This is a genomic window from Arenimonas terrae (genome assembly GCF_006265115.1).
GTDB classification, from domain to species: domain Bacteria; phylum Pseudomonadota; class Gammaproteobacteria; order Xanthomonadales; family Xanthomonadaceae; genus Arenimonas; species Arenimonas terrae.
The window spans coordinates 1,394,976-1,509,612 of record NZ_SMDR01000001.1 but is presented as its reverse complement, the minus strand read 5'-3'; the positions used below and the strand labels follow the sequence as shown (position 1 = coordinate 1,509,612).

Below are 114,637 nucleotides of genomic sequence, written 5' to 3'. Positions count from 1 at the left end.
GGGTGCGCGCCTACGGCCTGGTGCCGGGCGACTGGCACTCCTGGCAGTACCTCACCAGCATCTTCATGCACGGCGACTGGCCGCACCTGCTGGGCAACATGTTTTTCCTGTGGCTGTTCGGCGACAAGATCGAGGACGCACTGGGGCCGGCGGGGTTCGCGCTGGTCTACCTGTTGGGCGGGTTCGCGGGCAACCTGCTGTACGTGTCGGCGAACGCGCACCTGATCCCGAGCATCGGCGCCTCCGGCTGCCTGGCCGCGATCGCCGGCGCCTATGCCGTGCTGTTCTTCGCCCGGCAGATCGACCTGAAGCTGATGCTGCTGGTGATTCCGGTCTACACCTTCAAGCTGCGCGCGTTCTGGGTGCTGGGCCTGTATTTTGGCGTCGACACGCTGCTGACCTTCAAGGGCCGCGGCGCGCTGGACACCGGCGGCGTGAACTATGTCGCCCACGGCGCCGGCTTCCTGTCCGGCGTGGCGATGGGCCTGGTGGCGTCCATGTACGGCGTGATGGGCCGCTACGACGCGCTCGACAACGGCAGCGGCTGGTGGGGCTATCTGCCCACGTCGCTGGAGGAAGAGGCGCGGCGCCAGCGGCTGCGCGAACTGCAGCGGCGCCGGCCGGTGCCGCCGCCGCGCGAAACGGCCTAGCCCCTCGGGGCCTCAGGCGTCGTCGAGCCGGAAGGCGTCGCGGATCCACTCGCAGTCGAGCGCGTCGTCGGCGCCCTGCACGGTCACCACGTCGAAGCGGCAGGGCGCGTCGGCGAAACCGCGCTGCGCGGCCAGCCAGGCGCGCGCGGCCAAAATCAGGCGGCGGCGCTTGCGGAAATCCACGGAGCCCGCGGCGCCGCCGAAGCGGTCATCGCGGCGGTAGCGCACCTCGACGAAGACGACCGTGTCGCCGTCGCGCATCACCCGATCGAGTTCACCGAAGCGGTAGTTGACGTTGTGCGCGAGTGGCCTCAGCCCCGCGGCCTCCAGGTGGGCACACGCGGCCGCTTCGGCCGCGGCGCCGAGTTGGCGCCGGTCAGGGGTTGCCGGCATCGGGCAGCAGGGCGCCGTCCAGCGCCGGGCGCGGCCGGCCGCCGCTGAACACCGCCCAGGCCGGGCGCCGCTGCACCGCGCCCAGCGCGTCCATCTGCAGTTCGCCGGTGGCGCCGCGAAGCTGCGCGCCGGGGTCGGCGCTGAGATGGTCGAGATAGGCCGCGAGCTTCCACGCGTCCATGCCGAAGGCGTACAGGCGCGCGCCGCCGCCCTGGGCGCTGGGCAGCGTGTTGCCGAGGGTGTCGGGGTCGGGCAGGCCCATGTTCAGGCCCAGCAGCCAGGGCAGCTCCGGGTATTCGATGCCGTCGAGCTCGACGTCCATGCGCAGGTTCGCGCCCGAGAGGATCAGCGAAGTGGCGACGCGCGGCACGCCGACCAGGCCGGCGGTATCCATCTGGCTCGACAGCAGGCGCGCCTGCGCGGCCTTGAGGCTCAGGAACAGCGCTTCCGGCCGCGAGCCGCCCAGCGCCTGCTGCAGGGCCGGCACGTAGTCGGGGTTGGCTTCGCTGACGGTGACTTCGTTGATCACCTGGCCGCCGCGTGCGAGCAGGCGTTCGCGGAAGGCGCCGAGCGCGCGCCGCGCGTTCTCGTCGGCCTGGGTCACCACCAGCACGCGCTTGAAGCCGCGGTCGAGCAGGCGGTCCGCCGCGGCCGCGCCTTCTTCTTCCGGCGCCAGCGCGAAAGCGGTGCTGCCGGGCGGCGGCGGCACGGTGCCGCGGTTGAGCGCGATCGCCGGCAGGTCGAGGTCGGCGGTGCCGAACAGCGCGTTCACTTCATCGCGGGTGAGCGGGCCGACCAGCATCTGGGCGCCTTCCTCGCGCGCCTGGGCCAGTGCGCGGCCGACGCCTTCGACGCTGCCGGCGGTGTCGTAGAAGCGAACCTGCGGGCGGCGCCGGGTTTCGGCGTAGTACCCGGACATCAGGCCGTCGCGCACGCTCTGGCCGGCGGCGGCCAGCGGGCCGCTGAGCGGCAGCAGCACGGCCAGGCGTTCCGGCGGGCGGTAGCCGTCGGCTTCGGCCGGCGGCAGCGCGTCGAGGCCGGGCGCGGAGGCGCTGCGGTCGTAGGGGCGCGGCAGCGGCAGGCCGCGCTGGGTCAGCGCGCGGCCGGCGTACCGGTACAGCGGATGGCCGGCGGGCAGGGCCGCGGCGCTGGCGGCGAGCGCGGCGTCGGATTCGGCGGCCAGCAGCTTGTCGATGCGGCGCACGGTCTCGGCGCGCTGGTCGCGCGGCAGCGCGGCGAGCAGCCAGGCGTATTCGCCGGCGGCGTCGAAGCCGCGGCCCAGCGCTTCCAGCGAAGCGGCGCGCTGGCCATGCCAGCGCGCCGCGAACTCGGCGGGCACGCTGTCGCGGCGCTGGCCCAGCAGGGACAGCACCTGGTCGTGGCGGCCGGCGGCAGCCTGGAAGCCGGCGTTGAGCAGGTCGTGGCGCAGCGTGTCGACGCCCTCGAGGCGGCGGCGGTTGGACTGGTCCCAGGACTGGCGCGCGGCGCCTTCGTCGCCGGCCAGCAGGTACTGTTCGGCCGCGTTCAACCAGGCTTCGTCGCGGGCCGCGCCGCGCACGCGGGCGGCGGTGGCGGCGTAGGCGCGGGCAGCTTCGCGGTGATTGCCCTCGGCGGCCAGGCGCTGCGCGCTCTGCTGTTCGACCGTGGGCTCGGGGGCAACCGAAACGCTGGCGCAGCCGCTGACGACGGCGAGGGCGAACAGCAGGGGGGCGGATCGCAGCATGGTCGGGGGTCCGGGGTATCGATGCGGCTAAGATGATAGCCGGTGCACAGGGAGGGCGCGGCATGGCGGTGACACAGGCGGGAACCCTGTACGTGGTGGCAACCCCGATCGGCAACCTGGGCGACCTGAGCGCCCGCGCCCGCGAGGTATTGGCGGCGGTGGACGCGATCTGCGCCGAAGACACCCGGCATACGCGCCAGCTGCTGGCCCAGACCGGCATCGAGCGGCCGCTGCTGGCCCTGCACGAGCACAACGAGGAAGACGTGGCCTGGAAGCTGGTGGAGCGCCTGCGCGCCGGCGAAACCCTGGCCCTGGTGTCCGACGCCGGCACGCCCCTGGTCAGCGACCCAGGCTACCGGCTGGTGCGCGAGGTGCGCGCGGCCGGGCTGAAGGTGAGCCCGGTGCCCGGCGCCTGTGCGGCGATCGCGGCGCTGTCGGTGGCGGGCATTCCCAGCGACCGTTTCTGCTTCGAGGGCTTCCTGCCGGCCAAGGCCTCCGGCCGCCGCGAGAAGCTGACGGCGCTTTCGGGTGAATCGCGCACGATGGTGTTCTACGAAAGCGCACACCGCATCGAGGAATCGCTCGCCGACATGGCCGCGGCCTTCGGCGGCGGGCGCGAGGCGGTGGTCGCGCGCGAGCTGACCAAGCTGTTCGAGACGGTACTGGGCGACACGCTGGACGAGCTGATCGGGAAGATCGCCGCCGACGACAACCAGCGCAAGGGCGAGTTCGTCGTCGTCGTGCGCGGCTGCGAGGACGACACCGAGGCGCGGCTGCTCGAGGGCCAGCGCCTGTACGCGAAACTCGCCGAACATCTCAAACCCTCGCTGGCGGCCAAACTCGCGGCGGACATCAGCGGTGCGCCGCGCAAGGCGCTGTACGGAGGCGGGGAATGATGCGTGGATTGACGCTGCTCGCGGCGCTGGCGCTGTGCGCCTGCGCCGGCAGCCGCAGCACCCAGGTCGGCGCGAGCATGATCCTGCCACCGCAGGCGCGCACGATGAAGATGGAGCAGCAGCAGCTGTTCCTGATGGCCAACCATCTCAACCCCGACCATCTGCCCGACTATCCCGCCGCGCAGCTGGCGGCCGGCCCCGAGAAGGCGCGCGTCTGCGTCGACCTGGTGGTGAGCGAGGCGGGCGAGGTGATCTGGGCGGTACCGCTGCACGGCGGCCCGGACTGCCCCGCCGCGGCCGAACCGGCGCTCGCGGCGTTCGAACAGGCCGTGCTGGCAACGGTGCGCGAGTGGCAGTTCACCGCCGCGGCCGTCTGCACCTTCCCGCCCGGCATCGAGAAGAACGAGGACTGCGAAGGCGAGGGCGTGACCGAGCGGCAGGTGCCGCTGCGCATGGCCTTCACCTTCGACTTCAGCCGGCGCGAAGGTCGCGGCCGTTTCGCCCGTTCGGCCGGCGGCTGAACGCGGAAATCCCCGCGCGGCGGCGCTGTGAGACAATCCGCGGCGGCGGAGCCGGCCAAGACAGTCGCGTCGCAGCAATGCGCCGAGGAAAGTCCGGGCTCCACAGAGCAGGGTGCCAGGTAACGCCTGGGCGGCGCGAGCCGACGGAAAGTGCAACAGAAAACAAACCGCCGAACGGCCCGCAAGGGTGCGTGGTAAGGGCGAAACGGTGGGGTAAGAGCCCACCGCCCGAGGGGACAACGCCTCGGGGCACGGCAAACCCCACCCGGAGCAAGACCAAATAGGGGTGCTATGGCATGGCTCGTGCCGCACCCGGGTTGGTTGCTTGATCCCCGCGGTGACGCGGGGGCTAGAGGAATGACTGTCCACGACAGAACCCGGCTTAGCGGCCGGCTCCGCCACTTTCCTCTCCCTGGCCCCTTGATTTGCGCACGACCCCGCTTCCCGGCCTCCCCGGTCAGGCTGCGGACCGGCGCGTGGGCCCATCCCGCCGATCTGTGAGGTGTTTCACGGCGCTGGATCAAATCCATGTGAAACAACACTTGCCAAACGGTTCTTAAACAAGACTCTCAAGTTTCGCGCAAAGTCTTGATCCGCCTAGCGAAATTGACCCGAAAACTTCCTTGACAGCCCCTGGAGCCAGGACTAACGTGGGCTTCCGAGGGAATTTCGGGTTTTTTGTGGCTTTTGGTGGATAAGGACTGATCCAGGGCATGTTCCAGGGCGAAACCGCGATCACGATCGACGACAAGGGCCGGCTGGCGATCCCCACCGCCGCCCGGGATCTCGTCGCGCGCGCCGGGAACCGCCTGGTCGTGGCCTACAACCCATATGAAGCCGGCTGCCTGTGGCTGTACCCGGAAGCGGCCTGGGAAACCGTCCGCGACCAGGTGATGGCGCTGCCGAACGCGAAGAAGGTCCACCGCAACCTGCAGCTGAAGCTGGTCGGTGCGGCCACCGTCGTCGAGCCCGACAGCAACGGCCGCGTGACCCTGCCGGCCAGCCATCGCGCCGCCGCCGGCATCGAGAAAAAAGCGGTGCTGCTCGGCATGGGCGGCAAGTTCGAATTGTGGAGCGAGCAGGCGCACCTCGCGCAGATCCGTCAAACCATCGGTGAAGACGAGATCAGCGAGGACATGCTCGACCTCAGGCTGTGACGGGCGTGGCCGGGATGCGGGAAGCCACGCAGCCCAGCCATCTCCCGGTGATGTTCGCCCAGGTGCTGGACGGCCTGCGTGTGCTCGGGAATGGCCGGTACCTGGATGGAACCTTTGGCCGCGGCGGTCACGCCCGCGGCGTGCTCGACCGGCTGGGGCCGGATGGACGGCTGTTGGTGATGGACAAGGACCCGGAAGCGATCGCCACCGCCCACGCACTGTTTGGTGCGGACGCGCGCGTCGCCGTCTACCGCGGTTCCTTCGCCGACCTCGGGCACTGGGATGAAACCGCCGCCGGCCTGGACGGCGTGCTGCTGGACCTGGGCGTGTCCTCGCCCCAGCTCGACGTCGCCGAGCGCGGCTTCAGCTTCGCCAAGGACGGTCCGCTGGACATGCGCATGGACCCGGAGTCCGGCGAAAGCGCCGCCAACTGGCTGGCCCGCGCCGACGAGCGCGAGATCGCCGACGTGCTGTGGACCTACGGCGAGGAAAAGCTCAGCCGCAAGATCGCCCGCACCATCGTTGCGCGCCGCGACGACACACCGCTGCTGCGCACCGCCCAGCTGGCCGAGCTGATCTCGTCGGTGGTCGGCCGCGGCGACAGCAAGATCCACCCGGCCACCCGCAGCTTCCAGGCGATCCGCATCTTCATCAACCGCGAACTCGAGGACCTCGAGCGCGGGCTCGCCGCCGCGCACGACCGCCTCAAGCCCGGCGGCCGGCTGGCGGTGATCAGCTTCCACTCGCTGGAAGACCGCATCGTCAAGCAGTTCATCGCCCGCCACGCCAAGGCGCCGCCGGGAAACCGCCGCATGCCGGTGGAAGTGGCGTTCACGCCGAGCCTGCGCGACGTCTCGGGCGCCATGCGCGCCGAATCGTCGGAAACCGCGGTGAATCCGCGCGCCCGCAGCGCGGTGCTGCGCGTGGCCGAGAAGCTCGGGGGCGTGCCGCACATGGATGTGCAAATGTCGCGAGCGCAGGACGCGCAGGAGCGACCATGAGCCTGCGCGCGCTGGTGCTGCTGGCCCTGGTGCTCGGCGTGATCGCCAGCGCGATCGGCGTCGTCTGGGCGCGCCACCTGCACCGCCAGGCCTACATCGAGCTGAGCACGCTCGAGCGCGGCCGCGACGAGCTCAACATCGAGTTCGGCCGTCTGCAGCTCGAGCAGGCCACCTGGTCCGAAGCCAACCGCATCGAGCAGGTCGCCGGCACCCGCATCGGCATGAAGTTCCCGGAAGACGCCGACATCGTGGTGCTGCGCCCATGAAGACCCGGGCCCGCGTCTACAACCCCCGCCAGCGGCTGTATGCCGTCGGCATCGTGCTGGGCCTGTGCGCCCTGGTGCTGGTCGGCCGCGCCGCCTTCCTGCAGCTGATCGGCCAGGACTTCTACCAGCAGCAGGGCGACGCGCGTTTCCTGCGCGAAGTGCCGATCGCCACCTCGCGCGGCATGATCACCGACCGCAATGGCGAGCCGCTGGCGGTGTCCTCGCCGGTCGAGTCGGTGTGGGCCAATCCGCAGGAGCTGCTGCAGCACCCGGACCGCCTGCCGGCGCTGGCCGAGGCGCTGTCGATCCCGCGCGACGTGCTGGAGAACCGCATCTCGCAGCGCGCCACCAAGGAGTTCGTCTACCTGCGCCGGCACATGAACCCGGACGTCGCCCAGGCGGTGATGGACCTGGACATCCCGGGCGTGTACTCGCAGCGCGAGTTCCGGCGCTTCTACCCGCACGGCGAGGTGATGGCCCACGTGCTGGGCTTCACCAACATCGACGACGCCGGCCAGGAAGGCCTGGAGCTGGCCTTCAACGACTGGCTGACCGGCACGCCCGGTTCGCAGCGCGTGATTCGCGACCGCCGCGGCCGCACCGTCGAGAACGTGGACCTGGTCAAGGCCGCCGAGCCGGGCCACGACCTGACGCTGTCGATCGACCGCCGCATCCAGTACCTGGCCTACCGCGAGCTGAAGTCGGCGCTGATCGAACACGGCGCCACCAGCGGTTCGGTGGTGGTGCTGGACGTGCCGACCGGCGAGATCCTGGCGATGGTCAACCAGCCCTCGTTCAACCCCAACTCGCAGGGCGGCGCCACGCTCGATTCCAAGCGCAACCGCGCCGTCACCGACGTGGTGGAGCCGGGCTCGGTGATGAAGACCCTGACCTTCGCCGCGGCGATCGAGAGCGGCAAGTTCACGCCCAGCACCCTGGTCGACACCTCGCCGGGCTACATGACCCTGGCCGGCGGCCACCCGATCCGCGACTTCCGCAACTACGGCGTGCTCAGCCTGACCGGCGTGCTGACCAAGAGCTCCAACGTCGGCGCCACGCGGGTGTCGAACGAGCTCACCAGCGAACACCAGTACGACATGTACACGCGCTTCGGCCTGGGCCAGACCAGCGGCAGCGGTTTCCCGGGCGAAGTGCAGGGCGTGCTGCCGCCGCCCAACCGCTGGGGTCCGGCCGAGAAGGCGACCATCAGCTACGGCTACGGCCTGTCGGTGACGCCGCTGCAGCTGGCGCGCGCCTACGCCGCGATCGGCAACGGCGGCCGCCTGCACCAGGCGACCTTCGTCAAGGGCGGCAACAAGGACAGCGTGCAGGTGGTGGACCCGGCCATCGCGCGCCAGCTGATGGCGATGATGGAAACCGTCACCGGCCCCGAGGGCACGGCGCGGCGCGCGGCGGTGCTGGGTTACCGCGTCGCCGGGAAGACCGGCACCTCGCGCAAGGCCAGCGGCGGCGGTTATGCCGCCAAGCGGTATGCCGCGGTGTTCGTCGGCCTGGTGCCGGCGACCAATCCGCGTTTCGCGATGGCCGTGGTGATCCACGAGCCGCAGGGCCTGGAATACGGCGGCGGCGCGGTGTCGGCGCCGGTGTTCCACCGCGTGATGGACGGTGCGCTGCGCCTGATGGACGTGCCGCCGGACGATATCGAACAGTGGTTCGCCGCCCAGGCCAAGCGCGCCGCGCCGAAGGTGGCCGCCGCGGCCGCGCCCGCCGCGCCGGCGCCGGCGGCGGTGAACCCGGTGCCGGAGGTGCTGCGATGAGCCGCGCCCTGTCCCTGCATGCGCTGCTGCGCGACGTGGCGATTCCGCCGGCCGGTTTCGACCCGCAGATCACCGGCCTGAGCGCCGACAGCCGCGCGCTGCGCCCGGGCGACGCCTTCATCGCGCTCGCCGGCGCCAGCACCCACGGCCTGCGCCACGCCGCCCAGGCCGAGGCCGCGGGCGCGAGCGTGATCCTGTTCGAACCGCCGGCGCCCGCCGGCGCGCCGCGGCCGCGGCACGTGGTCGCGGTGCCGGGCCTGCGCCAGCGCCAGGGCGAACTGGCCGACCGCTTCTACGGCGCGCCGTCCGCGGCGCTGTCGGTCACCGGCGTCACCGGCACCAACGGCAAGACCTCGACCGTGCAGCTGATCGCCGAAGCGCTGACCCTGCGCGGCGACACCGCCGGCAGCATCGGCACGCTGGGCGCGGGCCTGCACGGCCAGCTGGTCGCCGGCGAGCGCACCACGCCGGACGTGATCGCCGTGCACCGCCTTCTGGCCGAGATGCACGACGCCGGCGCCACCCACGTGGCGATGGAAGTGTCCTCGCACGCGCTGGAGCAGGGCCGCGTGGATGCGGTCGCGTTCCGCGTCGCGGTGTTCACCAACCTCACGCGCGACCATCTGGATTTCCACGGCAGCATGGAGGCCTACGGCGCCGCTAAGGCGCGCCTGTTCGCCTGGCCGACGCTGCAGACGGTGGTGGTGAACCTGGACGATCCCTTCGGCGCCGGCCTGCTCGCCAGCGCCCACGCCGATGCCCGGCGCATCGCGCTCAGCTCGCGCGGCCACGCCGACGCCACCCTGCGCGCCGAATACGTGACCCTGGCGCCGGACGGCCTGCGCTTCGAGCTGGTCGAAGGCGATCACCGGCACGCGATCGCCACGCCGCTGCTGGGCCGCTTCAACGTCGACAACCTGCTGGCCGTCGCCGGCGTACTGCGTGCGCTGGACTGGCCGCTGGCCGAGGTCGCGGCGATGCTGCCGCGGCTGTCGCCGGTGGGTGGCCGCATGAGCCGCGTCGGCGGCCGCGACGGCCAGCCGCTGGTGGTGGTGGACTACGCGCACACGCCCGACGCGCTGCAGCAGGCGCTGGCCAGCCTGCGCGAACACACGCCCGGCCGCCTGACCTGCGTGTTCGGCTGCGGCGGCGAACGCGACCCCGGCAAGCGCCCGCAGATGGCCGCGATCGCCCAGGCCGGCGCCGACCGCGTCATCGTCACCGACGACAATCCGCGCAACGAGGACGGCGACCGCATCGTCGCCGACATCCTGGCCGGCTTCACCCGCACCGACGCCGTGCAGGTGCAGCGCGACCGCGCGCTCGCGATCGCCGACGCGCTGCGCGACGCCGGTCCCGGCGATGTCATCCTGATCGCCGGCAAGGGCCACGAGCCCTACCAGGAAGTCGGCGGCGTGAAATATCCCTTCGACGACCTGCAGGTCGCGCGCACCCAGCTGCTGGCGCGGGAGGCCGCACGATGAGGCCGATCGCGCTGTCGCAGGCGGCACGCTGGGTCGAGGGCCGGCACCTGGGCGCCGACGTCGAGTTCACCTCGGTCGGCATCGACGGCCGCACGCTGGCGCCGGGCGCGCTGTTCGTCGCCCTGCGCGGCGAGCGCCACGACGGCCACGACCACGCCGCCCAGGCCCTGGAGCGCGGCGCCGTCGCCCTGCTGGTGCAGCGAGAAGTGGACTGCCCGCTGCCGCAGGTGCTGTGCGCCGACACCGAGGAAGCCCTGGGCGAACTCGCGGCCGGCGTGCAGCAGGGCCGCCCGGCCGTGGTGGCGGCGCTGACCGGCAGCAACGGCAAGACCTCGGTGAAGACCCTGCTGCTGGGCATCCTGTCGCGCGCCGGCAAGGCTTACGCCAATCCCGGCAACCGCAACAACGAGATCGGCCTGCCGCTGGCGGTGCTGGACGCGCCGGAAGACGCGCGCTTCGCGATCTACGAGATGGGCGCCGGCAAGCCGGGCGACATCGCCTACCTGGCCTCGATCGCGCCGCCGAACGTCGCCCTGGTCAACAACATCATGCCGGCGCACATGGAGCGCATGGGCAGCCTGCTGGGCATCGCCGAGACCAAGGGCGCGATCTACGAGGCCCTGCCCGACGATGGCGTGGCGGTGGTCAATGCCGACGACGCCTTCGCGCCCTGGTTCCTGCAGCGCATCGGCGCGCGCCGGGTGCTGCGCTTCGGCCTCGAGAACGATGCCGACGTGCGCGCCAGCGCCATCGTGGCCACGCCTGAGGGTTCGCGCTTCCGCCTCCACACGCCGGCCGGCGCCGCCGACATCGTGCTGCCGCTGCCGGGCCGCCACAACATCATGAACGCGCTGGCCGCCACCGCGATGGCGCTGGGCGCCGGCGCCGCGCTCGACGACGTCGTGCAGGGCCTGGACGACGCCCAGCCGGTGCCGGGCCGGCAGATTCCGCACACGCTGCGCAACGGCGCGGTGCTGGTGGACGACAGCTACAACGCCAACCCGGGTTCGGTCGCCGCGGCCATCGCCGCGCTGGTCCAGGCCGGCGGCGAAGCCTGGCTGGTGCTGGGTGACATGGCGGAACTGGGCGAGGGCGCCGAGCTGCTGCACGCCGACATCGGCAGCCAGGCGCGCCGGGCCGGCATCGCGCGGCTGTGGACCGTTGGCGCGCTAAGCGCCGCCGCCAGTCGCGCCTTCGGCGATGGCGCGCGCCACTTCGACAGCCCCACGGCGCTGACGGCGGCGCTGGGCAGCGCACTGCATGTCGGCGGTCCGGGCCTGCGCTGCCTGGTGAAAGGTTCGCGCTCGAGCGCGATGGACAAGGTGCTGGCCGCGCTGCTGGCCGCCGACAGGGAAGGGGACGGACACCATGCTGCTTGAACTGGCCCGCTGGCTGAACGCGATGGGGTGGATGCCGGCGCTGTTCGGCTACATCACCTTCCGCGCCATCCTGGGTGCGCTGACGGCGCTGCTGCTGTCGCTGTGGCTGGGTCCTTACGTGATCGCGCGGTTGGCCCAGCTCAAGGGCGGCCAGCCGATCCGCACCGACGGCCCGCAGTCGCATTTTTCAAAGGCCGGCACGCCGACCATGGGCGGCACCCTGATCCTGATGACGATCACGCTCTCGACCCTGCTCTGGGCCGACCTGCGCAACCGTTACGTCTGGGTGCTGCTGGGCGTGCTGCTGGCCTTCGGCGCCATCGGCTGGCTGGACGACTGGATCAAGATCGTGCGCCGCGACCCGAACGGCCTGAAGTCGCGCTGGAAGTATGCGCTGCAGTCGGTGTTCGGCCTGGCCGCGGCGCTGGTGCTGTACTACACCGCCGACCACGCCAACAACACCACGCTGTTCCTGCCGCTGCTCAAGGACTTCGCGGTGCCGCTGGGCGCGATGTTCGTCGTGGTCGCCTACTTCTGGATCGTCGGTTTCTCGAACGCGGTGAACCTGACCGACGGCCTGGACGGCCTGGCGATCATGCCGACCGTGCTGGTGGCCGCGGCGCTGGGCATCTTCGCCTACGCTTCGGGCAATGCCGTGTTCTCGCAGTACCTGCAGATCCCGGCGATCCCGGGCGCGGGCGAGATCACCATCTTCTGCGCGGCGATCGCCGGCGCGGGCCTGGGTTTCCTGTGGTTCAACACCTATCCGGCGATGGTGTTCATGGGCGACATCGGCGCGCTGGCGCTGGGCGCGGTGCTGGGCACGATCGCCGTCATCGTGCGCCAGGAAGCCATCCTGGTGCTGATGGGCGGCATCTTCGTCATCGAAACGCTGTCGGTGATGATCCAGGTCGCCTCGTTCAAGCTCACCGGCCGGCGCGTGTTCCGCATGGCGCCGATCCACCACCACTTCGAGCTCAAGGGCTGGCCGGAGCCGCGCGTGATCGTGCGCTTCTGGATCATCTCGGTGATGCTCGTGCTCGTCGGTCTCGCGACCCTGAAGGTGCGCTGAGATGATCCCCGCCGACCGCACCAGCCAGGCCACCAAGCTCGACGCCCTCACCGGGCGCTACGACCCGTGGCTGCTGGGCCTGGTGCTGGCCCTGGCCGGGCTGGGCGTGGTGATGGTCGCGTCGAGCTCGATCGCGATCTCGGAAGGGCTGGACGTGGGCCCGTTCTATTTCCTGACCCGCCACATCGTCTTCCTGTGCCTGGGCCTGGGCCTGGCCTGGGGAATGATGCAGCTCGAACTCAAGCTGGTCGAGAAGTACAGCCAGTGGCTGCTGCTGGGCTGCTTCCTGCTGCTGCTGGCGGTGTTCCTGCCCGGCATCGGCCACACCGTCAACGGCGCGCAGCGCTGGATCAACCTGGGCGTATCGAACTTCCAGGCCGTGGAAGCGGTGAAGGTGCTGCTGATCATCTGGCTCGCCAGCTACCTGGTGCGCTATCGCGACGAGATCGGCAACCGCTGGCGCACCCTGCTCAAGCCGCTGGGCGTGGCCGGTGCGATCACCGCGATCCTGCTGCTGCAGCCCGACTTCGGCTCGGCGGCGCTGATCCTGGCGATCACCGGCGGCATGGTCTGGCTGGGCGGCGCGCGCATCCAGCACCTGGCGCTGATGGCGGCGCTGACGCTGCCCGCCCTGGCGGCAGTCGCGGTGGCCGCGCCCTACCGTGTCGCGCGCCTGAAGTCCTTCCTCGACCCCTGGGCCGATCCTTTTGACGACGGCTTCCAGCTGACCCAGGCCCTGATCGCGATCGGCCGCGGCGAGTGGTTCGGCGTCGGCCTGGGCGGCAGCGTGCAGAAGCTCTTCTACCTGCCCGAGGCGCACACCGACTTCATCTTCTCGGTCACCGCCGAGGAGCTGGGTTTTGTCGGATCGTTCCTGATCATCGCGCTGTTCGCCGCGTTCAGCGCCCGCACCTTCCACATCGGCATGCGCGCGGTGGAGATGCGCCGGCACTTCGCCGGGTTCTGCGCCTTCGGCGTCGGCTTCTGGATCAGCCTGCAGTCCTTCGTCTCGATCGGCGTGAACCTGGGCATCCTGCCGACCAAGGGCCTGACCCTGCCGCTGATCTCGTCGGGCGGCTCCAGTGTGCTGATGACCTGCGTGGCGATCGGCCTGCTGCTGCGCGTGAGCTACGAGCTCGACCGCGCCGAGCGCCAGGTCGCGCGCATCCGCGGCGACGGCGAGGCCCCGTCCGACGAGCATGCCGGTTTCGACGCCGCCGTGCCCGCGCAGTCGCCGGCCGCCGTGGTGCCGGCGGTGGGTCCGCGCGGTTCCCGGCATCGCGTCGAACCCAAGTTCGGAGCGGTCGCATGACCGGCCCCGTGCTCATCCTCGCCGGCGGCACCGGCGGCCACATCTTCCCGGGCCTGGCCGTGGCGCAGGCGCTGCGCGCGCGCGACGTGCCCGTGGTCTGGCTCGGTTCGGCCGGTGGCATGGAAACCCGGCTGGTGCCGCAGGCGGGCATCGCCATCGAAACCATCAGCGTGCGCGGCGTGCGCGGCAAGGGCGCGCTGGCCCTGTTGAAGGCGCCGTTCCTGCTGGCGCGCGCGGTCTGGCAGGCGCTGTCGGTGCTGCGCCGCCTGCGTCCGCGCGCGGTGCTCAGCTTCGGCGGTTTCGCCGCCGGCCCGGGCGGCCTGGGCGCCTGGCTGCTGCGTCGGCCGCTGCTGGTGCACGAACAGAACCGCGCGCCGGGTATGACCAACCGCGTGCTCGCGCGCCTGGCCCGGCGCGTGCTGTGCGGTTTCCCCGGCAGCTTCCCCGGCCGTGACGCCGAGACCGTCGGCAACCCGGTGCGCCCGGAGATCGCCGCGGTGCCGGCGCCGGCCGCGCGTTTCGCCGGCCGCGGCGGCGCGACCCGACTGCTGGTTCTCGGCGGCAGCCAGGGTGCGCACAGCCTGAACGTCGCGCTGCCGCAGGTGCTGGCGCGCCTGCCCGAGGGGCAGCGTCCGCAGGTGCGGCACCAGTGCGGCGAGCGCCACGCGGACAAGTGCCGCCAGGTCTATGCCGGTGCCGGCGTCGCCGCCAGCGTCGAGCCCTTCATCGCCGACATGGCCGAAGCCTACGGCTGGGCGGATCTGGTGGTCTGCCGGGCCGGCGCGCTGACGCTCGCCGAACTCTGCGCCGCCGGTGTCGGCGCGCTGCTGGTGCCTTATCCCAACGCGGTGGACGACCACCAGACCCGCAATGCCGAATTCCTGGTCGAGCGCGGCGCCGCCCGCCTGCTGCCGGAAGGCGAGGGTTTCGAGGACCGGCTGTTCGCCGCGGCCCGGCCGCTGCTGGCCGACGCGCCGGCGCGCCTGGCCATGGCCGAGGCCGCCCGCGCGGCCGCACTGCCGCAGGCGGCGCAGGCCGTCGCGGCGATCGTCATCGAGGAGGCCCGCGCATGATCCGCCGCCGTCTGCAGGAAACCGGCGATCTGGCGCGCGCCTTCCGGCGCGTGCATTTCATCGGCATCGGTGGTGTCGGCATGAGCGGCATCGCCGAGGTGCTGGTGACCCTGGGGTACCAGGTGTCGGGTTCCGATGCCAACGACTCGGCCGCCACGCGCCGCCTGTCGGCGATGGGTGCGAACGTGTTCCGCGGCCATGCCGCCGGCCACATCGCCGGCGCCGACGTGGTGGTGGTGTCGAGCGCCATCAAGGCCGAGAACCCGGAGCTGGCCGCCGCGCGTGCCGAACGCATCCCGGTGGTGCCGCGCGCCGAGATGCTCGCCGAGCTGATGCGCTTCAAGCGCGGCATCGCCATTGCCGGCACCCACGGCAAGACCACGACGACCTCGCTGGTGGCGAGCGTGCTCAGCGAGGGTGGCCTGGACCCGACCTTCGTCATCGGCGGCCAGCTGCTGTCGGCCGGCGCCAACGCCCGCCTGGGCGGCGGCCAGTGGCTGGTGGCCGAGGCCGACGAGAGCGACGGCAGCTTCCTGCGCCTGAACCCGCTGGTGGCCGTGGTCACCAACATCGACGCCGACCACCTCGAGAACTACGGCGGCGACTTCGAGCGCGTGAAGGCCGCCTTCAACGAATTCCTGCACCGCCTGCCGTTCTACGGCCTGGCCGTGCTGTGCGTGGACGACGCCGAGGTGGCCGCGCTGGCCGCGGAAACGCCGCGCCACCTGGTCACCTATGGCATCGCGCAGAAGGCCGATGTCTTCGCCCGCGACGTCCGCCAGGAGGGTGCCTGCATGCGCTTCACCCTGCACCTGCCGGAGGCCGCGCCGCTCGACGTCACCCTGAACCTGCCGGGCCGCCACAACGTGCTCAACGCGCTGGCCGCCGCGGCGATCGGCTGGCAGCTGGGCGTCGAACCGCAAGCCATCGCCTCGGCGCTGGCGAAGTTCCAGGGCATCGGCCGCCGCTTCAATCTCAAGGGCGAGCTCGACTTCGGTCGCGGCAAGGCCCTGCTGGTGGACGACTACGGCCACCACCCGCGTGAACTCGAGGCCGTGTTCGCGGCCGCGCGCGGCGGCTGGCCCGAGCGCCGGCTGGTCGTTGCCTTCCAGCCGCACCGCTACACCCGCACCCGCGACCTGTTCGACGACTTCGCCGCGGTGCTGTCGAGCGCCGACGCGGTCGTGCTGACCGAGGTCTACCCGGCGGGCGAGGCGCACATCGCTGGTGCCGACGCCAAGTCGCTGGCCCGCGCGATCCGTGCCCGCGGCCGCATCGACCCGGTGGTCGCCGGCAGCGCGAAGGAGCTGCCGCCGGTGCTGGCCGACGTGCTGGCCGACGGCGACCTGCTGCTGATGATGGGCGCGGGCGACATCGGCTATGTCGCCGCCGACCTGGCGGCCCACGGAATGAATGGGGTGACCAAGGCATGACGCCCGTCTCGAACCCGACCGTACTCGCCCCGCGCGTGACCGAACCCAAGGCCTTCGGCCGCGTCGCCGTGCTGATGGGCGGCACCAGCGCCGAGCGCGAGGTCTCGCTCGACTCCGGTCGCAACGTGCTCGAGGCGCTGCGCGCCCGAGGCATCGACGCGCAGCCGGTGGACGGCATCCCGGCCCTGATCGAGGCGCTGGGCGCCGGCCGGTTCGACCGCGTCTTCAACATCCTGCACGGCAACAAGGGCGGCGGTGAGGACGGCACGCTGCAGGGGCTGCTCGAGGCGCTGAAGGTTCCGTACACCGGTTCCGGCGTGCTCGGTTCGGCGCTGGCGATGGACAAGATCCGCACCAAGCAGGTCTGGCTGTCGCTGGGGCTGTCGACGCCGCGCTACGTGCGCCTGGCCAAGGGCGCGAATGTCCATGATGCCGCGCGCGAGCTGGGCCTTCCCGTGATCGTGAAGCCGTCCAGCGAAGGTTCTTCGGTGGGCGTGTCGCGCGTGTTCAACGACGCCGACCTGGACGCCGCGGTCGAGCTGGCGGCCCGCTACCCGGGCGAGCTGCTGATGGAGCAGCTGATCGTCGGCGGCGAATACACCGTCGGCATCCTGGGCGACGTGGCGCTGCCGACCATCCGCATCGTGCCGGCCGGCGAGTACTACGACTACCACGCCAAGTACCTGGCCGAAGACACCCAGTACCTGTGCCCGGGCCTGGAAGACGCCGCCGCCGAGCGCGCAATGCAGGCGCTGGCCCTGGCCGCCTTCCGCGCCGCCGGCTGCACCGGCTGGGGCCGCGTGGACGTGATGCGCGACAAGGCCGGCAACAACTATCTGCTGGAAGTGAACACCGCACCGGGCATGACCAGCCATTCGCTGGTGCCCAAGGCCGCGCGCCAGGTCGGTATCGACTTCGAAGACCTGTGCTGGCGCGTGCTCGAGACCAGCCTGGAGGCCGCGCGCGGATGAACGCCCTGCTGCGCATCCTGGCCTGGAGCTTCGCCATCGTGCTGGTGGCGCTGCCGGTCGTGGCCGTGCTCAACGGCTGGATCGCCGGCGAGCGCTGGCCGATGCGCCGTCTCGCCGTCACCGGCGAGTTCCGCCAGGTGGACGAGGCCGCTGTGCGCGAAGCGGTGCTGCCGCTGGTGCGCAATGGCTTCTTCGCCGTGGACCTGGACGAAGTCCGCACCGCGGTCTCGGCGCTGCCCTGGGTCGAGAAGGTAGAGGTGCGCAAGCGCTGGCCGGACAAGCTCGAAGTGAGCCTGAGCGAACACACGCCGGTGGCGCGCTGGGGCGAGGACCGCATGCTGTCGGAAGACGGTGAGCTGTTCGCCGCGCCCGAAGGCGCCGGCGCCGGCCTGCCGCTGTTCGAGGGCCCGGAAGCCCGCGCCAGCGAACTGATGTCCTTCCACAGCCTGGCCCGGCCACTGTTCCTGCCGATCGGCCTGCGCGTCGAAACCGTGCGCCTGAGCCCGCGCGGCAGCTGGAGCCTGCGCCTGGACGACGGCACCGAGATCGAGGCCGGCCGCGGCGACCCGCAGGCGCGCCTGGCGCGTTTCGCCCGGATGCTGCCGCAGCTGCGCGCCGACGAACCGCGCCTGCTCGAGCGCGCCGACCTTCGTTACACCAACGGCTTCGCCATCGTCTGGAAAGACGCTCCGGCGCCTCCGCCCGCTCCCCCTGAATCCACCGCTCCCGCAGCACAGGCCAACACATGAATCGCAAAGGCGACAAGTCGCTGATCGTCGGGCTCGACATCGGCACCTCGAAGGTCACCGCGCTGGTGGGCGAGTATTCGCCCGGCCACGAGATCGAGGTGATCGGCATCGGTTCGCACGAATCGCGCGGCATGAAGCGCGGCGTGGTGGTGGACATCGAGTCCACGGTGCAGTCGATCCAGCGCGCGATCGAGGAAGCCGAGCTGATGGCCGGCTGCGAGATCCGCTCGGTGTACGCCTCGATCTCCGGCAGCCACACCCAGTGCCGCAACTCGCCCGGCATCGTGCCGGTGGCGGGCGGCGAGGTGACCTATGCCGACCTCGACCGCGTGCTCGAGGCCGCCAAGGCGGTCGCGGTGCCGGCCGACCAGAAGATCCTGCACGCCATCGCCCAGGAATACATCGTCGACAACTCCCAGGAAGGCATCCGCAACCCGGTCGGCATGTCGGGCGTGCGCCTGGAAGTGCGCGCGCACCTGGTCACCGGGGCCCAGTCGGCCGCCAGCAACGTCATGAAGTGCGTGCAGCGCTGCGGCCTGCAGGTGGACGACCTGATCCTGAGTTCGCTGGCCTCGAGCACCGCCGTGCTGACCGCCGACGAACGCGAGCTGGGCGTGGTGCTGGTGGACATCGGCGCCGGCACCACCGACATCGCGGTGTTCGTGCAGGGCGCCATCCGCCACAGCGCCAGCCTGCCGATCGCCGGCGACCAGGTCACCAACGACATCGCCCACCTGCTGCGCACGCCGACGCCGGAGGCCGAACAGATCAAGGTGCGTTATGCCTGCGCGCTGGCGCAGCTGGCCACCGCCGAGGAATCCATCCAGGTGCCGAGCGTGGGCGACCGCCCGCCGCGCCGCCTGGCGCGCCAGGCCCTGGCCGAGGCGGTGCAGAACCGCTACGAGGAAATCTTCGAGATGGTGCAGGCCGAACTGCGCCGCTCCGGCTTCGAGGAGCTGGTGCGCGCGGGCCTGGTGCTGACCGGCGGCGCCTCGCGCATGGAGGGCGTGGTCGAACTCGCGGAAGAAATGCTGCACATGCCGGTGCGCGTGGGGATTCCCCAGCACGTCTCCGGCCTGGGCGAAGTGGTCGGCAACCCGGTGCACGCCACCGGCGTGGGCCTGCTGCTCTGGGGCAGTCAGATAGAGAACCCCCGCCGCCCGGCGCTGTCGGCCGGCAAGGCGGGAACGATTTGGACGAAGTTCAAGAACTGGTATCGCGGTGAGTTCTGAGCGACGTCGTAGTGGTGGCGGCACAAGCTTGAAACAACAACAAACAGAAAACCCCTGGATCGAATCACGGAGGACGAGGACATGGCACATTTCGAACTGATCGAGAAGCTGGCACCCAACGCGGTCATCAAGGTGATCGGCGTCGGCGGCGGCGGCGGCAATGCCGTCGCGCACATGGTCAACGCCGGCGTCGAAGGCGTTGAGTTCATCACCGCCAACACCGACGCGCAGGCCATCAAGCAGTGCGGCGCCAAGCTGCAGCTGCAGCTTGGCGGCAACGTCACCAAGGGCCTGGGCGCCGGCGCCAACCCCGAGGTCGGCCGCCAGGCCGCGCTCGAGGACCGCGAGCGCATCGTCGAGGCGCTGGACGGCGCCGACATGGTGTTCATCACCGCCGGCATGGGCGGCGGCACGGGTACCGGCGCGGCGCCGGTCGTGGCGCAGCTGGCCAAGGAGATGGGCATCCTGACCGTCGCGGTCATCACCAAGCCCTTCCCGTTCGAGGGCCGCCGCCGCATGCAGGTGGCGCTCAAGGGCATCGAGGAGCTGAGCCACCACTGCGACTCGTTGATCACCATCCCGAACGAGAAGCTGATCACCGTGCTCGGCCGCCAGGCCACCATGGTGCAGGCCTTCCGCGCCGCCAACGACGTGCTGCTGGGCGCCGTGAAGGGCATCGCCGACCTGATCGTCAGCCCGGGCCTGATCAACGTCGACTTCGCCGACGTCCGCACCGTCATGTCCGAAATGGGCCTGGCGATGATGGGCACCGGCGTCGCCCGCGGCGACGACCGCGCCCAGGCCGCCGCCGAGGCCGCCATCAGCAACCCGCTGCTGGACGAGGTCAACCTCTCGGGCGCGAACGGCGTGCTGGTCAACATCACGGCCGGCCCGGACTTCACCATGGCCGAGTTCGACGAGATCGGCCGCACCATCGAGGACTTCGCCTCCGAGGACGCCACCGTCGTCATCGGCACCTCGCTGGACCCGGACATGCAGGACGAAGTGCGCGTCACCGTGGTGGCCACCGGCCTCAACCGCGGCGCCGTGCGCCAGACCGTGCGGGTGCCGGAGAAGGAAGTGCACCGCGCCCCGGTCAAGCTGGTCCGCAACGCCAGCACCGGCCAGGTGGACTACGACGCCATGGCCAACGTGAACGCGGCCCCGGTCCAGGGCCACGGCCACCTGGGCCTGCGGTCGGGCCGCAGCCATGAACCGGCGTCGGCCTCGGCCACCGCCCTGAACGACATCGCCACCGACCACAGCTATCTGGACATCCCGGCCTTCCTCCGCCGCCAGGCGGACTGAGGCCGACTGACCGGTCCGTCCACGGCGCGGGCCGCCCGCGCCGCCGGACCGCTTGAGCCCAGGGTCCGCCCCGGGCTGCCCGACCAGGCAGCCCAGGCCAGCGGTCCCGCCGGACGACCCAGGACGGTCGGCCGGGCGTCACCACCCCGCCGGAGGCGGGGTGGCGCAGTCCCCAGGGGGTCAGGAAATCCTTGGCCCGCCGCCAGCCGGCGGGCCTTTTTCCCGTCCCGGGGGCAGTCCAGGCATCAAGGACGATGGGCCAGTTTCTGGGCCCTTCGTTGCAGGGATGAGACGGAATTGATGTTGTTATGTTTTCGTTCAGAGCTTCGTGTGCTATGGTTCCCAGCGGTTTGCGCGCTCCTGCCCCGGAGAACGCCACAAAAATGATTAGACAAAGAACCCTCAAGAACGTCATCCGCGCCACCGGCGTCGGCCTGCACAGCGGCGAGAAGGTCTATATGACCTTGCGCCCGGCTGCGCCCGATACCGGCATCGTGTTCCGGCGCGTGGACTTCGACCAGCCCGTGGAAATCCACGCCAAGGCCGAGAAGGTCGGCGACACCAGCCTTTGCACCGCCCTGGTGGAAGGCAACACGCGCGTGATGACCATCGAGCACCTGCTGTCGGCCATGGCCGGGCTGGGCATCGACAACGCTTATGTGGACCTGTCCACGGCCGAAGTGCCGATCATGGACGGTTCGGCCGGCCCCTTCGTGTTCCTGCTGCAGTCGGCGGGCATCGAGGAGCAGAACAAGGCCAAGCGCTTCATCCGCATCAAGAAGCCGATCAAGGTCGAAGACGGCGACAAGTGGGCCCGCTTCGAACCCTTCGAGGGCTTCAAGGTCGGTTTCACCATCGACTTCGCCCACCCCATCTTCAACAAGTCGACGTCCAGCACCGAGATCGACTTCTCCACGACCTCGTTCGTGAAGGAAGTCAGCCGGGCCCGGACTTTCGGCTTCATGAAGGACATCGAGTTCCTGCGCGAGCGCAACCTGGCGCTGGGCGGCTCGATGGACAACGCCATCGTCCTGGACGACTACCGCGTGCTCAACGAAGACGGCCTGCGGTACGAGGACGAGTTCGTGAAGCACAAGATCCTGGACGCCATCGGCGACCTGTACCTGCTCGGCCACAGCCTGATCGGCGCCTTCTATGGCTACAAGTCCGGTCACGCCCTGAACAACCAGCTGCTGCGGGCCCTGCTGGCCGATACCTCGGCCTGGGAAGAGGTCACCTTCGAGGATCCGGCCCTGGCGCCGATCTCGTACGCCCACCCGGCACAAGCGGTCTGAGAACCCCATCACGGTTCTTCACGCTTTTTTAACTCCTGATTAACGACATGTGACGAGCCACGGGGCATCATGCCCCGTCGGTCGAGGACCGGGTGTGGGCAGCCAGCCGGAGAAGCTGGGCCCTGAGCTCGGGATCGGAGACCGTCTGGGCGGTGGCCCGCAGTGAATCGCGGACTGCCTCGGAAAGTGGTTTCGCGTTGCCGTTCCCCGAGGGGATGGCGGGAGCGGGAGGCGACACTTTCACCACCAGCGTCCTGGCCTTGAGCCCGGCCGCGGCGGCGGCGTCCAGCAGGACGTCCGCGTGCAGCCGCAGCTTGGCCTTCCAGACCGGGGCGCTGACGAGGAACACCAAGTTCTTGTCATCCACGTTGGCCAACTTGCATTGGTCGGCCAAGGTGGCGGGGAGACTCTGGCGCAGCAACGGGTCGAGCGCGTCCAACCACTGGGCACGCTCAACCAGGCTGGCAAGTCCGGTACCGGCAAGCGCCTCGAGCGCCTGGCGGGGGAGGGCGGCTGGTGCGGCACCGCGGACGTGGGTTTTGGACGGGTCAGACATGATGAATGTCATCATCGCAGCAAATTTCCTTCGATCGCCAAAAAAGCTGGCGTTCGACCAACCGAAAGTAGCGGGCATCGCCCTTGGCGCCATCGCGCTGGTGCTGGCCACCGCCTTCGGTCTCGGTTACCTGGCGCGGGGCGCCAACGGGGCCGCCCTCGAAGAAATCGCCCGGATGCAGGCCCAGCTCGACCAGCAGGCGCTGGAGCTGACCCAGGCACGCGACGAAGCGCAGCGTGAAGTCAATGCCATCGCCGCCCGTGTCGGCGAGCTCCAGGCCCAGGCCAATCGCCTCAACGCCCTGGGCGACCGCCTGACCCGCGTCGGCAAGCTCAAGGACGGCGAGTTCAATTTCGGCGAGCTGCCCGGCCAGGGTGGTTCCGAGTCCGCCGAGGACGTTCCCTCCGGCGACCTGCTCTCCAGTCTCGACGCCCTGCAGGCCCAGTTCGACGATTCCGGCCGCCAGCTGTCGGTGATCGAAGCCCTGCTGTTCGACCAGAAGCTCGAAAGCAAGCGCACCCCGGCCGGCATGCCCGCCCCGGGCTACATCTCCTCCAGCTACGGTGGCCGCAACGATCCTTTCGGCCGCGGCCGCGCCCACCACCTGGGCATCGACATCGACGCCAACACCGGCGACCCGGTCACCGCCGCCGCCGAGGGCGTGATCAGCTTCTCCGGCGTGCGCAACGGCTACGGCAACGTGGTCGAGATCGACCACGGCAACGGCTACAAGACCCTGTACGCGCACAATTCGGCCAACCTGGTCCGCGTCGGCGACATCGTCCGCGCCGGCCAGCAGATCGCCAGGGTCGGCTCCACCGGCCGCTCGACCGGCTCGCACCTGCACTTCGAGGTCAAGCTGGACGGCCGCCAGGTCAACCCGCGCCAGTACCTGGAAAAGGTCCGCGGCTGAGCCTTTCCGGCCGGGCTTGATAGTCCGGCCCCCGTCCCCAAGTTAGACTAGACGGCCGCGACGCCCCCTGGGCTGCCGCGGCCTTTTCATTCGCGCCCGGCGCGCCCCGTTCTCCTACCGGCTTTTCCAATGCTCAACAGCTTGCTCACCCGCATCTTCGGCAGCCGCAACGAGCGCCTGCTGCGCCAGTTCCAGAAGAACGTCGCCCGCATCAATGCGTTGGAGCCTGAGCTGGTACAGCTCGATGACGGCGCGCTGCGCGCCAAGACCGACGAATTCCGCCGCCGCATCGCCGAGGGCGCCACGCTCGACTCCCTGCTGCCCGAAGCCTTCGCCGTCTGCCGCGAGGCCTCGCGCCGCGCGCTCGGCCTGCGCCACTACGACGTGCAGCTGATCGGCGGCATGGTGCTGCACTCCGGCCGCATCGCCGAGATGCGCACCGGCGAGGGCAAGACCCTGGTCGCCACCTTGCCGGTCTACCTCAACGCGCTCGCCGGCAAGGGCGTGCACGTGGTCACCGTGAACGACTACCTGGCCAAGCGCGACTCGGCCTGGATGGGCAAGCTCTACAACTTCCTGGGCCTGAGCGTCGGCGTGGTCTACCCGGGCATGCCGCATTCGGACAAGAAGGGCGCCTACGGCTCCGACATCACCTACGGCACCAACAACGAATACGGCTTCGATTACCTGCGCGACAACATGGCGCTGTCCAAGGACGACCGGTTCCAGCGCGGCCTGTTCTTCGCCATCGTCGACGAGGTCGACTCGATCCTGATCGACGAGGCGCGCACGCCGCTGATCATCTCCGGCCCCGCCGACGAATCGCCCGAGCTCTACCTCAAGGTCAACCGCATCGTCCCGAAGCTGACCAAGCAGGAAAAGGAAGACGGCGAAGGCGACTATTGGGTCGACGAGAAGGGCAAGCAGGCGCACCTGTCCGAGCAGGGCATGGAGCACGCCGAGGAGCTGCTGCGCGCCGCCGGCATCCTGGCCGCCGACGACAGCCTGTATTCGGGCAACAACCTGGCGGTGGTGCACCACCTCAATGCCGCGCTGCGCGCGCATGCGCTGTTCCAGCGCGACGTCGACTACATCGTGCGCGACGGCGAAGTGGTGATCGTCGACGAATTCACCGGCCGCACCCTGCCGGGCCGCCGCTGGTCCGACGGCCTGCACCAGGCGGTCGAGGCCAAGGAAGGCGTGCCGATCCAGCGCGAGAACCAGACCCTGGCCTCGATCACCTTCCAGAACTACTTCCGCATGTACGGCAAGCTGGCCGGCATGACCGGCACGGCCGACACCGAAGCCTACGAATTCCAGACCATCTATGGCCTGGAGGTGGCGGTGATCCCGACCCACCGGCCGATGGTGCGCAAGGACCATCCGGACCTGGTCTACCTGGCGCGCCCGGCCAAGTACAACGCCGTCATCGAGGACATCAAGGACTGCTACGGCCGCGGCCAGCCGGTCCTGGTCGGCACGACGTCCATCGAGACCTCGGAACTGCTGTCGGCCCAGCTCAAGCAGGCCGGCATCCCGCACGAGGTGCTCAACGCCAAGCAGCACGAGCGCGAGGCGCAGATCGTCGCCAATGCCGGCATGCCCAAGGCCGTCACCATCGCCACCAACATGGCCGGCCGCGGTACCGACATCGTGCTGGGCGGTTCGCTCGAGGCCGAGCTGCACAAGCTGCCGCCCGACGCTGCGCCGTCCGAGAAGACCCGCCTGAAGAACGAATGGCAGAAGCGCCACGACGAAGTGCTGGCCCTGGGCGGGCTGCACATCATCGGCACCGAGCGCCACGAGAGCCGCCGCATCGACAACCAGCTGCGCGGCCGCGCCGGCCGCCAGGGCGACCCGGGCTCGTCCCGCTTCTACCTGTCGCTGGAAGACAACCTGATGCGCATCTTCGCCGCCGACTGGGTGCAGAAGGCGATGCGCGGCATGGGCATGAAGGAGGACGACGTCATCGAGTCGGGCCTCGTCACCAAGCAGATCCAGAACGCCCAGCGCAAGGTCGAGGCGCACAACTTCGACATCCGCAAGAACCTGCTGGACTTCGACGACGTCGCCAACGACCAGCGCAAGGTGATCTACCAGCAGCGCAACGAACTGCTCGAGTCCGATTCGGTCGAGGACGCCGTGCAGGCGATCCGCGAGGACGTGGTCACCGAGACCGTGCGCCGCTACGTGCCGGCCGATTCCATCGACGAACAGTGGGACCTGCCGGGCCTGGAGCGCGCGCTGGCCGACGAGTTCGGCGCGGCGGTGGACCTGCAGACCCCGGCCAAGGCCGAGGAGGCGATCGACGCCGACGGCATCCTGGCCCTGGGCCAGCAGGCGGTCGAGCGGGTGTTCGCCGACAAGCAGGCCCAGCTGGGCCCGGAAATGATGCGCCACCTGGAAAAGCACCTGATGCTCAATGTGCTCGACCAGAACTGGAAGGAGCACCTGGCGCGCATGGACTACCTGCGCCAGGGCATCCACCTGCGCGGCTACGCCCAGAAGCAGCCCAAGCAGGAGTACAAGCGCGAGAGCTTCGAGCTGTTCGGCGAGATGCTGGCCAAGGTGAAGTCGGAAGTGGTGTCGCTGCTGGCGCGCGTGCGCATCCGCAGCGAGGAGGAGGTCGCCGCGATGGAGGCCGCCGAACGCCAGAAGCTGCAGGCCAAGTCGCGCGACATGCAGTTCCAGCATCCCGAAACCGGCGGCTACGGCGCCGACGAGGAGGCCGAACAGGCTCAGGCGCTGGCCGCCGCCGAGGGACAGGGCGCATTCACCGCGACGCCGGTGACCCGCGAGGGCCCCAAGGTCGGCCGCAACGATCCCTGCCCCTGCGGCAGCGGCAAGAAGTACAAGCAGTGCCACGGGCGTCTGGACTGAGCGGGGCCCGCTGAAGGGATGCCGGCCGACCGACCTCCGCCCGTCCACGTCGTCGCGGCCGTGCTGCGCGACGCGCGCGGCCGCATCCTGTTGGCCCGGCGCACCGCGGGGCGCGATCTCGCCGGCGCCTGGGAGTTTCCCGGCGGCAAGGTCGAACCCGGTGAGACGGCGCTGCAGGCCCTCGATCGGGAGCTGCACGAAGAGCTCGGCATCCGGGTGCTGGCCGCCGAACCCCTGATCTCGGTGCCGCAGGCCTATCCGGCCAAGCGCATCGTGCTGGACGTCTACACCGTCACCGCCTTCGAGGGCACGCCGCGCGGCCGCGAGCGCCAGGCCCTGGCCTGGTCGCCGCTCGAGAAGCTCTCCAGCTACCCGATGCCGCCGGCGGACCGGCCGGTGGTCGCCGCGCTGACGACGCCGGGACGCTACCTCATCAGTGCCGACGCCCCGGAGCGCGCGCCCTTCCTGGCCCGGCTCGACCGCGCGCTGGCGGCCGGCGTGCGGCGGGTCCAGCTGCGCGCCCGCGGCCTGTCAGCCCCGGCGCTGGCCGAACTGGCCCGTGACGCCGGCCAGCGATGCCGCACCCGTGGCGCCGACCTGCTGGTGAACGGCGAGCCGGGTCTCGCGGCCGACCTGGGGCTGGGCCTGCACCTGCGATCTTCTCAGCTGATGTCGCTCGACCGCCGTCCGCTGCCGGTCGGGCAGACGGTCGCGGCCTCCTGCCACAACGCCGAGGAGCTGGCGCAGGCCGAACGGCTGGAGCTGGACTTCGTCGTGCTGGGCCCGGTGCGCGCCACAGAAAGCCACCCCGAGGCCACGCCCCTGGGCTGGGAAGGTTTTTCGGCCCTGCGGGAAGGCGTATCGCTGCCGATCTACGCGCTGGGCGGCATGAAGACCGCCGACCTGGCCAAGGCGCGCCGGCACGGCGGGCAGGGCGTCGCCGGCATCCGCGGCCTCTGGCCGCGTTAGGCCGGAACCGGAGCTGCCGCGGCGAAGCCGCGGTAGCGTCCGTCGAGCCGCGCCACGGCCGCTTCCAGCGCCGACAGTGGGCCGTCATTGACGATCACATCGTCGGCCAGGGCCAGGCGCTGGGGCCGCGTGGCCTGGGCGGCGATCATGCGTTCCGCCAGCGCGGCGTCCACGCCGTCCCGCCGCATCAGCCGCTGCCGCTGCACCCTCTCGGGCACGTCCACCACCAGTATCCGGTCCAGCCACGGATAGGCGGCGCGACCGCCGCCCTCGGCCAGCAGGGGGATGGCGACGACGACATAGGGGCCGGCCGCGTCGCGGCAGGCCGCCTGCAGCCATTCGCGGATCCGGGGATGCAGGATGGCCTCGAGCGCCTTGCGCGCGGAGGGATCGCCGAAAACGCGGGCGCGCATCGCGGGCCGGTCCAGCTGGCCATCGGCGTCCAGGGCGCCGGCGCCGAAGCTGGCGACGATTTCAGCGAGCGCGGGTTCGCCCGGTGCCACCACGCTGCGGGCGGCGATGTCGGCGTCCGCCACCGCGATGCCGCGACTGGCAAAGGCGGCCGTGGCAGCGGACTTGCCGGATGCCACCCCGCCGGTGACCGCGACGATGACGCGGGCCATCGGCTCAGTTCAGGCCGGAGAAATCACGGTAGGCCTGCACCAGCTGCGGCCCCCACATGAGCTGGACCCAGCCGGCGGCCGCCAGGTAGGGGCCGAAAGGGATCGGCGTCGCCCGGTCCTGGCCGCGCAGGCCGATCCACAGCGAGCCGACGATGGCGCCGATGAAGGACGACATCAGCACGATCGGCAGGATGCCCGACAGGCCGCACCAGGCCCCGAGCGCGGCCAGCAGCTTGAAATCGCCGTGGCCCATGCCCTCCTTGCCCGTCAGCTTCTTGAACACCCAGTAGACGCTCCACAGGCTCAGGTAGCCGGCCAGGGCGCCGTAGATCGCCTGGGTGGGCGACACGAACAGGGTGATGGTCGACAGCCCCAGACCGATCCAGAGCAGCGGATACGTGAGCTGGTCGGGCAGCAGGGTGGTGCGCAGGTCGATGCCGGCCAGGGCCACCAGCAGGGCCGTGAACACGATGGCCGCCAGCGCTTCGGGACCGGCGCCGAAGCGCCAGACGCAGACGGCGAACAGCAGCCCGGTCACCAGTTCCACCACCGGGTACTGCCATGAAATCGGCGTGCCGCAGCCGCGGCAGCGGCCGCGAAGCATCAGGAAACTCAGGACCGGGATGTTCTCCCAGGGCGCCAGGCGGTGTCCGCACTTGGGGCAGGCCGATCGTTCGACGACGATGTCGGGCGGCGCCGGCTCGTAGTGTTCGGGCAGCTCCAGCAGCTCGCGGCTGTCCCGCCGCCATTCCCATTCCAGGCGGGGCGGCAGGCGCAGGATGACGACGTTGAGGAAGCTGCCGATGAGCAGGCCGAACACGAACGCGACGGTCGCCGCCATAGGCGGCGACCCGAGCAAGGCGTCGAACATTTCCCGATCAGCCGACCGTGGCGGCCAGCTTGAAGATGGGCAGGTACATGCCGATCACCATGCCGCCGACGAGGATGCCGATGACGACCATGATGAAAGGCTCGATCAGGCTGGCCAGCGCGTCCACGGAGTTGTTCACTTCCTGCTCGTAGAACTCGGCGACCTTGAGCAGCATCGTATCGAGGGCGCCGGCCTCTTCGCCGATCGCGGTCATCTGCACCACCATGTGCGGGAACAGGTTGACCTGCTTCATCGCGACGTTGAGCTGGTAGCCCACCGAGACGTCGTCCCGGATGCGGTTGACCGCCTCGTTGTAAACGATGCTGCCGGTGGCGCCGCCCACGGTTTCCAGCGCTTCCACCAGCGGCACGCCGGCCTTGAACGTCAGTGCAAGGGTCCGCGCGAAGCGGGCGATCGCCGACTGGTGCAGGATCTGGCCGATCACCGGCAGCTTCAGCATCAGCTTGTCGACGTTGCGTTCCAGGGCCTGCGAACGCTTGTAGGCGAACATGAAGCCCGCGACCGAACCGGCCACGACCAGCAGGACCAGCCACCACCAGGCCGTGAGGAAGCGGGACGCGTCGACGATCATCTGGGTGAAGGCCGGCAGGTCGGCGCCGAAGCCCTTGAACACCGTCTCGAACTGCGGCACCACGTAGATGAGCAGGATGGCGCTGACCAGGATCGCCACCGCGATCACCGCGGCCGGGTAGAACAGCGCCTTCTTGATCTTGCCCTTGAGCGCCTCGGTGCGTTCCTTGTAGGTCGCGACGGTGTCGAGCACGGTATCGAGCACACCGGCGCCTTCGCCGGCCCGGGTCAGGTTGCGGTACAGCGCGTCGAACTGCACCGGGTGCCGGGCCATCGCCTCGCTGAGCGAGCTGCCGCCGGCGATGTTGTCGCGGATGTCGACCAGCATGTCGCGCATGCGCGGGTTCTTCTGGCCGGACGCCAGGATCTCGAAGCTCTGCACCATCGGCACGCCGGACTGGAGCATGGTGGCGATCTGGCGGCTGAAGACCGAGATGTCCGCGGCGCTGATGGACTTGCCGGCGGCGCCGAACAGCGGCTTGGACTTGGTCCGGACCACCGTCGGGTTGATGCCCTGCTTGCGCAGCTCCGCCCGCAGCAGGTTGGCGTTCTTGGAGGAGGTTTCGCCCTTCATCTTGACGCCGCGCTTGTCGGTGCCCTCCCAGGTGAAGACCTCTAGGGCATTGCTGCGGGTTGCGGGGGTCTTGGCAGCAGTCGTCGCCATGGCTTAGTCCTTGGTCACGCGGTTGATTTCGGCCAGGCTGGTCACACCCTGCCGGGCCTTGAAGAGGGCGGATTGGCGCAGGTCGCGGACGCCGGCCTGCTGGGCCGCTTCGGCGATCTGCAGGGCATTGCCGCCCTCCAGGATGATCTTCTGGATGTTCTCGGCCATCGGCATCACCTGGTAGATGCCGACGCGACCCTTGTAGCCGTCGTTGCAGTCCTCGCAGCCGACAGGTTCGTAGATGGTGATGCCCGCCTTGACCTCCTCGGGCGTGTAGCCCTCCGCGAGCAGGGCGTTCTCCGGCAGCACGACCGGCTTCTTGCAGTCGTGCAGGCGCCGGGCCAGGCGCTGGGCGATGATGATCGTGACCGACGAGGTGATGTTGTAGGGCGCGATGCCCATGTTCATAAGGCGCGACACGGTCTGCGGCGCGTCGTTGGTGTGCAGGGTGGACAGCACCAGGTGGCCTGTCTGGGCCGCCTTGACCGCGATCTCGGCGGTTTCCAGGTCGCGGATTTCGCCGACCATGATCACGTCCGGGTCCTGGCGCAGGAAGCTGCGCAGGGCGGCGGCGAAGGTCATGCCCTTCTTGACGTTCATCTGCACCTGGTTGATGCCCGGGACGCGGATTTCGACCGGGTCCTCGGCGGTGGAGATGTTGCGCTCCTCGGTGTTGAGGATGTTCAGGCCGGTGTACAGCGAGACCGTCTTGCCCGAGCCGGTGGGGCCGGTGACCAGGATCATGCCGTAGGGCTTGGACAGGGCGTCCAGGTAGAGCTGCTTCTGGTCGTCCTCGTAGCCGAGCTTGTCGATGCCGAGCTTGGCCGCGCTGCCGTCGAGCAGTCGCAGCACGACCTTCTCGCCGAACAGCGTGGGGCAGGTGGACACGCGGAAGTCCATCTGCTTGGTCTTGGAGATGTTGAGCTTGATGCGGCCGTCCTGCGGCAGTCGCCGTTCGGCGATGTCCAGCTGCGCCATGACCTTCAGGCGCGCGGTGATGCGCGGGTGCAGCTTGACCGGCGCCTTGGCCACGCCGCGCAGGATGCCGTCCATGCGCAGGCGGACGCGGAACTCGGTTTCATAGGGCTCGAAGTGGATGTCCGAGGCGCCGCGCTTGATGGCGTCCAGCAGCACCTTGTTGACGAAGCGCACCACCGGGGTGTCGTCGCCGCCCTTGGTGTCGGCCAGGTTGTCGGGGCCGTCGTCGTCGCCGCCGGTGGACTCGAGGTTCTCGAGCCCCTCGTCGTCGCCCATGCCCGAATCCATGCTGTCGCTGGCGGTCAGGGCCAGTTCGATGGTCCGGCGCAGCTTCTCCTCGTCCACGAGGATGGGCTCGACCGTCAGGTTGGCCGCGAACTTGATCTCGTCCAGGGCCCGGGTGTTGGTCGGGTCGGCGATGCCGACGAACAGGCGGTTGCCGCGCTTGAACAGCGGCAGGGCCTGGTGCTTGGTGATCAGCTCCTCGCTGACCAGCTTGGTCGCCGCCTGGTTGAGGTCCAGGGCGGACGCATCGAACAGGGGCATGCCGAACTCGACGGCATTGGCGCCGGCGATCTGGGCCGCCGTGACCAGCTTCTTCTCGAGCAGGTAGAGGTGGACCGGCCGCTTCTGCTTGCTGGCCTCGTCGAGGGCCTTGCGGGCGTCGGCCTCACCCAGGGCGCCGTCCAGCACCAGGCGCCGGGCGATGCCGGTGATCCCCACCAGATTGGCGGTCGCGTTGGCGTTCACTCTGCTCCCCAGAGCCGCGCGGTTGCGGCAACTGTACCCGAAAATTGGCCGCTGGCCAGCCTCTTGCGAGGCTTTCTTACAGTCGGGTGGGGGTTGGAATACGGTAAGCTTCGGACGGACAGCATAGGGGTGGCCATGAAGGTCAGTGTGGTGTTGCCAGCGAAAAACGAGGCCGAGGGGCTTCGACGGACACTGCCGGCCCTGCAGGCCGCCCTGCCCGGGGCGGAAGTGATCGTGGTGGACGACGGGTCCACCGACGACACGAGGGCCGTTGCCGCCAGCCACGGGGTCCGGGTGCTGTCCTCACCATACTCCATGGGCAATGGGGCTGCCATCAAGCGGGGGGCCCGGGCGGCGGGCGGCGAGGTAATCGTGTTCATGGACGCCGACGGCCAGCACGACCCGGCGCTGATCCCCCAACTCCTGGCGCGCCTGGACGCCGGCTACGACATGGTCGTGGGCGCCCGGGATGGCGGCGGCCAAGCCAGCCTCGGCCGTGGTCTCGCCAACGGGCTGTACAACCGGCTCGCGACCTGGATGACGGGGCACCGGGTGCTGGACCTGACCTCGGGTTTCCGCGTGGTGCGGCGGGAACGTTTCCTCGAATTCCTCCACTTGCTGCCCAACGGCTTCAGCTACCCCACCACCAGCACGATGGCCTTCTTCCGCAGCGCCTATCCGGTGGACTACGTGCCGGTGCGGGTGGACAAGCGAATCGGGACCGCCAGCCATATCCGTCCGATCAAGGACGGGGTGCGGTTCCTGCTGATCATCTTCAAGATCGCCACGCTGTACTCGCCGCTCAAACTGTTCGCGCCGGTCGGCATGCTGTTCTTCCTGACCGGCCTGGGCTACTACAGCTATACCTTCCTGACCCAGGGGCGATTCACCAACATGAGTGCACTGCTGTTCAGTGCCGCGGTCATCATCTTCCTGGTGGGGCTGGTCTCGGAACAGATCACGTCGCTCACCTATCGGCGTGAGTAGGCCCGCGATGCGACCCGGGAGAGGGCTGCGCGATTTCCTGCAACCGCTGCTGGCCACTCCGCTGCATCCGCAGTGGCTGGCGCATCGGCTGCGGCGGCAGCGCGCGCACTGGCTTTCGGCCCGGGCCGCCGGCCGCGCCCTGGACGTGGGCTGCGCCGATCGCGCTGCCGGCGCCGGGCTGCCCGGGCTCAGCCACTATGTCGGGCTGGACTACCCGGGGACCGCGATCGCGCTGTACCGGACCCGGCCGGATGTCTTCGCCGACGCCGCCCGGCTGCCGTTCTCCGACGGCAGTTTCGACTGCGTGCTGATGCTCGACGTGCTCGAACACGTGGCCGAGCCGGAAGCCGCCCTGGCGGAAGCGGGGCGGGTGCTGAACGAGGGGGGGCAGTTGCTGCTGACCATTCCGTTCGCCTATCCGCTGCACGACCTGCCGCACGACTTCCAGCGCTTCGCGCGTCCCGGACTGCAGCGGCGCATCGAAGCCGCTGGCCTGATGCCGGCCGAGATCGAAGAGCAGGGCGGCGGCATCGAGGCGGCGGCCCTCAACCTGTGCCTGGCGCTGAGCCGCGGGTTCCTCGTCGCGGCCGGGCGGCGCCCGGTGCGCTGCCTTTTGCTGTCCCCGCTGCTGGCGCTGGTGCCGGTCGTGAACCTTGCGGGCTGGCTGTTCGCACGCCTGCTGCCGGCGCCGGACTTCCTTCCCGGGGCCTACTTCGTGCGGGCGGTCCGGCGCTGATCCCATGGCCGCAGCCACGCGTCCCCGACTGCTGGTGCTCGCTTCGACCTACCCGCGCTGGCCGGGGGACGCCGAACCCGGCTTCGTGCACGAACTTTCGCGCCGGCTGGCCGTCGAGTTCGAAACCATCGTGCTGTGCCCGCACGCGCGGGGTGCTCGGACGCACGAGGAAATGGACGGGGTCCGGGTGCGGCGTTACCGCTATGCGCCCGAGTCGCTGGAAACCTTGGTCAACGAGGGCGGCATCGTCACCAACCTGCGCCGGCAGCCCTGGAAGGCACTGCTGTTGCCGTTGTTCTTCCTGGCGCAGGCCTGGAGCACCTGGCGGCTGGTCGCACGCTTCCGGCCCGACGTGGTCCACGCACACTGGCTGGTGCCGCAGGGCTTGGTGGCCGCCTTGGTCGGACGGCTCGACCGCAGGATGGCCCCCTTCGTGGTGACCTCGCACGGCGCCGACCTGTTCGCCCTGCGAGGCCCCGCCTGGCAGCGGCTGAAGCGCTTCGTCGTCCGACGCGCCGCTGCCGTGACCGTGGTCAGTGCGGCGATGCTCGACCCGGTCCGGCGCCTGGACGCGGAAAACGCCGCGGTCGAAGTCCAGCCGATGGGCGTGGACCTGGCCGGCCGGTTCCGTCCCGATCCGGCCGTGCGCCCCGAACCCGGCCGGATGCTTTTTGTCGGCCGGCTGGTGGAGAAGAAGGGCCTGCGCCATCTGGTCGACGCGCTGCCGACCCTTCTTGCTCGCCGTGCCGATGCGCGCCTGGCGATCGCCGGTTTCGGACCCGAGGAGCCGGCCCTCCGGCGCCAAGTGCAGGCGCTGGGCGTGGCCCAGGCGGTGGACTTCCTCGGGGCCGTGTCGCAGGACCGGCTTCCGGACCTGTACCGGAGCGCATCGGTGTTCGTGGCGCCGTTCGTCGAAGCGGCCGGCGGTGACCAGGAGGGCCTCGGCCTGGTGCTGGTGGAAGCGGCGGGCTGTGGCTGCCCGGTGGTCGCCGGCGATGTGCCGGCCGTCCGTGATGTGGTCACCTCCGAGGCCGTGGGCGTGGTGGTGCCGGCGCATCGTCGCGACGAACTCGTCGCCGCCGTGCTCGCTGCGCTTGACGGCGGGCGTCGGCCAGATCGCGACGCGGGCCGCGCTCAGGCGCTCGCCCGTTTCGACTGGAGCGCGCGTGCCGATGCCTACGGCGCCGTCCTCCGGCGGGCCATGGCGCGCCGATGAAGGTCTGGCTGCCGGCGCTGCGGGTGGGAACCGGGACCGACGTGTTCACCCTGCGGCTGGCCGACGAACTGCGCGCGCGTGGGGTGGACGCCGAGATCGGCTGGTTTCCCGCCGGCATGGAGCTGGCGCCCCGGCTGATGGCCATGCGGCGCCCTCCCCGTGGCACCGACCTGATCCACGGCAACGGCTGGACCGTGGCGCCGTTCCTGGGACGCGGCATTCCCGTCGTCACCACCGTGCATCATCTGGTGCACGACCCGGCATTCTCGGCCTACCGGTCACCGGCGCAGGCGCTTTACCACCGCTGGCACCTGCTCCCCCGCGACGCCCGGGCGATCCATGAGGCCGCGGCCGTCACGGCGGTTTCCAGCTACGTCGCAGGCACCGTGCGCGAGCTGTTCGGTCGCCAGGACGTGCAGACCATCGGCAACTGGGTCGATACCGGCCGCTACTGCCCAGCACCGGATCCAGAGCCGGTGCCGGGCGGGCCGCTGCGTCTGCTCTGGGTCGGCAATCCCAGCCGCCGGAAGGGCGCCGACCTGCTGCCGGTCCTCGCCGCGAGGCTCGGCGACACGGTCCAGCTGCGCTGCGTCGGCGGCCTGCGCGGCGACCGCACCCGCCTGGCGGGATCGGCAGCGATCGAGTGGCTGGGGCGCCTGGACGAGCCGCAGCTGATCGCCGAGTACCGGGCCTGCGACGCGCTGCTGTCGCTGTCCCGATACGAGGGCTTTGGCTACACGGCGCTCGAAGCGATGGCGTGCGCGAAGCCGGTGGTCGCCTTTGCCGCCGGGGGGCTGGTGGACGTGGTCGACAACGGCGTTACCGGCCTGCTCTCGCCGGTGGACGATCTCGACGGTCTGACCGCCCACATACTGCGGCTGGCCAGTGACGTCGGACTCCGGCGCCGGCTGGGTGACGCCGCGCTGGAATCCGCACGCGCGCGCCGGGACAGCGCCGCGGCCTACGTGCAGCTCTACCGCGCCGTGCTGTCGGGGAGGGGCCGGACATGAGCGATCCCCGCCGGCCGGCGGTCACCGTCGCCATTCCGACCTACCGTCGTCCCCGCCTCCTGAGGCGGGCGATCCAGAGTGCGCTCGACCAGCAGGGCGTGGACGTGCTCATCTGCGTCTTCGACAACTGTTCGGGTGACGGCACCGCCGAGCTGGTTCAGGAGATCGCGCGCTCCCATCCGCAAGTCCGCTACCACTGCCACGAGCGCAACCTCGGTGCGGCGGCGAACTTCGATTTCGCCATGAACAGCATCGGCACGCCGTATTTTTCCCTGCTATCCGACGACGACTACCTGCTGCCCGACTTCCACCGCCGCGCGGTATCCGCCCTGGAACAGCAGCCGGACGCGCTGTTCTGGGCCGGAACCACCCTCAACGTCGACGAGGACGGAGTGATCTGGGATGCGCGGTTGGAGCGCTGGCCGCGCGAGGGGCGGTTCTCTCCGCCTGAGGGCGCACTGGCGATGACGGGGGGAATGGCGCCAGTGTGGACCGGCGTGGTATTCCGGCGCGACGTGATCCAGCGGTTCGGATTGCCCGACCACGAGACCCTCGGCCCGTCCGACCTCGAGTACCTGCTGATGCTGGCCGTCCACGGCCCCTACCTGGTCGAGAAGCATCCGTCGGCGGTTTTCACGCTCAACACCAACTCCTACAGTGCCACTCAGCCCCTGTCGGGCTTCTGGCCGGGCTGGCAGCGCATGATCGCCAAGGTGCGAACCATGCCGGCGCTGGCCCCTCCCGATCGTGAGCGGCTAGCCGAGGCGCTGGACGCCGACGCGCGCGGCGTGCTGTTCCGCCGCGGCGCCAACGCCATCGCGCGGGGTCGCCTTGATTACGCGCGCGACGCCGCGCAGGCGTTGTCCGGCCATTACGGCCAGCACTCGCGCGCCCGACTGCTGCGCCTGCTGGCCTGGTCATGCGCGCGGATTCCGGGAGCGCAGGCGCTGGTCGCCGGCGCCTATCGACGTGCCGAAGCGAGCATCCTCGCGTCACGCTCGGCGATGCGCGCGCGCTACGCGGGCCTGATCCGCCAGCCCTGAGCCGTCATTCCGCGGACCGCGCGCGCAGCCGCTGCGCCTGAGTCCGCACCAGGGCACGTACGTCCGGCGCGGCGAGGCCGGCGGCGCAAACCGCCAGCAGCGCGGTAGCGAACAGCCAAGCCAGGTCGGCTGCGGTTTGTTCGAGCGTCGGCCGCAGGGCCTTGGCCGCCGCCACGAGCACGCCCGCCGCCAGCAGCGCGGGCAACAGGTCCCGCAGGTACCAGCGCGCCGCTTCGCCCGGCAGCATCCGCCGGTGCATGGCCGGCACGAAGAGCGCGCAGTAAGCGAGGTTCGCGAACAGCCACAGGCTCGCGGCGCCGGCCAGGCCGTAGCCGTCGACCGCGTGCAGGCAGTAGGGAATGCCCAGCGCCAGCGCCAGCGCGTTGGCGATGATCGCGAGCCGGGCGCTGCCGTGCGCGAGCTGCAGGGCGTAGGGAACGATCATCAGGCCGTTGAGCACGCTGCCGGCCGTCAGCATGGCCAGCGGCAGCGCGATCCGTGCCGAGAGTGCGGCATCGCCGGTCCACATCCGCAGCAGGTCTTCTGGATAGGCGACGATGACTCCGCCAACCGCCGCCGCCACCACCGCCACGCATTGGCTAGAGAGATGGTAGAGGCCGGACAGCGTCGCCACGTCGCCCTGGGCGACAAGGCGGCTCATCCGCGGGTAGATCGCGCTGAACATCGGCTGCAGCAGGCGACCCAGCCCGGCCGTCACTGTCAGCGCGACCGTGTACAGCCCCAATTCCTGGAGCGGGCGCAGTGCCGACAGAGTGAACCGGTCGACCTGGGTCAGCAGCAGCGACAACGCCGTGGCGGCGAACACGCCGAGCGCGAACCGATGGGCGTCGAAGAGTTCGGAGAACCGGAATCGCGCAGGCTCCGGCGCGGCCGGCAGCCGCCGCCAGGCCGCGACGGCGAAGCCGGCGGTCTGCAATGCCGCCACCAGCACGAACCACGCCAGGAAGCCGAGGATGCCGGTGTCGGTGAAGTACAGCACCGGCAGCACGCCGGCGTAGCGCAGGGTGGAGAACGCGGCGGCGAGCGCGTTCGACCTTGGCTGCTGTTCCAGTCCGGTCATCGCGGCGGCGTAGAAGCTCGACGGCCAAAGCAGCGCGACCGCCAGGCCGATCAGCACCACGGCGTCCACCAGGGTTGGCCGCCCAAGGGTTTCCGCGTTGAGCCAGCCGGTGGCGATCGCCGGAGCCGACAGGCAGATCGCCAGTCCGATGCAGAGTGCGACGGGCCAGACCAGCCATTCGAAGCTGCGCACGAGCTGCCGGATGCTGCCCTGGCGCGCAGGGTCATGGTGGCGCCGGGCGATCTCGCGGCTTAGGAATACGCCCGTGCCGAAGTCGAGCAGCAGCGAGAGCGACTGCAGGCCCAGCATGAATCCGACCAGCCCGAAGCTTTCCGCGCCGAGCCTGCCGACGTAGACCGGCACGAAAGCCAGCCCCATCAGGGCGATCCAGGCCTGGCCGCCGTAGTTGGCCAGGATGCTGTCGCGCAGGCGTGCCATCGGGTTCGCCCCTCAGCCCGCTTCGATGTTCCGCCGCGCGACCAGGAGCGTGGACTCGAAGTCGCTGCCGGCCGCCGCGTCCGGCAGCAGGCGCGGGGTGCCGAACCCGATGTCCTGCAGGGTGCGCAGGACCTGGCCTAGGTCGTAGGCATGCAGCTGCATGGGCGGCTCGCGCAGGGGCCGGCCGCGCACCAGGTTCCGGACTGCGTTCGCCGGCCAGAAGTGGTAGCGCAGCCAGGTGAGTGCATTGACGAGCCAGGAGGTGGTGCGTGCGTGCGGGAACTGCAGCACCAGGAAGCCGTCGGGCGCAACCCGTTGCGCCAGCGCCGCGATCAGGCCGTGGCCGCGCGCCGGCGGGATGTGCTGGAGCACGATGTAGGAATGGACCAGATCGAATCCCGCGGCGACCCCGTCGAGGCGATCGTGCGACGGCGCCAGTGTGACGTTCCCGATGCCCTGCGCGGCGCAGTTGCGCGCCGCTTCGGCCAGCATCGATGGCGACACGTCGATGCCGGTGGCGCGGTCGCTTGCACGCGCGAGGGGAATCAGCAGGCGCCCGACGCCGCAGCCAAAGTCCAGGCTCTGGCGGGGCGCGAAATCTGGTGCGAAGGATTCGCGGATGACCGTCAGCACCCGCTGCACGTGCCGCGCGCCGGAGTCGAAAAACGCGTTCCGGGCCTCGTCCGATAGCGCCCGGGTCCGGAATTGCTCGCTGCTCAGCACGCCGTAGTAGGGGTCGTCGCGGCCCCAGGCCTCCCAGTCGCGGTCGGTCCCCATGTTCGGCCCCTGCGCCATCAGCCGCGGCGTCGGAGGTAGCCGCCGGGAGCGACGGTGATCAGCAGCTTCGATTCCAGCGCCTGGTCCACCTCGAAATCGGCGTTGCCCTCGAGGAATGCGGCGACGGCGGTCTTCGGGTTGTCGCCCTTGCCCCAGGGCCGGTCGGCGAACATGTCCGCGGGCATGTCCTCGATGAGGGTATCGAACACCACGCAGTAGCCGCCGGGCGTGACCAGCGGGGCGTAGGCCTGCAGCTCGGCGAGCACGTGTTCATGGGTGTGGTTGGAGTCGAGCAGCACCATCACCCGCTGGTAGCCGGCGGCGGCCCGCGCGACCCGGGCCACCACCTCCGCATCGATCGCCGAGCCCTGGACCATGTCGATCATGTGCGACAGGGGATGCGACTCGATGGCCTCCCGGTTGTGGGGACGGATATCGATGTCCACGCCCAGCACCCGGCGGCGCGATGCCGTCGGGTCCAGCGTGGTCCCCGCGGCCACCGCGTCGCAGTAGTCGAGCATCGCGAGCATGGCCGCACTCATGACCAGCGAGCCGCCGTGGGCGATGCCGGTCTCGATGATCAGGTCCGGCCGCGTCCGCCAGATCAGTTCCTGGATGGCCACCATGTCCTGCGGGAACTGGATCAGCGGCCGGCCCAGGAAGCTGAAGTGGTAGGTGTAGCGGTGCGGGCTGGTGGCCTCGACCCAGGACAGGGTCAGCGGCCACAGCGTCGGGTCGCGGCCCATCCGCTGGATGTCGTCGGCGACCGAGCGTTCGAATTCGGCACTGGGGTTCATCGGCGGCTAGCTCCTGGTTCGGCGGTTCGCGGCGGCGGCATGCTCAGCGCCGGGTGACGCAGGCGTAGATGATATTGCAGTCCTCCGGGCGCTCCTTCCCGAGCTCGTAGGACGCGCGGCAGAACTCGGCCTTCCAGTCGCGCGGTTCGGCGCCGACCCGGCCCCACCCGAATCCGCCCTCCTGCCACAGGCCGTTCTTGAGGAACCAGTCCATCTGGGGCGTCGAGAGCATCTTGTAGAAGATGCCGCCGGTGGCCTCGATCCGGAGGCCGGCGGCCTCCAGGTCGCGGGACAGGGTCTGCATCGAGTAGGAACGCCGATGACCGGCGACGTTGATGTCGAAGGGCGACAATTCCTCGCAGCTCTCCAGTGTGCCCATCAGCACGGCGAGGCGCCGGTTGACCGCCAGCGCGTTGGGCACGTGCACGATCAGGATGCCGTCCTCGGCGAGGAAACCTGCGACCTTGCGCAGCACCGCCACTGGATCGATCACGTGTTCGAGCAGGTCGAGCATGAAGACCGAATCGAAGCGTTCGTCGGTGGCGAAATCCTCGATCAGGCACTCGTGGAACTCGGCCCCGGGAACCCGGGCGCGGGCCTCGGCGAGGTGGCGCCCGGACGCGTCCACGCCGACCACGCGCGGGAAGTGCCGGGCGAACTCGGCCGTCATCAGCCCGTCGCCGCAGGCGACGTCCAGCAGCCGGGTGCCGCGGCGGTGCTCGAGGCAGGACTGGACCTTGTAGTGAGCCAGGAAATGGTTGTACTCGCTGTGGTAACCCGAGCGGGTCCAAGGGAAACTCTCCTGGCGCTGCTTCTCTTCGTTCATGCCTTCGGTTCCTGTAGCGTCTGGGTGTCGGCCGGCGGCGAGGGATCTTGCGCGAAGCGCAGGAGCGCCTCGTGCACGGCCGTCGTCGGCCGCCAGCCGATGGCCTGTTCCAGTCTGCTCGGGTCAAGCTGCACGTTGCAGGTGGCGCCGTTCACGCGCGTCTCGGACAGCGGGCTGGCTGAACCGAGCGCGGCGCCGATGAGTTCGGCCATGCGCCGCGTGCTGGTCAGGGCGCCTCCGCCGACATGGAAGGTTCCGGTACGGCCGGCTTGTATCAGCCCCCAGACCGCCGCAGCGTAGTCGTCGGCCGGCACGAAGTCGAGCGCCGGCCGTCCGTTGTCGTAGCGGTGGGTGTCCATGGCGGTCCCCGCCGCCGCCTGCTGGCGCAGGTTGCGGACGAAGGCCGGCGCGATGCCCGGGCCCAGGACCGGCCCGCTGCGCAGCACGGTGCCGGCCAGGCCATGGCGCTGGACGAAGTGCGCGATCAGCTGTTCGCACAAGGCTTTGGTGTCACCCAGGCAGGTGGCTGGGCGGACCGGCGTCGCCTCCGTGGCGTGCAGTTCATGCGCCTCGTGGCCGGCGAACACCAGCCAGGTCGAGGGAAAGAACAGTGTGCCGGATCGTGTCGCGGTGGCGTCGAGCACGTTGCGCAACATCGCCAGCGCGTCGCCGAGCGACCGGCCGAGGTTGGTGGCGTGCGGCTGCGCGAAATGCGCCACGCGTCCGATCCCATGCCGGCGCAGGAAGGCGTCGATCGGTGCCGGTCCGTCCAGCAGGTCCAGTTCGTCCCGCGTCGGCGCCCAGAGCTCGATGCCTGACGGGCGCGTCCGCCGCAGCAGCCGGCCCAGCCGCCCGTGGCCGCCGGTCAGCAGGATCCGGTTCGGGGGCGCATCGGGCGCCGCGGGCGGCTCGCCGCAGGCGGCGCGGACTTCGGCGAGCACCTCGACCCGGATTTCGGGCGAAGGCGTGGTGGCCAGCACGGTGATCAGCGCGGCATCGAAACTCGTGCCCTGTTCGGCGGCGAGCACGGCCGTGGCCACCGCGTTGCTGCGGGAAATGCCGTGGTCGCAGCAGACCAGGACCCGGTCGCCGCGGCGCAGCGCGGACAGCGCGGCGTCCACGTGTCCGCGGATGGTCGCGGCATCGTTCCCGGCGCGGTCGACCAGGTTGCGGACGTCCACGAGCACGACGCCGGCGTTGCCGACGCCTTCCTCGAACGGAGCGGTCCCGAGACGCGGCGAAATCCAGCGGATCACGTCCGCAGCTCCCCGTCGGGCACGAACCGCTCGGCCAGGCTGCGGAGGTACCAGCCGGCGCGCAGCGGCCCCGGCGCGATCGGCGTGCCGAACGCCAGGTACTGCAGCAGCAGGTCGGGTTCGTTGAAGCCGGCCATCGCCCGCAAGTAGCACGACGCGGACAGGCGGGGATTGATCTCGAAGGGCAGAAGCTGGCCATCGCGCACGCGGCCCTGGACGTTGATCGGACCGCGGCTGTCGATCGCCCGGGCGATCGCTTCCGCCTGCCGGCGGATATCCGGGAAGTCGGCGATGTAGCCCTGCGAGTAGCCGCTGGAGACGACGCCGCCGCGATCGCGCGACATCACCGAGAGCTTGGCGTCCAGACTGCGCCGCAGCGCCACCGATCCGGCGACTTCGCCATCGGGCGTGGACAGGACGCCGACCGTGAACTCGCCTACGTCGGGCCGGATGTATTCCTGCGCCACCGGGGTACCGCCGGCGCGGGCGATGTGGTCGGCATAGGCGGCCGCCTCGGCCTCGCTGGTGGCGAAGAACACCTGGGCGCTTCCACCGGTTCCGGTGGCCGGTTTGATGATGCAAGGCAGGCCGACGCTTTCTTCGAAACCGTGGCCGGTGCCGGCGCGCATCGTCCGCGGAATGGCGATGCCCAGCGCCCGCAGCCGCTCGAACGCCGCCGACTTGTCGGCGAACCGGGACACCAGCGCGGAATCGTTTCCGACCAGGCCGATGCCCTCGGCCACCAGCCGGTCGCGTGCGGCCCCGAGCAGCACCATCGGCTGCTCCCCGCCCGGCAGCAGCCAGCGCGCGCCGGCGTCGCGGCAGGCCTGCACGACGCCGTCGACGTAGTCCTCCCGGCGCACCAGGAAGGTGCGGCGGAAACCCTTGTCGTAGAGTCCATAGGCGGTGCTGGAAATGTCGCAGCCATAGACCTCGTAGCGGTCGGCCAGCTGCAGGCACTTGAGCAATTCGGTGCCCAGCGAAGCGCCGCCGATGCCGGCGACCATGACGCGCAGCCGCGCACGGTCAGCCATCGCCGAAAGCCTCGCGCACCAGGCGCACCACCCGGTCCATGTCCGCGCTCGACAGATCGTGGTAGCTGGGCAGGTTCAGCGCACGGCCGGACAGCGAATCGCTGATGGCGTGGCGTGGTTGCCCGGCAAACATGGGCAGGGAGGACAGCGGCCAGAAGAAGACCCGGCCGTCGATGTTCTCCTCGGCGAAGCGGCCGAGCAGGCGCTGGCGATCGAACCCGCTGCCGGGATCGGCGACGAGGGTGGGCATCCAGTAGCCGTTGCGGGTGCCGGCCGGCTCCGGGTTCAGCGCCAGCGGCAGCCCGGCCAATGCGTTGCGGTAGTACTCGAAAACGCGGCGCTTTCCGGCGACCAGCGTGTCGATCCGCTCCAGCTGCGCGCAGCCGATGGCCGCCTGCAGGTTGGACATCTTGAACTTGAAGCCGATCCGTTCCGGCCAGAACTGCCGGGCTTCGCCGCGTGCGCGGCCGTGGTTGGACAGGGTGAGCACGCGTTCGTAGAGCGCGTCGTCGTCGGTGACGAACACGCCGCCTTCGCCGGTGGTGACAGTCTTGGTGCCGTGGAATGAGAACGCCCCGAAGGCTCCCATCGAGCCGGCGCGGCGGCCATGCCAGACCGAGCCGATCGCCTCGGCGGCGTCCTCGACCAGGGCCAGGCCGTGCCGTTGCGCGATCGCCGACAGCGCGTCCATGTCGCAGAGGTTGCCGTATAGGTGCACCGCCAGGATGGCGCGGGTCCGCGGTGTGATCGCCGCCTCCACCGCGGCCGGATCCAGGCACCAGGTGTCTGGCCGCACGTCCACCAGCACTGGCGACGCGCCGAGGTGGACGATCGGCGCCGCGGAGGCGATCCAGTTGATGTCGCCCAGGATCACTTCGTCGCCCGGACCGATGCCCAGCCCGGCAAGTCCCAGTTCGATCGCGCCGGTGCCGCTGGATGCGGCGATGGCGTGGCGGCTGCCAAGGTGTTCGCGGAACTGCTGTTCGAAACGGAGGATATAGTCGTAGCAGTGCTCGCCCCAGCCGTTGGCGGCCGCGTCGGCGGCGTAGCGGACCTCGAGCTCGGTGATCGAGGGTTTGGTATAGAAGATCCGTCCTGGCGTCGTCGCGTTCACCACAGCTCCATGCGGGGCACGGCCGCGGCGAAGCGGCCTCCCCATTCGCGGATATAGTCCAGTTGCGTCGAGATCTCCGCGCGCAGGTTCCAGGGCAGCACCAGGACGATGTCTGGTCGATCGGCGCGCAGTTGGCCCTCGTCGACCACGGGGATGCGCGAACCGGGCAGGTAGCGGCCCTGCTTGTGCGGAGAAGCATCCGCCACATAGGGCAGCAGGTCGGGGCGGACTCCGGCGTAATTCAGGAGCGTGTTGCCCTTGGCGGCCGCTCCGTAGCCGGCGACCCGGCGGCCCGCGCGCCGCTGCTCGAGCAGGAAGGCAAGCAGGTCGTGCTTGACCGCGTCGGCGGCGGCTTGGAATCCCCGGTAGAAATCGTCCTGCCCCATGCCGGCGGCCAATTCGCGCGAGAGCAGCGCGTCGACCGACGCGCCGCGGTCCCTGCGGCCGGCGTGCGATGCCCAGAGCCGCAGGGAACCGCCGTGGGTCGGAAGCTCTTCGACGTCCCAGACCTCCAGGCCATGCGCCGCGAGCACCCGGACCGCGGTCTGCAGTGAGAAGTAGGAAAAATGTTCGTGGTACACCGTGTCGAACTGCCGCTGCGCGACCAGCTGCATCAGATGCGGGAACTCGAGGGTCACCGTGCCTCCCGGTGCCAACACGACCGCCAGGCCGGCGACGAAATCGTTGAGGTCGGGCACGTGGGCCAGCACGTTGTTGGCCACCACCAGGTCGGCCTGCCCGCGGCCGGCCACCAGGTCCCGGGCCATGGCCAGGCCGAAGAACGCCTGCACGGTTTCGATGCCGCGGGCACGCGCGGCTTCGGCGGTGCCGCGGGTCGGCTCGACGCCCAGGCAGGGAATGCCGGCGGTCTGGACGTACTGCAGCAGGTAGCCGTCGTTGGACGCGATCTCCACCACCCAGGACGCTGGCGTCAGCCCAAGCCGGGCGACGGCAAGCCCGACATAGGCCTGCGCGTGCGCCAGCCACGACCGGGAATACGACGAGAAGTAGGCGTAGTCGGCAGAGAAGATCGAGGCGTGGTCCTGCACCTCGTCCACCTGCACCAGCCGGCAGGCCGTGCAGGTGTGCAGCTTGAGCGGGAACCACGCCTCCGGCGCGCGCAGCGCAGCGGCGTCGAGGTAGGCATTCGATGGCGGCGCACTGCCCAGGTCGAGGAACACATCCTTCAGCGGTGCGGCGCAGAAACGGCAGTTCATGCCTGGATTCCCCGGTAGTCCTGAGGCAGCAGGGCTGCGTTTGCGTCCTTCGCCGAGACGTCGCGGACCGGCAGTGGCCAGCGGATCGCGAGCCGCGGGTCGTCGTGGCGCAGCCGGCCTTCGTGCGCCGGGCTCCAGGCCGCGGTGTGGAAATACAGCAGCTGCACGTCGTCGGTCAACGACTGGAAGCCGTGCGCGAAGCCCTCGGGGATGTACACCTGGGTCTGCGCCTCGCCGTCAAGTTCGATGCCGTGCCAGTGCAGGAAGGTCGGCGAGCCGGCCCGCAGGTCGACGGCGACGTCGAACACGCGGCCGCGCAGGCATCGGATCAGCTTGCCCTCGGCGGCCGGCGGCGCCTGGAAATGCATGCCCCGGAGTGCGCCGCGGCGTCGCGTCGTCGACAGGTTCACCTGTGGGAAATGGCGGCCGTCGAACGCGCTGTCGCAGTAGATGCGCACGAACTGGCCGCGCGCGTCCGCCACCGGCTCGGTGTCGATCCGCAGCAGTCCCGGCAGGGGCAGCGACTGCAGCTTCATCGCGCCCACCCCAGGCCCGCGGCGCGGGCATCGGCCGAATAGCGCGCGACGTCGTCGGCCGTCAGCAGTCGGCCGGTCTCGGCCTGTGCGCGGTACCAGGCCACGGTGCGCGCCACCGTGTTGGCGGCGCTCCATACCGGGCGCCACCCGAGGTGGCGCTGGGCCTTGCCGCAATCGAGGCGAAGCTGTGCGGCTTCGTGCGGATGCGGGCCCGGGTCGGACGCCAGGGTTGTGCCGGGCCAGCGGTCGCGGAACGCGCCTGCCAACGCCTGCACGCTGATCGTGGCGTCATCCGACGGACCGAAGTTCCAGGCGCCCTCCACCGTTTCGCCCGCCAGCAGCGCCTGGCCCAGCCGCAGGTAGCCCGACAGCGGTTCCAGCACGTGCTGCCAGGGCCGCACGGCATCGGGGCGCCGCAGCCGAAGCGGTTCGCCGGCGGTGGCCGCGCGCACGAAGTCGGGCACCAGGCGGTCCTCCGACCAGTCGCCCCCGCCGATCACGTTTCCGGCCCGCGCCGTGGCGAGGCGGATGCCGGCCGCCGCGAGGAAACTTTCGCGATACGACTCGCTCACCAGTTCGGCGCAGGCCTTCGAGGCGCTGTACGGGTCATGCCCGCCGAGCGGATCGTCCTCGCGGAAGGGTCGGGGCGGGTCCAGTGGTCGGTAGACCTTGTCGGTGGTCGCGTTGACGACGGCCTGCACGCTGCCGCAGGCGCGCGCCGCCTCGAACAGGTTCACCAGGCCCGAAACGTTGGTGGCATAGGTGGCCACAGGTTCGCGGTAGCTGCGCCGCACCAGCGGCTGCGCGGCAAGGTGGAAGACCAGCCGGGGCCGGACCCGCGCGAACACGCCCCGCACGGCGTCGGCGTCGCGCAGGTCGACGACATGGTTTTCCACGCGCGTCAGCGACAGCAGCTCCCAGTGCGAGGGCCGGGTTTCGGGCGGCAGCGCCAATCCGCAGACGCGGGCGCCCAGAGCGTCCAGCCAGGCGCAAAGCCACGAGCCCTTGAAGCCGGTATGGCCCGTCACCAGCACGTCCAGTCCGGCGTAGGCGCCGTCGAACTGGCTCGTCAGCTCCAGCTTTTCCACGGTGCCTTCCCGGACTGCCACAGCTCCTCGAGCCGGTTCTTGTCGCGCAGCGTATCCATCGGTGCCCAGAAGCCTTGGTGCACGAAGGCCGACAGCTGGCCACTGCGCGCGAGCTGCTCCATGGGCCCGCGCTCCCAGACGCAGTTGTCGCCATCGATGAGGTCGAGCACCTCGGGTTCGAGCACGAAGAAGCCGCCGTTTATCCAGCTGCCGTCACCTTGCGGCTTCTCCTCGAAACGGGTGATGCGTCCGCCCTCCATGTCGAGGGCTCCGAAGCGGCCGGGCGGCTGCACGGCGCATACCGTCGCAAGCGTGCCGCGTTGGCGATGGAAGGCGATCGATCCCGAGATGTCGATATTCGACAGCCCGTCGCCGTAGGTGAAGCAGAACGTGCCGCCGTCCAGGTAGTCCGCGACCCGCCGCAGGCGGCCGCCAGTCTGGGTGGAATCGCCGGTATCCACCAACGTGACGCGCCAGGGTTCGGCGTGCTTGTGGTGGACTTCCATCCTGTTCTCCTTCAGGTCGAAGGTGACGTCGGAGGAGTGCAGGAAGTAGTTCGCGAAGTATTCCTTGATCAGGTAGCCCTTGTAGCCAAGGCAGATCACGAAGTCGTCGATACCGTGCTGCGAGTACGACTTCAGGATGTGCCAGAGCACCGGACGTCCGCCGATTTCGACCATCGGTTTCGGGCGCACGACGGTTTCTTCGCTGATCCGGGTGCCCAGGCCCCCGGCGAGGATGACGGCTTTCATTGCTTGCGGCGGATCCGATCGTGACCTGAACGCATCGTATCCGACAACCTGCGCCCGGTGGTCCCTGGTGTGGCCTAGCGGGCGTCCGAGGGGGTGGGCGGCGCGGCGTCGGTAAGGCCCAGCTCCCTCATCCGCCGCATCACCGCTTCGGCCTGGCGACCATGGCCCTCGACGATAAGGTTGCTCAGGACCAGGTTCGCGAACGCGGAATCAGTCGGGTCCCGGGACACCGCCTGCAGGTACAGCCGTTCGGCCCAGGCCTCGTCCTGCAGGTCGGCAAGCACGAAGTCAGCGAAGTAGGCGTAGACGTGGCCCGGCCATGGTTGGCGGTCGAGGAGCGCTTGGTAAGCTTCGGCCAGTCGCCTGGCGTCCAGTTTTATGCCTTGCTTGTGCTGGGAGAGCAGTCCGTTCACCGCCATCGCCTGTTGCGGGCCGATGGGCTGAGTGCGCACCTTGTCGATCAGGCGGTCCCACCATGCGGGGTCGGTCGGGTAGCCGGAGACGGCGGCCATCAGGATCAGGCCCTGCTCGGGCAGTGGCGAGGCACCGGGCAAACGGGACCCACGTTCAAACTCCTGCATGCCCAAATGGAGGAAGGGCGAGTCGACCGAGCCGTCCGACATGTCCACGTAGGTGGTCGCAAGATCGTTGCTCGCACGCGGCGACTGCGGATTGCGGGCGACCAAGTCGGTCGCCAGCAGCAGCGGATGGCCCCAGGTTGCCGACCGGATGGTGGTCAGGACGCCGAACATCGCCACGACCACCACCACGGCAAAAACCTTCAGCGCCGGGCCATCGCGCGTCGGCAGCCGTCGGATGACGTCGGCCGCTGCGACCACGATGCCGAACAGGGCCAGGTAGTTGCGGTGCTCGAACGCCATTTCCAGATTCAACGGGCCGCTGGTGAGCGCATGGGCGGCAAAGAACCAGCCGATTCCGAAGGTCACGATCGGTGCGCGTCGGCGCAGGAACCAAGCCAGAGCCGCCAGCGAGGCCAGCAACAAGCCGCCGCCGAGTGTGGTCCACGGCGACAGCCAGCCGGTGGACTTGGGATAGTTGTCGTAATAGAAAGGCAGCGAATCGGGAAGCGGCAGCAGCATCTGCCCCAGATGCATCGGCAGGATCCTGAGCTGGGTGAGCAGGCGCTCGCCCACGGTGAAGTCCCGGCCAGCGAAGCTTTCGGCGGGGGCGAAGCGGGGCACCACGTAACCGAAGAACAGCACGGCCGCCGCCAGGGTCGCGCCGGCGTACGCCCAGCGTAGGCCGCGGGCTAGGCGTTCGGACCGAGCCTCGAATCCCAGTAGCGTGAACTCCAGCATCAGGGCAAAAGCCGGGAACAGGATGGCGGATTCCTTCGCCAGGAGGCCCATGCCGGCCAGCAGGCCGGACGCCGCCAGCCACAGTCCGCCGCGCTCTCCCCGCATCTGGCGCAGGCGGCCCTGCAGGTAGGCGAGCAGGGCAAGCAGCACGAATGTTGCGGCCAGCATCTCCATGCGCTGCACGATGTACAACACCGTTGAAACCTGCAGGGGGTGGGACGCCCAGGCCGTGGCTATGGCGAGCGCCGCCCAGGGCGTCCATGGCCCGCCGGCCCGCGGCAGCGCAAGCAGTCGTGCCGCCAGCAGAAAAACGAGGAGGGTGTTGAAGAGGTGCACCGCCAGGCTGGTCAGCTTGTAGCCGTAGGGGTGCTTGCCGTGGAAGTAGTGGTCCAGCGCAAAACTCAAAGTCGACAGCGGGCGGCCATAGGCGCCGGGCTCGTAGGCGCGCGCCGCCCGCGACAGGGAAGCGAGATCCAGCGAATCGATCTGGATGCGTGGATTGATCTGGATGTTGTTGTGGTCATCGAAGATGAAGCCACCGGACAGCCCCGGCCAGTAGGCCAGTGCGACCACCAACAGCAGAAGTAGAGGCAGGAGCGGGCGAACGGAACGCGGCAGGGACGTCATCAATCAAGCAGCTTGGTCGGAAGGATCCACGCAGAGTACGAGAACCTCGCTGCTAGGTCATGCCTGGCCTGAGCCAAGGTCAGCCGCAGCCTTCGGGCTTGTGCTTCGTGGCCGCCACGGACGTGACGCAGTTCCAAGCGCCGCTGCTGTTCCGTTCAAGCCGTACGGTCTCGTTCTGGACCAGAGGATGGCCGTTCAAGCGGCACTCGATGAAACCCGAGCCGGGCGTGGGGTCCATCGAGATCAGGTTGCAGCGAGGGGTGCTGGACCGCAGTCCGATGGCCTCGATGTCGAAATTGGTCGCGTTGTTCGCGAGGATCTGCGCTTCGTAAAGCGTCTTGCCACCGGTGATGTCAGCGAGGCCGGCGGTCACCTGGGAGCGGATGGTGTAGTCCTGATAGGCCGGCAGCGCGATCGCCGCCAGGATGGCGATGATGGCGACGACGATCATCAACTCGATCAGCGTAAAGCCCTTCGTAGCGCGCATGGCAGCTGGCTCCAAGGGGTCGGCTTCCGGGGGGATGAAGTCGGCCGGGTATCTCGGGATGTCGGCATTGCGTCGGAAGAAGCAGGGGCGGAAACCGCCCCTGCCGATGCAGCGGTCAGGCGTGGATCAGTTGCAGCCGCCCGGGTTGTACTTGGTCTTGTCAGCAGCCGGGAGGTCGGTTTCGCACTGCCAGGCGCCCGAAGCATTGCGCTCCAGCGTGATCTTCTGGCCAGCGACCTTCGGGTTGCCCTGCAGGGTGCACTCGATGATCTGGCCGGAATCGTCGTCGAAGTCACCGGTGGCAACGATCGACGAGCAGCGCGCGGTGGCGCTGGCCAGACCGATGGCGCCCGCATTGGCGGTACCGGTCGAACCACGGTTGATCAGCTCTTCGAACGCCGTCACGCCGCCACGGATGTCGGCCAGGCCGGACGTGACCTGCGAGCGGGCGATGTAGTCCTGATACGCCGGCAGCGCGATGGCGGCCAGGATGGCGATGATCGCGACCACGATCATCAGCTCGATCAGGGTGAAGCCTTTCTGGATCTTCTTCATGGGTAAATCCCCTAGGTGGATTGTGGTTGTCACGTACCGGTACGGAATCCCCGTCCGTGGGTAGCCGTGCCTGGGCACGTGCTAAGTCAGTGAAGCATCAACTGTGCCAATCCTGAGAGGATCGTCACAGGCCGGAATATAGGCAGATTAGGTAACGCAAGACCAGTCTGGGGAGGGACAACGCGCATTATTTTCGGTCCTTTGTCATAAAGTGACGCAGTGCGTCAGTAATTGACGTCTCGAACCGTGAGCCAGCGCACGTTTTGCCGGCACCGGGGGGGCAGGGCGATTCCGCTATGCTCCGGTGCTGACGACGCCAGGGGACAAGGAATGCCGAGCAGGACCAAGGGATTGGAGCGGATGCTGCTGGCGCTGTTTGTCGCCTCGGGTTTCGCGGGACTCATCTATCAGGCGATCTGGTCGCACTACCTTGGCCTCAGCCTGGGCCATGCCGCCTACGCGCAGACGCTGGTGCTGGCGATCTTCATGGGCGGCATGGCGCTCGGTGCCTGGCTGGTCAGCCGGCGCGGCGTGCGCTGGCGGCGGCTGATCTTCGCCTATGCGCTGGTCGAGATCGTCATCGGCCTGGCCGGCCTGGCCTTCCATCCGCTGTTCATCGCGTACACGGGGGTTTCCCATGACCTCGTGTACCCGGCGCTCTCGGAGCCCTGGGCGGTAAGGGCCTGGCAATGGGGCAGTGCGGCGCTGCTGATCGCGCCCCAGAGCATCCTGCTGGGAATGACGTTTCCGCTGATGAGTGCCGGCTACCTGCGCGTGGCGCCCGGGGCCGACGGCGAAATCCTGGGCGGGCTGTATTTCAGCAACAGCGTCGGCGCCGCCTTCGGCGCATTGTTCGCGACCTTCGTGCTGTTGCCGTCGATCGGCATGCCCGGCGCCGTCGCGGTCGCGGGAATCGTCAATCTGGCCGTGGGCATCGCGGCGTGGCTCGTCTCCCGCCGTGGCGATGTATTGCTCGCCGCCGCTCCGTCCGAGGCGGACCCCAGACCGGCCGAGCGGCCGGTGGAGGCCTCGTTCTACCGCATGATGCTGCTGGCGGCCGGCATCACCGGGGCGAGCTCCTTCGTGTACGAGATCGGTTGGGTGCGCATGCTCAACCAGGCGCTGGGCACCACCATCCATTCCTTTGAGCTGATGCTTTCGGCGTTCATCCTCGGGCTGGCGTTCGGCGGCTTGTGGATCCGGGGCCGCAGCCGCACGATCACCGATCCGGTGGCCTACGCCGGTTACGCGCAGATCTTGATGGGCTTGGCCGCGCTGGTGTCGCTGCCGGTGTTCGCGCAGAGTTTCCGGTGGGTGGGCCTGCTGATGGACTGGGTGCCGCGGACGGATGGCGGCTACTCGATGTTCAGTCTCGGCAGCGCGGTCGTGGCCCTGCTGGTGATGTTCCCGGCGGCGTTTTTCGCCGGCATGACGCTTCCGCTGTTCACGATGTCGCTGCTGCGGCGGGGTGCGGGGGAGTCCGGCATCGGGCGGATATATGCCGCCAATACCCTGGGCGCGATCGTCGGCGTGGCTCTGGCCGTCCACGTGCTGATCCCCGCCATGGGCCTGCACCTCGCCGTCACCCTGGCGGCATTGGCCGACATCGTCCTGGGCTTCGTGCTGCTGCGCCATTATGCCGAGGGGGTCCGTCCGGCGGCCTATCTGGGCGCGCTGGTCACGACGATGCTGGTGCTGGGCTCGAGCCTCGTGCTGGGCCGGGCCGATCCGCAGGCGCTTGCGTCCGGCGTTTTCCGCACCGGCAGCGCGACCCTCGACGAAGCCTCGCGTGTACGGTTCCTGCGCGACGGCAAGACGACGACCGTGGCGGTCTATACCCAGGGGGCGGCGGCGACGATCGCGACCAACGGCAAGCCGGACGCGGCCATGCAGCTCGATCTGGCCGTGCGGCCCTCCGACGACGAGATCACGATGCTGATGCTGGGCGCCATGCCGCTGGCGGTGCACCCAGAGCCCAGGCGCATCGCCGTCATCGGCTGGGGTTCGGGCCTGAGCACGCATACGGTGCTTGGCAGCCCGGTGCCCGAAGTCGTGGACTCGATCGAGATCGAGAGGGCCATGTACGACGGTGCGATGCTGTTCGGCTCCCGGGTCGCGCGTGCCTATTCCGATCCGCGCTCGCATCTGCACATCGACGACGCGCGCACCTACTTCTCCACGGGCCAGCGTCGCTACGACGTCATCGTCTCCGAACCTTCTAACCCTTGGGTCAGCGGCGTCGCAAGCCTGTTCACCCGGCAGTTCTACGGCTTTCTTGCCAGCCATCTGGAGGACGATGGCATCCTGGTCCAATGGGTCCACACCTACGAACTCGATGACCGGTTGCTGGCCACGATCCTGTCGGCCCTTTCGGCCGAATTCCCCCACATCGAAGTCTACCGGCCCAATTTCGGCGACCTCGTGCTGCTGGCCAGCCATCGGCCCATTCCGCCGCTGAGCTATCCCGCGGCTGCCGGTTCGGACCTTCAGCGGGAACTGGCGCGGGTCGGCCTGGCCACCGCAGCGGACTTCTCCGCCTACCGCGTCGGCTCGCAGCGGCTGGTCGAAAACCTGGTCCGGTTGACCGGCGCCGAGGCCCACGACGACTTCTATCCCACGGTCTCGCTGCAGGCTCCCCGGTCCCGATTCCGCGGCGATTCGGCGAAATGGCTGCACGCGCTGGCCGAAAGCGGCTTGCCGGTGCTCGAGCTGACGGACGGTCGCCGGCCGCCGCGTCTGTCGCAAGGCCTGACGCCAGGGCGCGACGATGCCATGGTGCGATTGCCGACGGTCGCCCTGAACGTCGCGGACGCGCTCCGGACGGGCGACATGTCCACCGTGTCGAAGGACTACCAGGGCATCGCCGCGCAGGCAACGCTGCTGCGCGGCCTTTCCCTTGCACCGGTGTCTCCGGGGGAAGTCGACAGCTGGCTGGTCGCCGCGACCACGGTGGCCGAGTTCACGCTCTCGCACCTTCCGGCCGAAGACCAGGAAGGCGTTTGGCGCGCCCCGGCCTGGTACCTCGCCGACGGGCAGCCCGATGCGGTCGAAGCGGTGCAGCGGGCCTATGCGGCGACCGCGGGCCGCGAGCCGGGCGCGATGCTCGAGTCGGGGCGGCAGGCCCTGGCCACACTGGGGCTAGACCGGCCGCTGGCAACCCGGGAGCACATGCTGGTGATCGCGATGCTGGGTGCGATCGGCAGCGGACAGCCGGCCGAGGCGATGCGCCTGGACCGCGAAGAAGGCGCATCCATTCCGGTCCTGCCTGGTTCCAGCTACGGGTTCGTCCGTGCCTATCTGCTGGCCTGGGCCGACGGATCGCTACCGCAGGGCGGCCCCGGCCAGTAGCGCCTACTCCATCCCCAGCTTCTTGAGCTTGTAGCGCAGCGCCCGGAAGGTGATGCCGAGCTGGGCGGCGGTCTTGGTCTTGTTGTAGCGGTTCGCCTCGAGCGCCTTCTGGATGGTGTCGCGCTCCATCTGCTCGATCGCGTCCGGCAGGGCGGTGGCGTCCGGACCCGCCAGCCCGGCGGCGGCCTGGGTGGGTGCGGCCAGCACGGCCTTTAGCGGCACGTCGGCTTCCTGGCCGATCAGGCTGTCGACCTGCGGCAGGTAAAGGTCCGCGACTTCGATGCGCTGGCCTTCGCACAGCGCCACGGCGCGTTCGAGAATGTTCTCCAGCTCGCGCACGTTGCCCGGGAACGGATAGGCGCTCAGCGCCGCCTCCGCTTCCTCCGACAGCATCGGTGCGTCCGGCTGGCCGGCGGCCAGGCGTTGCAGGATGGTGGCGGCGATCGGCGCGATGTCCTCGCGGCGCTGGCGCAGCGGCGGCACCTGCAGCTCGATCACGTTGATGCGGTAGTACAGGTCGTGGCGGAACTTGCCGTCCTCGACCAGGCGGCCCAGGTTCTTGTGGGTCGCCGAAAGGATGCGCACGTCCACCGGCAGCTCGGCCGGGGCGCCGACCGGGCGCACGGTCTTCTCCTGGATCACGCGCAGCAGTTTCACCTGCATGTGCAGCGGCAGCTCGGCGACCTCGTCCAGGAACAGCGTGCCGCCCTGGGCGATCTGGAACAGGCCTTCCTTGTCGGCGTGCGCGCCGGTGAAGCTGCCCTTCTTGTGGCCGAACAGTTCGCTTTCCATCAGCTCCGACGGGATCGCGCCGCAGTTCACCGGCACGAAGGCGCCGGCGGCGCGCGAGCCCTGCTCATGGATCAGGCGGGCGACCAGCTCCTTGCCGACGCCGGATTCGCCGGTGATGTAGACCGGCGCCTGGCTGCGTGCGACGCGGCCGATGGTCTGGCGCAGCTGCTGCATGCGCGGCGATTCGCCCAGCAGGCGGGCGCTCGCCGGGCTGGCCGTGCGGCGCTGCTCGTTCAGGCCCAGGGCGTGCTGCACCAGCCGCCGCAGCACGGAAAGGTCGACCGGCTTGGTGACGAAGTCGAAGGCGCCGGCCTTGAGTGCGTTCACGGCGGCTTCGACGTTGCCGAAGGCGGTGATCATCGCCACCGGGGTGTCGGCGTAGCGCTGGGCGATCAGCTCGATCAGCTCCTGGCCCGAGCCGTCGGGCAGGCGCATGTCGGTCAGGCAGAGGTCGTAGCTGGACTGGGCCAGCTGCGCCCGGGCGCTGGAGAGGTCGGCCGCCGTGTCCACGCGCAGGCCCATGCGGCCCAGGGTCAGGACCAGCAGTTCCCGGATGTCGCGTTCATCATCGACTACGAGGGCGCTGCGGGGGGTGGCCATGCGGTACCGGAGGGGTTGAGGCCCCTACACCTTAGCCGAAGCAGCTGGTCTCAGGCCAGATTGAGCCGGCCGGAGGACGTGTCGTCCTGCATCAGGGTCATGCCCGGCGGCATCACGATCCGGAAGCAGCTGCCGCCCCCGGGCACCGGCTGGTAGGTCAGGGTGCACTGGTTGGCTTCGCAGAGCTGCTGGGCGATGTACAGCCCCAGGCCGGTGCCGTGTTCGCTGGTCGTATAGAACGGAGTGAAAATCCGCTCCGCCACGCCCGGCGGGATGCCGGGGCCGCGGTCCAGCACGTTGATCTCCGGCGGGGCCCCGGGCGGACCGCTGCGCACGGCGACGGTCACCTTGGCCGGCTCGCCGGGCATGCGGCCGTAGGTCAGGGCGTTCTGGACCAGGATGGTCAGGACCTGGTGCAGGTGCCGGGGGTCGGCCATGGCCAGGGTGCTGCGTTCGGCCACCGACTGCAGGATGTCGGTCTCCAGCGGATGGCTGGCGCGGTATTCGTCGACAAAACGGCGGGCGAATTGGCCGATGTCCACGGTTTCCGGCTGGGAACGCTCGCGCCGGGCCAGGCCCAGGATGTCCTGGACGATGCCGTTCATGCGCTGGCACTGGGTGTGGATGATCTCGAGCAGGCGGCGGTCGGCCTCGGGCAGCTCGGTCGCCTCCTCGAGCAGCTGCACGGAATAGTTGATGGCGGCGAGCGGGTTGCGGATCTCGTGGGCGATGCTGGCGGAGAGCCGGCCGAGGGTGGCCAGGGTCAGTTCCTCCGCGCGGTCGGAGTAGATGCGGCTGTCGTCCAGGAAGATCAGGTAGAGGTTGTCGGTCAGGCTGAGCGAAACGAAGCGCGGCAGCACCTCGGGCGCGCCTTCGGCCAGTGTCATGGGCCGCGGGATCTCGCTGCGGCCGCTGCGCCAGCGGCCCAGCGCCTTGTGCAGCTCGCCGGCGACGTCCGCCAGCTGCTTGCGGTCCGGCGAGGGTTTGCCCAGCAGGGCCCACGCGGCCTCGTTGCAGACGCGGACCTGGTGGTCGCCGTCCACCACCAGGATGCCGGTGCGCATGCGCCGGATCACCAGTTCGTTGATCTCGGCCTGGTTGGCCAGCTCCTCGCCGCGCTTCTCGGCCAGCGCCTGCGACTCGGTGACCTGCCGGCTGAGCAGCTCGCACAGCACGGCCGTCGCCAGGTAGGTGACGCTGAACATCACCGACTCGGCCATCGGCCGGGCATTGAGCGGGTCGACGGTGCGGTGGTAGAGGCTGTCGGCCAGGACGATGATCGCGGCGGCCGAAGCAAAGCCCAGGCCCGCACGCTGCGGCAGGATCAGCGCGCCGGCGCCGACGTTGAACAGCATCAGCAGGGCGATGCCGCCCTGGCTGCCGGTGGTCGTGCTCAGCGTGCCGGCGACGATCAGCAGGTCCAGGCCCAGGCCGATCGCCGCCTGGTGCGGGGCCGGCATCTGGCTGCGGTAGCTGGCGACCAGCAGGGCGACGGAGGCCGCCATGTAGAGCACGACCAGCGTCTGCAGCATCGCCGGCTCGCGGATCGTCAGCAGCATTTCGCCGGCCGGGCTGAAGGCCACCAGGCCCAGCAGCGCGGCCTCCAGGACCCGGTAAAGGGTGAAGAAGTACAGCTCGCGCCGCTGCGGGGACGATGCCTGCGATTTGCGGGGAGTGGGCGCCATGGCGGGAAGTATGCCACCGGCCCGGGCCCGCCCCGGTCCCGGGTGGCCCGCCCGCCGCGGGAACTGGTGATTTTGCCTTTGCCGGGGGGGTCGGCGACAATACCGGCCCTCGCTCGCGCCCCTTCCCCACACAGGTAGCCGCATGAACTTCCACGAATACCAGGCGAAGCAGCTGTTCGCCGACTACGGCATCGCCGTCCCGGCCGGGCGCGTCGCCCGCACTCCCGAAGAGGCCGTGGATGCGGCCAAGGCCATCGGCGGCGACTTCTGGGTCGTCAAGGCGCAGATCCATGCCGGCGGCCGCGGCAAGGCCGGCGGCGTCAAGCTGGCCAAGACCCTGGACCAGGTGCGCGAGTACGCCAAGGCCATGCTGGGCACCAAGATGACGACCTACCAGACGGCCGGCGTCGCCCTGCCCGTGGATTCGGTGCTGGTGACCCAGGCCACCGACATCGCCAAGGAACTCTACCTGTCGGTGCTCGTGGACCGCGGCAGCAAGTCCATCACCTTCATCGCCTCCAGCGACGGCGGTGTCGAGATCGAGAAGACCGCGGTCGAGAACCCGGACGCGATCAAGACCCTGAACGTCAACTTCGTGCAGGGCCTGCAGGCCTACCAGTGCCGCGAACTCGGTTTCGCGCTGGGCCTCAACGCCAAGCAGGTCACCCAGCTGAGCAAGATCATGCTGGGCCTGTACAAGCTGTTCAACGAGAAGGACCTGGCCCTGGTCGAACTCAACCCGCTGGCGATCCTGACCTCGGGCGACCTGGCCGTGCTCGACGGCAAGATCAACTCCGACGACAACGCCACCTTCCGCCACCCGGAACTGGCCGCGATGCGCGACGTGCGCCAGGAAGACGAGACCGAGCTGCTGGCCAGCAAGTACGACCTGAACTACGTGACCATGGACGGCAACATCGGCTGCATGGTCAACGGCGCCGGCCTGGCCATGTCCACGATGGACGTGATCGCGCTCAACGGCGGTTCGCCGGCCAACTTCCTGGACGTCGGCGGCGGCGCCACCAAGGAACGCGTGACCGAGGCCTTCAAGCTGATCCTGTCGTCGGACAAGGTGCGGGCGATCTTCGTCAACATCTTCGGCGGCATCGTGCGCTGCGACATGATCGCCGAAGGCATCATCGCCGCGGTCAAGGAAGTGGACGTCAAGGTGCCCGTGATCGTGCGCCTGGAAGGCACCAACGTCGAGAAGGGCAAGGAGATCCTCAAGAACTCCGGCCTGGCCATCCAGGCCGCCGACGACATCAACGACGGCGCCAAGAAGGCCGTCGCGGCCGCTGCCTGAAAACCTGGGACAAAGCACACATGAGCGTTTTGATCGACAAGAACACCAAGGTCATCGTCCAGGGCTTCACCGGCCAGCAGGGCACCTTCCACGCCGAACAGATGGTCGAGTACGGCACCAAGGTCGTCGGCGGCGTGACCCCGGGCAAGGGCGGCACCACCCACATCGGCCTGCCGGTGTTCAACACCGTGCGCGAAGCCGTCGACGAGACCGGCGCCGATGCGTCCGTGATCTACGTGCCGCCGCCGTTCGCGGCAGACGCGATCCTTGAAGCGGCCGACGCCGGCATCCGCGTCATCGTCTGCATCACCGAGGGCATCCCGGTGCTGGACATGCTGCGCGTCAAGAACACGCTGATGGGCTACGACGACGTCGTGCTGATCGGCCCGAACTGCCCGGGCGTCATCACCCCGGGCCAGTGCAAGATCGGCATCATGCCGGGCCACATCCACATGCCCGGCAAGGTCGGCATCGTGTCGCGCTCGGGCACCCTGACCTATGAAGCGGTGAAGCAGACCACCGACGCCGGCCTCGGCCAGTCGACCTGCATCGGCATCGGCGGCGACCCGATCAACGGCACCAACTTCATCGACGCGCTCAAGCTCTTCCAGGACGACCCGCAGACCGAGGCCATCATCATGGTCGGCGAGATCGGCGGCAGCGCCGAGGAAGAGGCGGCCGAGTTCATCGCCGAATACGTCACCAAGCCCGTGGTCGGCTTCATTGCCGGCGCGTCGGCCCCGGCCGGCAAGCGCATGGGCCACGCCGGCGCCATCGCCTCGGGCGGCAAGGGCACCGCGGCCGGCAAGTTCGCCGCGCTCGAGAAGGCCGGCGTCACCACGGTGAAGTCGCCCGGCGACCTGGGCGCCGCGGTGGCGGCCCGTCTGGCGGCGAAGAAGTAAGATTGCGTCACCGCACCGACCCGAAGGGCCGCCTAGTGCGGCCCTTCGTCGTTCTGGCCACCTGCCGGCAAACGCCGGCCTGCTAGCGGAGTCCCGATGTCACGAATCCTGCGAATCGCCCTGGCCCAGTTCGACTTCCCGGTGGGTGCGGTGGAGTCGAACGCGCGCCGGATCGCGGCGATGATCGCCGACGCCCGCGACGTGCACGGCGCCGGCCTGGTGCTGTTTCCCGAGCTCGCGATCTCCGGCTACCCGCCCGAGGACCTGCTGCTGCGCCCGGCCTTCCTGGCCGCCTGCGAACGCGCCATCGCCGAAGTCGCTGCCGCCTGCACCGGGGGCATCACCGCGGTGGTCGGCTGGCCGCAGGCCGCGGGCGCGGTGGTGTACAACGCCGCCAGCGTGCTGCGCGACGGCCGGATCGAGCAGACCTACCGCAAGCGCGAACTGCCCAACTACGCCGTGTTCGACGAGCGCCGCTACTTCGCCGTCGATCCCGACGGCGGCGCCTGCACCTTCGAGGTGCATGGCGTCCAGGTCGGCCTGGTGATCTGCGAGGACCTGTGGTTCGCCGAGCCGCTGGCCGACACCGCCGCGCGGGGCGCCGAGCTGGTCGTGGTGCCCAACGCCTCGCCCTTCGAGAGCGACAAGACCGCCCAGCGCGACGCGCTGCTGGCCCAGCGCGTGCAGGAGACCGGCGTCGCGCTGGCCTATCTCAACGTGGTCGGCGGCCAGGACGAGCTGGTGTTCGACGGCGCCTCGGTGCTGGCCGATGGCGACGGCGGCGTGCACCCGGCCGCACGCGCCTTCGAGGACCACTGGCTGGTCGCCGATTTTGATGCCGGCACGCGCCGGTTCACCCCCGTGCGCTGGCCGGCGGAGGAGGACGAGGGACGCGAATCCCTGGCCTACCGCGCCATCGTGCGCGGCATCCGCGACTACTGCGGCAAGAACGGCTTCGACCGCGTCTGGCTGGGGCTTTCGGGCGGCATCGACTCGGGCCTGGTGCTGGCCCTGGCGGTCGATGCGCTCGGCGCGCGCAACGTCGCCGCGGTGCGCCTGCCGTCGCGTTTCACCAGCGACCTGAGCAACGACCTGGCCGACGAACAGGCGCGCCTGCTAGGGGTGAGGCTCGAGACCGTGGCCATCGAGGCCCCGTTCACCGGCTTCCTTTCGGCGCTGGGACCGCTGTTCGACGGCCTGCCGTCGGGCATCGCCGAGGAGAACCTGCAGTCGCGCAGCCGCGGCGCGCTGATGATGGCGCTGAGCAACCGCTTCGGCGGCCTGCTGCTGACCACCGGCAACAAGAGCGAATACGCGGTGGGCTACGCCACCATCTATGGCGACATGTGCGGCGGTTTCGCGCCGATCAAGGACCTTTACAAGACCGAGGTGCAGGCGCTGTGCCGTTGGCGCAACGCCCGCTCGCCGGCGATCCCCGAGCAAGTGATCACGCGCCCGCCCTCGGCCGAGCTGCGCGAGAACCAGACCGACCAGGACTCGCTGCCGCCCTACGAGACGCTGGACGGCATCCTGTCGCGGCACGTGGACCAGGAGCAGTCGCTGGCCGAGATCGTCGGCGCCGGCTTCGACCGGGGCATCGTCGAGCGCGTGCTCAAGCTGGTGCGCATCAGCGAATGGAAGCGGCGCCAGGCCGCTCCGGGCCCCAAGCTCTCGCGCCGCGCCTTCGGCCGCGAGCGGCGCTACCCGATCACGTCGGGCTGGCGCGACTGAAAACAAAAACGCCGCCCGGAGGCGGCGTTTTCCCCTGCCGGCCGTCGCCGGATCAGTCAAACGGATTGAGGCGGCTGAAGAAGCCCGTGCCCTTGGGCCAGGCGCCACCGTCCAGGTATTCGTGGTCCGGGTAGTTCAGCTCCAGCACCTTGCGGGCGTCGGCCGCCAGCTGCTCCTGGCCCAGTTCGGTGTAGGCCGCGGCCATCAGGGCCACCGCGTCGCCGTCGTACTCGCTCTGCGGATAGGTCTGCAGCACGTACTTGCCGCGGTTGGCGGCGGCGACGAAGGCATCGCGGCGCAGGTAGTACAGGCCGACGTTGAGCTCGTGGCGGGCCAGCAGGTTGCGCAGGTAGATCATGCGCTGGCGGGCGTCCGGGGCGTAGCGGCTGTTCGGGTAGCGGCGCACCACGTCGGCGAAGTCGTTCAGGCTCTGGGTCGGGGCGCCCAGGTCGCGGGCCGACATGTCCTGGCGCGCCAGGCGCAGCAGCAGGCCCGAGGCGCGGTCGAAGTTGATCAGCGCCTTGAGGTAGTAGGCGTAGTCGATGTGACGGTGCGTCGGGTAGGTGCGGATGAAGCGGTTGATCGCCGAGGTCGCTTCCTCGGTCTTGGCCTGCTTGTGGAGCACGTACGCCAGCTCCAGCTGGGCCTGCTCGCTGTAGGCGCCATACGGGAAGCGGGCGGCGAGGCGCTGGTAATAGCGGGCGGCGCGGTCGTAGTTGTGGCCGTCCATCGACCCCTTGGCCTCACGGTACATCTCCTCCACCGGCAGGGTCTCGGTGGGTTCTTCCTTGCCGCCGAACAGCTTGCCCAGGCTCTGGCAGCCGCTCAGGCCGGTCAGCAGCATGAGGATCAGTAGGACGCGGAACGTTCCGGGCAGTCGGGTCATCAGGATGGCAGGTCAGGGCGCTGGAGGCAGCGAGTTCGGGGATAATACCGGAAAGCCCGGTGTCGCCTCCATGAACGGGGCCCGGTCCGCCCCCGGTCCCACGAGATGCCCGCCCCCATGTCCCAGTCCCCCATCCACGACGCCGACGACAGCGAACGCGAGCTGCTGGAAGCCAGCATCCCCCTGAACGCCGCCGGCCGCCGTTTCGACCAGGTGCTGGCCGAACTGTTCCCGGATTTCTCCCGGTCCCGCCTGACCGAATGGATCAAGTCCGGCGACGCCCTGCTCGGTGGCCGGGTGGTCAAACCCAAGGAAGCCGTGCGCGGCGGCGAGGCCGTGGCCCTGTCGGTGAAGATGGAGATCGAGACCGACGCGCAGGCCGAGGACATCCCGCTGGACATCCTCTTCCAGGACGAAGACGTGCTGGTGGTGAACAAGCCGGCCGGCCTGGTCGTGCACCCCGGTGCCGGCAATCCGCGCGGCACGATGGTCAACGCCCTGCTGCATTTCGACCCGCGCCTGGCCGAGCTGCCGCGCGCCGGCATCGTGCACCGCCTGGACAAGGACACGTCCGGCCTGATGGTGGTCGCGCGCACGCTGCGCGCCCATACCTCCCTGGTCGAACAGCTGTCGGGCCGCGAGGTCCATCGCCAATACCTGGCGGTGGTGCAGGGCACGATGGTCGCCGGCACCACCATCAACGCCCCGATCGGCCGGCACCCGACGGACCGCGTGCGCATGGCCGTGGTGAAGGAAGGCGGCGGCCGCGATGCCATCACCCACTACCGCGTGCGCGAGAAGTTCCGCGCCCACACCCTGGTCGAGTGCCGCCTGGAAACCGGCCGCACCCACCAGATCCGCGTGCACATGGCGCATGTGCGCCACCAGATCGTCGGCGACCCGCTCTACGGCGGCGCCTTCCGGCTGCCCAAGGCCGCGACCGAGGAACTGGCCGCGCGCCTGCACGGCTTCCGCCGCCAGGCCCTGCACGCGGAGAAACTGACCTTCAGGCACCCCGCCACCGGCGAGCCGGTCGCCTGCGAGGCACCGCTGCCCGACGACATGCAGGGCCTGCTGCTCGACCTGCGCGCCGACACGGCCGCCGCCAAGAAATAGCGCCCATGGCGACGCCGGCCTGGTTCGAAGCCGACTGGCCCGCGCCGCCGGGCGTGCGTGCGCTGACCACGCTGCGCACGGGCGAGGGCGTTTCGCCGCCGCCGTTCGACCGCTTCAACCTCGGCCTGCGCTGCGGCGACGATCCGGTGCTGGCGCAGCGCAACCGCGCCCGCCTGGCCGACTGGCTGGCCCTGCCGTCGCCGCCGCACTGGCTGCAGCAGGTGCACGGCACCGGGGTCCTGCGTTTCGACGCCGCGCCCGCGCCGGGCGGCGACGAGCCCGAGGCCGACGCCGCGGTGACGTCGGCGCCCGGCGTCGTGCTGGCGATCCTGACCGCGGACTGCCTGCCGGTGGTGTTCGCGGCCCGCGACGGCAGCGAAGTCGCGGCGGCGCACGCCGGCTGGCGCGGCCTGGCGGCGGGCGTGCTCGAAGCCACCGTCGCGGCGATGCGCACGCCGCCGGCGCGCCTGGCCGCATGGCTCGGGCCGGCGGCCGGGCCGCAGGCCTATGAAATCGGCGCCGAAGTCCGCGAGGCCTTCCTCGCCCGCGATGCCGCGGCGGCCGCGGCCTTCGCACCGACCCGGCCTGGGCACTGGCGCGTCGACCTGTACGCACTGGCGCGGCGGCGGCTGGCCGCGGCCGGCGTGTCCGGGGTCCATGGCGGCGGCCTGTGCACGATCTCCGACCCGGCGCGCTTCTTCTCCCATCGTCGCGACGGCCGCAGCGGCCGGCTCGCTACCCTTGCCTGGATATCGCCTTGAACCGCACGCCGCGCCGCCGACTGCCCTGGATCGCCGCCGGCGACCTCAACGGATTTTTCGGCCTGGTGGTCGACAACCTGTCCATCCTCGGCTTCCTGTCTGCGGCCCTGATCGGGCTGTTCGGCTTCCCGGCCGATGTGGTGTTCCAGAAGATGTTCCCGGGAACGGCGCTGGGCGTGCTGGTCGGCAACCTGATCTACACCGCGATGGCGCGCCGGCTGGCGCGGCGCAGTGGCCGCGACGACGTCACCGCGATGCCGCTGGGCCTGGACGCCCCGACCAGCATCGGCCTGGCCCTGCTGGTGCTCGGCCCGGCCTATGCCGGCCTGCGCGCCGAGGGCCTGGCCGAATACGAGGCCGCCATCGCCACCTGGCAGCTGGGCATGGCCGCCATGATCGTGATGGGCCTGTTCAAGTTCGTGCTCTCCTTCGCCGGCGCGCAGGTGCAGCGCTGGGTGCCGCGCGCGGGCCTGCTCGGTTCCATCGCCGGCATCGCGCTGATGCTGATGGGCTTCCTGCCCCTGGTCGAGGCGCTGAAGGTGCCGGTGGTCGGCTTCGTCACGCTGGGCCTGCTGCTGTACGCGCTGGTCGCGCGCGGCCCGCTGCCGGGGCGCCTGCCGGGCGTGCTGTTCGCCTTCCTGGTCGGCACGGCGCTTTATTACGGACTCGGCGCCGCCGGCCTGTCGCCGGGTTTCGCCTGGCCCACCGGCCTGAGCGCGCAGCCGGCGCTGCCGTGGCCGACGCTGGGCTTCATCGAGGGCCTGCCGCGGGTCGTGCCCTATCTGCCGCTCGTGCTGCCCTTCGGCCTGCTGATGGTGGTCGGCGGCATCAACGTGACCGAAAGCGCGCGCGCCGCCGGCGACGACTACCGCACCCGCGACATCCTGCTTACCGAGGCCGTCTCCACCCTGGTCGCCGGCCTGTGCGGCGGCGTCGCGCAGACCACGCCCTACATCGGCCAGCCCGCCTACAAGCGCATGGGCGCGCGCAGCGGCTACACCCTGCTGACCGGCTTGTTCATCGGCCTGGGCGGCATGCTCGGCCTGGTCTCGGGCCTGGTGGAGCTGCTGCCGCTGGCGGTGCTCGCGCCGATCATCGTCTTCGTCGCGCTCGACATCACCGTGCAGGCGTTCCAGGCCACGCCGCCGAAACATGCACCGGCCGTGGCCCTGGCCTTCTTCCCGCCGATCGCCTACCTGCTGGCGATCAAGCTGGGCAATCCGGGCATCGTGCCGGCGGAGCGGTTCGCGGAACTTTTCGCGGCGCCGGGGCATGGCCTGCCGGAGCTGGCGGTGATCGTGATGTTGGGCAATGGCTTCATCATCACCTCGATGCTGTGGGCGACGGCGCTGGCGGCGATGATCGACCACCGTCCGCGGGCCGCCGCCGGCGCGCTGGGGGTCGGTGCGCTGTTCGCGGCCTTCGGCGTGATCCATTCGGTGCGGCCCGACGGTGGCCTGACGGCGCCCTGGCAGCTCGACGACGCAGCGCTGGCCATGGCCGCGCAGTTCACCGGCGCCTATCTGGTGCTGGCAGCGATGCTGTGGCTGCTTTCGCTGCAGCGCGGGGTGGCGGCGAAGTCCTGACTTCCAGCAGGCCGGCCGCCCGCGCTCAAGGCCTGTCCGGACCAGACCTGCGGCCGCGCAGCCGCTGCCGGCCGAGGCTTGAATTCGCGACGGCGGGGCGCCATTTCCCGGGTATTCGGGCCGCAATGCGCCGCCCCTCGCCTCGAAGGTGACCCCCATGCGGATGGACAAACTGACCTCGCGCTTCCAGCAGGCCCTGGGCGACGCCCAGTCGCTGGCGATCGGACGCGACCACAACCTGATCGAACCGGCGCACCTGCTGGTCGCCCTGCTCGACCAGCAGGGCGGCAGCACGCGCCCGCTGCTGGCCCAGGCCGGCGTCAACGCCGCGGCGCTGCGCCAGCGCCTGGGCGAAGCCTTGGACAAGTTGCCGAAAGTGTCCGGCCAGGCCGGCGAGATCTCGGTCGGCAACGACCTGGCGCGCCTGCTGAACGTCTGCGACAAGCTGGCCCAGCAGCGCGGCGATGCCTTCATCGCCAGCGAACTGTTCGTGCTGGCCTGCCTCGACGACAAGGGCCCCGCCGGTCAGGCGCTGAAGGCGGCCGGCGCGCAGAAGGCGGCGATCGAGCAGGCCATCGAGGCGCTGCGCGGTGGAGAAAAGGTTGCCGACGCGAATGCGGAAGAGAACCGGCAGGCGCTGGAGAAGTACACGATCGACCTGACTGCGCGCGCCGAGAGCGGAAAGCTCGACCCCGTCATCGGCCGCGACGAGGAGATCCGCCGCACCATCCAGGTTCTGCAGCGGCGCACCAAGAACAACCCGGTGCTGATCGGCGAACCCGGCGTCGGCAAGACCGCGATCGTCGAAGGCCTGGCCCAGCGCATCATCAACGGCGAAGTGCCCGAGGGCCTGCGTGGCCGGCGCGTGCTGTCGCTCGACATGGGCGCGCTGATCGCCGGCGCCAAGTACCGCGGCGAGTTCGAGGAGCGGCTCAAGGGCGTGCTCAGCGACCTGTCCAAGCAGGAAGGGCAGGTGATCCTGTTCATCGACGAGCTGCACACCATGGTCGGCGCCGGCAAGGCCGAAGGCTCGATGGATGCCGGCAACATGCTCAAGCCGGCGCTGGCGCGCGGCGAGCTGCACTGCATCGGCGCCACCACGCTGGACGAATACCGCAAGTACGTCGAGAAGGACGCCGCGCTGGAGCGCCGCTTCCAGAAAGTGTTCGTCGGCGAACCCTCGGTCGAGGACACCATCGCCATCCTGCGCGGCCTGAAGGAACGTTACGCCGTGCACCACGGCGTCGAGATCACCGACCCGGCGATCGTCGCCGCGGCCACGCTTTCGCACCGTTACATCGCCGACCGCCAGCTGCCCGACAAGGCCATCGACCTGATGGACGAGGCGGCGTCGCGCATCCGCATGGAGATCGATTCCAAGCCCGAAGAGATGGACCGCAAGGAGCGCCGCCTGATCCAGCTCAAGATCCAGCGCGAGGCGCTGAAGAAGGAGAAGGACGCCGAATCGAAGCAGCGCCTGGCCGATCTCGAGACCGAGATCGGTACGCTCGAGCGCGACTTCAACGACCTCGAGGAAATCTGGAAGGCCGAGAAGGCCACGCTGACCGGCGCCACGAAGATCAAGGAACAGATCGAGCAGGCGCGGCAGGAGCTGGAGTCGGCGCACCGCCGCCAGGACTTCGCCAAGGCCAGCGAACTTCAGTACGGGCGCCTGCCCGAGCTGGAGAAGCAGCTCGCCGCCGCCCAGGAAGTCGAGAGCAAGGGCTTCCAGCTGCTGCAGGACAAGGTCACCGCCGAAGAGATCGCCGAAGTGGTCGCGCGCTGGACCGGCATCCCGGTCAGCAAGATGCTCGAGGGCGAGCGCGAGAAGCTGCTGAAGATGGAACAGGCGCTGCACCAGCGCGTGGTCGGCCAGCAGGAGGCGGTGAAGGCCGTGTCCGACGCGATCCGCCGCAGCCGCGCCGGCCTGTCCGATCCCGACCGGCCGAACGGTTCGTTCCTGTTCCTGGGCCCGACCGGCGTCGGCAAGACCGAGCTGTGCAAGGCCCTGGCCGGCTTCCTGTTCGATACCGAGGACGCGATGGTGCGCATCGACATGAGCGAGTTCATGGAGAAACACTCCGTGGCCCGCCTCATCGGCGCGCCCCCGGGTTATGTCGGTTACGAGGAGGGCGGCTATCTGACCGAAGCCGTGCGCCGCCGGCCCTACAGCGTGCTGCTGCTCGACGAGGTCGAGAAGGCGCACCCGGACGTGTTCAACATCCTGCTGCAGGTGCTTGACGACGGCCGCCTCACCGACGGCCAGGGCCGCACGGTGGACTTCCGCAACACCGTCATCGTGATGACCTCGAACCTCGGCAGCCAGCAGATCCAGGAGCTGAGCGGCGAGGGCGACGCGGCCTACGTGCAGATGAAGGCCGAGGTGATGGGCGTGGTGCAGGCGCATTTCCGCCCGGAGTTCATCAACCGGCTCGACGAGATCGTCGTGTTCCACCCGCTGGGACGCGAGCAGATCCAGGCCATCGCCCGCATCCAGACGGCCTACCTGTCCAGGCGTCTGGCCGAACGCCAGATCCGCTTCGAGATCGACGACAGCGCGCTGGCCCTGCTGGGCAACGTCGGCTTCGATCCGGTCTACGGCGCCCGGCCGCTCAAGCGCGCGATCCAGCAACAGTTGGAGAACCCGCTGGCGCAGAAGATCCTGTCCGGAGAGTTCGGCCAGGGCGATACGGTGCGGGTGACCGCCGAGGGCGGCACCCTGGCCTTCGTTCGCGGCTGATCGCATCGCCGGCAGCCCCGCGAAACGGGGTTGACCGGCAAACGGCTTCGACGCTCCCACAAGGGGTTCACAGCGTGGCGGGCAGGCTGTCGCGATGCCCGTCCAACTTGTCTGGTTCAAGCGCGACCTGCGCACGCACGACCATGCGCCGCTGTGCGCGGCGGCCGCGCGCGGGCCGGTGCTGCCGCTGTACGTGGCCGAGCCCGATTATTGGGGGCTGCCCGACGCCAGCGGCCGGCAATGGGCGGCCACCGCCGAGGCGCTGCGGGAGCTGCGCGGGGACCTCGCCCGCCTGGGCCAGCCGCTGGTGCTGCGCACCGGTGACGTGGTCGACGCGCTCGAGCAGCTGTATCTCCAGCACGGCCTCGCCGGGCTGTGGTCGCACGAGGAAACCGGCAACGGCTGGGCCTATGCGCGCGACCGCCGTGTCGCCGCCTGGGCCCGCGACCGCGGCATCCCCTGGCACGAGGCGCCGAGCGGCGGCGTGCAGCGGCGCCAGCGCAGCCGCAACGGCTGGGCCGCGGAATGGGAGCGGAGAATGGCGCCGGCACCGCTGGCCGAACCCGCGCTCGCGCCGCTGAGCGGCCTGGACCTCGGCGCACTTCCCTCCGCCTCGTCGCTTGGCGTCGCCGCGGATCCCTGTCCCGGTCGCCAGCACGGCGGCCGGCGGCGCGGTGAACGTGCGCTGCATTCCTTCCTGGCCGGCCGCGGCGACGGCTATATGCGCGGCATGAGCAGCCCGCTCAGCGCCGAGACCCGCTGTTCCCGGTTCTCGGTCGCGCTGGCGACCGGCGCGCTGTCGCTGCGCGAAGTAGTGCATGCGGTTCGCGGCGCGCGCGGCGAGGGCGGCCCCGTGCCGGCGCGCGACCTGGCTTCGCTCGAGAAGCGGCTGCACTGGCACTGCCACTTCATCCAGAAACTCGAGAGCGAACCGGAGATCGAGTTCCGCAACGTGCACCGCGGCTTCGACGGCCTGCGCGAAGCGGACTTCAACCGGGAATGGTTCGGCGCCTGGCAGCGCGGGGAAACCGGCTGGCCGTTCGTGGACGCGTGCCTGCGCTCGCTGCAGCAGACCGGTTGGCTCAACTTCCGGATGCGGGCGATGCTGGTGTCGATCAGCAGCTACCACCTGTGGCTGCACTGGCCGGAACCGGCCCGCCAGCTGGCGCGATGGTTCACCGACTACGAACCCGGCATCCACTACCCGCAGGTGCAGATGCAGGCCGGCGTCACCGGCATCAACATCCCGCGCATGTACAACCCGGTGAAGCAGTCGCAGGACCAGGATCCCCGGGGCGAATTCATCCGACGCTGGCTGCCCGAACTGGCCGGCGTGCCGGATGACTGGATCCACACGCCCTGGCGAATGGGCGCCGCCCAGCAGCGCCGGGCCGGCTTGCGCATCGGTGCAAGCTATCCCGCGCCGGTCCGCGACCACGAGCAGGCCGCGCGCGAGGCCCGGATGCGACTCACGGCCTGGAAACGGTCCTATGTCGAACGCGAGGAAAGCCGGCGCGTGTTCGAGAAACACGGCAGCCGCGCCAGGCCGCCGGCGCGCGGGCGCCGCCCTGCGGCCAAGGACCAAGCCCCCCGTGCCGCCGCCGGCAGGCGCGCCGCAGGGCGAATTGTTCTGAGCAGGCGCGCACACGACGGGTGGCAGGCGCCCGGAACGCAGCGGGCCCGGAAACCCGGGCCCGCCCCGCCAGCTCATCGCAACGCTCGCGTCACCACTGGTAGCCGACGTTGAAGTACAGGTAGGAGCCGTTGAACCCGAAGGGCGCGCTGCCGCTGTAGGGCAGCTGGCCGAAGGTCGAGTTCGCGAACAGCACCTCGTCCGGGTAGTTGTCGAACACGTTGTCGCCGCCCAGGGTGAACTTCCACTGGTCCAGCGTGTAGGCGATCGACAGGTCGAGCGTCCACTCGGCGCTGAAGGTCTGGTCGCGGCTCGGGTCGGCGTTGAGCACGGTGATCTCGCCGTAGCGCGTGCTGGTGGCGCCGAACTCGAAGTCGCCGACCTGCCACAGGCCGCCGATCTGCAGCTTGTCGCGCGGCGCGCCGACCTCGAAGCGGCCAAGCTCGACGCGGCCGAAACGCACCGCCGTCGGGTCGATCAGGCTCAGCGCCGGCGGGTTGGGCGCGATGCGGTCGATCTCGGTCTTGTTGAGGTTCAGGCCCACGGTCAGATCGAAGGCGCCGTTGGCCAGGTCCCAGCGGTAGGTGCCGATGATGTCGAGGCCGCGGGTGGTGGTGTCGATGGCATTGGTGAAGTAGCGGCCGCCGCCGACGCCGGGGAATCCGTTGGCGTTGAGGTAGTCGCGCACCGCGGTGCTGGTGAGGTTCTCGGACAGCGTGATGCGGTCCTCCACCTCGATCTGGTAGGCGTCGATGGTGATGTAGAGCGCCTCCGCCGGCTGCAGCACCAGGCCGACGCTGAAGTTTGTCGATTCCTCCGCGCGCAGCGGCTCGGCGCCCAGGGCGATGGCCGCCGGGTTGTTGACCCGGAACGTGACGATGTCGAATGGCACGCCGCCGATGAAGTTGGTGGCCGTGGACTGGAAGTACTGCTGCTGCAGCGACGGCGCCCGGAAGCCCGTGGAGGCGGTGGCGCGCAGCGCGACCGCGTCGGAGAAGGCGTAGCGCGAGGACAGCTTCCAGTTGGTGCTGGTGCCGAAATCGCTGTAGTCCTCGTAGCGCGCCGCGAAGCCCATGCTGAACTTCTCGGTCAGATCGCCCTCCAGGCCGGCGTAGACCGAGACGTTGTGGCGGTCGAACTCGCCGCCGTCGCTGGGCTTGAAGCCCGGGAACACCTGGGCGCCGGGCAGCGCGGCGAACGGACCGAGCGCGTAGGAATCGGGTTCGCCCGGCGACTGGGTGAAGCGGTCCTCGCGGTACTCCGCGCCGTAGGAGAAGGTCACCGGATAGTCCAGGCCCCAGTCCAGCGGCGTGCTGAGGTCGACGTTGAGCACGTCCTGCTCGATTTCGAGCGCGCCGGCGTAGAACTCGGTCGGCGAGGTCGGGCCGAGGCTGCGGTTGAGCGTGTTGAGGATGTCGAAGCTCAGCTCGTTGGAGCCGTGCGTGTAGCTGATGTCGATGCGGGTGCCGCCGGCGGTGGTGGCCTTGAAGCCGATGCCGCCGTGGTAGTCGGTGGAGACGTTGTTGATCTGCGGCAGGAAGCCGTCCGGATAGATCGCGGGGATGTTGCGGGCGTCGCCGGCGGGCCGGAAGAAGCCGTTCGAGAGCGCGTCGCGTTCGGTGTAGATGCCGGTGGCGTAGAGCGCCTTGTCCTCGCCCAGCGGCAGCTCGGCGTTGACGGTCAGCGAGTGGTAGTCCACTTCCGGATCGCCGTAGCGCTGCACCACCCGGCCCAGCGGGGCGGAGGTGGGTGTCGGCGTGCCGATGAAGGGGCGGGCGCGGTCGGTCTGGTCCTGGTGCCCGGCCTGCGCGGCGAGGTGCAGGAAACCGTCGCCGAGCGAGAAGCCGGCGTCGGCGCCGAGCTGGTACTGCTGGCCGTCGCCAGCGCTGTACTGGCCCGCGCGTGCGGCGACGCTGCCGCCGGAATCCTTGCCCTTGAGCACGATGTTGATCACGCCGGCGATGGCGTCCGAGCCGTACTGGGCCGAAGCGCCGTCGCGCAGCACCTCCACCCGCTCGATCGCCGCGATCGGGATCGAGTTCAGGTCCACCGGCGACGAGCTGCGGCCCTGCGAGCCGTTGACGTTCACCAGGGCGCCGGAGTGGTAGCGCTTGCCGTTCACCAGCACCAGCACGTGGTCGGGCGACAGGCCGCGGATCTGCGCGGGCCGCACGGTGTCGGTGCCGTCGTTGATCGCCGGGCGCGGGAAGTTCAGCGAGGGCAGGGCGCGCGAGAGCGCGGTCGCCAGTTCGATGGTGCCGGTGGCCTGCAGGGCTTCACCGGTCAGGATGTCGATCGGGGCCAGCGACTCGGCCACGGTGCGGTCCTGCACGCGGGTGCCGGTGACGATGACCGAATCGAGCACGGTGGTGCCGTCATCCGGGGTGTCCTCGGCGGGGGCCTGCGCCAGCAGGGGCGGGCTGGCCAGGGCGGCGAACAGGGCGAGGGCGAGCGGGCTGGGGCGCATACCGGGATCTCCTGCGGTGGGGGGCAGGATTTGTCTACCACGGTTGCCCCGCGTCGGCTACATCAGGGCCGGTTATCAGCAGATAGCCGGCCCGCGTGAAGACGGCTCAGGCCGGGCGGGGCTTGCGGAAGGGCGGGGCCGACAGCGCCATCTCGGCCATGCTGTGCGCGAGCTCCTTCTCGGCCAGCACCGCGCCGTCGGCGCCGTGGGCCAGCAGGTGTTTGACTTCGCGGTCGCTGTGCGCGCGCGCCAGGATGGTCAGCCCGGGATTGAGTGTGCGCAGGCGGGCGATCACCTCGCCGGCCTCCAGCGCCTGCGGGATCGCCAGCACCACCAGCTTGGCGCCGGCCGGCGAGGCTTCGTCCATCACGCGGTGCGCGGCGGCGTTGCCGCGGATCGCCGGGTAGCCGGCCCCGCGTGCCTTCTGCACCAGGTCCATGTCGTCGTCGATCACGATCAGCGGCACTTCGCGTTCGCGCAGCAGCTTGGCGATCTCGCCGCCGACCCGGCCATAGCCGATCAGGATGGCGTGACCTTCGGTGGGCAGGGCGGGGCCGTCGATGGGTTCGGGCGTCGGCGCCTTGGGCGCTTCCGCGCCCTTGGCCTGGCGGGCTTCCCACTGGTCGAGCACCGCGAAGATCAGCGGATTGGCGATGATCGACAGCAGGGCGCCGGCCAGCACCAGGTCGCGGCCGTCCTCGGGCAGGATCGCCAGCGACACGCCCAGGCCGGCGAGGATGAAGGAGAACTCGCCGATCTGCGCCAGGCTGGCCGAGATCGTCAGCGCCGTGCTGTTGGGGTGGCCGAAGGCGCGCACGATCAGGAAGGCCGCCAGCGATTTGCCGACCGTGATGATCAGGAAGGTGGCGACCACCGGCAGCGGCTGCTCGACCAGGATCATCGGGTCGAACAGCATGCCGACCGAAACGAAGAACAGCACCGCGAAGGCGTCGCGCAGCGGCAGCGAATCCGACGCCGCCTTGTGGCTCAGGTCGCCGTTGAGCAGCATGCCGGCGAAAAACGCGCCCAGCGCGAACGACACGCCGAACAGCTTGGCCGAGCCGAAAGCCACGCCCAGTGCGATCGCCAGCACCGCCAGGGTGAACAGCTCGCGCGAGCCGGTGCCGGCGATGCGCTCGAGCAGCCAGGGGATGGCGCGCCGGCCGACCACCATCATCAGGGTGACGAAGGCGGCGACCTTGAGCAGGGTCAGGCCCAGCGAGCCGGCGATCGAGCCGGCGGCCGGGGTCCCGTCGCCGGCCGTGCCCATCGATTCGGCCAGCGCCGGCAGCAGCACCAGGGCCACCACCATCACCAGGTCTTCGACGATCAGCCAGCCGACGGCGATTTTGCCGCGCCGCGTCTCGAGCAGGCGACGGTCCTCCATCGCCCGCAGCAGCACCACGGTGCTGGCCACCGACAGCGCCAGCCCGAACACCAGGCCCTGCAGGGTCGGCCAGCCCATGAACCAGGCCAGGGCCCAGCCCAGCACCGTGGCCGCCGCGATCTGGACGATGGCGCCCGGGATGGCGATGGTCTTGACCTCGAGCAGGTCCTCCACCGAGAAGTGCAGCCCCACGCCGAACATCAGCAGGATCACGCCGATCTCCGACAGCTCCATCGCCAGCTCGGGGTCGGCCACGAAGCCCGGGGTGAAGGGCCCCACCAGGATGCCCGCCAGCAGGTACCCCACGATCGGCGACAGCCGCAACCGGTGCGCCAGGGCACCGAGGATGAAGGCCAGGACCAGGCCGACGGCGAGCAGGGCGATCAGGGGGGTGTGATGGGGCATCGGGTCTCCTAAGGTTGTCCCGATTATCGCGGCCGACGCGCGCCAGGGGCAAACCGGGGCGGGGCGGCGGTCCCGGCCTGCTAGAATGCGCGCCTTCGCCGGTTTCCCGCGCCTTTCCCGCCCCGCCCATGATCGCTTTCCGCAACTTCGCCCTGCGCCGCGGCGAACGCCTGCTGCTGTCCCAGGTCGACCTGAGCCTGCACGCCGGCTGGCGCGTGGGCGTGATCGGCCGCAACGGCTGCGGCAAGTCCAGCCTGTTCGCGACCATCCTGGGCGAACACGACGCCGACATGGGCGACATCGACCTGCCGGGCAAGGTGCGCATCGCCAGCGTCTCGCAGGAAACGCCGTCGCTGCCGGATGCGGCCATCGACTTCGTGCTTTCCGGCGACACCGAACTGCACGAGGTGATGCAGGCCGAAGCGAAGGCGATGGAAGCCGAGGACTGGGACGGCGTCGCCGCCGCGCACCAGCGCCTGGCCGAGATCAACGGCTACGACGGCACCGCGCGCGCCGGCAAGCTGCTGCACGGCCTGGGCTTCCCGGCGGAAACGCACAACACGCCAGTGTCGGATTTTTCCGGCGGCTGGCGCGTGCGTCTGAACCTGGCCCGGGCGCTGATGATGCCCTCGGACCTGATGCTGCTCGACGAACCGACCAACCACCTCGACCTCGACGCCGTGCTCTGGCTCGAGCAGTGGCTGCTCAAGTACCCGGGCACCCTGCTGATGATCTCGCACGACCGCGAGTTCCTCGACGGCCTGAGCACGCACACGCTGCACCTGCACGAAGGCCGCGCCAAGCTCTACGCCGGCGACTACACCAGCTTCGAGCGCCAGCGCGCCGAGCACCTGCGCCAGCAGCAGATCGCGCACGACAAGGAGCAGGCCGAGCGCGCCCACCTGCAGAGCTTCATCGACCGATTCAAGGCCCAGGCCAGCAAGGCCCGCCAGGCCCAGAGCCGCATGAAGCGCCTGGCCAAGCTCACCGGCACCGAGGCCGTGCGCGCCGAGCGCAGCTTCCGCATCGCCTTCGCCGAGCCGCCGAAGCTGCCGCACTCGCTGATCCGGCTGAACCACGTCGATGCGGGTTACCGCGGCGACGCCGGCGACGTGAAGATCCTGCACGACGTTGGTTTCGGCCTCGAGGCCGGCGACCGCATCGGCCTGCTCGGCCCGAACGGCGCCGGCAAGTCGACGCTGGTGAAGACGCTGGTCGGCGAACTGCCGCTGCTGAGCGGCGAGCGCGTGGCGCACCCGGACCTGCGCATCGGCTATTTCGCCCAGCACACCGTCGAGAGTCTGCACGAGGGCCAGAGCCCGCTGTGGCACCTCAAGGAGCTGGCGCCCAACGCCGGCGAACAGCAGCTGCGCAACTTCCTGGGCCGCTGGAACTTCGTCGGCGACCGCGCCTTCGAAAGCGTGGACGGCTTCTCCGGCGGCGAACGCGCGCGCCTGGCCCTGGCCCTGATCGCCTTCCTCGAGCCGAACGTGCTGCTGCTCGACGAACCGACCAACCACCTCGACTTGGACATGCGCGAGGCCCTGGCCGAGGCGCTGAGCGACTTCCCGGGCGCGATCGTGCTGGTCTCGCACGACCGCCACCTGATCGGCCTGGTCTGCGAAAGCTTCTGGCGCGTGGCCGACGGCAAGGTCGAGGAGTTCAACGGCGACCTGGACGAATACGCCGCCTGGCTGCGCAGCCGCAACAACGAGCCCAAGGCCGCCAAGCCGGCCGCCGCCGCCAAGCCGGCGCCGGCGCCCAGGCCGGTGCGGTCGAAGCAGGAAACCGACGCCGCGGCCAAGCGCCTCAAGCAGGTCGAGGCGCGCATCGCCACGCTGCAGGCCGAACTCGGCCAGATCGAGTCCCAGCTGGCCGATCCGGCGATCTACGGCAACGACGGCGGCATCGAGATCGCGCAGCTGGCGCAACGCCAGGGCGAACTGGCGGCCGAGAAGGACCGGCTGGAAGCCGAATGGCTCGAGCTCTACGAGGCCGTCGGCGCCTGAAAGCTTGAAGCGACGGGGGAAAGCATGTTTCCCTGTCCGCAGGTCGAACCCCACCGAGGGCCATGGGAGCGCTGCACACGCTCGATTACCTGGTGCTGGCGGTCTACTTCACGATCGTCATCGCCGTCTGCGTACGGGTCACCCGGCGCAGCCCGGACAGCGACGAGCTGTTCCTGGCCGGGCGCACGCTCGGTGCCGGCGTGGTCGGGCTGTCGCTGTTCGCGTCCAACATCTCCTCCACCACGCTGATCGGCCTGCCGGGCGCGGCCTGGTCTTCCGGCATCGCGGTGGCGAACTACGAATGGATGGCGGCGCTGGTGCTGCTGTTCACCGCCTGGTTCGTCGCGCCCGTGCTGATCGGCAACCGGCTGACCACGATCCCCGAGTTGCTGGAACGGCGCTACGACGGCCGCCTGCGCAAGTACCTATCGGCGGTATCCGTGTTCCTGTCCATCGTGCTCGACACCGCCGGCAGCCTGTACGCCGGCGCGGTGGTGCTGCAGGTGTTCTTCCCGCAGCTGCCGCTGGGCGGCATCGTGGCCGCGCTGGCGGTGTTCGCCGGCATGTACACGGCGGCTGGCGGGCTGCGCGCCGTGGTCTATACCGACGTGCTGCAGTCGCTGGTGCTGCTGGCCGGCTCGCTGGCGCTGGCGGTGCTGGTGTTCGCGGAGTTCGATTTCTCCTGGCAGGCCGCGACGGCGGCCATGCCCGAGGGCCACCTGTCGCTGATGCGTCCGCTGGACGACCCGGACCTGCCCTGGCTGGGCACGCTGATCGGCCTGCCGATCCTTGGGTTCTACTACTGGACGATGAACCAGTACGTGTCGCAGCGCCTGCTCGGTGCGCGCGACCTGCGCGCGGCCGGCGGCGGCGCCCTTATCGCGGCGGCGTTGAAGCTGCTGCCGCTGTTCCTGATGGTGCTGCCGGGCGCGATGGCGGTGTCGCTGCTGCCGGACCTGCAGCGCGGCGACGAGGTCTTCCCGCGCCTGCTGGCCGAATACGCGCCCGCGGGCCTGGCCGGTCTGGTGCTGGCGGGCCTGCTGGCGGCGATCATGTCCAGCGTGGATTCGGCCCTGAATTCGGCCTCGACGCTGATCACGGTGGACTTCGTGCAGCCGCGCCGGCCCGACCTGGACACGCGCGCACTGGCGCGGCTCGGGCGGGGGCTGACCCTGGGCCTGATGGCCCTGGCGGCGCTGTGGGCGCCGATGATCGACCGCTTCTCGGGCCTGTTCTCCTATCTGCAGCAGGCCTTCGCCTACGTCACGCCGCCGCTGGTGGCGGTGTTCGTGCTGGCGCTGTGGAGCCGGCGCATCACGGCCGGGGCGGCGCTGCGGGCCGCGCTGTGCGGCCACGCCGTCAGCGCGGCCTGGTTCCTGGCCACCCAGCTGGGCTGGCTGCACCTGCACTTCAGCATCGTCGCCGGCCTGCTGTTCGCGATCACGCTGGCGTTGGCCTGGGCCTGGCAGGCGGTGCTGGGCGGGCGACCGGGCGCCGCCCGACTGGCCGGCGTGGATCAGTCGGTGCTGCCGGCGCTGCCGCGCGCACTGCGCGTGGGTGCGATCGGAGTGGCGTTGGCGACGCTGGGCGTAGTGTGGGTTTTCTGGTGACCGACGCTGCCGGCCACCGCCGCCAGGAAATCCCGGCCCCAGCGGTCCACATCGTGTTCCTCGACGATGCCGTAGAGTTGCCGTAGCCGGCCCTCCGCCTCGTCCGGATGCATGGCCAGCGCCTGCGCCAGTGCTGCGGTGAGATCGGCCGGATCGTGCGGGTTGGTCAGCAGTGCGCCCTTGAGCTCGGCGGCAGCGCCAGCAAATTCCGAAAGCACCAGCACGCCGTGTCCGCCTTCGATGCCCTGGGTGGCGACGAATTCCTTGGCCACCAGGTTCAGGCCGTCGCGCAGCGGCGTGATCCACATGACGTCGGCGGCGGCATAGTGCGCCACCACTTCCTCGAATGGCAGCGGCCGGGCGAAAAAACGCACCGGCGTCCAGTCCAGGCGCGAATGCCTGCCGTTTAGGCGCCCGACTGCCTGCTCGATCTGGGTCTGCAGTTGGAGGTAGATGGTCATCTCCTTGGCGGCCGGCACGCAGATCACCACCAGTGTGACCTTTCCCTGCAGCTGTGGCTGGGCCTCGAGCAGCCTATCGAAGGCTTCGAGCTTTTCCAGCGTCCCCTTGGTGTAGTCCAGGCGTTCGATCGACAGCACCAGCTTTCGCGGGCTGATCTCGCGGCGGAGCTTCTCCAGTCCGGTGCGTACCCCGGGCTGGGCAAGCACCGAGCGGATCCGGCCCAGGTCGGTGCCGACCGGATGCGCGCCGAGGCCGATCTCGCGGCCGTGGATGCGCAGGCGCGTGGTCATGGTATCGAGCCCCACCGCGCAGCCGTAAGTGAGAAAGCGGGGCGCGCAGGATTCGCGTGCCAACACCTCGGTAGGCATCGCGCCGCGAACCACGTCGACGAAGTTCTCGACCTGGCGCGGGATATGGAATCCGATGTAGTCGCAGCTGAGCAGGCTGCCCAGGATCTCCCGTCGCCAGGGCACGACGTTGAAGATGTCGGCGGAAGGGAAATAGGTGTGGTGGAAGAAGGCGATCTTGAGGTCAGGGCGAAGCTCGCGCAGGCGGCCGGGCACCATCCAAAGGTTGTAGTCGTGCAGCCAGACGGTGGCGCCGGGCGCGGCTTCGGCGGCGGCGGCTTCGGCGAAACGCCGGTTCACGCGCAGGAAGATCTTCCAGTCCTCTTCGCGGAAGCGCGCGCGCTCCCAGAAGGTGTGCAGCATCGGCCAGAAGGCTTCCTTCGAGAACCGCTTGTAGAACGCGTCCACCTCGAACTTGCTCAGCGGTACGCGAACGGCGGTGAGCTGCGGGTACTGCTCCGCGTCCACCGCGGTGTGGGTTTCGAACCCCCCCTGCTCGCCGTCGTCGATGCTCCAGGCGACCCAGGAGCCTGACTGGCCCTTGCCGAAGAAGCTGAGCAGGCTGGGGATGATGCCGTTGGGCGACCGCGGGCGGCGACGGACCATCACGCCGCCTTCGATGGCTTCTTCATAGGGTAGGCGGTGGTAGACCATCACCAGGCCTGCCTCGCCAGGGCGCGCTGCCGGGCCGGGCGCGGGCAGCGACGTGTCGCCGGCGAGAAGGTCGAAATGTTCGATCGCTTCAAGGATGCCGCCGCAGCCCGGCGCCTCGGCGTGCAGCACGTGGTCGAGCGTGCGGGTGGCCGCCAGCAGCGCCGGTTCGGACTCGCCGACGCAGACGCCGCGGAAGCCGGCTTCGTACATGGACAGGTCGTTGAGCGTGTCGCCGGCGACCAAGAAACAATCGTGGGGTAGCCGAAGCTGGGCGGCCAGCGCGGCCAGCGTCCGACCCTTGTCGGTCCGCGGCGGCAATATGTCGAGATAGCGGTCGGCGGAATAGAGCACCGAACAGCCGAGCTCGCGCGCCGCGCGCTCGATACCGGCGCGTTGCGGCGCCAGCGCCGCGGGTTCACAGAAGTAGGAGCAGCGGCGCTCCTGCGGAACGTCCTGGCGCTGCAGGCCATCGAATTCCCGCATGGCGTCGGCGACCGCCCGTTCGCCCGGCCAGCGGGCGTCGATCGCCGACTGGAGAGGCTGCAACGGCTGCAGGCTGCGGCCATCGACGACGGTCGCGCCGACGTCGCAGATCAGATAGTCCGGTCGCGGCAGCGCGGGGTCGGAAAGCAGCGGAATCACGGCTTCGAGCCCGCGGCCGGTGATCCAGGCCAGGCGTATCTGCGGGTGCTCGTCCACCAGTCGGTAGAGGCGCTGGCGCGCCTCGGAGTCGCCCGCCAGGAAGGTGCCGTCCAGGTCCGTGGCCAGGATCAGGCGGGGAAAATCGTCACGTTCAACAGTCAGCGTTGTTTTCTGGGTGCTCAAGCGTCTTCCTTGCGGGGCGGATCGGATTCGGTTTCGGCTAGCAGTTCAAGTGCGCCCGGCGTGGTCCGCAGCATCGGGTGGAACTGCGACCGATGCAGGCGTATGCGACGGTGCGCCGACAGCCTCAGCAGCAGGTAGAGCGTCAGCAAGCCGAGTACACAGGCGAAATACAGGGGCAGCGCCGAGGGCCCGAGCCGGCTCATGGCCTGGCCGGCCAATGCCGGGCCGAGCGTCGCGCCGATTCCGTGCACCAACAGCAGGCTGCTGCAGCCAGCCAGCAGATCGTCGGCAGGCAGTGTGTCGAGCATGTGAGCCACGCTCATCGGGTAGATCGAGAACGCCAGGCCGCCGTAGGCGAAGAATGCCGCGAACAGCACGCCCGGCGACCAGGTCACGACGGAGCCGGCGAACAGGGCCAAGCTCGCCGCCAGCGCACACGCCAGGGCCAGGCCGATGCGTCGGTCCACGCGGTCGGACAGGCGGCCCAGAGGCCACTGCAGTAAGGCACCACCCATGATGGTGGCGACCATGAACCAGGCGATGCCGCTGCGGTCCAGCCCCAGTTGCCCGGCATAGGTCGGCCCCAGGCCCCAGAATGCGCCCATCGCCAGCCCGGACAAGCCGGCGCTGGCCGTGGCCGCCGGTGCGGTGCGGTAGAGCCGGCTCAGGCCCAGTCGCGGGGTCGGCGGAAAGCTGGGCTGCGCGAGTCGGGTCAGCGTTACCGGCAACGCCGCGGCACAGACCAAGATCGCGACCAGGCTGAAGAGGGCGAAGCCGCGGTCGACACCGAAGCCCAGCAGCAGTTGACCCCCGGCCAGCGCTGTCAGGTTGACGGCCATGTATATCGCGAAGATCCGGCTGCGATACTGACGATCGGGCTGGGCGTTTAGCCAGCTCTCGATCACCGTATATAGCCCGACCAGGGCGGCGCCGGTCAGCAGGCGCAGGCCAAACCACGCCCAAGGGTCGACCCACAGCGGATGCACCAGCACAGCGATCGCGCACAGGCCGGTGTAGAAAGCGAAAGCGCGGACATGGCCGATCCGGCGGATCAGTGGCGGGGCGGCATAAGTACCCAGGAAGAAGCCGGCGAAGTAGCCGGACATCACCAGGCCCAGGGTCTGTTCGTCGAACCCCTCCAGCCCGCCGCGCACGGCCAGCAGGGTTCCCAGGAGGCCGCTGCCCGCGAGGAGCAGCGCCACGCCCGCCAGCAGAGCGGTCAGGGGCAGCACCACGGCGATCATCAGAAATCCCGATTCTTGCAGGCTGCGAATTCTAACACATTGATCTTATTGAAAAATCAATCTAGATTCAGTGACTTGCCGGCCGTCGCGACAGGTTCCGGGCTTGAACTCGCAAGGCCCATACCCACTAATGCGCGCACTCGGCCCCGGCCGCCCTGACTTCCCGCGACCATGCCCATCTACGCCTTTGAATGCGCCCAGTGCGGCCACTCGTTCGACCGCCTGCAGAAGATTTCCGACCCCGATCCCACGGTCTGCCCGTCCTGCGGCGCCGAAGCGGTGGGGCGCCAGCTGACGGCGCCCAGCTTCCGCCTCGCGGGTGGCGGCTGGTACGAGACCGACTTCAAGAAGGACGGCGACAAGAAGCGCAACCTCGCCGAAGGCTCCACCGCCAAACCCGAAGCCGCGCCGGCCCCGGCCGCCAAGCCCGCCGACGCCAAGCCCGCGACCTGAGCGGGTTGCCCCGGTCCGACGGGGCGGGGTAGGGTCGGGCCATGAAGACCCTGATCCTTCGCGCGAGCCTGCTCGCCACCGCCCTGGGGCTGGCCGCCTGCGCCGGCGCGCCGGCCGCTTCCTCCGCGCCGGTCGCCATTCCCGGCCTGCCCGAACCGCTGCCGCCGCCGGGCATCGACGAGGCCGGCAACCCGCCCGCGCCCGCCGACGCCTTCCTTTCCGCCATCGCCCGCCACTGCGGCCAGGCCTTCGCCGGCCGGGTAGTGGTGGACCATCCGGCCAGCCCCGACAGCGCCTTCGCCGGCAAGGCCCTGGTGATGCACGTGCGCGACTGCGGCGCCGACCAGGTCCGGATTCCCTTCCATGTCGGCGACGACCACTCCCGCACCTGGGTGCTCACCCGCACCGCGTCCGGCCTGCGCCTCAAACACGACCACCACCATGCCGACGGCAGCGCCGACGCCGTGACGATGTACGGCGGCGACAGCGCCGAGGCCGGCACGGCCATCCGCCAGGCCTTCCCCGTGGATGCCGAGTCGGTGGCGGTGTTCACGCGCGAAGGCCTCGCGGCCTCGGTGACGAATACCTGGGCGATGGAAGTCGAGCCCGGCAAGCGCTTCCTGTACGAGCTCTCGCGTCCGGGCGGCCGCCTGTTCCAGGTCGAATTCGACCTCAGCCGGCCGGTGCCGCTGCCGCCGCCGGCCTGGGGCAGCGAGGCCGCCAAGCCCTAGGGCTCCCGCGGCCCGCCAGCGAAAAGGCCACCCTTGCGGGTGGCCTTCTTGTTTCCGGCGTCGACGGGTCTGGCCGCGGTCAGCGGCGGATGCCGAAGCGCGCCCGGCAGCCGCGGTCGACCCAGATCGAATTGCCGCGGAAGCCCCAGGTGCGGCCCTCGACGCAGGCCGTCTTGGAGATCTGCTGGATCACCTCGGGGCGGCCGTAGCGGGTGTTCCAGGCGCAGGTCGTGTAGGCGTCGTGCACGCTGCTGCAGGTCACGTTGTAGTCGCTCGGCGGTGCCTGGTTCCAGTCGCCGCCCCAGCCGCCGCCGGTATCGACGAATTCGGCGCGGCAGCCGTCCTTCACCCAGATCAGGCCCGGGCGCTGGCCCCACTGCCGACCCTCGATGCAGGACGCGCGGGAAATCTGCCGGGAGACGCGGGCGCGGCCGCGGAAGTTGGTTTCGCACTGCTGGTACTTGCGGTCGTTGCTGTCGCAGCGGATCCGCCCGCCGCCCCAGGCGTTGCCGTTGTCCCAGTCGTTGTCGCCCCAGCCGCCGCCCGGGCGGTTGCCGCCCAGCGACTGGGCCATGTCGGACTTGATGCGGCTGAAGGTCCAGCCGGAGTCGATCTGGGCCAGGTAGAAGTCGCGCTGGTCGCGCGGCAGCTGGCGGCCGCCGGAGATTTCCCGGTATTCGACCTCCAGCACCCGGATCCGGTCCGGCACCGAGAGCTGGCGCAGGTTCTCGGGGGCGTAGGAGCGGGTGGAAACCTGGGCCTGGGCGGCGGGCAGCGCCGCGGCCATGCCTAGGGTCAGTACCGCGACGAGCCATAACCTGGTCATTGCGAGTCTCCTGTTGGGGGGTGCACCGGCCGCATGCCGACTATAGCCCCTGGCCATGAACGCGGCGGGAAGGTCCGTATTTGCGGCTGGGAGGTCCCGGGCCTTAAAATTCAAGACTTTCCGCCACCCGTCCGGGTCGGCGTTTCCCCTCCGGAGTTAGCATGCGCAGCCATTTCTGCGGCCTCGTCGACGAGTCGATGATCGGCCAGACCGTCACCCTCTGCGGCTGGGCCGATGTCGCCCGCGACCTGGGCGGCCTGTGCTTCATCGACCTGCGCGACCACGAGGGCATCGTCCAGGTCGTGGCCGAGCCGTCCGACGCCGCCGGCAATGCCGCCGTGGTGGCCGCCGCCGCCAAGGTGCACTACGAGGACTGCCTGCGCATCACCGGCGTGGTGCGCGCCCGCCATTCGGTCAACGACAAGATCCGCACCGGCAAGGTCGAAGTGCTGGCGACGGAGATCGAGGTGCTGAACAAGGCCGAGCCGCTGCCCTTCCACGCCCACGAGAACGCCGGCGAAGACATCCGCCTCAAGTACCGCTACCTCGACCTGCGCCGCCCCGAGATGCAGAAGATGATGCGCACGCGCATCAAGCTGGTGCAGGCGCTGCGCCGCTACCTCGACGGGCGCGGCTTCCAGGACATCGAGACGCCGATCCTGACCAAGGCCACGCCGGAAGGCGCGCGTGATTTCCTGGTGCCCGCCCGCATGCATCCGGGTGAGTTCTACGCGCTGCCGCAGTCGCCGCAGCTGTTCAAGCAGATCCTGATGGTGGCTGGCTTCGACCGCTACTACCAGATCGCGCGCTGCTTCCGCGACGAGGCGCTGCGTGCCGACCGCCAGCTCGAGTTCACCCAGCTCGACATGGAGTTCGCCTGGGTGCGCGAGCGCGACGTGCAGGACGCCGTCGAGGGCATGATCCGCGCCATCTTCAAGGAAGTGATCGACGTAGAGCTCGATGCCGAGTTCCCACGCCTGACCTGGGCCGAGGCCATGCGCCGCTACGGTTCGGACAAGCCCGACCTGCGCAATCCGCTGGAGCTGGTGGATGTCGCCGAGCTCGTGAAGGCCTGCGAGTTCAAGGTCTTCACCGACGCCGCCAACGACCCCGACGGCCGCGTGGCCGCGCTGCGCATTCCCGGCGGCGCCGCGCTTTCGCGCAAGCAGATCGACGAATACGCCGCCCACGCCGCCAAGTACGGCGCCAAGGGCCTGGCCTACGCCAAACTCGACGAAAACGGCGCGGTGAACTCGCCGGTCGCCAAGTTCTTCTCCGAGGGCGCCTTCGCGGCGCTGCTGGCCGCGACCGGCGCGCAAAAGGGCGACATCGTCTTCTTCGGCGCCGGCGGCTACAACAAGACCAGCGACTTCATGGGCGCGGTGCGCCTGAAGGCCGGCAAGGACTTCGGCCTGGTCGCCGAGGGCTGGAAGCCGCTGTGGGTCACCGACTTCCCGATGTTCGTGTGGGACGACGAGGCCCAGCGCTACGTCGCCCTGCACCATCCGTTCACCGCGCCGGCGGTGGACGACATCGCCGAGCTGCGTGCGAACGCGAAGACGGCCGTGTCGCGCGGCTACGACATGGTGCTCAACGGCAACGAGATCGGCGGCGGCTCCATCCGCATCCACCGCAGCGACATGCAGAGCGCGGTGTTCGAGCTGCTGGGCATCGGCGCCGAGGAGGCCGAGGGCAAGTTCGGCTTCCTGCTCGACGCGCTGCGCTTCGGCGCGCCGCCGCACGGCGGCATCGCCTTCGGCATCGACCGCATCGCCGCGCTGATGGCCGGCACGGAATCGATCCGCGACGTCATCGCCTTCCCCAAGACCACCACCGCGCAGTGCCTGATGACCGGCGCGCCGTCGCCGGTGCCGGACGCGCAGCTGGCCGAGGTGCATGTGATGGTGCGGCCGAAGGCGGAATAAGCCGGTGCAGATCCGCCGCGCCACGCCCGCCGACGCCGAGGCCCTTTCGCGCATCGCCGAAAGGACCTTCGTCGAGGCCTTCGGCCATCTGTACCCGGCCGAGGACCTGCAGGCTTTCCTGCGGGATTCCTACGCGGTCGAACGCCAGCGCGTGATCCTGGAAACCCCCGGCTACGCGGTCTGGTTCCTGGAGCGCGAGGGCGAGATCGTCGGCCACGCTGCCGCCGGCCCCTGCGGACTGCCGAACCCGGACGTGCGTCCGGAAGACGGCGAGCTCAAGCGCCTGTACGTGCTGCGCGAAGTCCAGAACGGCGGCTGGGGCGGCCGCCTGTTCCAGACCGTGATGGACTGGCTGCTGGCGGACGGGCCGCGCACGCTGTGGATCGGCGTGTGGGAGAACAATCTCGGCGCCCAGCGCTTCTACGCCCGCCACGGCTTCGAGAAGGTCGGCGAGCACACCTTCCCGGTCGGCCGGGTGGTCGACCGCGAGTTCACCCTGCGGCGGGAAAAGTCGGCGCCGCCGGCTTAGACTCCCGCCTGGTCCCGCACCCGAGCCATCTCCTGAGCGACACGCCGCGCCAACACGTCGTCCTGCTGCACGGGGTCTGGATGCGCGGGATCACCCTGCTGCCGCTGGCGCGCCGGCTCCAGGCCCAGGGCTTCATTCCGCATCGTTTCGACTACGCCAGCCTGTTCCAGGGGCCGGCGCCCTCGATCGACCGCCTGGCCGCGCAACTGCTGGCGCTCGCGCCGGGGCCGGTGCACCTGGTGGGGCACAGCCTCGGTGGCCTGGTGGCGCTCGAGACCCTGGCCAGCTACCACGGCCTGCCGCCCGGCCGCGTGGTCTGCCTGGGCTCGCCGCTGGCCGGCAGCAGCGCCGCCCGCGGCCTGGCCATGAACCACCTCTCGCCCTTCCTGGGCCGCAGTGCCCGCCTGCTCAAGAGCGGCCTCGGCGGGCTGCCGTCCGGGCGCGAGGTGGCGGTGGTGGCGGGGTCGCGCGCCGCGGGCCTTGGACGGTTCTTCGCCGGGTTCGATGGCCCCAACGACGGCACCGTCGCGGTCTGGGAAACCCGGCTGCCCGGCCTGGCCGAACACCGGGTGCTGCCGGTCAGCCACACCGGCCTGATCTTCTCCGAGGCCGCCGCGACGCTGGCCGCGGGCTTCCTGCGCGACGGCCGCTTCCCGGCCTGAGGGTGCGGCCGCCCGCGGCCGTATAATCGCCGCCTCGCCACACGTCAGAGCAGCATTCCATGGGCAGATTGATGGCCATCGAAGGGCGCAAGAACGCCCAGGACGCCAAGCGCGGCAAGGTCTTCACCAAGATCATCCGCGAGATTTCCACCGCCGCGCGCCTGGGCGGCGGCGATCCGAAGGGCAACCCGCGCCTGCGCGTGGCCGTGGACAAGGGCCTGGCCGTGAACATGTCGCGCGACGTGATCGAGCGCGCCATCAAGAAGGCCACCGGCGAACTCGAGGGCGTGAGCTACGAGGAGATCCGCTACGAAGGTTATGCGCCCGGCGGCGTCGCCGTCATCGTCGACTGCCTGACCGACAACAAGGTGCGCACCGTCGCCGACGTGCGGCACGCCTTCAACAAGTGCGGCGGCAACCTGGGCACCGACGGCTCGGTCGCCTTCCTGTTCAAGAAGCTGGGCGTGTTGAGCTTCGGCCCGGGCAGCAGCGAGGACGCGATCACGGAGGCCGCCATCGAGGCCGGCGCCGACGACGTCGCCAGCTATCCCGAGGACGGCCTGGTGGAGGTGCTGACCGCGCCCGAGTCCTTCGAGGCGGTGAAGTCCGCGATGGCCGCCGCCGGCTTCGTGCCGCTGCAGGCCGAAGTGACGATGCGCGCCGAGAACGACATCGCCGTCGTCGGCGACGTCGCCCTGCAGGTCAAGAAGATGCTCGACATGCTCGAGGACCTGGACGACGTGCAGAACGTCTACTCCAACGCCGACCTGGGCGACGTCGCCTACCAGTGACCCGCATCCTCGGCATCGACCCGGGTTCGCAGCGCACCGGCATCGGCCTGATCGATGTCGACGCCACGGGCAAGTACAGCTTCGTGCACTGCCAGATGCTGAACCTGCTGGTGGATACCGAGGACTTCCCGGCACGCCTGGGCAAGCTGGTATTCGACCTGGAAGAGGTGCTGGAGCAGTGGCGGCCGACGGTGGTCGCCATCGAGACGGTGTTCATGGAAAAGTCGGCGATGTCGGCGCTCAAGCTCGGCCACGCCCGCGGCGCCGCCATCGCCACCGTGGTGCGGCGCGGCCTGTCGGTCAGCGAATACGCGCCGCGCGTCGTCAAGCAGTCCCTGGTCGGCAGCGGTGCCGCCGACAAGATCCAGGTGCAGCACATGGTGAAGCTTTTACTCAGCCTCGGTGAGCGCAAACTGCAGGCCGATGCTGCCGATGCCCTCGCCGTCGCCCTGACCCACGCCCACATGAGCGCCACCACGGGCCGCACTGGCCTGGCCACTGCCTTGCTCCGGAGACGTCGATGATCGGCCGATTGAAGGGTCAACTCGTCTACAAGGCGCCGCCGGCGCTGATGGTGGACGTGGGCGGCGTGGGCTACGAACTTTCGGCGCCGATGAGCACCTTCTACGACCTGCCCGAGGTCGGTCGCGAGGTCACGCTGTTCACCCATTACGCGGTGAAGGAAGACGGCGTCGCGCTGTACGGCTTCCTCACCGAGTCCGAGCGCCGCCTGTTCCGCGAGGTGCAGAAGGTGACCGGCGTCGGCGCCAAGATCGCCCTGGCCGTGCTCTCGGGCGCCAGCGTCGACGACTTCGCGCGCTTGGTGCAGGCCGGCGACATCACCGCGCTAACGCGCATTCCCGGCATCGGCAAGAAGACCGCCGAGCGCATGGTGGTCGAGCTGCGCGACCGCGCCGCCGATTTCGCCGGCGGCGTGGCCGTGGTCACCGGCAGGGGCGGCGCCGTGCCGGCCGACCCGATGGCCGAGGCGTCGGTGGCGCTGCAGCAGCTGGGCTACAAGCCCGCCGAAGTGCAGAAGATGCTCAAGCAGGCCGAGCCCGGCGACAGCGCCGAACACATCATCCGCAAGGCGCTCAAGTCCGTCCTGCGCGGCTGATCATTTTTTCTCCCCTCCGCATCCACTCGCCTCCGGGCACATCCATGACAACTTCCCACCACGATGGCGCCGCGGCGCCGCGCACCTGGCCATTGGTGATCGGCGCGGTCGGCGTCGTTTTCGGCGACATCGGCACCAGTCCGCTGTACACGCTCAAGGAGGCCTTCGGGCCGCACTACGGGCTCGATGCCCGGCCCGAGAACGTGCTGGGCGTGCTGTCGCTGATCCTGTGGTCGCTGGTGCTGGTGGTCACGCTCAAGTACGTGGCCGTGCTGATGCGCGCCGACAACCGCGGCGAAGGCGGCATCCTGGCGCTGACCGCGCTGGTGCAGCGCAGCCTGCCGATGGCGGCGCCGCTGTCGTATACGGTGGGCATCCTGGGCATCTTCGGCACCGCGCTGTTCTTCGGCGATGGCGTGATCACGCCGGCGATCTCGGTGCTGTCGGCGGTCGAGGGCCTGGAGGTGGCGGCGCCCGAGCTCAAGCGTTTCGTGCTGCCGATCACCCTGGCGGTGCTGGTGGCGCTGTTCACCGTGCAGAAGCACGGCACCGAGAAAGTCGGGCGCATCTTCGGTCCGATCACCTGCCTGTGGTTCCTGGCGCTGGCCGTGCTGGGCGTGGTCGAGATCGCGCAGCACCCGGCCGTGCTCGAGGCGGTGAACCCGGTCTGGGCGATCCGCTTCTTCGTCCACCACGGTGTTGTCGCCTGGCTGGCGCTGGGGGCGGTGGTGCTGGCGGTGACCGGCGGCGAGGCGCTGTACGCCGATATGGGCCACTTCGGGCGCCTGCCGATCCGCGTGGCCTGGCTGGGCCTGGTGCTGCCCGCCCTGCTGCTGAACTATTTCGGGCAGGGCGCCTTCATCCTGACGCATCCCGGCGACGTCTCGAATCCGTTCTACGAGCTGGTGCCCGGCTGGGCCCTGTATCCGATGATCGTGCTGGCGACCCTGGCCACCGTCATCGCCTCGCAGGCGCTGATCACCGGCACCTTCTCGGTGGTGCGCCAGGCCATCCAGCTCGGCTACCTGCCGCGCATGCAGATCGTGCACACCTCCGACCGCACCGAAGGGCAGATCTACATGCCCTGGGTGAACCGCGCGATGCTGCTGTCGGTGATCGCGGTGGTGCTGGGCTTCGGCAGCTCCAGCAACCTGGCCATCGCCTACGGCGTGTCGGTGACCGGCACGATGATCATTAGCACCATGCTGCTGGTGATCCTGGCCAAGCTGCGCTGGCGCCTGCCGGGCTGGCAGGTCTGGCCGCTGGCCCTGCTGTTCCTGAGCATCGAGGCGGCATTCTTCTCGGCCAATGTCATCAAGTTCGTCGAAGGCGCCTGGTTCCCGCTGGCGTTGGGCGTGGTGGCGTTTGCCCTGATGCGGACCTGGCGCCGCGGCCGTGCCCTGGTGCACGCGCAGGTCAACCGCGACAGCCTGCGCATCGAACACTTCGTCGGCAACCTGGTGGCGCACCCGCCGACCCGGGTGCCGGGCACCGCGGTGTTCCTGACACCCTCCAACCAGTACATGCCGCCGGCCATGCTGCACAACCTCAAGCACAACAAGGTGCTGCACGAGCGCAACGTGCTGCTGAGCGTCGAGGTGCTGGGCGTGCCGCGCGCCGACGAGGCCGAGCGGGTGGTGCACACCGACCTGGGCCACGGCTTCGCGCGCCTGACCCTGCGCTTCGGTTACCTCGAGGACCCGGACGTGCCGCGGGCGCTCAAGCATTGGGCCATCCCCGGTCCGAAGTTCGAGGTCATGGAAACCACCTACTTCGCCAGCCGCGAGTCCCTGAGCGCCAAGCCGGGGCAGGGCATGGCGATGTGGCGGGACAAGCTCTTCCTCTTCATGTCCCGCAACGCGACCCCGGCCACCGAGTTCTTCCACATCCCGGGCAACCGACTGGTGGAGCTGGGCACGCAGGTCGTGATCTGAGGCCCTCGGACCGCGCCCCGGCGCGGTTTTCCGGCCGTTACCTGCCATAATCGGCGCCCATGGAAGACACCCGCGTCATCGCCCCCGGCGCCACCCGCGAAGACGACCTGGCCGAGGCCAGCATCCGGCCCAAGCGGCTGGACGACTACCTGGGCCAGCAGCCGGTCCGCGAGCAGCTCAAGATCGCCATCGAGGCGGCCAAGGGCCGCGGCGAAGCCATGGACCACGTGCTGATCTTCGGGCCGCCGGGCCTGGGCAAGACCACGCTCAGCCACGTCATCGCCAACGAGCTGGGCGTAAACCTGCGCCAGACCTCGGGCCCGGTGATCGAGCGCGCCGGCGACCTGGCCGCGCTGCTGACCAACCTGCAGCCGCACGACGTGCTGTTCGTCGACGAGATCCACCGCCTCTCGCCCGTGGTCGAGGAAGTGCTGTACCCGGCGATGGAGGACTTCCAGATCGACATCATGATCGGCGAGGGCCCCGCGGCCCGCTCGATCAAGCTCGACCTGCCGCCCTTCACCCTGATCGGCGCGACCACCCGCGCCGGCTTGCTGACCGCGCCGCTGCGCGACCGCTTCGGCATCGTCCAGCGCCTGGAGTTCTACAGCCCCGAGGAGCTGACCCGGATCGTGCGCCGCTCGGCGACCATCCTGGGCATCGAATGCGCCCCCGACGGCGCCGGCGAGATCGCCCGCCGCAGCCGCGGCACGCCCCGCATCGCCAACCGCCTGCTGCGCCGCGTGCGCGACTACGCCCAGGTGCGCGCCGGCGGCGTCATCACCCGGCCGGTGGCGGACGAAGCGATGGCCATGCTCAAGATCGACGCCGAGGGTTTCGACTCGCTCGACCGCCGCATGCTCGGCATGATCATCGAGAACTTCGGCGGCGGCCCGGTCGGCGTCGAGTCCCTGGCCGCGGCCCTGAGCGAGGAGCGCGGCACACTCGAGGACGTGATCGAGCCCTACCTGATCCAGCAGGGTTACCTGGTGCGCAGCGCCCGGGGCCGCATGGTGACCCACAAGGCCTACAGCCACCTCGGCCTGAAAGCGCCGAAAAAACAGCTGGATCCAGACCTTTTCGAGCCATGACGGCCGCTCCGTTCAGCTTCCCGATAAGGGTCTACTGGGAGGATACCGACGCCGGCGGGGTGGTCTACCACGCCAGCTACGTGCGGTTCCTGGAGCGCGCGCGCACCGAATGGCTGCGTGCCCAGGGCGTCGGACAGCAGGCCCTGCGCGAAAGCGAGGACCTGGTGCTGGTGATCCGCGACATGACGCTCGATTTCCACAAACCCGCGAAACTCGATGACGAACTGCTGGTCAGTGTCGTCATGACCGAGCGCCGCAAAGCCAGCCTGCTGATCGAGCAGGAAGTTTCCCGGGGCGACCAGGCCCTGGTCCGCGCGACCGTTCGCGTGGCCTGCCTGGTGGCCTCCAGTTTCCGACCGCGCCCGCTGCCCGAGTGGCTGGCCGCGGGCAACCCCTGATCCGCCGGAGTCCACACGATGTCCCTGACCCACGCCCTGATCCTCGCTGCCGCGCCGGTGACCGAACTGCCGCCGGAAGCGCTGCCGGCCGCCGCCGAGGCGGTCGCCGACGCCGCGGGGCACGGCGGCATCAGCTACGTGCAGCTGCTGCTCTCGGCCAGCCTGCCGGTGCAGGTGATCATGCTGCTGCTGGCCCTGGGCTCGCTGCTGAGCTGGGTGATCATCTTCCGCAAGAACCGCGTCTACAGCCGCGCCACCGACGAGGCCGACGATTTCGAGGGCCGCTTCTGGTCCGGTGTCGACCTGACCCAGCTCTACCGCTCGGCGACCGACCGCAACCGCGTGGTCTCGGGCCTGGAGGCGATCTTCGAGGCCGGCTTCCGCGAATACGCCCGCCTGCGCCAGAAGAAGGGCCTCGATTCCCGCACCCAGCTCGAGGGTGCCCAGCGCGCCATGCGCGCCACCTTCGCCCGCGAAGTGGACCGCCTCGAGCACAACCTCGAACTGCTGGCCAACATCGGTTCCACCGCGCCCTACGTGGGCCTGGTCGGCACCGTGTTCGGCATCATGGTGACCATGCACGGCCTCGCGTCGGACCAGCAGGCCAGCATCGCGGCTGTTGCGCCGGGCATTTCCGAGGCGCTGTTCGCCACCGCCATGGGCCTGTTCGTGGCCATCCCGGCGGTGTGGGCCTACAACCGCTTCGCCACCAAGGTCGAGCGCCTGAGCGTGCGCTACGAATCCTTCGCCGAGGAGTTCTCCTCGATCCTGCAGCGGCAGTCCCACGTCGAGGAGTGAGCGGCCAACCCCGTTCCCCCCGACCACACGTTGAGAGCTGACGCATGTCCGCCACCATCACCCGCCACCGCAAGCGCAAGAAGCTCAAGGCCGACATCAACGTCGTGCCCTACATCGACGTGATGCTGGTGCTGCTGATCATCTTCATGGTCACCGCGCCCCTGCTCAGCCTCGGCGTGGACGTCGAGCTGCCGCAGGCCAAGGCCAAGCCGATCGAGCAGCAGAAGGACCCGGTGATCGTCTCGGTCACCGCCGACGGCGCCTACACGCTCAAGCTCGAGGGCGGCGACAACGAGCCCATTGACGCCACCACCCTGCAGGCCAAGGTCTCGGCCTTCGTGCGCGCCAACCCCGAGGTGCCGGTCTTCGTGGCCGGCTCCCGCGACGCCGATTACGCCACCGTGTTCGACACCATGGTCCTGCTGCAGCAGGCCGGCGTGCCGCGCGTGGGCCTGATGGGACAGCCCCCGGAAAAGTGATGCACGCCGAGGCCCTGCGCCAGCACGAAGTGAAGGACGACCTGGCGACGCCGGTCCTGATGGCGGTCGCCCTGCATGTGGCCATCGTCGTCGTGCTGCTGCTCGCCGGCTGGTGGCAGCCGATGCCGAAGATGGTCTCGGTGGCCGGCCCGGTGGTCGAGGCCTCCCTGGTGGTGTCGCCGGCCGATGTGCGCGCCGCCGAACAGACCGCCGCGGAAGCGCCCAAACCCGCCGAGGTCGAACCGATCGAAGCCGCGCCGCCCCCTCAGCCGCTGCCGGCCCCGCAGCCGCAGACCGCCGAAGAGCAGATCCAGCCCGAGCCCCAGGAAGCGCAGCCCGAGCCGGCGCCGGTGGACCAGGAGGCGGTCGCGCGGCTGGCGCTGGAGCAGCAGCAGGCCAAGGAGCGCGAGGAGCAGGAAGCCAAGCGCCGCCAGGAACAGATCGACCTGACCGAACGCGAGAAGCAGGCCGAAGCCGAGCGCAAACAGCGCCTGCGCGCCCAGCTCGAGGAAATCCGCAAGGAGCGCGAGGCCGCCGAGCGCCGCACGAAGATGGAAGAGCAGCGCCTGCAGCAGCTCGCCGACGCCCAGGCCAGGCCCGCCCCGACCCCGCAGCCCGCACCCGCGGCCCCCGCCGGCGGCAACAACGGCACCGACACCGACCTGGCCGCGCGCTACGCCCTGGCCATGCACCAGACCGCCGACGCGGCCTGGAACCGCGCCCTGGCGCCGGAGCGCGTACCCTGCAAGGTGCGCTTCACCCAGATCCCGGGCGGCGAAGTGATCAACGTCCAGTTCCTGTCCTGCGGCTTCGACGACCAGGCCCGCGAGTCGGTCGAGCGCGCGCTGCGCCGCGGCCCCATGCCCTATGCCGGCTTCGAGCCGGTGTTCTCCCGCCAGATCGACCTCACTTTCTGCCACCCCCAAGAGGCCTGCCCACGATGAGACGTCTCCTTACTTTCCTGGCGCTCGCGCTGCTGCTGCCCGCGGGCCTCGTCCGCGCGCAGGGCCTCGACATCGGCATCGTGTCCGGCCGCGAGGGCGCCCTGCCGATCGCGATCGTGCCCATGCCCTACCTGGGCACCAACGTGGCACCCGACACCGACGTCGCCGCGGTGATCCGCGCCGACCTCAACCGTTCGGGCCAGTTCAACGCCCTGTCCGAGCAGGACGTGATCGAGAAGCCGATCCGCGGCGGTGAGATCAACTTCCCGACCTGGCGCGTGCTCAAGCAGGACTTCATCGTGGTCGGCCGGGTGCTCGACAGCGCCGACGGCGGCTACCGGGTCGAATACGAGCTCTACGACGTGGCCAAGCAGCAGCGCCTGCTGGGCATGGCGGTGGACGGCCACGCCCGCGGCATGCGCGGCGTCGCCCACCAGATCGCCGACCAGATCTACGAAAAGATCCTGGGCGTGCGCGGCGCGTTCTGGACCCGCATCGCCTACGTCATCGCCAACGGCGTGGGCGAGGGCACCCGCTATTCGCTGGTGCTGGCCGATGCCGACGGCTTCAATCCGCACGTGCTGATCCCCAACCGCGCCGAGCCGATCCTGTCGCCGGCCTGGAGCCCGGACGGCCGCAAGGTCGCCTTCGTCAGCTTCCGGCGCGGCAACTCCTCGATCTACATCATCGACATCTACAGCGGCGTCGGCTTCGAGACCCCGATCGCCTCGTTCCGGGGCATCAATGGCGCCCCGGCCTTCTCGCCCGACGGCCGCAAGCTGGCCCTGACCCTGTCCAAGTCCGGCAACCCCGAGATCTACGTCATGGACCTGGCCAGCAAGCAGCTGACCCAGGTGACCCGCCACTACGGTATCGACACCGAGGCGGTCTGGACCCCGGACGGCCAGTCCCTGGTCTTCACCTCGGACCGGGCGGGCAAGCCCCAGCTCTACCAGGTGCCGGCCACCGGTGGCGACGCGACCCGCGTCAGCTTCCAGGGCGATTCCAACGCCCGAGCCAGTATTTCCTTTGACGGCAAGAAGATAGCTATGGCGCAGGGCAGCGGAAACGTTTATCGTATTGCCGTTCTTGACCGCAGCTTTGGCGGTGCGGGGCGCTGGTCGACACTGTCGCCGGGCAACCTCGACGAGTCGCCCAGCTTTGCCCCGAACGCCAGCATGCTGCTGTACGCCACGAAGGAAGGCCGTCGTGGCGTGCTGTACGCGGCTTCGGCCGACGGCAGGGTCAGGCAGCGATTGGTATCAGCTGAAGGTGACGTCCGGGAGCCCGCCTGGTCACCTTACCGGCAGAGATAGTTAGGACGGGCCACAAAACAACAAGCTCCATCACTGCATCCGAATAGAGGGTTCCCATGAACATCACCACCCGCGTGCTGCTTGCCGCTTCCGTCACCGTCGCCCTGGCCGCCTGCTCGAAGAAGGTCAAGGAAGAGGCGCCGGTCGCCGAGACCACCCCGGCCGTCACCGCCCCGGTTTCCGATGGCCGCTTCACCCCGGCCGACCTGGACACCAACGAGTGCCTGCGCCAGCGTACCGTGTACTTCGACTTCGACCAGGACACCCTGCGTCCGGAGTTCCAGGCCATCATGGCCTGCCACGCCAAGTACCTGAATGACCGTCCGGAATCGCGCATCACCCTCGAAGGCAATGCCGACGAGCGTGGCACCCGCGAGTACAACCTGGGCCTGGGCGAGCGCCGTGGCAATGCCGTCTCCGGCGCCCTGCAGGGTGCGGGTGGTTCGGCCGGCCAGCTGACCGTCGTGTCCTACGGCGAAGAGCGTCCGACCTGCACCGAGACCAGCGAGACCTGCTGGCAGCAGAACCGCCGCGTCGAAATCGTCTACACCGCGAAGTAAGCGATGGGACGTCAGCGCATCCTTTGCGTTGTCACCGTGGTGGCCGCCCTCGTGGCGGCCACCCCGGCCATGGCCCAGCGCCTGAGCCTGGCCGAACGTGTCACCAAGCTCGAGAACGCCGCCAACGCCCAGAACCTGGACGCCGGCCGCAGCAACCTCGAAGCGCAGAACCAGATCGTCGAGCTGCAGACCGAAGTCCGCTCCCTGCGCGGCCTGGTCGAGACCCTGCAGAACGAGATCGAGCAGCTCAAGCAGAGCAACCGCCAGCAGTACATCGACCTCGACGCCCGGCTCGCCCGGCTTGAGGGCGGTGCGCCCGCCGCGGCCCCTGCCTCCCCGAGTTCCACCGCCGCGGCTCCCGCCACGGCTGCCAATGCCCCGGCCACGGGCCCGTCGTCCGCAGGCGCCGCCCCGGCCGCCACGGTCGATCCCGCCGCCGAGGACGCCGCCTACCAGGCCGCGCTCGACGCCCTGGTCGAACGTTACGAAGCCGCCGACTCGGCCCGCCTGTTCCAGGCCTTCATCCGCGACTATCCGCAGAGCGCCCTGCTGCCCAACGCCTACTACTGGCTGGGCGAGAGCTACTACGTCACCCAGAACTACGAGCTGGCGCTCGAGGCCTTCCGCACCCTGCTCGGCCAATACCCCGGCTCGCGCAAGGAAGCCGACGCCCTGCTCAAGACCGGTTACTGCCAGATCGCCCTGGGCCAGCGCGCCGAAGGCGAGACCACGCTGCGCGACCTGACGGCCCGGCATCCGGGCACCGACGCGGCCGGCAAGGCCGAGAGCCGCCTGCGCACGCTCGCCCTCGAAAACCGCTGAGCCCGGCCCCGCGCCGGCAACCGCCATGGACACCCCGGCCGCCGAGCGCCTGCGCCTGACCGAAATCTTCCTGTCCGTGCAGGGCGAAGCCCGCGCGGTCGGCTGGCCCACCGTATTCGTCCGCCTCACCGGCTGCCCGCTGCGCTGCCAGTACTGCGACACCGCCTATGCCTTCCACGGCGGCGAGTGGTGGGACATCGAGGCGATCCTGGACGAAGTGGCGAAACACGGCGCCCGCCACGTCTGCGTCACCGGCGGCGAGCCGCTGGCGCAGAAGCGCTGCGGCGTGCTGCTGGAAAGACTCTGCGAGGCCGGTTACGAGGTGTCGCTGGAAACCTCGGGCGCGATCGACATCGCCGGCCTCGACCCGCGCGTCAGCCGGATCGTCGACCTCAAGACGCCGGGGTCGAAGGAAATGCACCGCAACCGGCTCGAGAACATTCCGCTGCTGACCGCGCACGACCAGGTGAAGTTCGTCATCTGCGACCGCGCCGACTACGACTGGGCGCGCGGCATGGTGGCCGAACACGGCCTGGCCGACCGCTGCGACGTGCTGTTCTCGCCGTCCTTCGGCCAGGTGGCGCCGCGCGAGCTGGCCGAGTGGATCCTCGCCGACCGGCTGCCGGTGCGCTTCCAGATGCAGCTGCACAAGGCCCTGTGGGGCGACGAACAGGGACGTTGAGATGAAGAAGGCGGTGGTGCTGGTCTCGGGCGGCATGGACTCGGCGGTGACGCTGGCGCTGGCGCGCGAGCAGGGCTTCGCCTGCCATGCGCTCAGCGTGTCCTATGGCCAGCGCCACACGTCGGAACTGGCGGCCGCCGCCGAACTCGCGGTTGTGCAGGGCGCGGTGCAGCACAAGGTGGTCACCATCGACCTGCGCAGCATCGGCGGCTCGGCGCTCACCGCCGACATCGCCGTGCCGGAAACGGCGGGCGAGGGCATTCCGGTGACCTACGTGCCGGCGCGCAACACCATCATGCTGTCGATCGCGCTGGGCTGGGCCGAGGTGCTGGGCGCCGACGACCTGTTCTGCGGCGTCAACGCGGTGGACTATTCGGGTTATCCGGATTGCCGCCCCGAATTCGTCGAAGCCTTCGAGCGCCTGGCCAACCTGGCCACCCAGGCCGGCGTCGAGGGCCATCGGCTGAAGGTGCACGCCCCGCTGATCCGGATGTCGAAGGCGCAGATCGCGCGGGAAGGCCAGCGCCTGGGCCTGGACTTCAGTCGAACCGTGTCCTGCTACCAGGCCGACGACCAGGGCCGTGCCTGCGGCCGCTGCGACGCCTGCCGCCTGCGCGCCGAGGGTTTCGCCGCCGCCGGCCTGGCCGACCCCACGCGCTACGCGCCGCGGGCCTGATGGGTTAGAATTCGCGCCCTGCGCCGCAGGGTGCAGCGTGTCATGTGGGCCGTTAGCTCAGTCGGTAGAGCAGAAGACTTTTAATCTTTTGGTCGAAGGTTCGAATCCTTCACGGCCCACCAATCGAATCAAGCACTTGCCATTTCACCGTTGGTCAGAAAGTGATCAGGGTGAAAAAATCCGTGAAAAACTTCAGTCGGGGTGTCCTAGGTCGGATGCTCCTTGCGGCCGCAACCTGCATTGGTTAGCGTTCGTAAGCCTAAACGGGGAAGGCGCTGGGGGAACTATGAGGAAGCATCGTGGGCTCTCCTAAGTCGGAGGACTTAATCGAGGGCGCTCTTTTGGGCTTCAACGAGCAGCTATCTGAAGCGATGGCTGCTGAAGTCATATTCGTTGGTTGCCCAATGACTCCGCCTTGGGATGACGTACTGCGGGTGTCGGTCGAGTCGCTCGCCGAGGCTCGCAAGCTGCCCGAAAAGCTGATCGTCGTGCTCGAGACCGGCGGTGGCTACATCGAGACTGTTGAGCGGATGGTTCGCGTTATGCGAACGCATTTCGCCATTGTGGATTTCGTTGTACCGAATTTCGCTTACAGCGCGGGCACCGTTTTGGCGCTATCCGGCGACGATATATGGATGGACTACCACTCCGTATTGGGGCCCATCGATCCGCAGTATGGATCTCCGAACGGCAACTATGTTCCTGGAATGGGATATCTCGCTAAATATCAGGAACTTGTTGAGAAGATTAATGCTGCTCCCGATGCGTCAAAGGTCAGAGCAGAGGTCGCGTTCCTCGTCGAGAAGTTTGATCCGGCGCATCTTTTCCGGATTGAGCAGGCAATTGAGCACTCGAAGACCCTCCTCAAGGCGTGGCTGCCGAAGTACAAGTTCAAAGATTGGGAGCGACGCACGACATCCGGTGCTGTTGTTTCGGCTGCCGACAAACAGGTTCGCGCAAATCAGATCGCGGAAACGTTGGGCGACGCCGCAAAATGGCACTCACATGGCCGTGGCATTACTTGTGATGACCTCGGCGACGAAGAGATTAAACTGAAGATTAACAATTACGGAAAGGATGCCCACCTGCGGACGGCGATCCGGAACTATTACAGCCTTCTGGGGGACTATCTAGGGAAGCGTGACTGGAAGGCGGCCATACATACCCGGAACGGCTTTGGAGGTATGCAATGAACCCTTACGAAGAGCAGTTTCAGCGATTTCGCGAGTTGGACTCTCTTGGCGCAGAGAGGGAAGAGATGAGGGTTTCCCGTGCTTCGCGAGCCCCTTTTCGAGATGAGCCAGACCATTCTGCCGAAGCTCATCTTCCCTATACCCAGCCGCCCAGCTTCCTAGGGCAGAAGTGGAAAAGGGCAAAGCAGTCTTGACTTTTATAGTGCTTTGTGGTAGGCTCGCGGCGCATCCGCTTTAAGGGCGGCCGCTTCTGAAGCAACGCTTCAGCAGGCGAAGCCCAAAGCGGCCGCCCTTAAAGCGGATGCGCCGCGGCCACAAACCCTTATCTTTCAAAGACTTATATCACCATGCGTTTCGAGAGATTCTCTCAATGGCGATTCGAAGTCCGCCCCGAATATGTCGGGGCGCGCTCGGTGTTGGCCGAAGACTTCCGCCGCCGCAAGGAAGAACTGGCTGAGTACGCACGTCAGCCTGAAAAGAAGATGGCTGTACTTCTTCCTGTTCGGGATTTGGGCGCCAGGATTCAGTGGCCGATCCGGTTTCGCTAAAGGAACGGACCGGCTCGCTACTGCGTGTCTATCCGAGGGAAGAAGCGACTTTACTGATCGCCGGCCAAGCACTCGCGACTTGGGCTGATCTCTTTCGCGTGCCATTACCCCCGGCGTTAGATTCCGGCGTGACCCGCGATCTTGATTATTTTGCTGACGGTGCGACTGCCCGTAGACATTTCGAGTGGCTGATCGCTCAGGGCTTCGACGCGAAAGTGTTTCTCCCTGAGTTGGGGGACGCCACATCGAACACAGCAAAGATCGTCGTCAACAATCTGCCCGGATTTCCCAAAGGATTGGAAATCGACTACATGGGCTGCGTTGCCGGGTTCGACGACGAACACGAGGAACGTAGGTTGCATAGCCGTTCTGTCGTCATCGAACTGGATGATCCCCCGCTGCGAATTGCGGTTATGCATCCTTTCGACTGCTTGAAAAGCAGGATCCATAATCTCGACCGATTTTCATCAAAACGAAACGAGCGAGGAGTTGCCCAGAGCCAGCTGGCAATTATGGTCCTTCACACTTTTCTTTTGCAGTCGTGCGGATCGAGAGAACAGGTTCGGCAGGTCGCGCTTCCGGTTATCGAGCGAGTAATCGATCTGGCTTTGTCTCGTGTCGGACGATATGTCTACCGCGAATTCGGAATTGACGTGTTGGATTGCGTCCCTGCCGACGCCGTTGGTGGGAACTTCCAATCGAAAAGGTGGCCCGCCGCCGTTCGGCAAGTCGCTCGACGGCGTGCCGGGCGTCGGAACGGAATTGCGGCTGCAAACTCCAAACGCGTCGAAGTTAGTGGGTGAAAAATTCAGGCCCATATAGTTTTTTTGTGCGTGTTCCACGGGGCGAAGGTGAAAAATTCGCTAGCCTAAGCGCTTGATCGAGTAGAAAAACTTCCCTCCCTTTTAATCTTTTGGTCGAAGGTTCGAATCCTTCACGGCCCACCAGCTTTTCGGCATTCGCCTCAAAGCTCCCTCGATTTGCGAAGAGCGCAAATCGCGGGCCCCGGTGCTCATCTCCCAATCCCCGCGCCTTCGGCGCGCCCCCTTCACCAAGGGGGCTTTCCTCCATGGGGATCCCGGCTTTGTCCTCCGCGCTATCGGTTTTGGTTCTGCCGATCCCCCATCCGGGGGAGCGCGGGGCTGGGTGCGGGGACTAGTATCTGTTCGGGCGTCGGACGGGGAATGGGCGTGGCCGAGCGGATCGTGGTGCCGGATTCCAGGGAGCAGCTCTGGGCCCTGTTGTTCGAGGCGGCGGAGATCGAGCACAACCTGATGTGCTGCTACCTCTATGCCTACTTCAGCCTCAAGGCGTCGGCGGACGAAGGGCTGACCGCGGACGAGTTCACGGCGGTGCAGCGCTGGCGCGGCGAGATCCTGGACGTGGCCATCGAGGAGATGTCGCACCTGGCCATGGTCTGCAACATCCTCTCGGGCCTGGGGGCGCCGGCGCACTACGCGCGCATGAACTTCCCGATCCCGCCCGGCGCGCATCCGGCCGGCGTGGTGGTGAAGCTGGCGCCGTTCAACCTCGAAACGCTCGACCACTTCATCTATCTCGAGCGCCCGGACACCGTGGAGATCGCCGACGGCCGCGGCTTCGAACCCACCCAGCACTACGTGCGCCCTCTGCAGGCCGACCGGCTGATGGCCGGCACGATGGACTACCGCACCGTCGGCCAGCTGTACGAGGCCATCAACCTGGGCATGGCGCGGCTGTCCGAACGCCTGGGCGAACGCCAGCTCTTCATCGGCGAGGTCGTGCACCAGATGTGCCCGGAGGTGGTCGCCCTGCCGCACCTGAAGGTGGTGCGCTGCCTCAAGACCGCGCGCGAGGCGATCGACGCGATCGTGCGCCAGGGCGAAGGCGCCGACGCGGCCGAAACGCGCTCGCACTACCAGCGTTTCCTGGCCGTCCGCGCCGAACTGCTGGCGCTGCGCGAGGCGCGCCCGGACTTCGTGCCGGCGCGCCCCGCCGCGCACAACCCGGTGATGCGCCGCCCGCCGACGCCCGAGGGAAAGATCTGGGTGACGCTGGAGCCGGCATCGAGCCTGATGGACGTGGGCAACGCCATGTACGCGCATTCGCTGCGCTGCCTGGCCCTGGTCTATGCCGGCGTGGACCGCACGGTGCAGCGCGGCCTGGCCTCGGCCAGCGTCGAACTGATGCGCCTGATGACGCCGGTGGCCGTGCACCTGACCACGCTGCCGGCCAATCCCGACCAGCCGCACTGCACCGCCGGCCTGAGCTTCGCGACGCTGCGCTCCGCCGCGACGCTGGCGGTCGGGCCGGGCACGCTGCCGGTGCTGGTCGAGCGGACCCGCGAGATCGCCGCGCGCGCGCTGGCGGTGGCGGCGCGCGACCCCGGCTCGGCGGCCCTGATGCAGGCGACGGCAACCGGGCTGGAGACACTGGCGCGCCGGCTGTCCTCGCTGTCGATGGCGCCGGCGACGATCGCGCCCGCCCCGGTCGCTGCGTCATCACCTGCAGCCACCGCGCCCTTGCCTCCGGCCGCGGCGCCCCGTCCGGCGAACGGCGCCGCGCCGCCGACTCCCGTGCCGCAGCCCGACGGCTCCGAACGCATTCCCGGTGGCGCCGTAGACCTGATCTATTTCGGCAAGCGCTGCATCCACGCGCGCCACTGCGTGCTGGGCCAGCCGAAGGTATTCAAGGCCAATGTCGAGGGCCCCTGGATCGATCCGGCCGCGACCAGCGTCGAGGGTCTGCTGACGGTCGCGCATCTGTGCCCCTCGGGCGCGATCGGCTACCGGCGCAATGACGGCGGCCCGGAAGAGGCCGCGCCGCCGATCAACCTGCTGCAGCTGCGCGAGAACGGGCCGCTCGGCCTGCGCGCGGAGATGCTGCTCGACGGCGAGCCCATCGGCATGCGCGCCACGCTGTGCCGCTGCGGCGCCTCGAAGAACAAACCGTACTGCGACGGCAGCCACAACGAGATCGCCTTCCAGGCCACGGGCGAGCCGGCGACACGCCCGACCGAGCCGCTGCTGCAGCGCGGCGGCCCGCTGCGGATCGAACCGGAGACCAACGGTCCGCTGGTGGTGTCGGGCAACCTCGAGCTGTGCTGCGGCACCGGCCGCACCTTCGACCGGCTCACCTCGGTGCGCCTGTGCCGCTGCGGCGGGTCCGCCACCAAGCCCTATTGCGACGGCAGCCACCGCCACAACGGTTTCAGGAGCTGAGCGCCACCGCGGCGGTGGGTCAGAACGAACGGCTGATCGTGATCGTGCCGAACACCGGGCGCGCCTGCTGGCCGACGAACTCGCGGCTGCGGCGCACGTGCGAGCCGGCGATCTTCCATGGGCCGCGCGTGATCGCCACGCCCAGGCTCAGGTCGGCGATGGCTTCGCGCTTGTCGACACTGTGGCTGTCCTTCCAGCTGTTGCCGTCCAGGGTGATGTCGTGGAATACCCAGCGCGCATCGAGCCCGACGAAGAAGTGCCAGCCCCAGGCATCGCCCAGGTCGGCCGCCGGGCCTGGCGCGCTGTTGTCGCCAGCCGGGCGCAGCGGATCGGTGCCGAAGTCGTCGGGCAGGTGCTTGCCCCAGCGCAGTTCGACGCCGGTGTTGGCGAAGGTCGCCAGATTGCCGACGGCGCCGCCCGCGTGGCCGATCAGATCCCAGGCCATGGCATCGCCGTAGTCGCGGCGGTGCCATCGGCGCAGGCGCTCGTGCTGGACCTGCACCAGCACCTCGTCGCGCAGCTGGTTGTCCCAGCCCCGGAAACGCTTGCGCCCGAACAGGCGGTGCACGCCGTCCTGCGCGGCTTCGCCCTGGGCCGACGGGCCGGTCATGCCCAGGCGCAGGTGGGTGCTGGAGAGCCGATCGCCGCGGCGGCCGTTCCAGCCCGCGCCCAGCATCAGCACGCCGGCATAGGGGCGGTCATCGACGATCAGGTCGGCGCGGGTGCCGTCGGTGGGCGTGTACAGCGCATGCGTGTAGCCCAGCACCAGGTTGCGCTGCTCGATCCCGTCCGGCTGCAGCCAGCCGAAGCCGCGGTCGAGCCAGCGCAGGGCCGCTGGCAGGCAGCTGTCGTCGGTGGGGCTGTCGAGGTCGGGCGAGACCCAGGTGATCACCGCGCCGGCGGTGTAGCCCTGGTCCTGGTTGGCGCGGCCATACACATCGTTGTCGGTGCGCACGAGCAGCGTGGCGGGATTGGATTGCAGGCCGTCGCCGCGGCAACCGGTGTCGGCGTGGGCGGTCAGGGGCAGGGTGCTGGCGATGGCCAGGGTCAACAGGGCTCGAATCATGAGTCAGGGCGTTCCGGGGGAGGGAATCGGCCGCGGGCGAAGGCATCGCCCGGGCCAGGTCGACAGTGTAAGCCGGCACCTCCGATTTCACGCCCGGATCCGGGCCAGCCGTTCAGGCCTTGCCCAGCAACTTTCCGTACGCCTTGGCGAGGTGGGCGAGGGCTGGTTCGAGCTTCTTGGCCTCCGCCTGGTCGCGCAGCCGGATGCGGCGCAACAGGGCCTCAAGACCCGCCTGCAGATATTCGGCGCGTGGCGTGGCCGCCTGGTCGTCGCTGGGCTTCAGCGGCTGTCGCACCGGCAGTGGTTTCGCGGCGGCAGGAGCGGGGCGCGCGGGTGCCGGCGATGTCGCGGGGGCCGCCTTGGTGGCCGCCTTCGCGGCGGGTCTGGCTCCGGTCGACGTGGGCGGCTTCTTCGCGCTGCGGATGATCTTTCGGCTTGCCATGGCGTACTCCCGGCGGGATCAAGGGGTGTTCTGGAGGTTCAGCGGCTTCCACGGCGCATCGAGCGGTGCGCCGCGCACCTGGATCTGCGCGGCGGTGATGTTGCCGAGCACGGTGCAACTGGGCGACGGCTTCTCGTTGACCAGGGTCTCGTCCGGCACCAGGTGCATGGACAGGCCCCGACCGCCCAGCACGCGGTTGGACGCGACGATCAGGGTGCTCGCGACCAGGTGCACGCAGCCGTCCTTTCCGCCGACCGGCTGCACGCAGTGGTTGCCGCTGTAATGGCAGTCGCCGCGGACCATCTGGATGGTGACGGCGGCCTGGTCGCTGGCTTCGGCATGGATCTGGTTGCCGGTCGCCGCGATGCTCGCGCCCGGTCCCAGGGCCTGGGCCTCGATGCGTATGGCGCCGCCCTTGCCGATGGTGAACTGGTTCTGGTCGATGCTCAGCTGCTGCACCGTGGTTTCGGCGCAGACCAGGCCGAGTTCGGCCCCCTCGATCTGGTTGCCGCGCACCAGGCTGTTGGCGATGGCGGTCTTGAAGACGATGCCCAGGCCGAAGCCGACGATGCGGTTGTCGACGATGTGGCAGTCGTCGAGCCCGTCCTTGCTGCCGATGCCTTCGACCAGCAGGATGCCGACCCGCCCCTCGTCGCCGGCCTTGGCCACCCCCAGCTGATTGTCCGCGATGCGCAGGCCATCGATGCCGGCGCGGATGCCGTCGCCCAGCACCGACAGGCTGTTGCCCGTCACTTCGACGCCGAAACCCGGCGCCGCGGCGCCGGTCAGCTGGATGGCGCCGTCGCGGCAGTCGGTGAAGTGGTTGCTGGCGATGCGCGAGACGAACTGGTGCACGGTGACGTCCGGCAGCACGATTGCGGATTCGCGGCAGTCGAACAGGTTGTCGTCGATGCGCAGGTCCGCCAGGCTGGTGCCCTGGTCGCTGCTGCCCGAAGCGACGATGCCGCGCTGGGTCTGGATGTCGTTGCCGCGGATCGACAGTTCGAACAGCGCGCCCGACAGGCCCACGGCCGCCGCTTCGCCCTTGGCGATCACGCGAAGTGATTCCAGTGTCACCTGGGCACTGTCCATGATCGAGATGATCGCGCCCGTCTTGCCCTCGCTCTTTGCCTCGAAGCGCTCCAGCGTGACCTGCCGGCTGCCGATGATCGGCTCGAACACGGCCTGGTCAGCGCGCAGCGACGTGGCGTTGCCCTTGCCGGTGATGCGCAGCGACCTGGCGTTGCGGATGCGCAGCGGCTCGCGCAGCGGATAGTCGCCGACCTCCAGGCAGACCGTGCCGCCGCCGGCGGCGATCACCTGGTCGATCGCGGCCTGGATCGAGGGCTGGTTCGCGGCGTGCTGCTGCGGCGTGACGCAGACGGTGCAGGCGCAGTGGTCGCCGCCGCCCTGCGCGGCCGGCGGCGGCCAGAACACGCGGCAGTCCTCGAAGGTCGAGGGCAGGCTGACGAAGCCGAGCTTGGCGTAGTGGTGGTGGATGCCGCGCGGCGGCGCCGCCTCGAGTTCCTCGATCTCGCCTTCGCCGGTGCGCGCGCAGAACACCCAGTAGTCGCCGCTGCGGAACTCGCCGCCGGCCGGAGCCAGCGAGAACGTCGCGACGATGCCGTGTTCGAGCAGAACGCGGGTGGCGGCCGAAGGCACGACGATTTCGCCGTTGCTGGCGGCGCTGTCGAGGTCCTGCAGTTCGGCGCCGGACTGGTCGCGCACGATGCCGCGGTGGTCCCAGCGTTTGACGCGGGTATTGCGCTCGGGATGGGTCCTGGATTCGGGACCGGTGGGGAACAGGCCGCCGCCCAGCGGCGTCTCCAGCCGCAGCGTGCGTGCGGCGTCGTCGACACCATCGGGGGCGCGCAGGCGGCGCAGCTGGCCGGGCAGGCCGTGCAGTTCGCGCCAGTCGTCGGTCACCTCGACCCAGTCGCCCGGCTGGAATCCCAGCACCGCGTCGCGGCCGGTGCTTTCGACCACCAGCTGGTCCAGCGCCGGGAGATGGGTCACGCGGGTTTCGATGCTCGCGTTTTCGCGCGACCACTTGAAGGTCGCGGTGCCGACGGGGCCGGGCGTGTGGATCTCGACGCGGTAGAGCTGGTTTTCCAGCCCCTTGTAGCCGCCGTCGGGCGGAATCAGGCAGGGGTCGGGCTGGCCGGCCACGTCGGCGGTGGTGGTGCTGAGCCGGCCGGCCGAGGGCGCCAGCGCCGGGATCTGGTCCAGCGGGCTGGCGCAGGACAGATCGCTGCCGACGTTGGTCAGCAGCTTCACCTGCCACACGGTCTGCAGCCGGGTGGTGCTGTCCACGCCCACGGCCGGGTCGACCAGGTCCGGGCGCATCACGTGGGTGACTTCGCGCTGCCAGACATCCAGATAGACCATGTGCCGGCCCGAGGTCGGCACGGCCGGCGGGTTCGGGTAGTAGGGCTGCTGCCGCGGCTGGCCCGCGGCGGGATCGTCGTAGAGCGCGGGCAGCGAGCCCAGCACCTGTTCCAGCCGCGGGTCCCAGGTCGTCGCGCCGGTGCCGTGGTTTTCGGCCAGCAGGCCGTCGACGTAGATGCGGCCGCGGCCGATCTCCAGGTTGCCGCCGCTGAAGCTGATGCGGAACGCGTCCGGCGTCTGCATCGGCACGACGGCCGGGCCGAAGGTGTCCAGCGATCCGGCGTGCAGGCGATGGCGCAGCTGCGCGACGAGCGCGTTCCAGTCGGCGTCGCTCAGCGGCCGCCCCTGCTGAAGCAGCACACCGAGGTCGTGCTGGCGTGGATCGAAGCTGATCCGGCTGTAGTCTCCGCTCATGGCGTGCTCCTAGGTTTCGTGGAAGATGCCGGCCTCGAGGCCGACACGCAGGTATTCATCCAGCCGCAGCCGCAGGTTCGCTTCGCGGTGCGGTGCGGCGACGGGGTGGTAGGTGCCCATTTCGCCCTCGTCGTCGGCGCCGCGGCGCACGCTGGCGCTGGTCGCGGGGTTCAGCCACAGGTAGCCCGCGCTGCCGTAGCGCCGCGCGGCGAAGCGCAGTGCCGGCACGTTGCCGTCCGCATCGGGCACGCAGCGGAAGCGCCGCGGTGTGCGCGCATCCGCCGGGACGTAGCTGAAGCGCAGGCAGCCGAGCTGGCGGCGGTCGGCGATCACCGACGCCGGCCACGCATCACCCGTGGCGCGTTCGGCCCACAGGATCGAGTTCGAGACCAGGCTGAACTCGCGTACGTGCAGCTTGCCGACGCTGGTGCAGGCGACCAGGCCCAGTGGGCCGCCGGCGGCTATTCCGTCGGGCGCGGCGTAGGCGACACGCTCGGGCGCGGTGGCGTCGAGGATGCAGGCATCGAGCCGCGCCTCGGAGGCCTCGTCCACCCGCAGCGCGCCGAGGATGCAGCGCTCGGCGCGCAGCTGCAGGCCGTCTGATTCCACCAGCAGCGAGACCGCGTCCGGCGACACCGGCGTGCCGTCGGCCTGCAGCGAACGGCCCGGCACCAGGGTGCAGTCGCGCAGCCACAGCTCGCGCAGCAGGTTTCCGGCGACGTCCGGAACCCGCAGGCGGTGCCCGGCGATCAGCAGGCCGTCCAGCGTGATGCCGGCGTCGGCGCCGCCGGTCAGCCGCGTCTCGGCGCCCAGCACGAGGGTCGGACGGCAGCGGTTGGCGGCGCGCACCTCGATGCGCTGGCCGGCGGCGACATCGATATTGAAGTCGCCCTCGTAGCGGCCGCTGTCGGTGATCTCGACCACGCCCGCGCCGCCGAGCGCGGCGAGCGCGGCCGCCAGCGTGGCGTGGTCCTGCGGCACCCGCAGCGGCGGCGTCGCCGGAGTGGCGAGCGTGCGCGGATACTCGCCGCCGCCGAGGTCGGCGGCGCTGGCGTGGTGGCAGTCCACCCGCACCCGCGTGCCCGCGGGCAGGCCCGGCGGCAGTGCGATCCGGCCGAGCACCGGATCCACGGCGTAGGTGCCGGCCGCCGGCAGGTTCGCCCAGGTCGCGCCGTCATCGGAAAGATTGCAGGCGCAGATCGCGGCAGCGGGCACTTCCGGCAGCGGGTCGCTGATGCCGACGTAGAGCCGCAGGCTGTGGCCGCAGTAGTCGTCGCGGCGCTCGTGCAGGGCGCGGCGGCTGATGCCCATCGGCACGTTCAGCGGCGTCGCCAGCGAGCTGAGGTCGGTTTCGGTTCGCGGCAGGGTCACCAGTGGGTGGTCGATGCCCAGCGGGTGGAAGCGGAAGCGGCGGTCATCCGCCGCGACCGCCGGCGAGCCGCTCAGCGACAGCGCCCGCCAGGGCCAGACGAACAGGCCGACGTGCGGGATGTGATGGCGGCCGCCGCTGCCGATGCGGCGCACGTCCAGCGTGCGCGGGATGGCGTCGAAGCCGCCGCCGATCAGGTCCAGCGGTTCGCGCCGGCGCAGGCCGTCGAGGTCCGGCGGGATGTTCTCGAACTCCACCGCGGTCCCGGGGCGCGGCGCGCGCCAGCGGCGCAGGTCGGGCGCCGCATGCGACCAACGGCGGCGGTGCTTGCTGTACTGGCTGGTGATCACGCGCTGGAAGTATTCGACCACCACCGACTCCCAGCCGGTGACGTCGCGCGCGAGCTGCTCGAGCACCGAAGCGGTGCCCTTGCGGCGCCGGTAGGCGATGGTGTGCGCGACTTCGGCGCGGGCATCCGCGGCCTGCGGCGCCTGGCCGTGCAGGCTGCGGTAGCCGATCAGGTCGCCAAGGTAGGGGACGACCCAGTCGGCGCAGGTTTCGATGAAGGCGTCGTCCTGCAGCTGTTCGATGTCTTCCTCGAAGCGTGCGATCTGTTCGGCCAGTACCGCCAGAAGCGAGGCCAGCGGGCCCTGGTCGCGTTTCCACTGCAGGTCGTCGCGGCGTTGCCGCTGCAGGGCGGTGGGGTTGCCCAGGGCTTCCAGGGCCGCCAGCTCGACGCGCTCACCGGCGTCGAGCAGGTCCGTCAGGCGGCTGGCCTGTTCGGCATCGCGCGCGCGCAGGTAGGCCGGCAGCAGCGACAGCAGCTTCTTGCGGTCGAAGCTCATGGCATCACCTCCAGCACCAGGCCGGACGGACCGGTCGCCAGCGTCAGGATCTCGCCCGGCCGCAGGCTGCCGTTCGCCAGCACCTTGGGCGGCAGCGCGAACAGCCGCGGCACAAGGGCCGGCATGGCGCCCGGGTCGAGCCGGTAGAACTGGTCGATGTCCACGGCGTCGACGCCGGCCACGCGGTGCGCCACCGCCATCGCTTCGTCGATGCTCGCGGCCTGGGCGAAATCGCGGCGGGCGAAGCCATAGTGTTCGCGCAGCGCGGCGGCGACATGCGCCAGCACGGGCTCCACCTCCATCGCCGCGGACACCTTGATGCGCGCCCGGATCCGGAACGTGGCGGCGCCGTAGCTGTGCAGCCATAGCGGCAGCAGCGGATCGCCGTAGTGCCGCAGCGCCTGCTGCAGGTTGGCGAGGGTGGCGCCGTTGGCGGGCACCGCTGCGCCTGCGGGACCGGCCAGGCTGAGGAAGATGCCGCGCCGTCCGCCGAAACGTGCCCACACGGCGAGCGCCTTGCTGATGCCGGCGAAGCTGCGGGCGAAGTCGCTGTAGTCCTGCAGCGACACCGCGCGGCCCAGGGTCAGCGTGGTCAGCGGCGCGTTGCGACGCGCGTCGTCGCGGGATTCGGGGTCTTGGCCGCCGCCGGCCGGCGCGGGGTTGAGCACGCTCTTCACCCCGAGCGGGCGGCCGAGCAGGGTGGTGAGCTGTCCGGCGCGGACGTTGCCTTCGGCGCCCAGGCCCTTGCGGTAGCCGAAGCGCAGGTTGTCCCGCCCCGTGGGCAGGCGCGCGCCTTCGCTGCCGTCGCCGAACTGCACCACGGTGCGCTGCTCGTCGTCCTGGCGCAGCGAATAGACGTGGTCGTTGGCGCCGCGGCCGTAGAGCGAAGGCACCTCTTCCCAGGCTTCGCCGTTCACCCGCACCACCAGGGTGGCGCGGCGGCCGCTGGGCGTGCCGGCGCTGACCTGGGTGAGCGGCGCCTGCTTGAGCAGGAAGCGCTGGTCGGCCTGGGCGGCATTGCCGCTGCCGGCGAGTTCGCTCACCGACTCGCCGTGCGTGGCCGGCGCGACGTTGCCGCACACCGTCACGCTGCGGCGATCGTAGACGTTCGCCAGCGCGTCCTTCAGCTGCACCTGGCTGCCCTGGTCGGCGGCGATGCCGAGCGTGTCGATGGCGACCAGTTCGGAGTGCACGGGATCGTCCTTGCGCGCGGCGGCCAGCGCGACGGCGGACGCGGGTGCATCCAGCCGGCCTTCCCGGCTTTGCCGGTCGGCGAGCCGCCAGCGCAGGATCTGGCCGGAGTCGCTGCGCAGCAGTTCGTCGAGTTCCTCCGGCGCCACCGGCTCCTCGGTGCCGCCATCGAGCTTGCGCGGCGAGGCGAGGACCACGTAGCTGTCGCCCGGCTTGAGCCCGACCGGCGCGGCGCCGTCGGGCTGGAAGGCATGCGTGTCGGTGTCGGTGCGGATCGCGATGCGCTGCCGCTGTCCGCTCACGGCAAGGACCTGGCCGCGCACCAGCTGTTCGTCCCGGTGCGGCAGCGGCAGCAGGCTGCCGTAAAGCGGATAGGCGAGCGGCCGTTCGGCCAGCGGAAGCTCCTCGCTCTGGGCGAAGACCACGGTCTCGCGCAGGCGGTTGCGGAACTGGTCGAGGTTCTTGTCGGTGTCGGGAACCAGGCGGGTGATCTTGCCGCTCAGGCCGAAGCCCGATCGCGAGCGCTGGGTCACACGCTCGGCCTTGTACAGCTCGACCCAGCCCGGCAGCGACGCCGATCCCGGCGCGGTGCCGCCGCCGGCCAGCAGGAACCAGCTGCCGGCAACCACCTTCGGGAAGGCGCCATCGAGGTCGATGTCGCTGCCGATGATCGCGAAGTCCTTCCAGCGCCGCGCGCCGGCGACATTGGGATCCGCCTCGGTAAGGCCGGGCAGGTCGGCGGTCAGGCGCATCAGCCGCGCATCGCTGGCGTTGTGGCCGAACAGCGCCGTGCGCGACCGGAACACGTAGGCGCGCACGCCGCGACCGGCCGGCACGGTGTTGTTGTCGCCCAGGCCGTCGGCCCAGCGCAGGCGGGTCAGGCCGGCCTCCGGATCGGCGTCGACCGCGGTGACCACGCGCGCATCCCACTGCTCGCTTTCGGCGTCGTCGCGGTCGCGCTCGTCGCCGACGATCAGCACCACGTCGCCGGGCTGGACCTGGGTGGCGATGCCGCGCACCAATAGCTCGCGCGTGCCTGCGACCAGGCGCTGCGGCTCGCGGGTTCGCACCGGCATGGCGTTCCAGGCCACGCGCGCCACGACGGCCTCGGTGGTCTCGAAGGTCTGCGGCTGTTCGTTCTCGCCGGGGATGCTCTGCACGCGCGTGCCGACCGGCACGGTGACCGGCCGCGCGGCCAGCGACGGCAGTCCGGGCGCGTCTTCGAGCAGGAAGGCCAGGTGGGTCGAGGCGGCGAGGCCGGGCGACAGCGTATAGCCGATCAGGCGACCGAGCTCGAGGATCGAGCGGCGCTCCACCGCCGTGCGCAGGTAGGCCTCGTTGGCGATGCGCTCCTGGTAGAAACCGAGCACGTCGAACATCACGGCGCCGGCGTCGCACAAGGCGATGCTGAAGTCGTCGTGTTCGCGCGTGCGCAGGCCGGCCAGCGCCGGGTGGCGCGTGCTCGAGAGGCTGGACAGCATCGCCGCCTTGAACTCGCCGTGGCGGCCGATGCGGTAGTGAATGGCCGGAAGGCCGGGCGCATTGAAGCGCGGGCCGGGAAGGGGCGCGGAGTCGGCGCAGCAGCCGCAGTCGTTGAGCGGGGTATCCATGGCTTCCTACTTGCCTCCGTGCAGTTCGAGGTCGAGCACACCGCGTTCGGGGTGGTTGGGATCGTTGTCGAGCCGGGCGATCTCGAGCGCGCCGAGCGTGATGCGCCCATCGGCCAGGGCCAGGCTGTCGGTTCCGCCCTGGCGCCGGAAGGTCGTGACCTGGGCCGACAGCACGCCGGGCACGGCGTGGGCGGCGGCATAGATCCGGCTGAGGTAGACCGTCTGGCCGAAGCTGAAGTGGTCGGGGTGGAACAGGCCGCGTCGGCCGTCGCGCAGCACGCGGTTGCTGAAGAGCTCCTCGATCGCCCGCCGCACGTCGCTGCGGAAGTGCCCGGGTTTGACGCAGACGTGCAGCGCCAGCTCCAGCGGCACGTGCAGCGGCTCGCGGAAGTCCAGATCGTGGCCGGCCATGCGGTAGCGGTCCAGGTGCCGCTGCAGCGACTGCGCGAAACTCTCCGTCAGCGTCTCGCCGCCGGTGCGGTCGGGCGTGACGAAGACGGTGTGCCAGCTGCCGGTCCAGCGCAGCGTGGCCGCGGCGTTGGCGACGTCCTCGTGCCGCTGCGTCATGGCCGCGTAATCGTCGGTGGTGACGGCGCGCTCCTGCCGGCGGAAGGCCTCGGGTGCGCGGCGGCGCACGCTTTCGGACGACTCGGGATCGACGCCGCCGACAGCCGGCAGCGGGTTGCGCACGCCGGTGATCGCCGCGACCGGCGACAGCGCATGGTGGATGGACCCCGCACCGACATTGCCGGCGCTGCCGTTGCCGATCCGGTAGCTGGCCAGCAGCTGGCTGCCGGGAGCCGGTCGCCGGCCGCGCCGGTCGTCGCCGAAACGCAGCTGCGGGATGCCGTCGTTCTCGATCTCGACGACGAACTCGGTGGTGTCGCCGTGGCTGGCCAGCAGGCTGCGGCGCGCCTGCCACAGCTGCCCGGGCTGCGCCGGATCGGTCAGCGACACCTGTGGCTGGGCTTCGCCCGGCGACTGCCTCAGCAGCAGTGAGGCGGGCACGTCCGTCGCGAGCGACGGAGCCACCGCCTGGGTCAGCGGCCAGGACGACAGCCGCGGCCGGAAGCGCGCCGGCACCGGCACGCCGGGTTCGGCGTCGCAGCGGCCGCCGGTGCCTGCCGCCGCCACGAGCAGCCGCGGCAGCCGCACTTCGGGCAAGGGTTCGGCGACCCGCCGGCCATGGTCGGCCAGCAGCACGTTGCCGCGCGCCAGGCTGACCTGGTCGAGGTAGACACCGCCGTGCTCCTCGTCGGTGACGGCGGAGACGCACAGCGCGAAGGGCAGGGCATCGGCCTCGGCCCAGGCGATCTCGGTGATCTGTTCGCCGCTCAGCGGATCGGTGAGCGGATTGCCGAGCGCGCTGGCCTCGGCGGACACCAGGCGAACGACGTGGCGGTGGCCCGGATCGGCGTCGCCGGCCTTGCCACTGGCCGGACCCAGCACTTCCTCGAGCAGCAGGAAGTCGCCCGCCGCCAGGTCGGGGAAGTGGCCGCGCAGGGTCGCGCGCGTGCTGCCGCGGGCCAGGCAGCAGCGTTCGTCGCCCCAGGTATGGAAGGGCAGCAGGTTGTGCGCGGCGCGCAGCGCCAGCGCATGCATAGGTTCGAATACTTCCGGCTGCCGCTGCATCGCCTCCGCCGCTTCGGCCGAGCCGGGAGCGAAACGCACGGGCAGGTCGGGGCAGTGGGTCAGGAATTGCGTACCGGCCGCCGGCAACAGTGCGTCGGCATCGGCATCGAGCTGCAGCCAGGTGCGGGCGTTGCAGCCGTCGTGCATCGGGTAGTCCACCATCAGCGCATGCCGGCGCAGCGACACGCGGCTGCGCGCGGTGCCCAGGTAGGCCTCGGTCGCGGCGGCATCCTGCCGGTAGCTCAGGTGGTCGCCCGCATAGGCCAGCAGTTCGGTCAGCACCGCGCCGAGATCGGCCGGGTTCGGATCGCGGTAGCCGGGCAGCAGCTGCGCCATGCGGTCCAGCAGCAGGCGACGGAAGCTGCCGTAGTCCTTGGCGAGATAGTTGATCTCCGGCGGCGGCGTGGGTTCGGGGTCGCACTGGTGCACGGGCCGGCAGTCGAAGCCGCTTTCGCATTCGACCTTGAACGAGAAGTCGATTTCGGCCAGCGCCGGGTCGTAACCGGGCGGCGCATGGTCGTCGCCGGGCGAGCGCACGAGGCGCAGTCGATAGGTCGAGCGGTCGCCGCGCGCGCGGGTGCGCACGACCAGCACGCGGGCGGGATCGGGCGCGGCCGCAAGCAGGGCCGCCTCTTCCGGCGTGAATGCCGGTGCGGCCGGCGTGCTGCTGGCCCAGTCCACCGCGATGCCGCGGACCCGCTCGCCGCCCTCCAGGCGCAGGTTGCCGCGGTCGAGCCCGGCAACCGGCTTGAGGAAATGCAGGAACAGCGTGCGCTGCCGGTACGGATGCGCCTCCGGCAGGTCACGGTCGAGCACCTCGAGGTAATCGAGCCCGTTGAGCGTCGGGTGCGCATTGACGGCGTTGCGGCGGTGCCGGTCGCAGCAGTGGAATTTCATGGCGCACCTCCGCGGCTGAAGCTGGCCACCTGGACCTGGTCATCGCCGCGCAGGCTGTAGGCAACCGTGACGCGCAGCGTTTCGTCGCGGGCTTCGACCCGTACTTCGCGGACCGTCACCACGTCGCCGAGGAACTGGGCCAGCGCACCCTGCACCAGCATCTGGGTCGCGCCGGCCAGTTCGGGCGAATTGGGCGCGAACACCAGCTGCGCGACGCCGCTGCCGAAGTCC

At 69.7% G+C, this 114,637-nt stretch carries 95 protein-coding genes, 1 tRNA gene and 1 other RNA gene (2 of these 97 only partly in view); 61 read left to right on the top strand and 36 right to left on the bottom strand.

Features of this window, described 5'->3' with window-relative positions; all coding sequences use genetic code 11:
- Positions 1–650 carry the 3' portion of a rhomboid family intramembrane serine protease gene (locus E1B00_RS07190; RefSeq protein WP_139447056.1) on the top strand. The gene continues 133 nt to the left of window position 1, outside the view, so only the last 650 of its 783 coding nucleotides appear in the window; its start codon lies off the left edge, out of view; the stop codon is at positions 648–650.
- A 12-nt stretch (positions 651–662) separates the two neighbouring features.
- Here E1B00_RS07190 and E1B00_RS07185 read toward each other — a convergent pair whose 3' ends face one another.
- Positions 663–1,043: a YraN family protein gene (locus E1B00_RS07185; RefSeq protein ID WP_139447054.1), complete on the bottom strand. Its 381-nt coding sequence runs from the start codon at positions 1,041–1,043 to the stop codon at positions 663–665.
- Positions 1,027–2,766 (bottom strand): penicillin-binding protein activator, encoded by a 1,740-nt coding sequence (locus E1B00_RS07180; protein ID WP_139447052.1) that lies wholly within the window; start codon positions 2,764–2,766, stop codon positions 1,027–1,029. Before E1B00_RS07180 ends, E1B00_RS07185 begins: the two co-directional genes overlap by 17 nt.
- A 68-nt stretch (positions 2,767–2,834) precedes the next feature.
- Between E1B00_RS07180 and rsmI the strand changes: the two genes are divergently transcribed.
- From rsmI to lpxC, 18 genes are all read left to right on the top strand, one after another.
- Positions 2,835–3,662, top strand: coding sequence for a 16S rRNA (cytidine(1402)-2'-O)-methyltransferase (rsmI, locus tag E1B00_RS07175; protein ID WP_139447775.1), 828 nt, complete (start codon positions 2,835–2,837; stop codon positions 3,660–3,662).
- Positions 3,659–4,183 carry a hypothetical protein gene (locus E1B00_RS07170; protein WP_139447050.1) on the top strand — a complete coding sequence of 175 codons (525 nt, stop codon included), beginning with the start codon at positions 3,659–3,661 and terminating at the stop codon, positions 4,181–4,183. The genes rsmI and E1B00_RS07170 overlap by 4 nt, the downstream gene beginning before the upstream one ends.
- A 47-nt stretch (positions 4,184–4,230) precedes the next feature.
- Positions 4,231–4,584: RNase P RNA component class A (gene rnpB / locus E1B00_RS07165), an RNA gene on the top strand.
- A gap of 312 nt (positions 4,585–4,896) precedes the next feature.
- Positions 4,897–5,340 carry a division/cell wall cluster transcriptional repressor MraZ gene (gene mraZ, locus E1B00_RS07160; protein WP_139447048.1) on the top strand — a complete coding sequence of 148 codons (444 nt, stop codon included), beginning with the start codon at positions 4,897–4,899 and terminating at the stop codon, positions 5,338–5,340.
- 14 nt (positions 5,341–5,354) lie between these two features.
- The gene (gene rsmH, locus E1B00_RS07155; protein ID WP_139447773.1) at positions 5,355–6,341 is read left to right on the top strand and encodes a 16S rRNA (cytosine(1402)-N(4))-methyltransferase RsmH; all 987 of its coding nucleotides are present in this window, start codon (positions 5,355–5,357) and stop codon (positions 6,339–6,341) included.
- 2 nt (positions 6,342–6,343) lie between these two features.
- Positions 6,344–6,607 (top strand): cell division protein FtsL, encoded by a 264-nt coding sequence (gene ftsL / locus E1B00_RS07150; RefSeq protein ID WP_139447771.1) that lies wholly within the window; start codon positions 6,344–6,346, stop codon positions 6,605–6,607.
- Entirely contained in the window at positions 6,604–8,385 is a 1,782-nt protein-coding gene (locus tag E1B00_RS07145; RefSeq protein WP_139447046.1) for a peptidoglycan D,D-transpeptidase FtsI family protein, read from the top strand. The genes ftsL and E1B00_RS07145 overlap by 4 nt, the downstream gene beginning before the upstream one ends.
- Entirely contained in the window at positions 8,382–9,869 is a 1,488-nt protein-coding gene (locus E1B00_RS07140; RefSeq protein ID WP_139447044.1) for a UDP-N-acetylmuramoyl-L-alanyl-D-glutamate--2,6-diaminopimelate ligase, read from the top strand. The genes E1B00_RS07145 and E1B00_RS07140 overlap by 4 nt, the downstream gene beginning before the upstream one ends.
- The gene (locus tag E1B00_RS07135) at positions 9,866–11,248 is read left to right on the top strand and encodes a UDP-N-acetylmuramoyl-tripeptide--D-alanyl-D-alanine ligase (RefSeq protein WP_139447042.1); all 1,383 of its coding nucleotides are present in this window, start codon (positions 9,866–9,868) and stop codon (positions 11,246–11,248) included. Before E1B00_RS07140 ends, E1B00_RS07135 begins: the two co-directional genes overlap by 4 nt.
- Positions 11,238–12,320 (top strand): phospho-N-acetylmuramoyl-pentapeptide-transferase, encoded by a 1,083-nt coding sequence (gene mraY, locus E1B00_RS07130; protein WP_139447040.1) that lies wholly within the window; start codon positions 11,238–11,240, stop codon positions 12,318–12,320. The genes E1B00_RS07135 and mraY overlap by 11 nt, the downstream gene beginning before the upstream one ends.
- Position 12,321: 1 nt before the next feature.
- A complete protein-coding gene (ftsW, locus tag E1B00_RS07125; RefSeq protein ID WP_139447038.1) occupies positions 12,322–13,632 on the top strand; it encodes a putative lipid II flippase FtsW in 1,311 nt (436 codons plus the stop codon).
- Complete coding sequence (gene murG, locus E1B00_RS07120) at positions 13,629–14,705, top strand: undecaprenyldiphospho-muramoylpentapeptide beta-N-acetylglucosaminyltransferase (RefSeq protein ID WP_139447036.1); 1,077 nt, start codon at positions 13,629–13,631, stop codon at positions 14,703–14,705. The genes ftsW and murG overlap by 4 nt, the downstream gene beginning before the upstream one ends.
- Entirely contained in the window at positions 14,705–16,138 is a 1,434-nt protein-coding gene (gene murC / locus E1B00_RS07115) for a UDP-N-acetylmuramate--L-alanine ligase (RefSeq protein WP_139447769.1), read from the top strand. Before murG ends, murC begins: the two co-directional genes overlap by 1 nt.
- Complete coding sequence (locus E1B00_RS07110) at positions 16,135–17,109, top strand: D-alanine--D-alanine ligase (protein WP_139447034.1); 975 nt, start codon at positions 16,135–16,137, stop codon at positions 17,107–17,109. The genes murC and E1B00_RS07110 overlap by 4 nt, the downstream gene beginning before the upstream one ends.
- Positions 17,106–17,858, top strand: a complete 753-nt coding sequence (locus E1B00_RS07105) for a cell division protein FtsQ/DivIB (RefSeq protein WP_139447032.1) — start codon at positions 17,106–17,108, stop codon at positions 17,856–17,858. The genes E1B00_RS07110 and E1B00_RS07105 overlap by 4 nt, the downstream gene beginning before the upstream one ends.
- Positions 17,855–19,090, top strand: coding sequence for a cell division protein FtsA (ftsA, locus tag E1B00_RS07100; RefSeq protein ID WP_139447030.1), 1,236 nt, complete (start codon positions 17,855–17,857; stop codon positions 19,088–19,090). Before E1B00_RS07105 ends, ftsA begins: the two co-directional genes overlap by 4 nt.
- Before the next feature lie 81 nt (positions 19,091–19,171).
- Complete coding sequence (gene ftsZ / locus E1B00_RS07095; RefSeq protein ID WP_139447028.1) at positions 19,172–20,398, top strand: cell division protein FtsZ; 1,227 nt, start codon at positions 19,172–19,174, stop codon at positions 20,396–20,398.
- 383 nt (positions 20,399–20,781) lie between these two features.
- Positions 20,782–21,693 (top strand): UDP-3-O-acyl-N-acetylglucosamine deacetylase, encoded by a 912-nt coding sequence (lpxC, locus tag E1B00_RS07090; RefSeq protein WP_139447026.1) that lies wholly within the window; start codon positions 20,782–20,784, stop codon positions 21,691–21,693.
- A 67-nt stretch (positions 21,694–21,760) separates the two neighbouring features.
- On the opposite strand, the gene E1B00_RS07085 is transcribed toward lpxC, so the two are convergent.
- Entirely contained in the window at positions 21,761–22,264 is a 504-nt protein-coding gene (locus E1B00_RS07085) for a DciA family protein (RefSeq protein ID WP_220396236.1), read from the bottom strand.
- On the opposite strand from E1B00_RS07085, the gene E1B00_RS07080 reads away from it, so the two are divergent.
- The 3 genes from E1B00_RS07080 to E1B00_RS07070 all read left to right on the top strand — a co-directional run bounded on the left by E1B00_RS07080 (position 22,251) and on the right by E1B00_RS07070 (position 27,011).
- Positions 22,251–23,162 carry a M23 family metallopeptidase gene (locus tag E1B00_RS07080; RefSeq protein WP_246048506.1) on the top strand — a complete coding sequence of 304 codons (912 nt, stop codon included), beginning with the start codon at positions 22,251–22,253 and terminating at the stop codon, positions 23,160–23,162. The two genes, E1B00_RS07085 and E1B00_RS07080, sit on opposite strands and share 14 nt — an antisense overlap.
- 129 nt (positions 23,163–23,291) lie before the next feature.
- Complete coding sequence (gene secA / locus E1B00_RS07075) at positions 23,292–26,042, top strand: preprotein translocase subunit SecA (RefSeq protein WP_139447020.1); 2,751 nt, start codon at positions 23,292–23,294, stop codon at positions 26,040–26,042.
- A gap of 18 nt (positions 26,043–26,060) precedes the next feature.
- Positions 26,061–27,011 carry a Nudix family hydrolase gene (locus E1B00_RS07070; RefSeq protein ID WP_139447018.1) on the top strand — a complete coding sequence of 317 codons (951 nt, stop codon included), beginning with the start codon at positions 26,061–26,063 and terminating at the stop codon, positions 27,009–27,011.
- Here E1B00_RS07070 and coaE read toward each other — a convergent pair.
- From coaE to pilB, 4 genes are read right to left on the bottom strand one after another with little or no spacing between them, the layout of a single operon-like run.
- Entirely contained in the window at positions 27,008–27,634 is a 627-nt protein-coding gene (gene coaE / locus E1B00_RS07065; protein ID WP_139447016.1) for a dephospho-CoA kinase, read from the bottom strand. The genes E1B00_RS07070 and coaE overlap by 4 nt on opposite strands.
- A 4-nt stretch (positions 27,635–27,638) precedes the next feature.
- Positions 27,639–28,505, bottom strand: a complete 867-nt coding sequence (locus E1B00_RS07060; RefSeq protein ID WP_425456454.1) for a prepilin peptidase — start codon at positions 28,503–28,505, stop codon at positions 27,639–27,641.
- A 7-nt stretch (positions 28,506–28,512) separates the two neighbouring features.
- Positions 28,513–29,760: a type II secretion system F family protein gene (locus E1B00_RS07055; RefSeq protein ID WP_139447012.1), complete on the bottom strand. Its 1,248-nt coding sequence runs from the start codon at positions 29,758–29,760 to the stop codon at positions 28,513–28,515.
- A gap of 3 nt (positions 29,761–29,763) precedes the next feature.
- A complete protein-coding gene (gene pilB / locus E1B00_RS07050; RefSeq protein WP_139447010.1) occupies positions 29,764–31,488 on the bottom strand; it encodes a type IV-A pilus assembly ATPase PilB in 1,725 nt (574 codons plus the stop codon).
- A gap of 135 nt (positions 31,489–31,623) precedes the next feature.
- On the opposite strand from pilB, the gene E1B00_RS07045 reads away from it, so the two are divergent.
- Genes E1B00_RS07045 through E1B00_RS07025 form a run of 5 tightly spaced genes read left to right on the top strand, consistent with a single transcriptional unit; the run spans position 31,624 to position 36,480 of the window.
- Positions 31,624–32,475, top strand: coding sequence for a glycosyltransferase family 2 protein (locus E1B00_RS07045; RefSeq protein WP_139447008.1), 852 nt, complete (start codon positions 31,624–31,626; stop codon positions 32,473–32,475).
- 7 nt (positions 32,476–32,482) lie between these two features.
- A complete protein-coding gene (locus tag E1B00_RS07040; RefSeq protein ID WP_139447006.1) occupies positions 32,483–33,211 on the top strand; it encodes a class I SAM-dependent methyltransferase in 729 nt (242 codons plus the stop codon).
- A gap of 4 nt (positions 33,212–33,215) precedes the next feature.
- On the top strand, positions 33,216–34,427 hold the full coding sequence (locus E1B00_RS07035; protein ID WP_139447004.1) for a glycosyltransferase: 1,212 nt from the start codon (positions 33,216–33,218) through the stop codon (positions 34,425–34,427).
- A 23-nt stretch (positions 34,428–34,450) separates the two neighbouring features.
- Positions 34,451–35,437 carry a glycosyltransferase family 4 protein gene (locus E1B00_RS07030; protein ID WP_176693144.1) on the top strand — a complete coding sequence of 329 codons (987 nt, stop codon included), beginning with the start codon at positions 34,451–34,453 and terminating at the stop codon, positions 35,435–35,437.
- Positions 35,434–36,480, top strand: a complete 1,047-nt coding sequence (locus E1B00_RS07025) for a glycosyltransferase family 2 protein (RefSeq protein WP_139447000.1) — start codon at positions 35,434–35,436, stop codon at positions 36,478–36,480. The genes E1B00_RS07030 and E1B00_RS07025 overlap by 4 nt, the downstream gene beginning before the upstream one ends.
- Positions 36,481–36,484: 4 nt before the next feature.
- On the opposite strand, the gene E1B00_RS07020 is transcribed toward E1B00_RS07025, so the two are convergent.
- The 14 genes from E1B00_RS07020 to E1B00_RS06955 all read right to left on the bottom strand — a co-directional run bounded on the left by E1B00_RS07020 (position 36,485) and on the right by E1B00_RS06955 (position 50,384).
- Positions 36,485–37,999 carry a lipopolysaccharide biosynthesis protein gene (locus E1B00_RS07020; RefSeq protein ID WP_139446998.1) on the bottom strand — a complete coding sequence of 505 codons (1,515 nt, stop codon included), beginning with the start codon at positions 37,997–37,999 and terminating at the stop codon, positions 36,485–36,487.
- A 12-nt stretch (positions 38,000–38,011) separates the two neighbouring features.
- Positions 38,012–38,776, bottom strand: coding sequence for a class I SAM-dependent methyltransferase (locus tag E1B00_RS07015; protein WP_176693143.1), 765 nt, complete (start codon positions 38,774–38,776; stop codon positions 38,012–38,014).
- A gap of 17 nt (positions 38,777–38,793) precedes the next feature.
- Positions 38,794–39,573: a cephalosporin hydroxylase family protein gene (locus tag E1B00_RS07010; protein ID WP_139446994.1), complete on the bottom strand. Its 780-nt coding sequence runs from the start codon at positions 39,571–39,573 to the stop codon at positions 38,794–38,796.
- A gap of 43 nt (positions 39,574–39,616) precedes the next feature.
- Positions 39,617–40,399, bottom strand: a complete 783-nt coding sequence (locus E1B00_RS07005) for a class I SAM-dependent methyltransferase (protein ID WP_139446992.1) — start codon at positions 40,397–40,399, stop codon at positions 39,617–39,619.
- Positions 40,396–41,655 carry an NAD-dependent epimerase/dehydratase family protein gene (locus tag E1B00_RS07000; RefSeq protein WP_176693142.1) on the bottom strand — a complete coding sequence of 420 codons (1,260 nt, stop codon included), beginning with the start codon at positions 41,653–41,655 and terminating at the stop codon, positions 40,396–40,398. The genes E1B00_RS07005 and E1B00_RS07000 overlap by 4 nt, the downstream gene beginning before the upstream one ends.
- Entirely contained in the window at positions 41,652–42,689 is a 1,038-nt protein-coding gene (locus E1B00_RS06995) for an ATP-grasp domain-containing protein (RefSeq protein ID WP_139446988.1), read from the bottom strand. The genes E1B00_RS07000 and E1B00_RS06995 overlap by 4 nt, the downstream gene beginning before the upstream one ends.
- Positions 42,682–43,803, bottom strand: coding sequence for a DegT/DnrJ/EryC1/StrS family aminotransferase (locus tag E1B00_RS06990; protein ID WP_220396235.1), 1,122 nt, complete (start codon positions 43,801–43,803; stop codon positions 42,682–42,684). Before E1B00_RS06990 ends, E1B00_RS06995 begins: the two co-directional genes overlap by 8 nt.
- Positions 43,800–45,020, bottom strand: a complete 1,221-nt coding sequence (locus E1B00_RS06985) for a class I SAM-dependent methyltransferase (protein WP_139446984.1) — start codon at positions 45,018–45,020, stop codon at positions 43,800–43,802. The genes E1B00_RS06990 and E1B00_RS06985 overlap by 4 nt, the downstream gene beginning before the upstream one ends.
- Entirely contained in the window at positions 45,017–45,556 is a 540-nt protein-coding gene (locus E1B00_RS06980; protein WP_139446982.1) for a dTDP-4-dehydrorhamnose 3,5-epimerase family protein, read from the bottom strand. Before E1B00_RS06980 ends, E1B00_RS06985 begins: the two co-directional genes overlap by 4 nt.
- Positions 45,553–46,644: a CDP-glucose 4,6-dehydratase gene (gene rfbG / locus E1B00_RS06975; protein WP_139446980.1), complete on the bottom strand. Its 1,092-nt coding sequence runs from the start codon at positions 46,642–46,644 to the stop codon at positions 45,553–45,555. The genes E1B00_RS06980 and rfbG overlap by 4 nt, the downstream gene beginning before the upstream one ends.
- Positions 46,626–47,396: a glucose-1-phosphate cytidylyltransferase gene (rfbF, locus tag E1B00_RS06970; protein WP_139446978.1), complete on the bottom strand. Its 771-nt coding sequence runs from the start codon at positions 47,394–47,396 to the stop codon at positions 46,626–46,628. The genes rfbG and rfbF overlap by 19 nt, the downstream gene beginning before the upstream one ends.
- A 74-nt stretch (positions 47,397–47,470) precedes the next feature.
- On the bottom strand, positions 47,471–49,342 hold the full coding sequence (locus E1B00_RS06965; RefSeq protein ID WP_139446976.1) for a hypothetical protein: 1,872 nt from the start codon (positions 49,340–49,342) through the stop codon (positions 47,471–47,473).
- A 79-nt stretch (positions 49,343–49,421) separates the two neighbouring features.
- The gene (locus tag E1B00_RS06960; RefSeq protein WP_139446974.1) at positions 49,422–49,829 is read right to left on the bottom strand and encodes a pilin; all 408 of its coding nucleotides are present in this window, start codon (positions 49,827–49,829) and stop codon (positions 49,422–49,424) included.
- Between the two features lie 126 nt (positions 49,830–49,955).
- Entirely contained in the window at positions 49,956–50,384 is a 429-nt protein-coding gene (locus E1B00_RS06955) for a pilin (protein ID WP_139446972.1), read from the bottom strand.
- A gap of 360 nt (positions 50,385–50,744) precedes the next feature.
- Here E1B00_RS06955 and E1B00_RS06950 point away from each other — a divergent pair, with 360 nt between their 5' ends.
- A complete protein-coding gene (locus E1B00_RS06950; RefSeq protein WP_139446969.1) occupies positions 50,745–53,732 on the top strand; it encodes a spermine/spermidine synthase domain-containing protein in 2,988 nt (995 codons plus the stop codon).
- A gap of 3 nt (positions 53,733–53,735) precedes the next feature.
- Here E1B00_RS06950 and E1B00_RS06945 read toward each other — a convergent pair whose 3' ends face one another.
- Positions 53,736–55,124: a sigma-54-dependent transcriptional regulator gene (locus E1B00_RS06945; protein WP_139446967.1), complete on the bottom strand. Its 1,389-nt coding sequence runs from the start codon at positions 55,122–55,124 to the stop codon at positions 53,736–53,738.
- A 50-nt stretch (positions 55,125–55,174) separates the two neighbouring features.
- Positions 55,175–56,809: a sensor histidine kinase gene (locus E1B00_RS06940; RefSeq protein ID WP_139446965.1), complete on the bottom strand. Its 1,635-nt coding sequence runs from the start codon at positions 56,807–56,809 to the stop codon at positions 55,175–55,177.
- Positions 56,810–56,951: 142 nt separating this feature from the next.
- Here E1B00_RS06940 and sucC point away from each other — a divergent pair, with 142 nt between their 5' ends.
- The 3 genes from sucC to E1B00_RS06925 all read left to right on the top strand — a co-directional run bounded on the left by sucC (position 56,952) and on the right by E1B00_RS06925 (position 60,745).
- Positions 56,952–58,112, top strand: coding sequence for an ADP-forming succinate--CoA ligase subunit beta (sucC, locus tag E1B00_RS06935; RefSeq protein WP_139446963.1), 1,161 nt, complete (start codon positions 56,952–56,954; stop codon positions 58,110–58,112).
- Positions 58,113–58,132: 20 nt separating this feature from the next.
- Positions 58,133–59,014, top strand: a complete 882-nt coding sequence (sucD, locus tag E1B00_RS06930; protein ID WP_139446961.1) for a succinate--CoA ligase subunit alpha — start codon at positions 58,133–58,135, stop codon at positions 59,012–59,014.
- 96 nt (positions 59,015–59,110) lie between these two features.
- Entirely contained in the window at positions 59,111–60,745 is a 1,635-nt protein-coding gene (locus E1B00_RS06925; protein ID WP_139446959.1) for an NAD+ synthase, read from the top strand.
- Between the two features lie 52 nt (positions 60,746–60,797).
- On the opposite strand, the gene E1B00_RS06920 is transcribed toward E1B00_RS06925, so the two are convergent.
- Positions 60,798–61,631 (bottom strand): outer membrane protein assembly factor BamD, encoded by an 834-nt coding sequence (locus E1B00_RS06920; RefSeq protein ID WP_139446956.1) that lies wholly within the window; start codon positions 61,629–61,631, stop codon positions 60,798–60,800.
- Between the two features lie 117 nt (positions 61,632–61,748).
- On the opposite strand from E1B00_RS06920, the gene rluD reads away from it, so the two are divergent.
- The 5 genes from rluD (at position 61,749) to E1B00_RS06895 (ending at position 69,581) form a co-directional block, all read left to right on the top strand.
- Positions 61,749–62,747 (top strand): 23S rRNA pseudouridine(1911/1915/1917) synthase RluD, encoded by a 999-nt coding sequence (gene rluD / locus E1B00_RS06915; RefSeq protein ID WP_139446954.1) that lies wholly within the window; start codon positions 61,749–61,751, stop codon positions 62,745–62,747.
- Positions 62,748–62,752: 5 nt separating this feature from the next.
- Positions 62,753–63,508, top strand: coding sequence for a peptidoglycan editing factor PgeF (gene pgeF / locus E1B00_RS06910; protein ID WP_139446952.1), 756 nt, complete (start codon positions 62,753–62,755; stop codon positions 63,506–63,508).
- Positions 63,499–65,094: a SulP family inorganic anion transporter gene (locus E1B00_RS06905; RefSeq protein WP_176693179.1), complete on the top strand. Its 1,596-nt coding sequence runs from the start codon at positions 63,499–63,501 to the stop codon at positions 65,092–65,094. The genes pgeF and E1B00_RS06905 overlap by 10 nt, the downstream gene beginning before the upstream one ends.
- A 157-nt stretch (positions 65,095–65,251) precedes the next feature.
- On the top strand, positions 65,252–67,834 hold the full coding sequence (gene clpB, locus E1B00_RS06900; protein WP_139446948.1) for an ATP-dependent chaperone ClpB: 2,583 nt from the start codon (positions 65,252–65,254) through the stop codon (positions 67,832–67,834).
- Between the two features lie 94 nt (positions 67,835–67,928).
- Entirely contained in the window at positions 67,929–69,581 is a 1,653-nt protein-coding gene (locus tag E1B00_RS06895) for an FAD-binding domain-containing protein (RefSeq protein ID WP_139446946.1), read from the top strand.
- Here E1B00_RS06895 and E1B00_RS06890 read toward each other — a convergent pair.
- Together E1B00_RS06890 and ybaL are read right to left on the bottom strand one after the other, a co-directional pair.
- Positions 69,559–71,934: a TonB-dependent receptor plug domain-containing protein gene (locus tag E1B00_RS06890; RefSeq protein WP_139446944.1), complete on the bottom strand. Its 2,376-nt coding sequence runs from the start codon at positions 71,932–71,934 to the stop codon at positions 69,559–69,561. The two genes, E1B00_RS06895 and E1B00_RS06890, sit on opposite strands and share 23 nt — an antisense overlap.
- Positions 71,935–72,040: 106 nt before the next feature.
- A complete protein-coding gene (gene ybaL, locus E1B00_RS06885) occupies positions 72,041–73,726 on the bottom strand; it encodes a YbaL family putative K(+) efflux transporter (protein WP_139446942.1) in 1,686 nt (561 codons plus the stop codon).
- A gap of 128 nt (positions 73,727–73,854) precedes the next feature.
- On the opposite strand from ybaL, the gene E1B00_RS06880 reads away from it, so the two are divergent.
- The gene (locus E1B00_RS06880) at positions 73,855–75,735 is read left to right on the top strand and encodes an ABC-F family ATP-binding cassette domain-containing protein (protein ID WP_176693141.1); all 1,881 of its coding nucleotides are present in this window, start codon (positions 73,855–73,857) and stop codon (positions 75,733–75,735) included.
- A gap of 62 nt (positions 75,736–75,797) precedes the next feature.
- Entirely contained in the window at positions 75,798–77,345 is a 1,548-nt protein-coding gene (locus tag E1B00_RS06875) for a sodium:solute symporter family transporter (protein ID WP_139446940.1), read from the top strand.
- Here E1B00_RS06875 and ggpS read toward each other — a convergent pair.
- Positions 77,252–79,633 (bottom strand): glucosylglycerol-phosphate synthase, encoded by a 2,382-nt coding sequence (gene ggpS, locus E1B00_RS06870; RefSeq protein ID WP_246048504.1) that lies wholly within the window; start codon positions 79,631–79,633, stop codon positions 77,252–77,254. The genes E1B00_RS06875 and ggpS overlap by 94 nt on opposite strands.
- Positions 79,630–80,865, bottom strand: a complete 1,236-nt coding sequence (locus E1B00_RS06865; protein ID WP_139447763.1) for an MFS transporter — start codon at positions 80,863–80,865, stop codon at positions 79,630–79,632. The genes ggpS and E1B00_RS06865 overlap by 4 nt, the downstream gene beginning before the upstream one ends.
- Positions 80,866–81,048: 183 nt before the next feature.
- Here E1B00_RS06865 and E1B00_RS06860 point away from each other — a divergent pair, with 183 nt between their 5' ends.
- On the top strand, positions 81,049–81,330 hold the full coding sequence (locus E1B00_RS06860) for an FmdB family zinc ribbon protein (protein WP_139446938.1): 282 nt from the start codon (positions 81,049–81,051) through the stop codon (positions 81,328–81,330).
- Between the two features lie 41 nt (positions 81,331–81,371).
- Entirely contained in the window at positions 81,372–82,061 is a 690-nt protein-coding gene (locus tag E1B00_RS06855) for a hypothetical protein (RefSeq protein WP_139446937.1), read from the top strand.
- A 79-nt stretch (positions 82,062–82,140) separates the two neighbouring features.
- On the opposite strand, the gene E1B00_RS06850 is transcribed toward E1B00_RS06855, so the two are convergent.
- Positions 82,141–82,887, bottom strand: coding sequence for a DUF3011 domain-containing protein (locus E1B00_RS06850; protein ID WP_139446935.1), 747 nt, complete (start codon positions 82,885–82,887; stop codon positions 82,141–82,143).
- 161 nt (positions 82,888–83,048) lie between these two features.
- On the opposite strand from E1B00_RS06850, the gene aspS reads away from it, so the two are divergent.
- From aspS to E1B00_RS06745, 21 genes are all read left to right on the top strand, one after another.
- Positions 83,049–84,812 carry an aspartate--tRNA ligase gene (gene aspS, locus E1B00_RS06845; protein WP_139446933.1) on the top strand — a complete coding sequence of 588 codons (1,764 nt, stop codon included), beginning with the start codon at positions 83,049–83,051 and terminating at the stop codon, positions 84,810–84,812.
- 4 nt (positions 84,813–84,816) lie between these two features.
- The gene (locus E1B00_RS06840) at positions 84,817–85,341 is read left to right on the top strand and encodes a GNAT family N-acetyltransferase (RefSeq protein WP_139446931.1); all 525 of its coding nucleotides are present in this window, start codon (positions 84,817–84,819) and stop codon (positions 85,339–85,341) included.
- An 8-nt stretch (positions 85,342–85,349) separates the two neighbouring features.
- Positions 85,350–86,003 carry an esterase/lipase family protein gene (locus E1B00_RS06835; protein WP_342774274.1) on the top strand — a complete coding sequence of 218 codons (654 nt, stop codon included), beginning with the start codon at positions 85,350–85,352 and terminating at the stop codon, positions 86,001–86,003.
- Positions 86,004–86,062: 59 nt separating this feature from the next.
- Positions 86,063–86,794, top strand: coding sequence for a YebC/PmpR family DNA-binding transcriptional regulator (locus tag E1B00_RS06830; protein WP_139446929.1), 732 nt, complete (start codon positions 86,063–86,065; stop codon positions 86,792–86,794).
- Positions 86,791–87,318 (top strand): crossover junction endodeoxyribonuclease RuvC, encoded by a 528-nt coding sequence (gene ruvC / locus E1B00_RS06825; RefSeq protein ID WP_139446927.1) that lies wholly within the window; start codon positions 86,791–86,793, stop codon positions 87,316–87,318. The genes E1B00_RS06830 and ruvC overlap by 4 nt, the downstream gene beginning before the upstream one ends.
- Positions 87,315–87,911 (top strand): Holliday junction branch migration protein RuvA, encoded by a 597-nt coding sequence (gene ruvA, locus E1B00_RS06820; RefSeq protein WP_139446925.1) that lies wholly within the window; start codon positions 87,315–87,317, stop codon positions 87,909–87,911. Before ruvC ends, ruvA begins: the two co-directional genes overlap by 4 nt.
- 44 nt (positions 87,912–87,955) lie before the next feature.
- Entirely contained in the window at positions 87,956–89,845 is a 1,890-nt protein-coding gene (locus tag E1B00_RS06815; RefSeq protein ID WP_139446923.1) for a potassium transporter Kup, read from the top strand.
- Between the two features lie 59 nt (positions 89,846–89,904).
- Positions 89,905–90,936, top strand: coding sequence for a Holliday junction branch migration DNA helicase RuvB (ruvB, locus tag E1B00_RS06810; protein ID WP_139446921.1), 1,032 nt, complete (start codon positions 89,905–89,907; stop codon positions 90,934–90,936).
- Positions 90,933–91,334 carry a tol-pal system-associated acyl-CoA thioesterase gene (gene ybgC / locus E1B00_RS06805; RefSeq protein WP_139446919.1) on the top strand — a complete coding sequence of 134 codons (402 nt, stop codon included), beginning with the start codon at positions 90,933–90,935 and terminating at the stop codon, positions 91,332–91,334. The genes ruvB and ybgC overlap by 4 nt, the downstream gene beginning before the upstream one ends.
- A 24-nt stretch (positions 91,335–91,358) precedes the next feature.
- The gene (gene tolQ / locus E1B00_RS06800; RefSeq protein ID WP_176693178.1) at positions 91,359–92,132 is read left to right on the top strand and encodes a protein TolQ; all 774 of its coding nucleotides are present in this window, start codon (positions 91,359–91,361) and stop codon (positions 92,130–92,132) included.
- A 44-nt stretch (positions 92,133–92,176) separates the two neighbouring features.
- Positions 92,177–92,611 carry a protein TolR gene (tolR, locus tag E1B00_RS06795; protein ID WP_139446915.1) on the top strand — a complete coding sequence of 145 codons (435 nt, stop codon included), beginning with the start codon at positions 92,177–92,179 and terminating at the stop codon, positions 92,609–92,611.
- On the top strand, positions 92,611–93,555 hold the full coding sequence (locus E1B00_RS06790) for a protein TolA (RefSeq protein WP_139446913.1): 945 nt from the start codon (positions 92,611–92,613) through the stop codon (positions 93,553–93,555). The genes tolR and E1B00_RS06790 overlap by 1 nt, the downstream gene beginning before the upstream one ends.
- Entirely contained in the window at positions 93,552–94,871 is a 1,320-nt protein-coding gene (tolB, locus tag E1B00_RS06785) for a Tol-Pal system beta propeller repeat protein TolB (RefSeq protein WP_139446911.1), read from the top strand. Before E1B00_RS06790 ends, tolB begins: the two co-directional genes overlap by 4 nt.
- A 56-nt stretch (positions 94,872–94,927) precedes the next feature.
- On the top strand, positions 94,928–95,431 hold the full coding sequence (gene pal, locus E1B00_RS06780; protein ID WP_139446909.1) for a peptidoglycan-associated lipoprotein Pal: 504 nt from the start codon (positions 94,928–94,930) through the stop codon (positions 95,429–95,431).
- 3 nt (positions 95,432–95,434) lie between these two features.
- The gene (ybgF, locus tag E1B00_RS06775) at positions 95,435–96,253 is read left to right on the top strand and encodes a tol-pal system protein YbgF (RefSeq protein WP_139446907.1); all 819 of its coding nucleotides are present in this window, start codon (positions 95,435–95,437) and stop codon (positions 96,251–96,253) included.
- A 25-nt stretch (positions 96,254–96,278) separates the two neighbouring features.
- Positions 96,279–96,935: a 7-carboxy-7-deazaguanine synthase QueE gene (gene queE / locus E1B00_RS06770; RefSeq protein WP_139446905.1), complete on the top strand. Its 657-nt coding sequence runs from the start codon at positions 96,279–96,281 to the stop codon at positions 96,933–96,935.
- 1 nt (position 96,936) lies between these two features.
- Complete coding sequence (gene queC / locus E1B00_RS06765) at positions 96,937–97,611, top strand: 7-cyano-7-deazaguanine synthase QueC (RefSeq protein WP_139446904.1); 675 nt, start codon at positions 96,937–96,939, stop codon at positions 97,609–97,611.
- 46 nt (positions 97,612–97,657) lie between these two features.
- Positions 97,658–97,733 (top strand) — tRNA-Lys (locus E1B00_RS06760).
- Positions 97,734–97,910: 177 nt separating this feature from the next.
- Positions 97,911–98,804: an SDH family Clp fold serine proteinase gene (locus tag E1B00_RS06755; protein WP_139446902.1), complete on the top strand. Its 894-nt coding sequence runs from the start codon at positions 97,911–97,913 to the stop codon at positions 98,802–98,804.
- Between the two features lie 526 nt (positions 98,805–99,330).
- The gene (locus tag E1B00_RS06750) at positions 99,331–100,155 is read left to right on the top strand and encodes a hypothetical protein (protein WP_139446900.1); all 825 of its coding nucleotides are present in this window, start codon (positions 99,331–99,333) and stop codon (positions 100,153–100,155) included.
- Positions 100,156–100,542: 387 nt separating this feature from the next.
- Positions 100,543–102,552, top strand: coding sequence for a ferritin-like domain-containing protein (locus E1B00_RS06745; RefSeq protein WP_176693139.1), 2,010 nt, complete (start codon positions 100,543–100,545; stop codon positions 102,550–102,552).
- 19 nt (positions 102,553–102,571) lie between these two features.
- Here the strand turns inward: E1B00_RS06745 and E1B00_RS06740 are convergent, their stop codons facing one another.
- From E1B00_RS06740 to E1B00_RS06710, 7 genes are all read right to left on the bottom strand, one after another.
- Positions 102,572–103,618 (bottom strand): lipid A deacylase LpxR family protein, encoded by a 1,047-nt coding sequence (locus E1B00_RS06740; protein ID WP_139446896.1) that lies wholly within the window; start codon positions 103,616–103,618, stop codon positions 102,572–102,574.
- 112 nt (positions 103,619–103,730) lie between these two features.
- The gene (locus E1B00_RS06735) at positions 103,731–104,060 is read right to left on the bottom strand and encodes a hypothetical protein (protein ID WP_139446893.1); all 330 of its coding nucleotides are present in this window, start codon (positions 104,058–104,060) and stop codon (positions 103,731–103,733) included.
- Positions 104,061–104,078: 18 nt separating this feature from the next.
- On the bottom strand, positions 104,079–106,862 hold the full coding sequence (locus tag E1B00_RS06730) for a DUF6519 domain-containing protein (RefSeq protein ID WP_139446891.1): 2,784 nt from the start codon (positions 106,860–106,862) through the stop codon (positions 104,079–104,081).
- A gap of 9 nt (positions 106,863–106,871) precedes the next feature.
- A complete protein-coding gene (locus E1B00_RS06725) occupies positions 106,872–109,076 on the bottom strand; it encodes a hypothetical protein (protein WP_139446889.1) in 2,205 nt (734 codons plus the stop codon).
- Positions 109,073–111,877: a baseplate J/gp47 family protein gene (locus E1B00_RS06720; protein WP_139446887.1), complete on the bottom strand. Its 2,805-nt coding sequence runs from the start codon at positions 111,875–111,877 to the stop codon at positions 109,073–109,075. The genes E1B00_RS06725 and E1B00_RS06720 overlap by 4 nt, the downstream gene beginning before the upstream one ends.
- A gap of 6 nt (positions 111,878–111,883) precedes the next feature.
- A complete protein-coding gene (locus E1B00_RS06715) occupies positions 111,884–114,406 on the bottom strand; it encodes a putative baseplate assembly protein (RefSeq protein WP_139446885.1) in 2,523 nt (840 codons plus the stop codon).
- On the bottom strand, positions 114,403–114,637 hold the 3' portion of the coding sequence (locus E1B00_RS06710) for a GPW/gp25 family protein (protein WP_139446883.1). The gene runs 128 nt beyond the window's last position; 235 of the gene's 363 nt are visible here — the last part of the coding sequence; its start codon lies off the right edge, out of view; its stop codon occupies positions 114,403–114,405. Before E1B00_RS06710 ends, E1B00_RS06715 begins: the two co-directional genes overlap by 4 nt.

Bases quoted from the DNA above. Each gene is read 5' to 3' on its own strand.
- E1B00_RS07185 (WP_139447054.1), bottom strand. From the start codon at position 1,043: ATGCCGGCAACCCCTGACCGGCGCCAACTCGGCGCCGCGGCCGAAGCG.
- E1B00_RS07180 (WP_139447052.1), bottom strand. From the start codon at position 2,766: ATGCTGCGATCCGCCCCCCTGCTGTTCGCCCTCGCCGTCGTCAGCGGC.
- E1B00_RS07170 (WP_139447050.1), top strand. From the start codon at position 3,659: ATGATGCGTGGATTGACGCTGCTCGCGGCGCTGGCGCTGTGCGCCTGC.
- mraZ (WP_139447048.1), top strand. From the start codon at position 4,897: ATGTTCCAGGGCGAAACCGCGATCACGATCGACGACAAGGGCCGGCTG.
- rsmH (WP_139447773.1), top strand. From the start codon at position 5,355: ATGCGGGAAGCCACGCAGCCCAGCCATCTCCCGGTGATGTTCGCCCAG.
- E1B00_RS07145 (WP_139447046.1), top strand. From the start codon at position 6,604: ATGAAGACCCGGGCCCGCGTCTACAACCCCCGCCAGCGGCTGTATGCC.
- E1B00_RS07140 (WP_139447044.1), top strand. From the start codon at position 8,382: ATGAGCCGCGCCCTGTCCCTGCATGCGCTGCTGCGCGACGTGGCGATT.
- E1B00_RS07135 (WP_139447042.1), top strand. From the start codon at position 9,866: ATGAGGCCGATCGCGCTGTCGCAGGCGGCACGCTGGGTCGAGGGCCGG.
- mraY (WP_139447040.1), top strand. From the start codon at position 11,238: ATGCTGCTTGAACTGGCCCGCTGGCTGAACGCGATGGGGTGGATGCCG.
- ftsW (WP_139447038.1), top strand. From the start codon at position 12,322: ATGATCCCCGCCGACCGCACCAGCCAGGCCACCAAGCTCGACGCCCTC.
- murG (WP_139447036.1), top strand. From the start codon at position 13,629: ATGACCGGCCCCGTGCTCATCCTCGCCGGCGGCACCGGCGGCCACATC.
- E1B00_RS07110 (WP_139447034.1), top strand. From the start codon at position 16,135: ATGACGCCCGTCTCGAACCCGACCGTACTCGCCCCGCGCGTGACCGAA.
- E1B00_RS07105 (WP_139447032.1), top strand. From the start codon at position 17,106: ATGAACGCCCTGCTGCGCATCCTGGCCTGGAGCTTCGCCATCGTGCTG.
- ftsA (WP_139447030.1), top strand. From the start codon at position 17,855: ATGAATCGCAAAGGCGACAAGTCGCTGATCGTCGGGCTCGACATCGGC.
- ftsZ (WP_139447028.1), top strand. From the start codon at position 19,172: ATGGCACATTTCGAACTGATCGAGAAGCTGGCACCCAACGCGGTCATC.
- lpxC (WP_139447026.1), top strand. From the start codon at position 20,782: ATGATTAGACAAAGAACCCTCAAGAACGTCATCCGCGCCACCGGCGTC.
- E1B00_RS07080 (WP_246048506.1), top strand. From the start codon at position 22,251: ATGAATGTCATCATCGCAGCAAATTTCCTTCGATCGCCAAAAAAGCTG.
- E1B00_RS07085 (WP_220396236.1), bottom strand. From the start codon at position 22,264: ATGATGACATTCATCATGTCTGACCCGTCCAAAACCCACGTCCGCGGT.
- secA (WP_139447020.1), top strand. From the start codon at position 23,292: ATGCTCAACAGCTTGCTCACCCGCATCTTCGGCAGCCGCAACGAGCGC.
- E1B00_RS07070 (WP_139447018.1), top strand. From the start codon at position 26,061: ATGCCGGCCGACCGACCTCCGCCCGTCCACGTCGTCGCGGCCGTGCTG.
- coaE (WP_139447016.1), bottom strand. From the start codon at position 27,634: ATGGCCCGCGTCATCGTCGCGGTCACCGGCGGGGTGGCATCCGGCAAG.
- E1B00_RS07060 (WP_425456454.1), bottom strand. From the start codon at position 28,505: ATGTTCGACGCCTTGCTCGGGTCGCCGCCTATGGCGGCGACCGTCGCG.
- E1B00_RS07055 (WP_139447012.1), bottom strand. From the start codon at position 29,760: ATGGCGACGACTGCTGCCAAGACCCCCGCAACCCGCAGCAATGCCCTA.
- E1B00_RS07045 (WP_139447008.1), top strand. From the start codon at position 31,624: ATGAAGGTCAGTGTGGTGTTGCCAGCGAAAAACGAGGCCGAGGGGCTT.
- E1B00_RS07040 (WP_139447006.1), top strand. From the start codon at position 32,483: ATGCGACCCGGGAGAGGGCTGCGCGATTTCCTGCAACCGCTGCTGGCC.
- E1B00_RS07035 (WP_139447004.1), top strand. From the start codon at position 33,216: ATGGCCGCAGCCACGCGTCCCCGACTGCTGGTGCTCGCTTCGACCTAC.
- E1B00_RS07025 (WP_139447000.1), top strand. From the start codon at position 35,434: ATGAGCGATCCCCGCCGGCCGGCGGTCACCGTCGCCATTCCGACCTAC.
- E1B00_RS07020 (WP_139446998.1), bottom strand. From the start codon at position 37,999: ATGGCACGCCTGCGCGACAGCATCCTGGCCAACTACGGCGGCCAGGCC.
- E1B00_RS07015 (WP_176693143.1), bottom strand. From the start codon at position 38,776: ATGGGGACCGACCGCGACTGGGAGGCCTGGGGCCGCGACGACCCCTAC.
- E1B00_RS07010 (WP_139446994.1), bottom strand. From the start codon at position 39,573: ATGAACCCCAGTGCCGAATTCGAACGCTCGGTCGCCGACGACATCCAG.
- E1B00_RS07005 (WP_139446992.1), bottom strand. From the start codon at position 40,399: ATGAACGAAGAGAAGCAGCGCCAGGAGAGTTTCCCTTGGACCCGCTCG.
- E1B00_RS06995 (WP_139446988.1), bottom strand. From the start codon at position 42,689: ATGGCTGACCGTGCGCGGCTGCGCGTCATGGTCGCCGGCATCGGCGGC.
- E1B00_RS06985 (WP_139446984.1), bottom strand. From the start codon at position 45,020: ATGAACTGCCGTTTCTGCGCCGCACCGCTGAAGGATGTGTTCCTCGAC.
- E1B00_RS06980 (WP_139446982.1), bottom strand. From the start codon at position 45,556: ATGAAGCTGCAGTCGCTGCCCCTGCCGGGACTGCTGCGGATCGACACC.
- rfbF (WP_139446978.1), bottom strand. From the start codon at position 47,396: ATGAAAGCCGTCATCCTCGCCGGGGGCCTGGGCACCCGGATCAGCGAA.
- E1B00_RS06965 (WP_139446976.1), bottom strand. From the start codon at position 49,342: ATGACGTCCCTGCCGCGTTCCGTTCGCCCGCTCCTGCCTCTACTTCTG.
- E1B00_RS06960 (WP_139446974.1), bottom strand. From the start codon at position 49,829: ATGCGCGCTACGAAGGGCTTTACGCTGATCGAGTTGATGATCGTCGTC.
- E1B00_RS06955 (WP_139446972.1), bottom strand. From the start codon at position 50,384: ATGAAGAAGATCCAGAAAGGCTTCACCCTGATCGAGCTGATGATCGTG.
- E1B00_RS06950 (WP_139446969.1), top strand. From the start codon at position 50,745: ATGCTGCTGGCGCTGTTTGTCGCCTCGGGTTTCGCGGGACTCATCTAT.
- E1B00_RS06945 (WP_139446967.1), bottom strand. From the start codon at position 55,124: ATGGCCACCCCCCGCAGCGCCCTCGTAGTCGATGATGAACGCGACATC.
- E1B00_RS06940 (WP_139446965.1), bottom strand. From the start codon at position 56,809: ATGGCGCCCACTCCCCGCAAATCGCAGGCATCGTCCCCGCAGCGGCGC.
- sucC (WP_139446963.1), top strand. From the start codon at position 56,952: ATGAACTTCCACGAATACCAGGCGAAGCAGCTGTTCGCCGACTACGGC.
- sucD (WP_139446961.1), top strand. From the start codon at position 58,133: ATGAGCGTTTTGATCGACAAGAACACCAAGGTCATCGTCCAGGGCTTC.
- E1B00_RS06925 (WP_139446959.1), top strand. From the start codon at position 59,111: ATGTCACGAATCCTGCGAATCGCCCTGGCCCAGTTCGACTTCCCGGTG.
- E1B00_RS06920 (WP_139446956.1), bottom strand. From the start codon at position 61,631: ATGACCCGACTGCCCGGAACGTTCCGCGTCCTACTGATCCTCATGCTG.
- rluD (WP_139446954.1), top strand. From the start codon at position 61,749: ATGTCCCAGTCCCCCATCCACGACGCCGACGACAGCGAACGCGAGCTG.
- pgeF (WP_139446952.1), top strand. From the start codon at position 62,753: ATGGCGACGCCGGCCTGGTTCGAAGCCGACTGGCCCGCGCCGCCGGGC.
- clpB (WP_139446948.1), top strand. From the start codon at position 65,252: ATGCGGATGGACAAACTGACCTCGCGCTTCCAGCAGGCCCTGGGCGAC.
- E1B00_RS06895 (WP_139446946.1), top strand. From the start codon at position 67,929: ATGCCCGTCCAACTTGTCTGGTTCAAGCGCGACCTGCGCACGCACGAC.
- E1B00_RS06890 (WP_139446944.1), bottom strand. From the start codon at position 71,934: ATGCGCCCCAGCCCGCTCGCCCTCGCCCTGTTCGCCGCCCTGGCCAGC.
- ybaL (WP_139446942.1), bottom strand. From the start codon at position 73,726: ATGCCCCATCACACCCCCCTGATCGCCCTGCTCGCCGTCGGCCTGGTC.
- E1B00_RS06880 (WP_176693141.1), top strand. From the start codon at position 73,855: ATGATCGCTTTCCGCAACTTCGCCCTGCGCCGCGGCGAACGCCTGCTG.
- E1B00_RS06875 (WP_139446940.1), top strand. From the start codon at position 75,798: ATGGGAGCGCTGCACACGCTCGATTACCTGGTGCTGGCGGTCTACTTC.
- E1B00_RS06860 (WP_139446938.1), top strand. From the start codon at position 81,049: ATGCCCATCTACGCCTTTGAATGCGCCCAGTGCGGCCACTCGTTCGAC.
- E1B00_RS06855 (WP_139446937.1), top strand. From the start codon at position 81,372: ATGAAGACCCTGATCCTTCGCGCGAGCCTGCTCGCCACCGCCCTGGGG.
- E1B00_RS06850 (WP_139446935.1), bottom strand. From the start codon at position 82,887: ATGACCAGGTTATGGCTCGTCGCGGTACTGACCCTAGGCATGGCCGCG.
- aspS (WP_139446933.1), top strand. From the start codon at position 83,049: ATGCGCAGCCATTTCTGCGGCCTCGTCGACGAGTCGATGATCGGCCAG.
- E1B00_RS06830 (WP_139446929.1), top strand. From the start codon at position 86,063: ATGGGCAGATTGATGGCCATCGAAGGGCGCAAGAACGCCCAGGACGCC.
- ruvA (WP_139446925.1), top strand. From the start codon at position 87,315: ATGATCGGCCGATTGAAGGGTCAACTCGTCTACAAGGCGCCGCCGGCG.
- E1B00_RS06815 (WP_139446923.1), top strand. From the start codon at position 87,956: ATGACAACTTCCCACCACGATGGCGCCGCGGCGCCGCGCACCTGGCCA.
- ruvB (WP_139446921.1), top strand. From the start codon at position 89,905: ATGGAAGACACCCGCGTCATCGCCCCCGGCGCCACCCGCGAAGACGAC.
- ybgC (WP_139446919.1), top strand. From the start codon at position 90,933: ATGACGGCCGCTCCGTTCAGCTTCCCGATAAGGGTCTACTGGGAGGAT.
- tolR (WP_139446915.1), top strand. From the start codon at position 92,177: ATGTCCGCCACCATCACCCGCCACCGCAAGCGCAAGAAGCTCAAGGCC.
- E1B00_RS06790 (WP_139446913.1), top strand. From the start codon at position 92,611: ATGCACGCCGAGGCCCTGCGCCAGCACGAAGTGAAGGACGACCTGGCG.
- tolB (WP_139446911.1), top strand. From the start codon at position 93,552: ATGAGACGTCTCCTTACTTTCCTGGCGCTCGCGCTGCTGCTGCCCGCG.
- pal (WP_139446909.1), top strand. From the start codon at position 94,928: ATGAACATCACCACCCGCGTGCTGCTTGCCGCTTCCGTCACCGTCGCC.
- ybgF (WP_139446907.1), top strand. From the start codon at position 95,435: ATGGGACGTCAGCGCATCCTTTGCGTTGTCACCGTGGTGGCCGCCCTC.
- queE (WP_139446905.1), top strand. From the start codon at position 96,279: ATGGACACCCCGGCCGCCGAGCGCCTGCGCCTGACCGAAATCTTCCTG.
- queC (WP_139446904.1), top strand. From the start codon at position 96,937: ATGAAGAAGGCGGTGGTGCTGGTCTCGGGCGGCATGGACTCGGCGGTG.
- E1B00_RS06740 (WP_139446896.1), bottom strand. From the start codon at position 103,618: ATGATTCGAGCCCTGTTGACCCTGGCCATCGCCAGCACCCTGCCCCTG.
- E1B00_RS06735 (WP_139446893.1), bottom strand. From the start codon at position 104,060: ATGGCAAGCCGAAAGATCATCCGCAGCGCGAAGAAGCCGCCCACGTCG.
- E1B00_RS06730 (WP_139446891.1), bottom strand. From the start codon at position 106,862: ATGAGCGGAGACTACAGCCGGATCAGCTTCGATCCACGCCAGCACGAC.
- E1B00_RS06725 (WP_139446889.1), bottom strand. From the start codon at position 109,076: ATGAGCTTCGACCGCAAGAAGCTGCTGTCGCTGCTGCCGGCCTACCTG.
- E1B00_RS06720 (WP_139446887.1), bottom strand. From the start codon at position 111,877: ATGGATACCCCGCTCAACGACTGCGGCTGCTGCGCCGACTCCGCGCCC.
- E1B00_RS06715 (WP_139446885.1), bottom strand. From the start codon at position 114,406: ATGAAATTCCACTGCTGCGACCGGCACCGCCGCAACGCCGTCAATGCG.